This window comes from Streptacidiphilus albus JL83 (assembly GCF_000744705.1).
In the GTDB taxonomy this organism is placed as follows: Bacteria; Actinomycetota; Actinomycetes; order Streptomycetales; family Streptomycetaceae; genus Streptacidiphilus; species Streptacidiphilus albus.
On the sequence record NZ_JQML01000001.1, the window covers coordinates 9,597,874 to 9,710,768 of the forward strand.

A 112,895-nucleotide genomic window follows, 5' to 3' on the forward strand; every position below is an offset into this window, starting at 1 on the left:
CCCCGTCGGGCGCGGTGCCCTCCTGCTGCAGGTACCACATCTGGTTGTCCGCGCTGCTGTACGCGCACTGGAACTGTTCGAGCGGATCGTTGAGCGTGGGCGCGGCGAAGTTCGGAGGATCGACGCACTGGCTGGTCCAGTTGTTGAAGATCGCGAACCGGACGGGAGGGCCGGCGGTGGGGCCCGGCGCGGCAGCGGCCGTCGACGGCTGGGCTACCGCCTGGCTGCTCGCGGACGGCGTGGGGGAGGGGGCGGGCGAGCTCGATGCGGGAGGCGCCGAGGGCGCGGGGAGCGGAAGTGCGCTGGCCGCCGACTGGGTCTGCGCCTGGGCCAGGCTCACGACGTGGGGTTGGTAGCCGAACCAGAGCACGAGGAGGAGGACGGCCAGGGCGACCGCGAGGCTGAGCACACTGGCGAGCCAGCGCGGCAGCACGCCCTGCTGCACGTAGGTTCCCTCGACCCGGAGCGGTTCGCTGCCGGACCGCTGGACGGCCAGCCGGTACGGGCGGTTCTCCTTCCGTCCCAGCCAGGTGATCTGACGCGGCTTCAACGTCGCCTTGACGAAACGGGCCCGTCCCGGCTCGATCTGGACGTTGGCGGGGTGGATGTCGTAGCCGAGCTGGTCGCCGTTGTCGGCGCCGCTGATCGAGGCGGTGAGGCTGGTGTTGCCGAGGTTGTCGATGGCGAGCTTGGGACGCCCCCGGAAGCGCCCCTTGACGGTCGGCGGGACCAGCTCCGCCCGTAGTTCGACGAAGGGGGTGATGGTGACGTTGCCCTCGGGGACGGCGGTCGCCTCGGGGTGTTCCGTCGGGACGATCTGGACGGCGTACGGACTCGGCCCGGCGGCCGCGTCGGGAGTGCGCGGCGGCGCGAAGGTCAGCTCGACCGACCCGGTCGTGCCCGGGTACAACCGGAGCGTAGGCGGCTCGACGGTGGTGTAGGGGGCGATCTCGCCGACCGGTACGAAGCGGTACTCGTCGACGACGTCGCCGGTGTTGCGGACACGCAGCCGTACGGTGGTCGTGCCGCCGGGGTCCACGGTGGTGGACGCGGGTTCCAGGGAAGTCCAGATGCTCACCCGCCGATACTACGTTGACGGATGAACGCTCGTCAGACCCGGGAGCGTTGCCGCCGCGTCCGCCGCGCCCGCCGTGCCGGGCGCCGCGACCGCCTCGGCCAGGATGTCGAGGGCGTCCTCGTCGAAGGCGACCAAGCGGATCAACTCGACGCCCGTCGGCCAGGAGTGCAGCGTCCGCGACCCTGTTCGGCCGGGGCGAGGTCGGCCCGAACCAGGAGGCGGCGACGCAGCTGAAGACGGCGCGGCTGTCGCTGCAGCCGCTGGCCTCCTGCTCGCCCTGGAACCTGCCCACCGACACGTCGGCCCTCAAGCTCTGCGGCCGACCGGTGCCCGGCACTGCCAACAGCACCTGCCCGGGCGACTCCGGCGGCCCGCTGGTCGAGGACGGCTACCTGATCGGCATCGTCTCGGCTGGCAACAAGACCTGCGACGGTACGCAGCCCGACAGCGTCTTCACCAAGGCCGGCGCCATCGCCCCCGAGCTCGGGCTCAAGGGCTGGCCGGCAGGGCCAGTAGCTCCTGGCCGAGACTGCTGCCTGCCGGGCTATGGCCCCTCCGCAGGTTTCTGACGTACCGTCAGAACTCATTGATCCGCAGGGAGGCCATAGCCCATGCCGTCGCACCAGCGTCCCGTCCCGCTCGACGAGTACCCCGTGCACCAGGTGCCGCTGTCCATGCGCCATGTCGCCACCGGTGACCGCAACGCCTACGACCGCTGCATCTTCCACGTCTTCGACCACGAGGGCCGGGCGCTGCTGATCACCGGCCTCGGCGTCTACCCCAACACCGGCGTGATCGACGCCTACGCCACCCTGCGCACGGGGGACCGGCTGCACGCGGTGCGGGCCTCGGACGCGCTCGGCGACGACCGGATGCAGCTGCGGGTCGGGCCGATCCGGATCGAGGTGGTGCAGCCGCTGTCGACCTTCCGGCTGATCTGCGAGGCCGCCCCGGACGATCCCGACGGGCTCAGCTTCGACCTGACCTGGCAGGGCGAGTTCCCCGCCGTCTGGGAGCCGCACCACGTGGCCAGGACCGGGGACCGGCTCACGCTGGAGGGCCGCCGCTTCGTCCAGGCCGGAGGACCGAGCGGCGCCATTCGCGCCGCCGGGGTCGAGCACACGGTCACCCCGGAGGGCTGGACCGGCACCCGCGACCGCAGTTGGGGCGTCCGCCCGATCCCCGGCGAGCAGCCCGGCCGCGCCGCCGAGGAGGAGCGGCCCGAGGGGTTCCACTGGATCTGGTGCCCGATCCGCTTCCGGGACCGCTTCGTGATGGTGGTGGTCCAGGAGGACCCGGACGGCTTCCGCACCCTGGGTGAGGCCCTGCTGGTCCACCCGGACGGGGCAGGGGGCGCCGACGGACGCCCGGACGAGCAGTTGGGCTGGCCGTACGTGGACATCGGCTACGCCTCCGGAACCCGCGACCCGCGCTCGGCGGTGCTGCACCTCACCGACTCCGCCCGCAAGCCGGTGGAGATCCACGCCGAGATGCTGACCGGCAGTCCGCTCGCCGTCGGCGCCGGCTATCCGCCCGCGCAGGACTGGCAGCACGGCACCTGGCAGGGGCGCGGCTGGAGCGACCGCCGGACCTACGACCTGACCGACCCCGCCGACCTCGGCCTGGCCGGCTACGGCGTCATCGACCACGCCGCGCGCTTCGTCCTGGACGGCGAGGTCGGCCACGGCATCTTCGAGCACGGCAGCTTCGGCCGGCACGACCCCAGCGGCTTCACCGACTACGGCTCGGTCGCCCCCTGAGCCTCCGTCACGGAGCTGCGGCCTCCGTCACGGAGCCCGCCGACCGCGACCGAGGTCGCCGACCGGAACGGAGCCGCCGACCGTCACCGAATGGGTGGCTGTCACCGAGGAACCGCAGAGACACGAGGAGGACAGCAGCCATGTCCACGGCCCCCCGTCCGCGCACCACCACCCGTGACCCCGCCGAACTGGAGCGCCGGCTGGCGGCCTGGGTCGCGGGCTGGCTGCCCGGCGCAGAGGTGCGCGGGCTCAGCGTTCCGCCGTCCAACGGCATGTCCAGCGAGACGGTCCTCTTCGACCTGCACCGGCCGGACGGCACGGTGCAGGGCTGCGTCCTCCGGCTCGCCGCCGACCCGGACGCCTACGCCGTCTTCCCCCGCTACGACATGGAGCGGCAGTACCGGACGATCGCGCTGGTGGCCGAGCACACCGAGGTGCCGGTGCCGCAGTTGCTCCGGCTGGAGACCGATCCGCTGCCGCTGGGCGCGCCCGGCTTCGTCATGGCCCGCGTCGACGGCCGGGTCCCGCCCGACGTCATGCCCTACACCTACGGCGGCAACTGGCTGTTCACGGCCACGGAGGCGGAACGGGTCGGACTGGAGCAGGCCACGGTCGAGGTGCTGGCCGCGCTGCACGCGGTCCCGGCCGAGGAGGCCGGCTTCCTCGCCCCGGAGGCGGCGGGGAAGACCGCGCTGCGCCGCCACGTCAACGACCAGCGCGGCTACTACGAGTGGGTGGTGCGGGGCCGCCCCGGCTCCCCGCTGATCGAGCGCGCCTTCGCCCGGCTGGACGAGCTGTGGCCGGAGGACGAGGGCCCGACCGTGCTGAGCTGGGGCGACGCCCGCGTGGGCAACATCGTCTACCAGGGCTTCGCCCCGGCCGCCGTGCTGGACTGGGAGATGGCCTCGCTCGGCCCGCGCGAACTCGACCTGGCCTGGCTGATCTTCCTGCACCGCTTCTTCCAGGACCTCACCGAGGGCTCGGGCCTGCCCGGACTCCCCGGCTTCCTGGAACGCGACCGGGTGGCCGAGCACTACGCCGCGTTGACCGGGCACACCCCGCGCGACCTGGACTTCTACACCCTCTACGCGGCCCTGCGGCACGCCGTGGTGATGCTTCGCATCGCCTACCGGCAGGTGCACTTCGGCGAGGCGTCGCTGCCGGAGGGGGCGACCGGGGCGGACGTGGACCGACTGATCATGCACGGCCCGACCCTGGAGGCGATGCTGGAGGGCCGCTACTGGAACCATCCGCAGCGCTCCGGCCTTTGAACGATCGTTCGGATAGACCGTCGACCGTCGACTGTGGGCGGCGTCTCAACGACGTCCACATCGGCACCGCCCGAGTGGGTGTGACCGTCCCGCCACTCGGGCCCGACAGGGCCCGTGCGAGCGCCAAGTCCCTTGGGGCGCCGTTGCTTTCAAATGACCACCAGTGTCATGCTTGCGTCAGCTCGCCCCTCTGGCGAGCACCTGCGCCACCACAGCACGCCCGGCCTGCGTACGCTTCCATCCGATCGCCGACAAGGACGTCATCATGCGCAGCAGTATCCCCGGCCTCAAAGCCCTCGTGCTCCCGGCAGCCATGGCTGTCGGCCTGTGCGGCCTGGCCACCGCCGGTCCGGCACAGGCCGAGGCGACGCACCGGGCGACGCACCAGGCGGTGCCGCTCCGGTCCGACGCGAGTAGCCCGAACCTGCTGACCGCAGGATCCTTCGAGCAGAGCACCGCCGGCTGGCAGAAGCTGATCTCCACGGGCGGGATCGTCAACTGGGCCAACTACAACACGGCGGCCGGCGCCCCGGCGCCGGCCTACGACGGCACCGGATACCTGGCCTTCAACACCAACATCGGCGGCGGCTCCGTCTTCCAGGACGTGGCGGTTCCCGTCGGCACCGGCGGGACGTACGAGGCCTCGGTGTTCCTCTCCTCGCAGTCCGGCCCCGCGACCGGCACCTTCTGCCTCTGGAGCCTGGGCAGCAGCAACACCGACCTCTGCAGCGCCTACAGCGTCAACTCCGGGACCGGCTACCAGAACTACGTGCTGGTCTTCGGCGTGCCGCAGGCGACCAGCACGCTGCGGTTCCAGGTCTACCCGACGGCGAACGGCGGGACCACCGACATGGACACCGCGAGCCTGACCCGGATCGGCTGACCCGTCGAGCGGCCGTGGTGCACCGCGCCACGGCCGCTCCCGGTGCGACCGGCCGGATGACGGCACCGCGCCGGCGCTGATGGACTGGCCGCACCGGGGAGCGCGGTCTCCCCAGGGGCAAGGCGACCCGTACCGGACGGGTCACCAGCGCACTGCGGTGAAGTCGATCGGTCGGGGCAGGAGCTGTTCGGTGTGCTTGGCCAGGTCCTGCAGCCGGCGGGTGAACTCCTCGGGCGGCAACTGCCTGCGGTCGCCGTGGCCGGGCAGCAGCCAGGCGAAGCGCAGCTGCGCAGCCGTGCGGGCCAGCGATGCGGCCAGTTCGCTGATGGAGTACCAGGTGACCGACTCGGCGACGACGATGTCGTCGGCGTCCCGGGACCAGTAGAAGCTGTCGCCGCTGAAACAGTAGGTGTCGTCGGCGAGATAGAGCACGCTGCCCTCGGTGTGGCCGGGCAGCGGGTGCGCGGTCACACCGTCGGCGATCTCGGTCGGCCCGGTGCCCCGGAGAATGCGGTCGGCGTCCGGGGCGGCGGCCAGGTCGCCCTCGTGGATCCACAGCCGGGCGCCGAACCGGTCGGCGTAGGCGCGGCCGTGTGCCGCGTGGTCGCGATGGGTGAGCAGCACGTCGGTGACCGGGCCGAGGGCGGAGAACCGCTCGGCCAGGGCGGAGCTCCAGCGCGGTGTGTCGACCATCATCAGATTGCCGGTGGGTCGGCGCAGCAGGTAGGAGTTGGCGCCGGCGGTGTGCGGCGAGTTGTGCCCGCAGAGGAGGACGTGCTCGGTGAGGCGCAGCGGGAAGGGATCGCGCGTCGGCTCCGGCGCGTGCGTGCCGTGCCGGATCGACCGGGTGTGGCAGGCGAACGCGGCGGCCTCCAGCGCGACCTCCTCCGCCTCGGTGCGCGGCTGGCGTACGACCGAGGACCGGCCGTCGACCTCGGCGATCAGCCCCGGCGCGAGCTGCCGGGCGACGTCGCAGTTGGTGCAGCGCTGGTCGACGTGCCAACTCGCGTCGGCCGTGGGCTCGTTCATGGCGGATCCCTCCGTGCGGACTGGTGCCGATCGACGCCTTACTGACTATCACGCACCGCGCCGGGGGATCAATCGAGAAATGCTGTTGACTTTGCCGGAAACCGTTGCTCTCGAAGGTCTCCTTCGTGTGCGGCCGGGAAAGCCGGAAATGTTGGACGGAGTGGATTTCCGTGCAGGTGGGCGGGCCCGTGGGCGGGTGGTGGCGGAGGGCGTCCACGGCGCCGCTGCGCCCTCACCGCACCGTTCCTGCAACGGCCTTGTGATCGCTCGGTGGAGCGGCCGAGCAGCATGGGGAGGGGCGGCCGGCGGACGATTTCCTGACCGGGGTCGATATCCGGCCGTTGTTCCAGGAGCCGGGGTGATCGTATTCCCGGTAGAAATCGACGGGAGTCAATCCTCGGTCGTGCCGGGCGATTTCTGGGGAGGGAGTCGGCGGGTGTGGCGAGGAATCGGTCGGGGCGGGCCGAGGGCCGCTCCGGCTCCGGGCGGCCGAGTTGCCGTCGATCGCCTGCGGCCGGGCAGTGGCGGCCGGGAGGGCGTGGTCAGGAGGGTCGGCGGTGCACGTGTTCGGCGCCGGGATCGTGTCGGCGATGTTGCGGGAGGGTTGCCTCCCGTAAAAAGGCTCTATAGCAGATGTTCTGACGATTGCCCAGAGTGCCGACCGCCTCTGGTGAAAGAGTGTCATAGATCACATGATTATCGGCGGTACTGGCGGGATATTCATGATGGGGTGAGCATGTCACCCACTGGAGGGGTGGCAGCAATCCCTGGCCACACCGTCCCTGCCACCGGCATGCCCACCGACTCATGAGAGGCGTATCCCGCATGAGAATGACCCGCCATCTGGCCGTCACGTCACTAGCTCTGAGCCTGGCGGTGACCGTGGCGGCCTGTAGCGGAAGCAGCGGTGGAAGCAGCGGCGCCATAGGCAACGGCAACTCGGGCAGCTCGGCTCCCCAGGGCCAGAAGCAGTCGGGCGGGACGGTCACCATCGCCGAGGTCGCGGCCTCGCCCAACTTCATCTTCCCGTTCAACCCGGCGACCAACACCGACGGCTACAACGTCAACCTCACCCAGGGGATGTGGCCCTACCTGGTGTACTCCGGGGACGGCGCCCAGTCCGTGGTCAATCCGACGGAGAGCCTCACCAGTTCGATCGTCTACGGCGACAACGACCAGCAGGTCACCATCACCCTCAAGGACTGGAACTGGTCGGACGGGCAACCGATCACCAGCCGTGACTTCGCCTTCGTCTACAACCTGCTGAAGGCCAACGCCTCCAACTGGTCCAACTACATACCCGGGTTGTTCCCGGACGACGTCGCGAAGGTGACCACCCCCGACGCCCACACCGTCGTCCTGGACCTCACCAAGTCGTACAACCCGAACTTCTTCACCGACGACGTGCTCAGCGAGATCCCGCTGCTGCCGCAGCACGCCTGGGACAAGACCTCCGACAGCGGGGCGGTCGGAAACGCCGACGAGACCACGGCCGGGGCCAAGGCGGTCTACGCCTACCTGCAGAAGGAAGGCGGCGACATGACCACCTTCGCCACCAACCCGCTGTGGAAGGTGGTTGACGGACCCTGGTCGCTCTCCGCGTTCCGCACCGACGGCTACTACAGCTACGTGCCCAACAAGAACTACTCCGGCCCGGACAAGCCGACGGTCTCCGAGGTCGTCGAGCAGCCGTTCACCACCGACACCGCCGAGTTGAACGTGCTGCGCTCGGGCAGCACCCTGGACATGGGCGGCCTGCCGCTGAACGACGTCAAGCAGGCGTCGGCGCTGGAGGCGGAGGGCTACGCGGTCGCCAACGTCCAGGTGCCCGGCGTCGCCGGGATCGTCCCCAACCTCTACAACGCCAAGGTCGGACCGCTGCTCCAGCAGCTCTACGTCCGCCAGGCGCTGGAGTACCTGATCAACCGACCGCAGATCGTCTCCAAGGTCTTCGGCGGCTACGCCGACCCCGGCAACGGACCGGTCCCGCTGCAGGCGACCGGCCCCTGGGCCTCGCCGCTGGAGAAGTCCGGCGGACCCTACCCGTACGACCCCGCCAAGGCCACCGCGCTGCTGTCGGCGCACGGCTGGAAGGTGGTCCCCAACGGCGAGACCGTCTGCCAGTCCCCGGGATCCGGCGCCACCGAGTGCGGGGCCGGGATCACCGCCGGTGAGCCGCTGACCTTCCAACTCGCCTACTCCTCCGGCAACGCGGCCAGCGACGAGGAGCAGGCGGCCATCCAGTCCTCGGAGGCGCAGGCCGGGATCACCGTCAACCTCAAGTCCGAGCCCTTCAACACCCTGATCGGCACCATGGGCTCCTGCACGGCCGCCGCGCACCCGGCCGCCACCTGCGGCTGGCAGCTGGTGGACTACGGCTACGACCCCTACCCGCTGTACCCGGCCGGCGACGGCTTCTTCAATGCCAACGGCAACAACAACTCCGGCGGCTACGACAGCCCGGAGATGGACCAGCTGATCAACGAGACCGAGTACGGCTCGCAGACCTCGGCCTTCTTCGCCTACGAGGACTACACCGCCGAGCAGCTGCCCTGGCTGTGGCTGCCGAACCAGGACAGCATCCTGGTCTACCGGAAGAACCTCCAGGGCGTCACCCCGCTCAACCCCTTCTCCGGCGGCCTGAACCCCGAAACCTGGTACTTCACCAAGTGAGAAGCTACCTTCTGCGGCGATGCGGCCAGGCGGTCGCGGTCGTCATCGGCGTCATGGTCCTCACCTTCGTCCTGCTCCACCTGGAGCCCGGCAGCGCGGCCCGTGCCACCCTCGGGGTGCGGGCCACGCCCGGCCGGATCGCCATCTTCAACAGCGTCAACGGGCTCGACCAACCGCTCTACCGGCAGTTCGTCACCTATGTGAAGCAGGTCTGCGAGGGCAACCTGGGTACCTCGTACTCGCTGCAGCAGCCGGTGTCGACGCTGATCGCCCAACGGGTGCCGCGCGACCTGGTGCTGGTCGGGATCTCGACGGTGTTCGCGCTGCTGATCGCCCTGCCGCTGGGCATCGGCCAGGCGGTGCGGCGCGGCGGCATCGGCGACACCGTGCTCACGGCGGTGGCGTTCGTGCTGTACTCCGTCCCCGACTTCTTCTTCGCGCTGCTGCTGATCTCCGTCTTCTGCGTCCAACTGCACCTGCTGCCGCCGGAGGCGCCGCAGGCGGTGTCCGTCAGCGGGATCCTCGCCGACCCACGGGCGCTGGTGCTGCCACTGGCGACCATGACCCTCGGCAGCGTCTCCGGGTACAGCCGCTACATGCGGTCCTCGGCGATCGACGCCCTGGCCCAGGACTACATCAGGGTGGTCCGGGCCAAGGGCCTGCCCGAGCGGCTGGTCCTGCTGCGGCACGTGCTGCGCAACTCGATGCTGCCGATCATCACCCTGCTCGGACTGTCGGCGCCGGGGATCGTGGCCGGCGCGGTGATCGCCGAAGAGGTCTTCAACTACCCCGGCATGGGGCTGCTCTTCTTCCAGGCGGCCACCAGCCACGACTACCCGATCCTGCTCGGCTCCACGCTGATCGTCGGCGTGGCCACCGTCGTCGGGAACCTGGTCGCCGACGTCGCCTACAGCCTCCTCGACCCACGGATCCGCTATGTCATCAGCTGACGCGGGAGCGGGCACCGCCGCGCTTCCGGAACCGCCCGAACGCTCCGAGCCGCCGGATCGCCCCGAAGGTCCCGCCGGCACCGCCGAGGCGGGCGTGCTCGCGGCCCGCACCGGCTCCGGGCGGCTGATCAGGCGCGCGCTGCTCGGCAACCGGGCCGCCGTCCTCGGCGCCCTGACGGTCCTCGTGATCGCCCTGTTCTGCTTCCTGGGCCCGCTGTTCTACCGGACCAACCAGGTCACCGTCCGGCTGGACCTCGCCGAACTGCCGCCCAGCGGCGCCCATCCGCTGGGCACCGACGCCTCCGGCTACGACGTGCTGGGGCGGCTGATGGAGGGCGGGCGCTCCTCGCTGGAGCTCGGCTTCGCCGTCGCCGTCGCCACGACCGTGCTCGGCGCGCTCTACGGGGCGTTCGCCGGACTGGTCGGCGGCATCGTGGACTCGCTGATGATGCGGATCATCGACACCTTCCTCGCCGTCCCCGGCCTGGTGCTGCTGCTGATCCTGGTGAACCTGTTCACCCCGAACCTGTGGCTGATCATCATCCTGCTCTCGCTGCTCTCCTGGATCGGAGTGGCGCGACTGGTGCGCGGCGAGGTGCTCACCCTGCGCACCCGGGACTTCGTGCTGGCGTCGACCATGATGGGCGCCACCCGGTGGCGGGTGGTGGTCAGGCACCTGTTGCCGAACGCCTTCGGCGTGATCGTCGTCAGCGCCACCTTCACCATCGCCGACGCCATCCTCACCCTGTCGACACTGAGCTTCCTCGGACTCGGCCTGCCGCCGCCCCACGCCGACTGGGGCACCATGCTGTCGGACGGGCTCAACTACCTCTTCGACGGCTACTGGTGGCTGGTGTACCCGCCCGCGATCATCCTGATCGTGACGGTGGTGGCGTTCAACCTGATCGGCGACGCCGTCCACAATGCCCTGGACGTCCGCCTGAGCAACAACTGAGTGAGAACTGACGGGAACTGACGAGACGACATGGCACCCCTCCTTGAGGTCAACCACCTCAGCACCCACATCCGGACCGGCCGCCAGCGGGTGGTCCGGGCGGTCGACGACGTCTCCTTCCACCTGGAGGCCGGCGAGACCCTGGGCCTGGTCGGCGAGTCCGGCTGCGGAAAGTCCATGACCGGGCTCTCGCTGCTGGGCCTGCTGCCTCCCGGGGGGGAGCTGCTCGAAGGCTCGTCGGTGGTGCTCGCCGGGCGCGAGCTGGTCGGCCTGCCGCAGCGCGAGCTGCGGGCGGTGCGCGGCAACGAGATCGCGATGGTCTTCCAGGACCCGATGAGCTCACTCGACCCGACCAAGACCATCGGCCACCAGGTCGCCGAACCGGTGCTGCTGCACCGGGGTTGCAGTCGCAGCGAGGCCATGAACCGCGCGGCCGAGGTGCTCGGGCTGGTCGGCCTGCCTCGGCCGGCCGAGCGGCTGAAGGACTATCCGCACCAGCTCTCCGGCGGTCTGCGCCAGCGGGTGATGATCGCCATGGCGCTCGCCAACGAGCCCAAGGTGCTGATCGCGGACGAGCCGACCACGGCGCTGGACGTCACCATCCAGGCGCAGATCCTCACCCTGCTCGCCGACCTCAAGGACCGGCTCGGCATGGCGATGATCCTGATCACCCACGACATGGGCATCATGGCCGGCCACGCCGACCGGATCAACGTCATGTACGCCGGACGCATCGCCGAGAGCACCGGCACCGACGAGCTGTTCGGCGCGATGCGCCATCCCTACACCCAGGGCCTGCTGGCGGCCACGCCCACGCTCGCCTCGGACCGGACCCGGAGGCTCTACACCGTGCCCGGCCTGCCGCCGGACCTCGCCGCCCCGCCCCGGGGCTGCCGGTTCGCCGAGCGCTGCGCCTATGCCACGGACCGCTGCCGCCAGGAGGAGCCGCCACTGGCCGGGCCGGAGCAGCACTTGTTCGCCTGCTGGCATCCGACGGACGGCCCGCTGCCCCCGACCGGCGCGGAGCCGGTGCGGACGGAAGCGGTGCCGACGGAAGCGGTGCCGACGGGAGCGGTACCGACGGAGCCGGTGTCGGTGGAGCTGGTGAAGTCCACGGGTGTCGAGCGGCCGGCCGCGACCGAAGCGGCCCCTGTCGCCCGGCCGTTGTTGGAGGTCCGCGACCTGGTCAAGGAGTTCGTCGTCGGCCGGTCCGGGTTCCTGGGCCGCGATCGGCTCGCCGTCCAGGCCGTCTCGGGGGTGTCGCTGACCCTGGGCCAGGGCGAGACCTTCGGTCTGGTCGGCGAGTCGGGGTGCGGCAAGAGCACCCTCGGCCGCATGATCGTCGGCCTGGAGCGGCCCACCTCCGGCAAGGTCACCCTGGACGGCATCGACATCAGCGACCTGCGCGGCCGCGAACTCCGCCGACACCGCCAGGACCTGCAGATGATGTTCCAGGACCCGTTCGCCTCGCTCGACCCCAGGATGCGGGTCAGCAGCACCCTCCTCGAACCGCTGCAGATCCAGGGCATCGGCACCGCCAAGCAGCGGCTGAACCGGGCCGCCGAGCTGCTCGCCGAGGTCGGACTGCCGGAGAGCGCCCTGGACCGGTTCCCGCACGAGTTCTCCGGCGGCCAGCGGCAGCGCATCGGCCTCGCCCGCGCGCTCACGCTGACCCCGAAGGTGATCATCGCCGACGAGCCGGTCTCCGCGCTGGACGTGTCGATCCGTGCGCAAGTGCTCAATCTGATGAAGCGGCTGCAGGCGGCCCACGGGCTGTCGTACGTGGTCATCTCGCACGACCTGGCGGTGATCACCTACCTGGCCGACCGGATCGGCGTGATGTACCTGGGCCGACTGGTCGAGGTCGGCAGCGGCGAGGACATCCACCGGCGCACCGTGCACCCCTATACGGCGGGCCTGCTGGAGGCCGTCCCGGTGCCGGAGCCCGCGGTGGAACGCGCCAAGCGCGGCGGCGGACTCCGCGGCGAGCTGCCGAGCCCGATCGACCCGCCCTCGGGCTGCCGCTTCCGCACCCGCTGCCCACTGGCGCAGCTCCGCTGCGCGGAGGAGGAGCCGGTGCTGCGCGCCTTCGGCCCCGGCCATGTCGCCGCCTGCCACTTCCCGCTGCAGGAGCCGCTCCCCGAGGTCCCGGCTCCGGTCCCGGCTCCGGCATCGGCTGCGGTGCCCGGTCCGGCCTGACCTGGCTCGGTGTCCAGTACTCAGGAAATTCTTGCCGTATAGGCGACTTTTCCATTGCGGCAAAATGCGCTACGGTTGCTGGCATGACGCAGGAGGACGGCGCCCGGATCGGGCTGCGGGAGCGCAAGAAGCGGGAGACCCGCGTCTCGCTGAGCCAGGCCACGATTCGGCTGTGCGTCGAACGCGGCTGGGACAACGTGACGGTGGAGTCCATCGCCGAAGCCGCGGACGTGTCCGTGCGCACCTTCCGCAACTACTTCTCCAGCAAGGGCGAGGCGATCGCCGCCGGCCACCTGGAGCGGATGCTGCGGATCGCGGACACGCTGCGCGGCCGCCCGGCCGCCGAGCCGCTGTGGGACTCGGTCGTCCACGCGGTACTGGCCCAGTTCGCGCCGGGCGGCGAGTCGGCCGCGGGCCCCGCTCCCGACCAGCGCTGGCGGGACGGGCTCCGGCTGATGCTGGCCGAACCGGCGCTGCAGGGCGAGGTCGCCAGGGCGAACGCGGCCGCCCAAGAGGCGCTGGCCGAGGCGGTCGCCGCGCGCACCGGCGCCGACGCGGCCCACGACATCCACCCGAAGCTGGTCGCCGCGGTGATCGGCGCGGGCAGCGCGGTGGCCGTGGAGCACTGCATGGGTGGCGAGCCGCCCGCCCCGCTCGCCCCCGTGCTGCGCGAGGTCTTCGCCCGGCTCGCCGCCGGACTGCCCACGCCCTAGGAACCTCGCGTCATCCGACCCGGCCCGGCTGTCGCCGGGCCGGGTCCTCACTCGCCACGCAGTTCCTCGATGACCGGGGCGAACTCCTTCATGACGGGCTCCATCACGGTGAGGTAGCTGAATCCGTACCGCTCCCGCTGCGCCCGCAGTTGGTCGGCGATCTGCCGGACCGTTCCGATCAGGATGACCGGCAGCTCAAGGGACTCCTCCTCGGTCAGGTGCGGGACGTTGGCGAGGGACGGCTGCAGGGCGGCCCGGCGGTCGCCGGTGACGGCGACCATGCTGATCAGGAGGTTGAGCTCGGCCGGCTCGGCACGGTCGGCGGCGAAGCGCCGGTAGGCGGCGACGCGCTCCTCCAACTGGGCTGCCGTGATCACGCGCGGCATGCCGTTCGGGTCGTCAGGGTCCGAGCGCGCGCCGGTGAACGCGGCGATCTCGGCGTGCTGGGCGGCCAGCTTCAGCACGCGGTCGCCGTTGCCGCCGACCAGCAGCGGCGGCCGGGGGCGTTGCAGCGGCCGGGGCGCGAAGTCGTCCGAGCCGTAGCGGCGGTCCAACTCCTCGATCGTGTGCCGGAGATGGTCCACCCGCCGGCCGGGCGTGCCGAAGGGCAGGCCCGCCGCGTCGTGCTCCGCCTTCACATAGCCGGTGCCGAGCCCCAGTTCGAGGCGGCCGCCGGTGAGCTGGTCCGTGGTGGCGACCTCGCGGGCCAGCAGCGTCGGGTTCCAGAAGCCGGCGTTGAGCGTGATCGTGCCGAGCCGGGGGCGCTCGGTGGCCTCGGCTGCGGCGACCAGGGCGGGGAAGGGTGCGGGCATGCCCAGATGGTCGGCGACCGTGATCACGTCATAGCCCAGCGCCTCCGCCGTGCGGCACTTCTCGCGCCACTGGGCACCGGCCTCCGAGGTGATCAGATTGACGCCGAAACGGAACGGGCGGGCCATGAGCACTCCTTACGCGTAGCCGGCGTGGCGGCGACCCACCGTCGTCCCATTGGCGGGTGCCAAGCGTCAGTCCATCACCCAGGCACGTCACACGTCGAGAGCGCCTCGCCGTCGTCGCCTACAGCGCCGGGTTCGGGGTGGCCAGGGCCGGGAGCAGTACGGCCCCGGGGAGGGCGGCGAGGGCCCAGCCGGGCAGGACCAGTTTGCCCCGGCGCCGACCGCTGCCCACCAGCACGAACGGGACCTCCGGCACCGCCGCGTCGATCAGCAGCGGCCAGGCGGCGGGGAGGCCGACCGGGGTGATGCCGCCGTACTCCATCCCGGACTCCGCCACAGCGGTCTCCAACGGCGCGAAGGACGCCTTCCGGGCGTCCAACTGCTTGCGGACGGCGGTGTTGACGTCCACCCGGGTCCCCGCCAGGGCGAGGCAGGCGGCCAGGGTGGTGGTCCCGCCGCGCTTCGCCGCGACCACCACGCAGTTGGCGGAGACGTCGAGCGGGACGTCGTAGGCGGCGGAGAAGACAGCGGTGTCGGCCTTCTCCGGATCCGTGTCCACGTACAGCACCGACTCCGCCGCCCGCGCGTCCCAGTTCTTCAGCGCGTCGGCCACCGGACCGACCAGCTGCTCCGGGATCTCCACCGCCCGCCGCACGGTGGCGAAGTTCCCGAACGGTGCCTGCACGTGCTCGCCCATGCGGTGCACCCTACCGCCGGGGCCTCCCCGCCGACGGGGAGGCCCGCCCGCCGGAGCGGACCACCTCAGCCGGCGGCGCGGTCGGACACCGGACGCCGCCGCAGGGCGGAGTCGGACAGCGCCGGGGACTGCCAGGCGCTGTCCGGGTGGTAGACATCGGTGCCGGGCGGCACGATCTCGTCGATCCGGTCGAGGGTCGCGTCGTCGAGGGTGAGCGCGGCGCCCTTCAGCAGGGCCTCCAGCTGCTCCATCGTCCGGGGCCCGGTGATCACCGAGGTGACGGCGGGATGGGCCACGGTGAACGCCACGGCCAGTTCCGGCAGCGAGCAGCCGATGCTGTCCGCGAGCTCGGCCAACTGCTCGACGACCTCCAGCTTGGCGGCGTTCGCCGGGAGCGTGGGATCGAAGCGGGCCGGGGCGAGCGCGGCCCGTCCGACCGAGAGGTCCGTCGGCCGCCCCTTGCGGTAACGCCCGGTCAGGAAGCCGAAGGCGAGCGGGCTCCAGGTGAGCACTCCCATCCCGTAGCGCCGGCAGACCGGCAGCACCGAGGCCTCGATCCCGCGCGCGAGGATCGAGTACGGCGGCTGCTCGGTGCGGAAGCGCTGCAGTCCCCGGCGCTCGGACACGTGCTGCGCCTCGACGATCTCCTCGGCCGGAAAGGTCGAGCAGCCGAAGGCGCGGATCTTGCCCTGGCTCACCAGGTCGCTCAGGGCGGACAGGGTCTCCTCGATGTCCGTCGTGTGGTCCGGACGGTGGACCTGGTAGAGGTCGATCCAGTCGGTCCGCAGCCGCTTCAGGCTCTCCTCCACGGCCTTGACGATCCAGCGCCGCGAATTGCCGCCCCGGTTGCGGCCCTCGCCCATCGGGAAGTGGACCTTGGTGGCGAGCACGACGTCGTCGCGCCGGCCCTGGAGCGCCTCGCCGACGATGACCTCGGACTCGCCGCCGGAGTACATGTCCGCCGTGTCGACGAAGTTGACGCCCTGGTCGAGCGCCGCGTGGATGATCCGGACGCAGTCCTCGTGGTCCGGGTTGCCGACCGCGCCGAACATCATCGTCCCGAGGCAGTGCGTGCTCACCTCGATGCCGGTGCCGCCGAGAGTGCGATAGCGCATGGTCGAGCTCCTTTGCCTGGCGTGCGGAGGTCCGCTGACCTCGCTGCGCACTCTAGGAGTTGGAGTGGACTAGAGGTCAAGGGGCCTCGGCCGGGCGGAACGGGGCGGGAGGGGAAGCGGTCGCAGTTGCTCACCCGCCACCTGGCGAACCCGCGCTGCGGCTGCGGCTGCTGCGCAGCGTCAGCCGGCGCGGCTAGGGCTCGATCACGGCCCAGGCGTGGCACTCCTGCCGACTGCTGTCGGTGCCGACTGAGGCGACACGATAGGCGGCGACGGCCCGGAGCACCTCCCGGTCCGGTTCCAGGCCCGCGCCGTGACCGACTATCAGGACGACGACCTGTCGTCCCTTGTCGCCGAGGTGGACGCTGACCTTGCGGGCGCCGGCCGCGATGACGCCCTCGGTGAGCGTGCTGACGATCGCGTCGAGCTGGGCCCGGCGCTCGACGGTGAGCCGGTGCTCCCACTTGGCGAGGCGTCCGGCGATCTCACCGCAGACCTTCCGGACCGCCCACGGCCGGAGTTCGGCCAGGGTCCAGCTGCCGCAGCGCCGGCCGGCGAAGGTCAGCGGTACCGGAGCGCGGTCGGGGACCGGCGGGGACGCCGGGCGCTTGGGCGGGGGCGGGGTCTTCGGCGGGTAGTCAGGGAGCCGTCCTGCGGCCGGGATGAGCGTCGCCACGACTGCCTCCGGGGGTGCGGGTGCAACCACGGTAGCGATCCGCGCGGCTGCGGGGTAGGAAGTCACCCGAACGTGGGACGCGGTCGCGCTCCGCTCCACCGCCCGGATGCCGACCCCGAAGCCGTGGGCGGGAGGCCGGACGGGTGAAACACCGTCGGATCGGCTCGTGGCGGCCGAACCGGTGGGCAGCGGTCGGATGAACTGACCGATATGCGTATCCCCTTCAGGACCGGGCGTATCGTCTCGGTACTCGCCCTGCTATCGGGCTCACTCCTGGGCAGCGGCGTGCTGGCGCCACCGGCCCAGGCCGCCATCTCCTTCAGCAAGACCGTGGACAAGGCGATCGCGTCCCCGGGGGAGAACGTCACCTACACCCTTCGCTACACCTGCTCGGTCACCGAGTGCGCCGACGGGGAGATCACCGACGCCCTGCCGCCGAACATGGAGTTCGTCGGCTGGACGCCCGACCCCTCGTCCGTGGACCAGGACGCCTCCACCGTGCCCGCCGAGGGCACGATGGGCGGCGCCATGGACATCAAGCTCAAGACGCTGAGCCCGGGCACCACCGCCACCATCACCGTGGTGATGAAGTACCCGAACTTCACCACCCCCAACGGCGCGGACTCCACCAACTCCGCCACGATGACCGTCACCGGTGAGCCCCCGCAGACCGCGACCGCCGACACCAGGGCCACGGTGGAGCCGGAGTACACGGTCACCAAGGGCATCCAGGCCACCAGCAGCGACGGGCGCACCGTCACCTACCAGTTCAGCGCCTGCGCCACCGACAATGTGCCCAACGTCGACCTGGACACCAGTCGGCTGCTGGACACCCTGCCGGCGGGCGCCGTGGTGGACGCCGGCCGCTCGCCCGGATGGAGCCAGGTCGCGCCCGGTCCCAACACCTGGGGCTACGACATCGGCGAATTCCGCTCCGGCAACGGCCACGGCGGCTGCCGGATCCCGGGCGTGCTGGTGGTCCACTACCCGGAGGCCGCCTTCCCGAACGGGACGACCTCCGACAACTCCGTCGACCTGTACGGAGACCCGATCGGGCCGGACACCGAGCAGAAGCTGGGCACCGCCGGCACCACCACCGGCCAGTTCCAGCCGCCGGCCACCGGTGTGGCGGTGACGGCCAGCAAGGTGTGGCGCGACCGCGTCACCTCCGGCGACCTCAACAGCTTCAGCCTGTCCGCGACGAACACCGCAGGCCCGGCCACCAGCCTGACCATGACCGACCCGGGCGTGGGCACCACCGGCAGCCTCTACAACTGGCTCTTCCCGCAGTCCATCCAGCTGGAGCCGTGGAACCCGACCGGTATCGCGCTGACCCTGCGGTACCGCCTCAACGGCGACCCCACCTGGCACACCTTCACCCCGTCCAACGCCCTCGACGGCTCCTCCAACCGGCGGATCAGCTTCGCCCAGGGGGCGGGCAACCCGGCCGACGACGTCATCGGCATCCCGGCCGGACGATGGATCGACGGCTTCGAGTTCTCCTGGAACGGGCCCATCCCGACCGGCTGGAGCCCCGGCAACTCGGTGCAGCTGATCACCCAGGTGGTCACCCCCGGCCACGACGGTCGCACCGCCCCCGACCCGCTGACCAACTGCGTGGACACCACCGCCGGCGACGGCAGCACCCACGCCGCCGCCAACGCCTGCGCCAGCACCACGGTCACCGCCGCGACCAACCTCGGCGCGGTCAAGACCACCGTGGCCGGCCAGGTGACCACGCCCGGCGGCAAGGCGACCTTCCAGGTCATCCCGTACAACCGCAGCGGGCGCGACCTGAGCCGTCCGCTGGTGCTGTACGACGTGCTCCCGGCGGGCGTCCTCTACATCGAGGGCTCGGCCCGCCCCGACCCGAGCTACCCCGAGGCCAAGGCGCCCGCCTCGGTCACGGTCGCCCCCGGCCCCGACGGCCGTCAGATCGTCAGGATGGAGTGGCCCCCCGGCGCGCCCGACATGACGTACCTGCACGACCAGCTGGCCTACCGGATGCTCTTCGACGTCGAGGTCGCCAGCAGCCTGCACTCCGGTGAGCTGACCAACGACGTCTATGTCAGCGTCGACCGGCCGACCGCACCGGTCACCTGCATGTTCAACGGCTCCGACAGCGGCAGCGCCCCGGACGCGCTGGACCTCAACGGCGACGGCGACACCAGCGAGACCATGTGCCACGCCTCCTCCCATCTGCAGGTCAACGCACCGTCGGCGCTGCGCTCCTACAAGGAGGTCAAGGGCGACCTGGACGCCGACTACTCCAGCATGGGCACGGCCACCCCGGGCGGCAGCATCTCCTACCGGATGACGGTCCGCAACGACTCCCCGGAGCCGGTCACGGACTTCATCGCCTACGACAGGCTGCCGACCCCCGGCGACACCTACGTGCTCACCCAGGACGCGCCGCGCGGCAGCGCCTGGACCCCGTCCCTGAGCGAGCCGATCACCAGCAGCGACCCGAACGTGGTGATCGAGTACACCACCGTCCCCAACCCGTGCGTGAACACCGTCCTGGTCACGCGCAGGCGCTGCGACAGCAACGCCGGCTGGAGCACCACCTTCCCCAGTCCGGGCACGGCCACCTGGTTCCGGGTCCGCCGTCCGGGAACCCTGGCCCCCGGCGAGTCCTTCACCCTGACCTGGCCGATGGTCGCCTCCTTCGACGCGCCCGCTGACGAGTACGCCTGGAACAGCTTCGCCTTCACCGCCACCGACGCCGCCGGCCACCAGCTGCTGCCCGCTGAGCCCGCCAAGGTCGGGGTCGCGATCAAGCGCATCGCCCCGTCCGACAACGCGGTGGGCGACTTCGTCTGGCAGGACCGGGACGGCTCCGGCATCCAGCGGCCCGGTGACCCCGGCATCGCCGGCGTCACGGTGCAGCTGCTGGACGGCAACGGCCAGCCCGTTCGCGACAAGGACGGCAAGCCGGTCACCACGGTGACCGACCGCAACGGCCGCTACCTCTTCGAGAACCTGCCCGACGGCAGCTACGCGGTCCGGTTCGAGCTGTCCACCCTGCCCAAGGGAGCCACCGTCACCAAGCGCGGTGCGGGCACCGACCCGGCCAAGAACTCGGACGCCGACCCGGCCACCGGCATCACCCAGACCGTCCACCTCAGCGGCGGCCGGCGCTACCTCGACCTGGACATGGGCGTGATCCTGGAGGAGCCCACCCCGACGCCGACCCCCACGCCCACGCCCACGCCCACCGTGACCCCGACGCCGCACCCGACCGGCAGCCGGACCGGCGCGCCCTCGCCGAACGGCGGCGGCTCGCTGCCCGACACCGGCGGCGGCCTGCCCGGGCCGATGTTCGCGGCGCTCAGCGGGAGCACGGTCCTCCTCGGCCTGGCCATCTGCGCGGTGACCTACCGCCGGCGCCCGGGACGGCACAGCTGACGCATCGCTGACGCATCGCTGATCCGGGGCCGACCGGTGGCACCGCCCGAGAGCGGCGCCACCGGTCGCTGTCGTCACCGGGGGTCCGGCTCGGCGGGGCCATTCGCGGAGTGGTGGCAGTAATTTCAGCCTGGCTGTCTTTTCTGCCACTGCCGCCGGGCGCCCCGCCCTGAAAGGCTGGCGATCATCTGCACACCATCCCGAAAGCTGGGCCCCGATGACCGCACGCCACCCCGCCTCCGACACCACCGCACTGTCGTCACAGGCCGCCCAGGTCCTGCGGACACTGGCTCTGGACGAGGACCTGAAGGCGCGCATCCCGCAGGACCCGGCCGTCGGCCCGCTGGTCCGCAAGGTCGCCCGGCGTTACGTCGCCGGGGAGAGCCTGACCGAGGCGCTGGAACGGGCGAAGGGCATCCTCGCCACCGGCCACCGGGTGAACGTCGAGTACCTGGGTGAGAGCTGCCGCGACCCACAGCGCGCCACCGAGGAGACCGAGGTCTTCCTGGAGGCCGCCCGACTGCTGCCGCCCGACTGCTCGATCTCCCTCGACCTCTCCCACATCGGCCTCGCCGTCGACGAGGAACTCGCCCTGGCCAACGCCACCCGCCTCGCGCGGGCCACCGCGGGTGCCGGCCGAGAGATGATCATCTCCGCCGAGGGTTCCGACCGAACCGACGCCGTGCTGGCCGCGCACCGCGCCCTGTGCGAATCGTTCGACCACGTGGGCGTCACCGTCCAGGCCCGGTTGCACCGCACCGGCGAGGACCTGCGGCGACTCCTCGCGCTCCCCGGTCGCATCCGCCTGGTCAAGGGCGCCTTCCTCGAACCCGAGACCATCGCCTACCGGCGCGAGGACCCCGCCCTCGCCACCGCCTACCTCGACCACGCGGAGCGGCTGGCGGACTCCGGACATCTCTGTTCCTTCGCCACCCACGACTGGGATCTGATCCACCGCATCGACCGCCACCTGGGCGGGAAGTCGCCCGAGACCGTCCCCTGGGAGTTCGAGACCCTCCTCGGGCTGGGCCCCGACCGGCTGGACGCCATGGCCGAGCGGGGCCACCCCACCCGCGAGTACGTCGTATTTGGCACCGAATGGTGGCTCTACGTCTGCAACAGGATCGCCGAGGACCCCCAGCGGCTGCTCCAGGCCCTCGTCGACGCCGCTTCCTGACCACCCGCCAGGTCGGGACCGGCGGCGCCCGGCAGCTGTTCCATCAGCGCGGCGGCCACGGAGTTCGACGACCGGGGCGGTCCGGTGCGCGACGCTGGGGACCGATCCGGACCAGGTCGTCCACGAGCTGCTCGGCCAGGCGCTGGCGCTCAACCTGACCCTCCAGCTGCACCGCGACCGCGCCGCGCCGGCGCGCACCCGGCGCGCGACGGGCCGGCTGCTCGGCCACCCCGTCGCAGCGGCGGACGCCGAGCCAGCCGACGCCGTCGCGGGCTGAGCAGCCCGCCGCCGCTGGACCTCAGTGGACGCAGAGGCAGAACGGATGGCCGGCCGGGTCCGCGTAGACCCGCCAGTTGGCCTCCGGGCGGATCAGGTCCGTCCGTTCCAGCAGGGTCGCGCCGAGGGCGAGCGCCCGCTTCTCCTCCCCGTCGAGGTCGTCCACGTCGAAGTCCAGGTGGAACTGCTGCGGGTGCTGCTGGCCGGGCCACTGCGGCGGCCGGTAGCCGTCCACCCGCTGGCAGGCCAGCGGCGTGCCCTCGAACCCGTGCACCTCGATCCAGTCGGGGTCGTCCGGGTCCCGGACCACCCGGCCGCCCAGGAGACCGGCGTAGAACTCCGCGAGCTGGACCGGATCGGGGCAGTCCAGCGCGACCGCCTGCAGCTTTCGAATCACTTTCGACACCCTTCGTTCCTCCGCCGCCTCCGCGGCGCCTCCGTACGGGAGGGGCCGTACCCGCCGTCGCGGTGGGCATACCGGCTCAGGCCACGAGCAGCCGAAGGCCGAGATCCGCCGTGTCGAGCTCGGCGAGGTCGCGGTTGCGCTCGGCCCACCGGCCGGAGGCCAGGTCCTCGCCGAGGCTGCGCACCGCGCGCTGCTCGACCTCCGGCCCGACCCTGGTCCACACCGACATCGCCCGGCGCACGTGCTCCTGCAGATACGCGCCCGGTCGGCGCCAGTACGCCTCGAACAGGCCGTCGGTGCAGTCCCACGGAACGGGAACCGACTCCGCGCGGGCGCCGATCGCCCCGGCCATCCCGGCCAGCGAGGGAAAGTCCGCCAGGACGCCGGTGAACTCGGGAAGGTAGTCGCGGGTCAGCCAGAACCGGTCCGGCCAGCCGGGCTCGTCGGTGTCGAAGGTGAGCACCACCACACGCCGGGCCACCCGCCGCAGCTCGCGCAGCCCGGCGATCGGATCCTGCCAGTGGTGGACGGTGGAGACGGCCATCGCGGCGTCGAAGGAACCGTCCGCGAACGGCAGGCTCTCCGCGCCGGCGGCCAGGCACGGCGCCGCGCCGGCGGGTCGCTGCGCCCGCATGACCGCCGAGGGCTCGACCGCGGTCACCTCGCGGTCGAGGGGCTCGTAGGAGCCGGTGCCGGCGCCGACGTTCAGCACCGTCCGGGCGTCCCCGAGCGCGTCCCAGATCTGCGCGGCGATCCTCGGCTCGGTGCGCCGTGTCGCCGGGTAGGCGCCGCCGATCGCGTCGTAGAGTCGGGCGCCGAGCATCCCCAGCTGCTCCTCCGGTGTCACGGTCTCTCCCTTCGCTCGTGCGTCGAGTTCCCTGTCGATGGCGGAGATCATGGCGTCGGCGCGGTCGCGCCGTTCCAGCAGCAGGCCGCGCAGCCGGTGCAGGTGCGCGGCCGCGTCGGTGGAGCCCTCGCCGACCAGCTCCGCGACCTCCCGCAGCCCGAACCCCAGTCGGCGGTAGGCGAGTACCTCCCGCAGCCGCTCCACGTCGGCCGCCGAATAGGCCCGGTACCCGGCCGGGGTCCGCGCCGACGGCCGCACGAGCCCGATCTCGTCGTAGTGGTGCAGCGTGCGGACGCTCACTCCGCCCAGTTCGGCCACGCGTCCCACGGTCCAGTGCTCTTTCACGCGACCGACTATCCAACCTGACGCCACGTGAGGGTCAAGCGCCCCGCTCCCGGCGGCTTCGGTGGGGCGTGGCGAACTCCGTCTACGATCGGGGCGACCGGCAATCGGATCGTCACACGGGGGATGTCAACGCATGAGTACGTCGCCAATGCCACCTGGAGCGGAGGAGCGGGCCGAGGGATCGTCCGTCCGGATCGGCGCGCTGCTGCCGCTGAGCCGGCCCGGCTGGGTCGAGGCGGGCCGACACCTGCTCGCCGGGCTCGAACTGGCCGTTCGCGAGGTCAACGCCGCCGGCGGGATCGGCGGCGGAGCACTTGAGCTGGTGGTCCGGGACACCGCGGCCGATCCGCAGCGGGCCGGGGCGGCGGTGGAGGAACTGGCCCGCCTGGGCGTGGCCGCCCTGGCGGGGGAGTACCACAGCGTCGTCGCCCGCACCGCCGCCGCCCGGGCCGACGCCCTCGGCCTGCCGTTCCTCTGCTCGTCGGCGGTTCTCGACGCGCTCACCGAACAGCCGACGGACCGGGTCGCGCGGCTGGCCCCGGCGCAGTCCCACGGCTGGCAGGTCTACGCCGACTTCCTCCTCGGCGCGGGCCACCGTCGGATCGCCGTGGCAGCCGCGTCGAGTGTCTACTGGGCATCCGGGACCGGCATCCTGCGGGACCGCCTCGCCGGGCACGGCGGCGCCGTCGTGGAACTCGACGCGGACGCGCTCACCCCCGCGGCCCTGTGCGAGGCACTGGTCGACAGCCGCGCGACGGCGCTGCTGCTGCTGGTCGGCCACCCGGAGCCGGCGGTGTCGATCGTCACCGCCGTCCGCCGCGACCGGCGCCTGGCCGGGGTCATGCTCGGGGCTCCGGCCGGGCAGCCGGAGTTCGCCGAGTGGGCGGCGCTGCTGGGCGACGACGGCGCCGGGGTCCCGTTCCTGCGCTACCTGCCCGAGCGCCTCGGCCCGCTCGGCACCCGGGTCGAGGCGGCGCTCCGCGAGCGGCTGGGCGGAGCGCCCTCCTTCGTCGCCTTCGAGGGTTACGACACGGTGGCCGTCCTGGCCGCGATGCTGCGCTCCCAGGGCCCGGAGCTGGGACGGACGGCCGAGTCCTGGCCGCGCGTCGACGTCGAGGGCACCCGTGGGCGGATCCGCTTCTCCCGCACGCCGGGCATCAGCGTCTGGCAGTGGGCCTGGGCGCCGGTCCAGGTCGTCGACCGGGACCCGGCGGCACCCGACCGCTTCCGGGTGCTGCACGTCGGCTGAGCGGGCGCTGGGCGCCATCGACGACGGCTCCACGCACGGCGGGTAGGCGCCGCCGGCAGGGCGGGCCCGCCTAGCCGGGGCGCCGGGCTAGGAGCTGGAGGAGCCCGGTGACGGCGACTCCGGCGACGATGAGCCGACGGTCGATCAGGTCCTGGACGTCGGCCAGGGGCAGCCACTCGATGCGGTCCGCCTCGTGGGTGTCGGTCGGTTCGGCGACCTTGACCCCGTCGCGGGCGAGGAAGACATGGTGCTCGGCGTTGGACATGCCGCCCACGGGCTGGTTGTAGGCCAGCGGCTCCAGCCGGGCGGGGTCGATCCGGTAGCCGGTCTCCTCCAGGACCTCACGCGCTGCGGCCTCCGCGACCTCCTCGCCGGGCTCGACGATGCCGGCCGGGATCTCCCAGTTCCAGGTCCGGGTGGTGAACCGGTGCCGCCACATGAGCAGCACCTCGTCGCGGTCGTCGAGGAGCACGACGGAGGCCACCGGGGCCCACTTGACCAGGTGGTGTTCGTAGCGGGCGAGCCCGGGCGGCTCGACGTCCACGAGGTCGAGCTCGACCCACGGGCTGGTGTAGATGGTGCGGCTGCCGTGCACGGTCCACTCGCTCAACTGATTCCCCTGGAGTTCGCAATGGTCGCAAGGTGCCATCCTGCCACCGGCGGGACCAGGTCCCGCACGGCCGCCTCTGCCGGCGGCGCCCGGGATGCCGAGTCGGCGGCTCCGCCGGATCCTGATCCGTATGGAGATCGCAGACGTGCCCCTCTTCGTCGAGGTGAAGGCCGGCCCGGACAACCGGGTCTACGTACTCGTCCTGAACGCGTTTCAGGACCTGGTGCGGGAGCCGGTGCCGGTGGAGACGTCCGTGGACGTGGACGCCCTGGTGGCCGGGTTCGAGATCGACCGCGACCGGATGCGCTACACCCCCCGCGCGCGGGAGATCGTGATCAAGCACGACGGCCTGTAGCCGGGGCCCGCCCGGGGCTGCGGGCACCGCGCGGACCGGCGCCGGCGGCCCACACGGGCGGTATGGGAGAGCGGGGGAGGGTATGGGGCGGTAGCTGCGGACGGCAACCCGGCGGCTGCCGCCGGGAGGCAGTTGTGAGTGCTCTATAAAGATCACACAGGACCCCGCCAAGTAGCGCGGGGCCTGGTGACAGGAGCAATATGCGCATGCGTACAGCGGCGTCGGTGATAACCGGCGCCATGGCCCTCGGAGCGGTCGCGGTTCCGTCCACGGCCTTCGCCGCGACCGCGAAGCCGGTGATCGCCAAGGTGTCCTCCGTCTCCTCGGTCCTCGGCCTCAGGAGCGCCACCGCCACCTTCGGGGTGACGGTCACCGCCACGGACGCCTCCGGGATCAAGGCGATCTACGCCGTCCCCTACCCGGTGGCGCTCGCCGAGGAGGCCCACGCGGTCCCCACCGTCGCCGACATCAAGGCCGACGGCAGCGCCGACCTGCTCAGCGCGCGGTCCGGCTCCGCGACCTCGCAGACGGCAGGCCGGGTGCAGAGCATGAAGGTCCCCACCGCACAGCTGGGCAACAACCTGGCCGGGGCCTGGGCCTTCGCCGTGCTGGTGGTGGCCAAGGACGGCGCCACCACCTTCGACGCGGCGGCCGGCACCTTCTACTGGCAGCGTGCCGACGCACTCAGCGCCAAGGTCTCCGCGACCAAGGTGCGCAAGGGCGCCGAGCTGAACGTCACCGGTCGGCTCAGCCGGGTCAACTGGCCCGCCCAGTCCTACCAGGGCTACGGCCAGCAGTGGGTCCGGCTGGAGTTCCGCAGGAGCGGTAGCAGCACCTGGACCACGGCCGGCTGGGCCAAGTCCAGCAGCACCGGCGCGCTGAGCGCCAAGGTCAAGGACGGCGCGGCCGGCAGCTGGCGCTTCGCCTTCGGCGGCAACGCCGACAGCGGCGCCGTGAACTCCGCGCAGAGCTGGGTCGGTCTGGCGTAGTCCGCGCAGGTCCGCGCAGGCAGCGGAACGACGGCCGACCGCGGTGACAGCGCGGTCGGCCGTCGGCGGTTCCGAGCCGGGTCAGCGGCCCCAGCGGCGCTGTTCCGCCATCCGGTGGCGGATCACCAGCAGGTCCACCACGGCGACCACCGCGCACACCGCGCAGACGACGGCCACCCCGATGTTGACCGGTCGGTCCTGCTCCGGCCCCTTCGCCGCGAGCAGGCCGAAGGCGACCGCGCCGAGGATCATCAGCGGCGCGTAGACGCCCGCCAGCAGCCGTCGCGCCCGCAGGTCGCTGCGGGCCCAACGCGGCTCGGAGCCGTCGTGGCGCCAGCGACGGGCCGCGGCCCGGGTCCGCCGGTCCGCAGCGCGCACCTCCCACTGCTGGCGGACGTGGTGCCCATGGCTGTCCTGGTGCGACATGGCCCCGTCTCCCTTCCGGCTGGACGCGGCCCCTCAACCTCACCCTTACCCGGGCAGGCCCGGCCGACCCCTGGCATCCGCCGCTTCCCGGCCGTGACCGGGATGGCCGACGCCGACAAGATCGCGCGGGCCCTTCTGGCGGTGTCCACCACCGCCGCCGCCCGGGCCCGGGCCGATGATGGGAACGCGGTCCCAGCCCCGATCCACAGCCCTGAAAGGTCCCTCGATGAGCCTGCGACACCTGACGCCCGGCGGACGCGGCTTCCTCATGGTCAACGCGCATCCCGGCGGGGCTGCGGCGAGCGTCGACCGGATGTGGGAGCAGATCCACGACCGGACGGAGGACGGCAGGCGGCCGGTCGTGCTCGTCGTCGGCTCCAGCGCCGGATACGGGCTGGCCGCCACCCTCGCGGCGGCGCGGCTCGGCGCACGTGGAATCGGCGTGAGCTTCGAGGCCCCGGAGACGGAGCGGCGGACGGCATCGGCCGGCTGGTACCGCACCGCCCGGACGGCCGAGCTGGTCGACGACTGGGTGTTCCTGAACGCGGACGCCTTCGGCCCGGGGGCCAAGGCCGACGTGGTGAAGCTGCTCGCGGAGCGCTTCGGGCCGGTCGACTACCTCGTCTACAGCGTCGCCGCACCGCGCCGCACGGATCCGGCGACGGGCCTGCTGCACCGGTCGGTGATCAAGCCGCTGGGCGAGCCCTACACCGCGAAGACCCTGGTCTTCGAGGACGAGGTGCCGGTGGTCGGCTCGTCGACGCTCGATCCGGCGGACGAGGCCGAGCGGCACGCGACCGTCCAGGTGATGGGCGGTGCCGACTGGCGGCTGTGGGTCGACGCCCTCGACGGGGCCGGGCTGCTGGCGGACGGTTTCACCACCGCCGCGCTGACCTACGTGGGCTCGGAGCTGACGGCCCCGATCTACCGGGCCGGGACGATCGGCGCGGCGAAGCAGCACCTGGAGCGGACGGCACGGGTACTGGACGAGCATCTGGCGGGCCGGGGGCGGGCGTTCACGGTGGTGGCCGGCGCGGCGGTGACGCAGGCGTCGACGGCGATCCCCAGCATCGCCCTCTACACCAGCATCCTGCACCGGGTCGCGGGGGAGCAGTTCGAGTCGACGACGTTGCAGATGACCCGGATGTGGGAGCAACTGACCGGCGTGGCACTGCTGGAGCAGGACGCCGCCGGCCGGGTGCGGCTCGACGAATGGGAGCTGGAGCCCGACGTCCAGGCGCGCGTCCGCGAGGTGTGGGAGCGGGTCACGGCGGCGACGGTGGCGGAAGAGGCGGACACCGACTGGTTCCTGGCCCAGGTCGGCCAGATGTACGGATGGCGGGTGCCGGGAGTCGACTACGCGGCGGAGCAGGAGACGACGGTTGCCTGGCCGGCCGACTGACGGCCCGGCAGCCGACATCCGGCGCCCGCTCCGCCCGGGCGTGCGCCGGATCGGCTTGCGCAGCGCGTAGGGTGACGGCATGACAACCGTCGACAACGCCCCGGCCGACCTGGACTCCCTCGGGGCCGGCAAGTACCTGCTGGTCACGACCTTCCGCAAGGACGGCCGGACGGTTCCCACCCCGGTCTGGGTGGTCCGCGACGGCGACGCCCTCGGCGTCTGGACGGTGGCCGACTCGGGCAAGGTCAAGCGGATCCGCAACCGGGGCGACGTCCTGCTTGCCCCCTGCGACGTGCGCGGCAACCGCCGGGGCGAGGACGTCCCCGGCCTCGCGGTGGTGGTCGCGCCCGAGGAGGCCGAGCGCTACCGCGAACTCATCTGCCGCAAGTACGGGTTGATGGGCCGGTTCACCATCCTCGGCAGCCGGCTGCGCCGGGGCCGCGACGGGACGGTCGGGCTGCGGATCACGCTGGCGGAGCCGACGGCCCGAGCGTAGGCGGTCACCGGAGCGGGGGCGGTCAGGCGGTCGCGCCGGGCCCGGTCTCCCGCGCCTTCGCCCAGTCCGTCACCAGCAGGCCGTAGACCACCTCGTCGAGGAACGAGCCGCAGACCCAGGCGGCGCCGCGCAGCGTGCCCTCGTGGGTGAAGCCGGCGCTCGCGGCCGCCCCCCTCATCCCCTCGTTGTCGGACAGGGTCTCCAGCTGGAGCCGGTTCATCCCGCGCACGCTGAAGCCGTACTCGCACAGCACCCGCACCAGGTCGGCGCCCAGGCCCTTGCCACGGAAGGACGGCCGGAGGGCCATGCCGAGGTGGGCCGTGCGGTTGTGGTTGTCGATGCCCCAGAGCAGCGCCGAGCCGGCCAGTTCGCCGCTGTCCAGCATCACCACGGAGAAGGGGACGAACCGTTCGTCGGGCCCGGAGACGGTGAACGGCGAGTCCGGCGCGCCCGGGGCGACCGGGCGCCAGGGCCTGGAGTCCGTCCGCGATCTGGTCGGGATGTCGTTGTAGAGCTCCTCGTGCAGGACGGGGACGTCCTCCTCGAAACGCGCCCGCAGCCCGACCTTGGTCCCTCGCAACATCAACCGCTCCTCGTCCGTCCCGCGGTTCCATGATCGGGAAATCCGCGCAGGGCAACATCCTGCGGGTGCGGGCCCGCGTGCGCCACTGCTTTTCGGCGGGTCCGCCGACGCCGGGACGCCGGACAGGGCGACCTTCTGCAGAAGGTCAAGGAATGTTAAAATCAACTGCGCAGAGCGGCGACTTGGCGTCTGCACCGCCGTTTCCTCAGGGAGGTCCGTCCATGACCGAGCGCAAGCCGGCCGGTGTCAGCTTCGAGACCTGGGCCGACAAGCAGTTCCGCGATGCCGAGGCGCGCGGCGAGTTCGAGAGCCTGCCCGGCTTCGGAAAACCGCTCCCCGGCCTCGACGCCCCCTACGACGACCTGTGGTGGGTCAAGGAGAAGCTGCAGCGCGAGCAACTGTCCTACCTGCCGCCCACGCTGGCGCTGCGCAAGGAGGCCGAGGACACCCTCGCGGCGGTGGCGAAGGCCAGGTCGGAGCGGGAGGTCCGGCAGTTGCTGGAGGACCTCAACGAGAAGATCCGGGAGTGCCTGCGCCGTCCCGCCGAGGGCCCGCCGCTCCGGCTGGCGCCCTTCGACGTGGACCGGGCCGTCCGCGACTGGCGGGCGGGGCAGGACCGCTGAGCGCGGCCCGCCCCGCCCGCCGGACACGACCGGCAGTCGGCCGGGTCAGACCAGCTCGGCGTGGAGGGTGATGTTCTTGACCCCGGCCAGGGCCTGGCTCACCGGGCAGTTCTTCTTCGCGTCCAGGGCGGCCGCCTGGAAGTCCTCCTCGGAGAGGCCGGGCACCCGGGCCTTCACGGTGAGGACGATGCCGGTGATGCCCTCGCCGGGCTGGAAGGTGACGTCCGCCCGGGTGTCGAGGCTCTCGACGGTGTGGCCCTGGCCGGCCAGGCCGTGCGAGAAGGCCATCGAGTAGCAGGAGGAGTGGGCGGCGGCGATCAGCTCCTCGGGGCTGGTCCGGCCGTTCGGCTGCTCGGCGCGCGAGGGCCAGTTCACGTCGAAGGTGCCGACCTTGGAGGAGTCGAGGACGACGGAGCCCTTGCCCTCCAGCAGAGTGCCTTCCCAGTGCGTCGTGGCGGTGCGGGTGGTGGCCATGGCGGGCTGCTTCCTGTAGGGACGGATCGGAACAGGGACACGCGGAACGGCGGCCCTTGGGCGCAGGGCCGACTACGGTCCCTCAGCCTAGGAGGTCGCGCGGTCCGACGCGACGCCTCTCGGCACCCGTACGGCTGCGTGTCGTCCGGTGGACACCAGTTCGCCGTCCGGGGAACCGTCCACCGGCCACGGCCGTTCGCAGAGCATGGCCTTTGGAGCGTTCGAAGAACTCTTCGTACCCGGTGCCCGCCACCGGGACGAGGAGAGAAACCGGCTGGCGCTGACCCGCGAGCAGGACGGCGAGGGCGAACCCCACCGCGGCCCGATCGATCTGGAGCGCGGCGCGGTGGTGATACGCGTCCAGCCCCAGCCCCAGCCCCCGGCCGGCCCGGACGCGGACCCGGACGCCGCAGCCGCCGCCGCAGCCCCCGCAGGGGGCTGACCGGCTGGTTTCCCTCCCGTGTCCGGCAGTTCGCCGACGCCCTGGACGGCCGCGCTCCCTACAGTGGCGCCACCGCCCGCCGATGGAGATGAGGGAAGCCGGACATGTCGCACACGCTCTCGGACGATCTGAAGAAGCTGCTGGACGGGACCAGGGTCTTCGCGACCGTCGCCACCGTTCAGCCCGACGGCAGCCCGCAGCTGAGCGTGGTGTGGATCGGGCGCGACGGGGACGACCTGCTGATCTCCACCACCGTCGGCCGCCGCAAGGAGCAGAACCTGCGGCGCGACCCGCGGATCACCGTGATGGTCAATCCGGCGGACGCCCCCTACACCTACGCCGAGGTGCGCGGCACCGCCACCCTCAGCACCGAGGGCGGCCAGGAGCTGATCGACCAGCTGTCGCGGAAGTACACCGGCAAGCCCTACGGCGAGTTCAACCCCGCCGCCCGGGACGACGCGCCGCGCGTCGTGGTCCGGGTCACGCCGCGCAAGGTCGTCGGCCGGCTCTGACCCCGGCCACGGCTCCGGCCACAGTCCGACCGCAGTCCGACCACGGCTCCGGCCCCGGGGCGGTGCACCCCGGGGCCGGGCCTCCTGCTCGCGTTCCGGCTACTCGGCGGGCGTCCAGCTCAGGATCGAGGTGTACGGGCTCTGGACGCCGGCGGCGGCGACGATCGACGCCGGGATCTGGTCGGCCGCGGTGATGTTGGTGTTGTTCGCGATCAGCACCGAGTCCGCGTTGTAGGCGGCCGGACCGTTGGTCCAGTAGTTGTCCTCGATCTGCAGCGGATCGTCGGTGCCGTTGTTGAGCGTGTAGTTGGTGTGCTTGCTGCCCCACACGTCGGCGGCGATGTCGTACTCGGCGTTGCCGGTGATGGTGATGTAGCTCGACCCGTTGTCCGTGTAGATGCCGTGGCCGGTCGGGCTGATCTGGTCGTGGATCAGGTTGCCGGTGATGTGCTCGCCGTTGGCGAGGGTGGAGCCGGTGATCCCGTTGGTGTAGATCGCGCCGCCGTCGGCGAGCACCGACATGTGGTCGTAGATCAGGTTGTCGGTGAAGGCGTTGCCCTGCGAGGAGTTGGGCTCCGCCGGCAGCTTGACCTTGTCCGGCCAGCCGCCCCAGCCCACCGAGATCCCGGTGTAGGGGACGTTGTTGATCTGGTTGTTCAGGAAGGTCGAGTCCTGCACGTAGCCGACGTCGATGGCCACCCCGCCCTGGTACTCGACCGAGGTGTTGTAGAAGTGGCTGTCCTTGACCACGGTCCCGGTCGTCGCCTGCACCGTCGTGGGCTCGTTCAGGTCCACGCCGCCGACGTCCAGGCCGTTGCCGGAGATGTCGGTGAAGACGCAGGCGGTGACCGTGTCCCCCTGCGAGCCGTCGCCGAGGTCCAGCCCGGCCGCGCCCAGGTGGACGAAGTAGTCGTGGTCGAAGTGGATGTTGTGGTCGTAGGTCAGGTCGATGTTCCCCGGCATCTTGGTCCAGTTGCCGTAGGGGCAGGTCCCGCCGGAGACGAAGGTGCACAGCCCCTGGGTGGCGTAGCCGCCGGTTCCGCTGATCGTGTAGGTCGCCTGGATCTCGGAGAAGCCGGTCGTGGTGTCCGGGACGGTGTATCCGGCGTAGGAGAACTGGATCCCCTGGAAGATGATCCCGTGGACCTCCGCCGAGGGGTTGCCGTCCGAGGTCAGCAGTGTCTGCAGCACCGGCGCCTCGACGTCGGCGGTGGCCAGGTTCTGGCCGGACAGCGGGAGGTAGTAGACCGTGTGGGTGGCGGTGTTCAGATACCACTGGCCGGGCGTGGTCAGCAGCGGGTAGGCGTTCTCCACCGAGGTCGGGGCCTCGGTGATGGACTGCCGTCCCACCAGCTCGACGGTCCGGCCCGAGCCGTCGGTGCGCAGCACCCGCTCGGTCGAGTTGGCCCAGCAGGGCTGCGCCATGGTGATGGTCGTCGAGGTGATCGAGGCCACCGGGCAGCGCGGCTCGGTCCAGGCGCCGAGGCCGCCCTTGTAGACGAACTCGATGTGGCTCTGGTTCGGCCAGGAGGCCATCGGGTCCCCGGCGGCGGTGGTGTAGCCGGTCGCGGTCTGGGTCACCGTGATCGGCAGCGCCCCGGTCGCCCGCTGCGCCCGGACGCCGTTGACGTACAGCTGCCGGGTGTCGGTCAGCCCGGCCGGCGCGGGGGCCGACCAGATGCCGGAGGCGGCGTTCGCCAGGGTCCAACCGGTCACCTGGACGCCGCCGCTGACGACCGGCTGGGCGCCGGCCTCGGCCTTCCACCAGATGTCGCCGGCGGTGCCGGTCGAGGAGTCGGCGGCGGTGAGGGTGAGCGGTTGGCTCAGCCGGTAGTCGCCGCCGGCCAGGTTGACCGTGATCTCGCCGGAGGTGGCCTGGTCCACCGCGCGCACGGCGGTCTGCGCGCGCGCCAGCGTCTGGAACGGGGCGCTCGCACTGGTGCCGGCGTTGCTGTCGCTACCGGTGGGGGAGACGTAGAAGTTGACCGGCGCGGCGGCGGCGCGGGCGGCCGGGGCCGCGGCGACGGCCCAGCCGATCAGCGCCAGTGCCAGGCCGACGCAGGCCGGCAGCGAGCGCAGCAGACCTAAGCGGCGGCGGGAGCCGGGCGACCCCGGCCGGGTCGGGTGGAGCAGAGAGGTGCGCGGCACCTGGTCCTCCTGACGGTGGTTCGGCGCCCCGGTCGGCGCGCCGCATTTCGCGAAACATAGGACCCCTGTCCAGTGGTGTCAACGATTTGATCAGGAATCTCCGGTCAACTACTCGCGCTTAAAGGATGATTAGGGCAAAGCCTCTGCTTTGGCATTCACCTTTACGGTGATTCATCGGATCACTCATCGACCTTGTGCAACTTGTTGCACAAGCGGCCCCGGCGGCCCTACTGTTGAGTAACCACATCGCCCGAGGAGTGACCGCATGAGTGCCTACCCCCATCTGCTGCGCCCGCTGGACCTGGGCTTCACCACCCTGCCCAACCGGGTGCTGATGGGGTCGATGCACGTCGGTCTGGAGGAGGCCGAGCACGGCTTCGAGCGGATGGCGGCCTTCTACGCCGCCCGGGCCCGGGGCGGTGTCGGCCTCATCGTCACCGGCGGCATCGCGCCCAATGCCGAGGGACGGCCGGCCGAGGGCGGCGCCGCGCTCACCACCGAGGCCCAGGCCGCCGAGCACCGGATCGTCACCGACGCCGTCCACCGCGAGGGCGGCCGGATCGCCATGCAGATCCTGCACTTCGGCCGCTACGCCGGCCACCGCGACCTGGTCGCCCCCAGCGCCATCAAGGCCCCGATCAACCCGCTCACCCCGCGCGCCCTCACCGAGGACGAGGTCGAGCGGACCATCGAGGACTTCGTCCGCTGCGCGGCCCTCGCCCAGCAGGCCGGCTACGACGGCGTCGAGATCATGGGCTCCGAGGGCTACCTGATCAACGAGTTCATCGCCGCGCCGACCAACCGGCGCGAGGACCGCTGGGGCGGCAGCTACGAGAACCGGATGCGCTTCCCGGTCGAGATCGTCCGCCGGGTCCGCGAGCGGGTCGGCAGCGACTTCATCCTGATCTACCGGCTCTCCATGCTCGACCTGATCCCCGGCGGCTCGACGCTGGCGGAGGTGGTCGCCCTCGCCCGTGCGGTGGAGGCGGCCGGCGCGACCATCATCAACACCGGCATCGGCTGGCACGAGGCCCGGATCCCCACCATCGCCACCTGCGTCCCGCGCGGTGCCTACACCTGGGTCACCAGGAAGCTGATGGGCTCGGTCACGGTGCCGCTGGTGACCAGCAACCGGATCAACACCCCGGAACTGGCGGAGCAGCTGCTCGCCGACGGCTGCGCCGACCTGGTCTCGCTGGCCCGGCCGCTGCTGGCCGACCCGGAGTTCGTCGCCAAGGCCGAGCAGGAGCGGCCGCAGGCCATCAACACCTGCATCGGCTGCAACCAGGCCTGCCTGGACCACACCTTCAGCGGCCGGATCACCTCCTGCCTGGTCAATCCGCAGGCCTGCCACGAGACCGAGCTGGTGCTGGCGCCCACCCGGCTGCGCCGCCGGGTGGCCGTGGTCGGCGCCGGACCGGCCGGCCTGGCCTGCGCGCTGACCGCCGCCCGGCGCGGCCACGCGGTCACCCTCTACGACGCCGCCGAGGAGATCGGCGGGCAGCTCAACGTCGCCCGCCAGGTGCCCGGCAAGGAGGAGTTCGGCGAGACCCTGCGCTACTTCCGGCACGAGCTGGCCGCCGAGCAGGTCGACGTCCGGCTGTCGACCGCGGTCGACGCCGACCTGCTGGCCGGGGCCGGCTACGACGAGATCGTGATCGCGACCGGTGTCCGCCCGCGCACCCCGGAGATCCCCGGCACCGACCACCCGTCCGTGCTCGGCTACCTGGACGTGCTGCGCGGCAAGGCCGAGGTGGGCGAGCGGGTGGCGGTGGTCGGCGCCGGCGGGATCGGCTTCGACGTCGCCGAGTACCTGACCGACCCGGGCGAGGCCGCGAGCCTGGACCCGGCGGTCTTCCTGGCCCAGTGGGGCGTGGACGCCGAGCACACCACCCCCGGCGGCCTGACCAGCCCGGTCCGCAGCCCCTCGCCCCGGCAGGTGCACCTGCTCCAGCGCCGGACCAGCAAGGTCGGCGCCGGGCTCGGCCGCACCACCGGCTGGATCCACCGCACCGAGCTCAAGCACCGGGGCGTCGCCATGACCGCCGGCGCGAGCTACGAGCGGATCGACGACGAGGGCCTGCACGTCACCGTCGACGGCGAGCCGCAGCTGATCGCCGCCGACACGGTGGTGCTGTGCACCGGACAGGAGCCCGAGCGCGGCCTCTACGACGCCCTGCTGGCCAAGGGGCTGACGCCGCACCTGATCGGCGGCGCGGACGTCGCCGCCGAGCTCGACGCCAAGCGCGCCATCGACCAGGGCACCAGGCTCGCGGCGCAGCTGTGACCCGCCGGCCGGCGCCCGAGGGCCCGGGCGCCGGCCCGTCCTAGGATCACTCCATGTCGCTGCCGCACGCCATCCTCACCGCCCTGCTGGAGAAGCCCTCCTCCGGACTGGAGGTCACCCGCCGCTTCGACCGCGCGATCGGCTACTTCTGGTCGGCCTCGCACCAGCAGATCTACCGGGAGCTCGGCAAGCTGGAGCAGGACGGCCTGATCAGCGCGGTCCCGCAGCCGCCCTCGCGCGGGCAGCGCAAGGAGTACCAGGTGCTCCCGGCCGGCCGGGCCGAACTGGCCGAGTGGGTCGCCCGGGAGCAGGACCCCCGGCCGGTCCGGGACCCGCTGCTGCTGCGGCTGCGCGCGGCGGCGGCCCTGGGCCTGGACGGACTGGACCAGGAGTTGCGGCGTCACCTCGGGCTGCACCGGCAGCAGTTGGCCGAGTACCTGGAGATCGAGCAGCGGGACTTCCCGCCCGAGCGGGCGGCCGGGGAGAACCGTCTCCAGCACCTGGTGCTGCAGGGCGGCATCCGGATGGAGGAGTTCTGGATCGACTGGCTCACCGAGGCCCTCGGCACCGAGGGTGCGGCCGCTACGCCTGCCAGGCGGGGGAGCGGCCGAGCAGGCTGAGCACCCGGTCCAGCAGCCCTTCGCCGCCCCAGGGCAGCCCCGGGGCGAAGGAGGCTCCCGGCTGCAGCCGGTTCGCCGCGTCCGGCACGGCCTCGGCGATCGGCAGCACGGCGCGCAGCAGGTCGTCCGGGAACGGCGTGGCCACGCCCAGCGCCGCCGCGACGTCCCAGCCGTGGACGACGTAGTCGACGAAGTGGAAGCTGACGGCGATCCCGGCCGGGATCGGTTCCGGGCGCACCTCCGGCAGCCAGAACCCGCCGTCGAGCACGCCCTCGCGGGCGAAGGCCGTGGTGACCCGGTCGGCGGAGGCGCGGAAGACCCCGGCCGGATCGTCGCCGAACTCCCGGTCCGCCCAGACCGTCCGGTCCTCGCGCTCGCCGTCCGCGGCGGCGGCGAAGCCGTGGTTCTGGCCGATCATGTGGCTCAGCAGCTGCCGCAGCGTCCAGGCGGCGCAGGGGGTCGGCAGGTCGAGGTGCTTGGCCTCGACCTGGTCGACGATGCTCTTGGTGATGTCCAGGGTCCGGCGGTCCCAGGGGCGGTAGTCGGTCACGGCAGCCACCTAGCTCAGAGTCAAGTGCACGGACGTTCGTGCTTGATTGCTCAGCCTAGCTCCGGAGGTCCTGTCGCACCGTCAGTTCGCGCAAGTGCCTCCGGCGGTGCGGCGGCATGGCGGTGCCCCCCGTCGGGGATCCGACGGGGGGCACCGCGAGTCCTACGGCAGAGCGGGGTCAGCTCAGGCCGGCGGCGGGGCCGCAGACCGGCCAGGCGCCGGGGCCCTGCGCGGCCAGGACGGCCTCGGCCACGGTGATCTGCTGGGCCTGGGTGGCCTGGTAGGCGGCCGGGGCGTAGGCGGTGCCACCGAAGGCGGCCCAGGTGGACGGCGTGAACTGCAGGCCACCGGAGAAGCCGTTGCCCGAGTTGATCGCCCAGTTGCCGGTGCTCTCGCACTGCGCGACCTTGTCCCAGGTGGTGGGAGTGGCGGCCGACGCGGAAGAGGCGCCCAGCAGGCCGACCAGGGGGAGCGTGATGACCGCTCCGGCAGCGGCGGCGGTGCGCAGGCGGTTGGTGCGGGCAGCGGCGGTGATGCGGCGGAAAATCATAGAAACCCTTCGTCAAGTACCCGGGGCAGCAGGACGCAGGGCACGCCGAATGACGTGTCGTCCTGCTGTTCTGGCTTCCTGAGGGCGGACGGGGCACGCGGGGCGCGGCCGGCCGTTCCGTCCCGGTTCCCGTCGTGTCCGCCGGGCGGCGGTGGAGCGCGTTCTCCCGGAAGCGGGAGGAACGTGCGGGGCGGGTGAACCCGGGTTGTGCTCGTCGCACTTCCTCGAACCTAGGGCAGCCCCGGGCGGTCCCCCAAGCGCTCACAGAAGATCCCAGGTCAGCGTGGGGTTACCTCTGGTATTGATCGAGGAAATGGCCCGATTTCCGATGATTTATCGGATAAACCCGCCGAATCCGCCCTAATCAGTGACCTGGGTCACCATATGAGTCGGGTGAGCTGCCCCACACTGTCGACAGCCGGTGACCGCCGACCGACCTGCGGTCACAGTTGATCTCCCCGTCGAGCCCTCGATGGTGACCTGGACCACCCGCCCCGGAAACTCAGCCGCCCGCAACGAAGTGGGGCGGGGCCGGCTGCCGGAATCGTGGGTGCACCGGGCCGGAGCCGCGACTCAGCGGCTCGCCGCTGCGGCCCTGCCCGTGCGCGACGATCTCGGCGGCAATCGACAGGGCCGTCTCCTCCGGGGTCCTGGCGCCGAGGTCGAGCCCGATGGGCGAGTGCAGCCCGGCCAGCTCGGCCGGCGTGGCACCGGCCTCGCGCAGCAGCTCCAGCCGCTGGAGATGCGTCCGCCTGGATCCCATCGCACCCACGTAGGCGAGGGGCAGCCGCAGTGCGCGCAGCAGCAGGGGCACGTCGAACTTGGCGTCGTGGGTCAGCACGCAGACCTCCGCGCGGGCATCCAGCTGCTGGGACTCCAGATAGCGGTGCGGCCAGTCCACGACCACCTCGTCCGCGTCGGGGAAGCGGGCCCGGGTGCTGAACACCGGGCGGGCGTCGCAGACGGTGACGTGATAGCCGAGGAACCGGCCGATCGAGGCCAGGGCGGCAGCGAAGTCGACCGCACCGAACACCAGCAGCCGCGGCGGCGGCAGGCGGGACTCCACGAACACGGTCAGGCCCGGGTCGCAGGGGTCGACGCGGACGGTTCCGGTGTGCCCCGCCAGCCAGCGGTCGCGGACCGCGTCCCGGATCCGGTCGGCCAGTTCCGCCGGGAGGCCCGAGGCCGCGTCCGGTTCGCCGGCGACGAGGGTGCCGCCCACCAGCTCCTCGGCCCCGGCCACCACCCGGGCCAGCCCCGCGGCCGTGCCCCCGGGGACCGTGCCGACGGCCGGTCGCCCGGGTGCGCGGGCCGCCCCGGCCGGGAAGGGCTGGACGAAGACCTCGACGGTGCCGCCGCAGGAGAGCCCCTCCGCGTAGGCGTCCTCGTCCGAGAAGCCGAAGCGGCGCAGGGTGCACCGGCCGGTCGCCAGCGCCTCCCGGCAGAGCTCGTAGACGGCGGCTTCGACACAGCCCCCGGAGACGCTCCCGATCGCCTCTCCGCCGGCGTCGACGGCCATCGCCGCGCCCGGTTGCCGGGGGGCGCTGCCGCTCACCGCGACCACCGTCGCCACGGCGAAGTCCCGTCCCTGCTCGCGCCAGGCGACCAGGTGTTCCGCCAGCTCCAGCACGTCGTCTCGCTCTTCCCGGGTCGGCCGCTCAGAACTGGGTCTGCGCGGAGAGGATGGCCTCGCGGATGCGGTGGTAGGTGCCGCAGCGGCAGACGTTGCGGATCTGGTCGAAGTCCGCGTCGCCCAGCTGCTGTCCGGCGGCCCGTGCCTGCAGAACCTTGGCGACGGCGGCCATGATCTGGCCGGGCTGGCAGTAGCCGCACTGCGGGACGTCCATCTCCAGCCACGCCTCCTGCATCGGGTGCAGGTCCTTGCCGACGGTGGCGGGCAGGCCCTCGATGGTGGTGACCTGGTCGGTGGGCTGGAGATCGCCCACCGGGGTGCAGCACGGGTTGAACGCCTTGCCGTTGATGTGGCTGGTGCAGGCCTGGCAGACCCCGAGACCGCAGCCGTACTTGGGCCCGGTGACGCCGAGGATGTCGCGCAGGACCCAGAGCAGCCGGACGTCGTCCTCGACGTCCACGGTGACCGGCTGCCCGTTGAGGACGAAGGTTTGCTGAGGCAAGGAAGTCTGCTCCTGTTCGACTGGGTGCTCTGGGTCTGCGGGGTGCTCCGGGCCTGCGGGGTACGGAGTCAGTACGCGCGGCTGAGGCCGTCGGTGGGCGACTGCGGGATCGGCGGGACGGTCGGCAGCGGGGTGAAGGCGAGCGGCGCGCCGTGGTTGACCGGGAACGTGGTCGGCATGCTGCCGGTGGCCCGGCCGTAGGCGCAGGCCACCGCGGCCATGGCGCCGGCGACCGCCAGCTCCCCCGCCCCGCCCGGCGTTCCGGTGGTCGGGGGCATCACGATGATGTCCAGCTCGGGCGGGGTGTTCCACTGGCGGGTGTAGAAGTAGTCGTCCCAGCTGCCCTCCTGGAAGTACCCGCCCGCCAGGTGGAGGCTGGAGGTCAGGGCCAGGGCGATGCCGTCCATGATGCCGCCCATCATCTGCGCCTCCAGGCCCGTGGGGTTGACCGCCAGGCCGACGTCGACGGCGCAGACGACCTTGGTGACCCGGGGCCCGGTGACCGCGTCGGGGACGGACCGGTCCACCGTGGCCCGGGTGCAGTCGATCTCGGCGAGGACGGCGACGAAGCCGTGGTACTCGGGGTGGATCGCGATGCCCTGCGCGGTGCCGGGGGCCATCGTCCGCCCCCAGTCGCCCGCCTGGGCGACCGCGTCGAGGACGGCCACCGCCCGCGGGTCCTTCAGGAACCCCTGCCGGAACCGGTAGGGGTCCTGGCCCATCGCCGCGGCCAGCTGGTCCACGATCAGCTCCTGCGCGCAACGCACGTTGGGCGAGTAGATGCCGCGCATGCTGCCGGTGTGGAAGCCGTTGTCCACCTCGGTCAGCAGCTGGGTGGTGACGCCGAAGTTGTAGGGCGTCTGCTGGGTGAGGCTGAAGATGGTCTCGGAGAAGGCGAGCCCGCCGACCGGCAGCTTGGCCACCGAGGCGGTGATGATCTCGCCGAGGCCGTGCCCGAACTCGGTGGCCACCGAGGTGTGCCGCTGGTCCATGGTGAGCACCTGGCCGAGCGCGTAGGTGGCCCGCACCCGGGAGATGGACATCGGGTGCACCCGGCCCTGGCGGAAGTCGTCGGTGCGGTGCCACATCAGCCGCACCGGCTTCGCCATCGCCTGCGAGACCTCCGCCGCCTCCAGCGCGGCGTCGAAGAACAGCTTCCGGCCGAAGGAGCCGCCGCCCTCGGTGACGTGCACGGTCACCGCGTTCACCGGTAGGCCCAGCTGCACGGCGAGCTGCTCCTGCGCGTCGATCGGCGACTTGGCCGAGGTCCAGATCTCCGCGCTCCCCGAACGGACGTCGGCGACGGCGCAGTTGGTCTCCAGCGGGCTGTTGCTGGCGAAGTGGAAGGTGAAGCGGGCGTCGACGGCCTCGGTCAGCAGCGGCAGCGGCGGGGTGACCAGCGGGTTCTCCGCCGCGCGCAGCTCGGCCAGGACGCTGGCGTCGGTCGCCGAGTCCTCGCTGCCCGGTCCCCAGGTGACCTGCAGCGCCTGCACGGCGTCGATGCACTGACCGAAGGTGCGCCCGCGCACGGCGACCCCGGTGGAGACCACGGCGACATCGGTGATCCCCGGCATCGCCTGGACGGCGGCCTGGTTCTGCACCGACACCACGGTGCCGTTGATCGTCGGCGGCCGGCAGATCATCGCCGGCATCGCGTCCGGCACCTGGACGTCCATGGCGTACTGCTTGCGGCCGGTGACGGCGTCCAGGGCGTCGACGCGGTTCTGCGGCGTGCCGACGACCGTGAAGGCCGAGGCGGCCTTGAGCGTGACCGACACCTGGAGGTCGGTCAGGCTGCCGGCCGCCACCGCGAGTTCGGCATAGCTGAGGGAGCGGCCGTCCGGGGCCGTGATCACGCCCTGCAGGACGGAGAGCGCGGAGAGCGCCACACCCAGCTCCGTCGCCGCCGCCTCCAGCAGCCGCTGCCTGGCGGTCGCGGCGGCGACGCGGATCGGGACGTAGCTGGAGATGGTCGTGTTGGAGGCGCCGGTGAACTGGTTGAAGAGCAGCTCGGGACGGGCGTCGGCGAGGGTGACCTGCACCTTGTCCAGCGGCAGGTCCAGCTCCTCCGCGATCAGCATCGCGGTGGAGGTGGTCACCCCCTGGCCGACCTCGGCGCGGGGCAGGGCGAAGGACGCGGTCCCGTCCGGGTTCAGCGTGATCGTGATCAGGTTCGACGTCGGCAGCGCGGCATCGGTCAGCATGTCGTTGAGGTCGTAGAGGTCGGCCGGCTCCGGCACCCCGGGCACGGCGGCGTCGGCACGCGGCGCGGCCGCCCCCTCGCCCAGCTGCGCGGCCACCGTCAGCGTCGAGGCGGCCAGGACGTAGCCGAGAAACCGTCGTCGCCCGATCCCCGGCGACGCCTGCTGCGGCAGGACTCCTGACTGCTGCTGCAGGTTCTGGGTTTCCATCCACCGACCCCCGAGGGACTGATCGACATACTGACGAGTCAGTAAACTACTGCACCAGGGGCCTTGGGGCCGAACCCCGGCCTCGGAACACGGTTCCGGGGCACGGCCTCGGGACACGCGTCACGGGCCGATGTCGCCGCGCAGGCCGCGCCAGACCGGCTGGCGCAGCAGTCCCCGGTCGGTGAACTCGGCATAGCCGACCTCGGCCTGGAGGTCGGGGCGGACGAAGCGGACCGGTTCGCCCCGGTCCAGTCCGACCGGCGGACCGCTGAACGGTGACACGCCGCACTCAAGACCGCGCAGCAGCCCGGCCAGCGCCCGGCGCTCGGCCTCCGCGAAGCCGGTGCCCACCGCGCCGACGTAGCGCAGCCCGCTCGGGTCCACCACGCCCACCAGCAGGGACTTCACCGCCGTGCCGCGCGGGCCGCCGGGTACCCAGCCGCCGACGACGACGTCCAGCGCCCGGGCGTACTTGATCTTCACCCACTCCGGCGAGCGCACGCCGGGGCGGTAGCGCGACCCCAGCCGCTTGGCCACCAGCCCCTCCATGCCGCGCTCCCGGGTCCACCGCGCCGCCTCGGCCGCCATCGACCCGGGCCAGGCCGGCGGGACGTGGACATGGGCGCCGCCGAGGTCGAGCTCCTCCAGCAGCGCGCGCCGTTCGGCGTAGGGCAGGTCGACCAGGGACGCGCCGTCCAGCCACAGCAGGTCGAAGACCATCAGGCTGACCGGGACGGTGTAGGTCGCGCGCCGGATCGCCGGGGCCCCGCGCAGCGTCATCCGCTGCTGGAGCCGGCCGAAGGAGGGGCGGCCCTGGTCGTCCGGGGCGATGGCCTCGCCGTCGAGGATCAGGTCGCGGCCCGGCAGCAGCCGGGCCAGCTCGCCGAGCTCGGGGAAGCGCTCGGTCGCGCTGTTCCCGTTCCGGGACAGCAGCCGCAGGCCGCCGGCGCCGTCGTGGGAGGACAGCAGTCGCATCCCGTCCCACTTGACCTCGAACAGCCACTCGTCCGGGTCGCTCGGCATGGTCCCGGGCGAGGCCAGCATCGGTTCCAGCACCGGTAGTTCGACCGGGGTCGGCGCTGCGGAGCCGGGGCGCCCGGGCATCACGCGACCGCCTTCCGGCGGGGGTGGGCGACCCGGCCGAGGGCCTCGACCAGTTCCTCCCGGCTCATCCGGGAGCGGCCCGGCAGGTCCAGCTCGCTCGCCCGCGCGTACAGTTCGGCCTTGCTCAGCGCACTGAGGTCCGGCTGCGGGGCGCGCGCCGCCGCCGTCCGGTCCGCCTTCGCCGCCGTCCGCCGCCGTGGAGCCTCGGCGCCGTGCCCGCCGTGCCCGCCGTCCGCGCCGTCCGTCGCCGGAGCGGTGCCCGCGCGGTCCAGGCTCCGGCGCAGCGCCTCCATCAGGTCGATCACATTGGTCGCGTCCGGGGCCGAGGCGGCGGTGACGATCTGCTTGCCGGCCCGCTTGGAGTCGATCAGCTCCTCCACCCGGTCGCGGTAGGCGTCGTGGTAGGCCTCGGGGCGCCACTCGGTGGTCAGCGCGTCGATCAGCTGCCGGGCGGCCCTGAGCTGGCCGGGGTCGGACGCACTGCGCTCGGGCAGCGAGGGCAGGTCCTCGACCGGGTCGCGGATCTCGTCCGCGTAGTGGAGGGTGTGCAGCTCCAGCACCCGTCCGGCGGGCCGGACGGCGGTCAGGTACTGCTTGCCGCGCATCACGAAGGTCGCGATCGCCGCCCGTCCGCTGTCCTCCAGCGCCTCCAGCAGCAGCCCGTAGACGGGGGTGAACTCCTTGCCCCGGGGCGCCAGGTAGTAGCAGGACTGGAAGTAGATCGGGTCCACCTCGGCGAGGTCGACGAAGGCCGAGACCTCGATCACACGGGAGCGCCCGGGGGCGATCTCGTCCAGCTCGCCCGGCTCGATCACCACGTACTGGTCGTCGCCGAGGTCGTAGCCCTTGACGATGTCCTGGAAGTCCACCTCCTCGCCGGTCCGCTCATTGGTGCGCCGGTTCCGCACCCGGTCGGAGGTGCCGCGCTGGATCTGCCGGAAGTGCGCGGCATGGTCCTCGGTCGCCGAGTACAGACCGACGGGGACCGTGACCAGTCCGACGCTCAGCGCGCCGGTCCACATCGCTCGGGCCATCGTCCGTGCCTCCTCAGGTGTCGTTCGAACGGTCGTCGGATCCCGGATGGTCCAGGTGGTCCAGATGGGCCCGCGCGTCCCGGGCCCGGCCGTCGGCCTTCCGGGCCGCGCGGTCGGTGGCGCCGACCCGCTCGCGGGCCGTGCGCTCCTCGGCCACGGCCCGCCGCTCGTCGGCCCGGGCCCGCTCCAGCCGCTCGGTCGCCGACTCGACCCGGTCGCGGGCGCTCAGGCTCCGGGCGGCGACGCGGTCCAGCTCGCGGCGGGCCCGCTCGGCCGCGTCGGCCGCCGCCTCGGCCTCGCGTCCGGCCTCGGCCGCAGCCCGGCGCGCCCGCGCCAGCAGGTCGCGGCGCAGCCCGGCGTCGGCGTCGAGGTCGAGGTCGCTGCGGGCGGCGCCGGGGCCGGGGCCGGGGGAGCGGGCAGGCCCGGCCGGGGCCGGCGGTGAGCGCGGCGGTCAGCCGGCCGGAGGCGAAGGCGTCGGCGGCCTCCGGGTCCGCCAGCACCGTGTGCAGCGTCCGCTCCAGCTCCTCCAGCGGACCCGCGCCGACCCGCTGCCCGGCCCGCACCGCCTCCGCCCCCGCCTGGCGGACGAGGGCGGAGACCACCTCCTGCCGCCGGGCGCCGAGCTCGCGCAGCCGGTCCCCGGCCAGCCGGGACTGGGCGGCGCGCAGTCCGCTGCCGAGCTCCAGCAGCGCCCGGACCTCGTCCGGCTGCTCGCGGACCAGGAGATTGCCGAGCCAGGCCCCCGCCGTGGGCCGCCGCAGCCGGCGGAGCCGGTCGCCCAGTTCCGGGTCGCCGTCGGCGCGGGCACGGTCGGCCGCCTCGTTGCGGGCAGCGGTGAACCGTGGGGGAGGAAGCGCGTAGAGCCCGTCGGCGACCTGCTCGAAGTCCACGGGGCCGCCTCCCTTCGGGCTACTGGTTTGTCCATATTCGCGCCATTTGTTGGATATGGATATGCGAGCGCCGCCCCGGGGGATGGATGAGTCATGGAACCGACAGCGGCGCTGGAGCGGATCGCCTTCCTGCTGGAGCGCAGCGGGGCCTCGACCCACAGGGCGGCGGCCTTCCGCCGGGCCGCGTCCGTGGTGGCCGACCTCTCCCGGCTGGAACTGCTGCAGCGCGCCGTCTCCGGCCGGCTCACCGACCTGGACGGCATCGGGACCACCACCGCCCGCGTGATCGCCGAGGCCGCCGCCGACCGCACCCCCGACTACCTCGCCGATCTGGAGCAGCAGGCCCTGGCCCCGCTCGCCGAGGGCGGGCAGGGGCTCCACGCCGCCCTGCGCGGCGACTGCCACCTCCACTCCGACTGGTCCGACGGCAGCAGCCCGATCCGGACCATGGCCGAGGCGGCCCGCGCGCTCGGCCACAGCTGGGCGGTGCTCACCGACCACTCCCCGCGGCTCACCATCGCCCGGGGCCTCTCCGCCGAGCGGCTGCGCGAGCAGCTCGACGTCCTCGCCGAGCTCGCGGTCGCCGACCCGGGCGAGTTCCGGCTGCTCAGCGGCATCGAGTGCGACATCCTCGCCGAGGGCGCCCTCGACCAGGAGGGCGAGCTGCTGGACCGGGTCGACCTGGTCGTCGCCTCCGCCCACTCCGGCCTGCGGACCGAACCGGCGAAGATGACCCGGCGGCTGGTCCGCGCCGTCACCGACCCGAGGGTGAACATCCTCGGCCACTGCACCGGACGGCTGCTGGGCGGCCGCAGCCGTCCCGAGTCCACCTTCGACGCGGACGAGGTCTTCGCCGCCTGCGCCGCCTCGGGCACCGCCGTCGAGATCGACAGCCGACCGGACCGGCTCGACCCGCCGCGGCGGCTGCTGCGCCGGGCCGTCGAGGCCGGCGTGCTGTTCGCCGTCGACTCCGACGCCCACGCGCCGGGCGAGCTCGCCTGGCAGGAGTACGGCTGCGCCCGGGCCGAGGAGTGCGGCATCCCGCCGGAGCGGATCGTCACCACCTGGACCGCGGGGGAACTGCTGGACTGGACCCGGGCCGGCCTGATCCCCGCCCGCGCCCGCTGACCGCGTCCGCCGACCGCGGCGCCCGGCCCGCAGCTCGCGCGCGCCGACCGCGGCGGCCCGAGAATGGAGGGGACCGGACGGCTCCGGGAGGCCGCATGCCGCAGGACCGCACCGTCGTCGAGGTGGACGGGCACCGGCTCACGCTGTCCCACCTCGACCGGCTCCTCTACCCCGCGACCGGCACCTCCAAGGCCGCCGTGCTGCACTACTACGCCCGCGCCGCCGTCGCCATGCTGCCGCACCTGGCCGGACGGCCCGCCAGCTTCCTGCGCTGCCCCGAGGGCGTCACCGGCGAGCGGTTCTGGGCCAAGAACGTGCCGCCGGGCGCCCCGGACTGGGTCACCACGGCCGACGTCGCCCAGCACGCCAAGACCATGCGCCAGGTCGTGGTCGCCGACCTGGCCACCCTCACCTGGGCGGCCAACCTCGCCGCGCTGGAGATGCACGTACCGCAGTGGACCGCCGGCAAGGGGCCGGACGCCCACGACCGGCTGGTGGTCGACCTCGACCCGGGCGAGGGCTGCGACGTCACCCACTGCTGCGCCGTGGCGCTCCGGGTCCGCGAGCTGCTCGCCGCCGACGGCCTCCGGGCCTGGGCGAAGACCAGCGGCGGCAAGGGGCTGCACCTCTACGCGCCGGTCGTCGACGCCACCGCCGAGCAGGTCGGCGACTACGCCCGCCGACTGGCGCAGCGGCTGGAGCAGGACCACCCCGACACCGTGGTCTCCCGGATGGCGAAGGCGCTGCGGCCGGGAAAGGTCTTCATCGACCACAGCCAGAACGCCTCCAGCAAGACCACCGCCTGCGCCTACACCCTGCGCGCCACCACCCGGCCGGCGGTCTCGACCCCGGTCTCCTGGGAGGAGGTCGAGGACTGCGTCGCCGCCGAGCAGTTCGCCTTCACCCCCGAGCAGGTCGTCGAGCGGATCGACCGCTACGGCGACCTGCTCGCCGGGCTGCTCGACCCCGCCGCCGCCGGCCGACTGCCCTGAACACACCGGCGGCCCCCACCCCGGACGGGGTGGGGGCCGCGGAGGCGGAGCGGGCCGGCGGGCCGGTGGCACCCCTCCCGCAGGAAATCAGCCGAGGACGAGAACCTCGCCCGGGGTGATCAGGTTCGGGTTGGCGCCGATGGTGCCGCTGTTCACGGAGTAGAGGTGCTGCCAGGTGGTGCCGTTGGCAGCGGCGATGCCGCCCAGGGTGTCACCCGAGTGCACCGTGTAGCTGCCGGCGGTGGCGCTGCCGGAGGAGGCGGCCGGGGCGGCGGCCAGGTCGGCGCTGCCGCTGACGGCGCTGCTGTTGCCGCTGCCCGTGCTGTTGCCGTTGCCGGTGTAGCCGGAGCCGCTGGTGCTGTTGGTGCCGGAGCCGGCGTTGCTGCCGGTGGCGGCCGTGCCGGAGGCGGCGCTGGTGGCAGCGCTGCCGCTGGACGCGCTGCCGTTCGAGGCGGTGGAGACGTCGGCGGCGGGGCCGCCCGCGGCCAGTCCGGCCTGGGGGCCGCACACCGGCCAGGCGCCGGGGCCCTGGGAGGCCAGCACGGCCTCGGCCACGGAGATCTGCTGCGACTGGGTCGCCTGGTCGGCGCTCGCGGCGTACTGGGTGCCGCCGTACGCGGCCCAGGTGGACGGGGTGAACTGCAGGCCGCCGGAGAAACCGTTGCCGGTGTTGGCGGACCAGTTGCCGGTGCTCTCGCACTGGGCGACGGCGTCCCAGGTGGACGTGGTGGCCGCCGAGGCGGTGGTGGCGGTGAGCAGGCCGGCCAGGGGAACGGTGATGACGGCTCCGGCGACGACGGCCGCCCGCAGACGGGTGTTCTTGCGGGTGGCGTCGGACTCGCGGCGGAAGATCATGTGTACCTTTCGACAGGTCCCGGGGCAGCAGGACGCAGGGCGTGCCGGGGTCCGGCACGTCGTCCTGCTGTCTGGCTTCCTGAAAGACGGTCGGCGCCACGCCGTATGCGTGGCCGCACGCCGTCCCGGCTCCCGCCATGTCCGGCCGTCCCGTGGTGGGCGGCGGTCGCGTTCCCGTGAACAGGTGGGGAACGTGCTGGGCGGGTGAACCCGGGGTGTGCTCGTTGCACTTCACCGAAGTTAGGCCCGCTCGGGCCGGATCCCAAGCGGATTCCGGAAGTGCCAGCTCAACGGCCGGTTACCGCTGGTATTGATCTCCAAAACCCGGCCGAAGGCCCTGCTGTGCGGCCATTTTCGGTTTGCTGTGCGACTCCGATGTGTCCTGCGCCATACGGTGGCGGCCGTGAGCCGGGCCACATCGTCGACGGACGGTGAGCGGGGCGTGCCGCAGGGCCATGTTCGATCTTGGACGAGCGGCTCCGCTGGTGACGCGCGCCATACCGCCCGGCTCGGCGGGCCCGCGCCGCGCCGCGGGCGCCGGGCCGGCGTGGAGCCGCGCCGGCCGTGGCGGAGGTGCGCCGTCAGGGTCCGGGCGGCGGGCGTCCCGGCTGCCCGGCTCGATGCGGCGCTGCCCCGGATCGCGGTCGCCGCCCGGGTGTTGAGCCGGGTGGGCCCGGTCCGCCGGATCTCGGGGGCTGGTGACGGTTGGTGATGGCAAGGGATGCGGGCCGCCGAGGTCGACCATAGGCTCGACCCTGGGGAGGTCGCCGTTGGTCCCAGCGGCGAACCGTCTGTATGAGGAGGCATGATGCTTACTCAGGAACTGACCCGTCCGATCCGGAGCACGAGCACCCCGGCTGAGCTGTCCGCGCTGGCCACGCTGATGGTCGAGGAGGAGGCCACCGTCAGCGACGCCCCGCTGTACACGCCCGAGGACGCCGGCGTCGGCATCCTGGCGCTCGGACTGCTGCTGTCGCCGAAGCCGCCGAAGAACCGGTGAGCCAGTTCGCGGCGTACTCGCCGCTCCCGCGAGTCGGGAACTGATCCGCCCATGCCCATCTCCGACGCCACGCCCCAGGAGGAGTTCTCCCGGGCGGCCGAGAGGATGGCGGTCCGCGCCCTCGATGTGCTCAGTGCACTCGGGGGCGCGGACGCGACCTCGGCGACCGCACCGCACCGGTCGGACGGGCCGGCCGCAGCCCTCGGCGGCACGCGGGCCGAGCTGGGCGGCGCCCGCGTCCTCGGCGCGGACCTCTTCGCCCCCTACCTGCTGACCGGCACCCCGCTGCACCCCGGGCTGGACGAGGCGCGGGCGATGGTCCTCGCCTTCGAGCAGTACCCGCCCGCGCAGCCCGAAGCCCGGCAGCCGGCAGCCGCGCAGCCCGGAGCCCCGCAGCCCGCAGTCCCGCAGGCGGCGGACCGGGCCGCCTCGGCGGTCGTCTGGCGCGACTGGGCCGCCGCCGAAGTGCTCGGACGCTGCGGCCACCGCGTCCCGGTGCCGCCGCCGGACGGGCACGAGCCGCAGGACGGCGCCGCCGACCAGTGGCAGCAGTGGTCGGTGTGGATGGCGCAGCTCTCCCCGCTCGCCCTGCCCGGCCTGGACAGCCCGGTGCACGACAGCGCCCGGCGCAACCCGCGCGCGCTCGGCCGGGGAGCCGTCCGGGCGATGCTGCGGCGCGACTACCGCACCGCCGCGCGGATCGCCCGCTGGCTGTCCCTGGGCCAGGCCCAGGGCGTGGCCTCGCCGGTGCGGCTGGAACCGCTGCTGCACCACGTGCGGCTGTTCGGCGGCCCCAGCGCCCGGACCGCGCTGGACGTCCGGGTGGGGGAGCGACTGGCCGAGGCAGGACCGTGAAGACCGGCAGGACCGTGAGACCAGGGAGCACCGTGAACCAGGACGTCCTGCGCACCGCGCACCGGGTCGGCTCGCAGGCGCTGGCCTGGCTGGCGGCCTCCGCGCACCACGGCGCGATGCCGCCGGAGACCACCGTCGACTTCGCCGACCCGGACAACCCCTACAAGCCGCTCGGCGAGACCGCGCTGGCGGCCTCGCTGGTGCTGCGCGAGGGCGTCGGCGGACCGGCCGAGCTGGCCGCCGCCCGCGAGCTGCTCGACTTCACCTGGAGCCAGCTGCGCTCCGGCGCCTTCCTCTACGAGCGGGCGATGCGCCACCCCATGCTCAGCGACCCGCTGGAGACCTACGCCCACTTCGTCCGGGGCGGCTACCGGCTGTCGACGTTGGACGAGGTGGTCGGGCACCTCGGGCGGCTGGACTCGATCCGGGCGATCGAGATGATGCCCAACCGCCGGCTCGCGGTCGCCAACGCCAACCGGGTGATCGACGCCGACTACCGCTGCGACTGGGCCGCCCTGGCCGGGGACACCTGGATCGGCTCGGAGCCCGAGCCCTGGCTGATCGACTGGATGACCGGCTACAACATGACCCACACCGTCTTCCACCTCACCGACTGGGGGCGGCTGCCGGAGGGCCTGCCGGCCGGGATCGCCGACTACCTGGGCACCTGGCTGCCGGTCTGGGCCGACATCTGGCAGGAGGTCGCCCAGTGGGACCTGCTCGGCGAGCTGCTGATCGTCGACGCCTGCCTGCCCGAGCCGGTCTGCGACCCGCAGGCGTGGGAGAGCCTGGCCGCCGTCCAGCACCCGGACGGACTGCTGCCCAGGGACGGCGACCCGGTCGACGAGGACCCGCACACGGCCTTCAAGGAGAACGAGCACACCGCCGTGGTCGCGGTGGTGGCCGGCACGGTCACCCTCTCCCGTGCCCTCGGCGGCGCCTGGTCGGCGGCGTGACCACCGCCCTCGGCGCCGCCGAGCGGCGCACCGGACCCGCGCCCGAGTTGCTGCTGCCGCTGCTGGCGGCGGCGCCCGGCGCCACCGGGGTCGCGGTCGCGGCGGTCCGCGACGGCCGGACCGCGCTGCACGTCCGGGGCACGACCGACCGCAGCGGGGAACGCCCGGTGGACGGCCGGACCAGGTTCGAGGTCGGCTCGCTCACCAAGACCTTCACCGCCCTGCTGCTCGCCGACGCCGTCGCGCGCGGCGAGGTCGGGCTGGACGACCCGATCGCCCGCTACCTGCCCCCGAACGCGGTCCCGGTCCACCCCGGCGGCATGCCGATCACCCTGCTGCACCTGGCCACCCACACCTCGGGACTGCCCCGGCTGCCCGGGGACTTCCTGGCCACCGCCGTCCCGGCCTGGTTCAGCAACCCGTACGCGGCCTACCCGCCCGGGAGGCTGCTCGACTCGCTGGGCGCGACCCGGGTCCGCACCCGGCCCGGGAGCCGGGTGCACTACTCCAACCTCGGCGTCGGGCTGCTGGGACAGGTGCTGGCGGAGGCCGCCGGGACGCCCTACCCCACGCTGCTGACCCGCCGGGTACTGCGGCCGCTCGGGCTGGAGCGGAGCACCTGCGACCCCACCCGGGCCCAGGCCACCGGCTACTGGCACGGCCGCCCGCGCCCGCCCTGGGCGATCCCGGCCCTGCCCGGCGCGGGGGCGCTGCGCTGCGGCGCCGGCGACCTGCTGCGCTACCTGGAGGCGCTGCTCCGCCCGACGGGCGCCGGTCCGCTGGCGGCCGCGCTGGCCGACGTCCAGCGCCGACGGCTGGTGCTGCCGCGCAGCGGCGACGGGCTCTGCCTGGTGTGGAACGTGCGCCGGACCGACGGCCGCGACCTGTTCTTCCACTCCGGCGGGACCCGGGGCTTCAGCGCCTTCGCCGGGTTCTGCCCGGCCGACGGGACCGCGCTGGCCGCCGTGGCCAACACCACCCCGGCGGCGGACGGCGGCTTCATCCAGTCGGCGTACTCGGCGCTGCGCGCCCTCGGCGGGGGAGCCCGGCCGGACCAGGTCGGCATAGAAGTACGATAGACCGCATGAATATTCTGCGTGCCTCCTTCGGGCACCCCCATGCCGTCGCCCTCAACGACCGGGTGCAGGGCGAGTACGCCGAGCGCTACCAGAGCGAGGGCGACGCCACGCCGCTGGACCCGCACATGTTCGAGCCGCCGAACGGGCTCTACCTGATCGTCTACGACGAGCTGGGGGTCCCGGTCGCCACCGGCGGCTGGCGCGTCCAGGAGGAGAACGACGAGGGCTACTCCGACGGCGATGCCGAGATCAAGCGGATGTACGTGGTCCCGGAGGCGCGCGGGCGCGGGCTGTCCCGGCTGGTGCTGGCCGCGCTGGAGGACGACGCCCGCGCTGCCGGGCGCAGCCGGATGGTGCTGGAGACCGGCATCCGGCAGCCGGAGGCCATCGCGCTGTACACCTCCAGCGGCTACCGGCCCTGTGCCAAGTTCGGCCACTACCGCGACGACGAGCTCAGCCGCTGCTTCGCCAAGCCGCTGGCCCCGGCCGACGCCGCGGCCACCGTGCTGGAGGCGGAGGCCGCACGCTGAACCGGGCGCCGGGGCTGTCAGTGCGGTGCTGCCGCGTTGTGAGCGGCGGCTGACGAGGTGGGGCCGGCGTCGAGCCCGGCGCCGAGCGGCTCCCCGGCGCAGGCTCCGTCGGGCCTGGAGCCGCCCAGGTCCGGGCAGGCGATGCGGTCGTGGCCGCGCAGCGTGGCGGTGACCGGGTCGCTCGTCAGGAACTGCGGGAAGTCGTCGGCCAGTCCGACCGGCGCGCCCTCGGTGCAGCGGTGGCCGGGTACGGCGCACTTCTCGTCCGGGGCGGGCCCGCGCGGGCCCGCGGCGCGGCTCATCAGGCCGTAGCAGAGGCGTGCGAGCATGGCGGCGGCGAACAGGGTGCGGGCATGGGGAAGCAGGAGGACAGCGCGGTAGGAGGCGCTGCCCCGGTCGGGGCTTGGCATGGGGATCTCCGATGTGGGCGCACCAGGGGCGGTTCATCGCTCGACCTGGGCACGCGCGGGCATGACGGATCGGCGTGCCGCTCAACCAGCCAGTCCTCGTCACGAGGATGCGGGGTGGGAGCGGACGGACGACCTGTCAGTGCGGATCGGAGGGGTTCACAGGCGGCAGCATAGCGTCGTCCGCAGGCTCGGGCCAGGAATTTCGGCGGTGGTGACGTCGGGTCAGCCGAGCCGCCGTCAGGAGGCGGGCGTGCCGTCGAACGCGGCTGACACGAACCGGGGCGGAGCGCTATGCTCCCGCCGATGACTACTCATACCTTCATTCGATTGGGGGCCCCGTCCACGCGAAGTGAGTGCTGATGCTCACTGAGACCGTGTACGAGGATTCCCGACTGGCCTGCTGGCGACGCGTCCGCGAGTTCGCCGTGCCGCCCTCCATGATCGAGTCTGCGACCGCCCGCCGCTCAGTCGGTGACTGGGCCGGGGCGTGTGCCGCCGCAGGCTTCGACGTCGATTTCGATCTGCGCTCCTTCGCACGTGTCCGTGGCCGGGAGCTCGCTGCCCGGATCCGGGCCGATCTCCGGCAGCTCGCGCCGGATCTGCTGCGCTGGCACCTGCCGAGGATCGCTCCGGACGGACTGCTGCGTCCGGGGCTGACCGTCGCGCTGGCCCGGTACGACAGCCCGGGGCCCGAGGACGGAGCCCCGGTGCAGCTGGTCGCCCGTACGCCCCCGGCCTGGGCCGACGGCGGGCAGCGGATCAGCCTCGCGCTGTGGGAGGGATCCCGCTCCGCCTCCGGCCCCTGTCCGTACCCGCGTCCCCGGCCCAGCCGACGGTTCCGGCTCGACCTGCACCGCCACCTGTGGGACGCGCGCCGGACCGGGGAGTTGTGGACCAGGTCAGGGGCCGATCGGCGGCCGCCCGGCGACGGCGGCCCCGGACCGGACCCGACGCTCCCGGCCGTGCTTCCGCCGGGGCTGCCCTGGGCCGTCGACCGCTGGGCGGCCGAGGCGGAGATCCTGCTCCGCGCCGAGGGCCGGCCCGCCGGTCCCGTCGTGGTGCGCTTCGGGAACCGGCAGCGGATGCTGCTGGACCCGTCCGCAGCCGGCGGCCGTTCCATGGCCGACAGCGGTGCCGTCCCCGGCGGCGGCTCCGGGGACGGCTCCGCGCCGCCGGTCCTGCCCGACGCCGCGACCTGGACCCTGCCCGACCTGGAGCTGCTGCGCACCGGGTCGATCGAGCCTGAGCGGCTGCACCCGCTGGTCGCTTCGGCCCTGCTGCCGGGGCACCCGGTCCCTGCCGGGCCCGCCCGGGAAGACGGGGACGGCGCCGGCCGGCCGCGACCGGTGCAGTGCCGGGGGGCACTGCACCGGATCGGGCTGGTCGACGGGGTCCTGGTGGCGCTCGACCACGACCCGGACGAGCTCCGCCGCGAGGAGCTGCTGGTCGCCCTGACCGGCACCCCGCTGCCCTGCCTGCAGGCCATCGACGTGGCGCACCGGCGCCCGGAGTCCCTCGCGGACATCCGTGCCCGGCTGGACCACGGCGACACCGCCGGTGCGCTGGCCGCCGTCGAACAACTGCTGGGCCCCGACGCGCTGCTGCGCAGCGGCGCCCTGCGCGACGAACTGGAAGCCGCCGTCCAGCAGCGGATCACCTACGGGCTGTTCCGCGCCGGGCTGGCCGGACCGGCACCCCGCAGCGTCCCCTCGGGCCGGAGCCGATCCCACGACCACCGCTCGCGCACCCGCCGCGCCGCCGGGCGCTGACGCGAACCCGCGCAGCCGGCCCCGCGCTCCGGGGCCCTGGGGACCGCCGTCCCCTCCCTCCCTGTTCCTCGACCGCCAAAGGTGACCATCCATGTCCGTCCATGCCCCGTTCGTCGCACCCGGCCCGCTCCGCACCGACCCCGCCTCCCAACTCGACGTCGCCGGCGACCTGCTGGCCCTGCTGCGCGGGGCGACCACCGAGCCGCGCCCGGACGCCCAACTGGAGGCGCTGACCCTCGCCGTCGCCGCCGACCTGCCGGTCCTGTTGTGGGGCGAGCCGGGGATCGGCAAGACCGCCGCGCTGACCCGGCTCGCCGAGGCGCTGGACCTGCCGCTGACCACCGTGATCGCGAGCGTGCACGAGCCCTCCGACTTCTCCGGACTGCCGGTGGTCGGCGACGACCCCGCCGAGCAGGGCGTCCCGATGGCCCCGCCGGACTGGGCGGTGCGCCTGGTCCGGGCCGGCCGGGGGCTGCTCTTCCTGGACGAGCTGTCCACCGCACCGCCGGCCGTCCAGGCCGCGCTGCTCCGGCTGGTGCTCGAACGCCGCATCGGCGCCCTCCAACTGCCGCCCGGTGTACGGATCGTGGCCGCCGCCAACCCGCGCTCCTCGGCGGCCGACGGCTGGGAGCTGAGCCCGCCGCTGGCCAACCGCTTCGTCCACCTCCAGTGGGTCCACGACCACGAGGTCGTGGTGCGCGGCCTCGGCGGGACCTGGCCCCGGGCGACGCTGCCGACCCTCGACCCCGAGCGGCTGCCCGAGGCGGTCGCCTTCGCCCGCCGCGCCGTGTGCACGCTGCTGACCGCCCGCCCCGCGCTGGTGCACCGGCTGCCCAGCAGCGAGGCCCGCCGGGGCGGGCCCTGGCCCTCGCCCCGCAGCTGGGAGATGACGCTCTGTCTGATCGCCTTCGCCACCGCGGCCGGCTCCTCCCGGGAGGTGCTCTCGCTGCTGGTGCGCGGCACGGTCGGCGACGGACCGGGGCTGGAACTGCTGGCCGGCCTGGACCGGATGGACCTCCCTGACGCCGAGACGCTGCTCGCCGACCCGGCGGGCGCGGTCCTGCCCGAGCGGGGGGACCTGCGCCAGGCCGTGCTCGACGGTGTGGTCGACGCCGTCCGCCGGCGCCCGGAGAAGTCGCGCTGGGACGCGGCCTGGGCGTTGCTGGTCCGGGCGCTGGACACCGGCGCGCCGGACCTGGTGGTGGTCCCGGCGACCACCCTCGCCTCGCTGCGCCGCCAGGACTGGGACGTGCCGGCCGCGATCGAGCAGTTGGCCGGCACGGTGTCGCTGTCCCGCCGGGCGGACCGGGCGGCCGACCTGGCGGCGGCGCGGGTCGCGGCAGTCGCCAAGGCGGGTGCCCGCCGATGACGCCCAGCACACCCGGCTCGCCCAGCACACCCGGCACACCCGGCACACCCGGCTCGCCCGGTAAGCCGAGCACACCCGGCTCGCCGCCCGCAGCGCGGGTGCTGGACCTGGACAAGCTCTACGCCGCCCGGCTGCACGCCGCCCGGGCCCGCCCCTACCTGGCGACGGCACTGTTCGCCCTGCACGTCGTCGAGTCGGCGCGGGTGCCGACGATGGCCGTCGACCGGCACTGGCGCTGCTACGTCTCGGCGGCGTTCGTGGACCGCATCCCCGAGGAGGAACTGGCGGGGGTGTGGGTGCACGAGGTCTCGCACCTGCTGCGCGACCATCACGGGCGGGGCGACCGGTTCGCCCGGCAGCACGGGCTGGTCGGTCCGGGGGAGCGGCTGCGGATGAACATCGCCGCGGACTGCGAGATCAACGACGACGCCTTCGGCAAGGGCCTGGTCAGACCCGAGGGCGCGGTCCTGCCGCAGAACCTGGGGCTGCCCGTGGGCCAGCTGATGGAGGACTACCTCCGGCAGTTCCGGCTCGGGCCGCACACGGAGGGCCTGGCCTGGCTGGACTGCGGCAGCGGCGCCGACGGGCTGGAACGGGAGTGGGACCTCGGCCCGGACGGTGCGCACGGCCTCAGCGAGCAGGAGCGGGACGCGGTCCGGTTCCGGGTCGCGCAGGGCATCACCGGCCGCCCGGGCAGCGCCCCGAAGGGCTGGGAGCGCTGGGCCGAGGAGGCGTTCCACCCGCCGCAGGCCTGGCGGGAACTGCTGGGCGCGGCGGTCCGCTCGGCGGCCTCCGCCGCCGGGTCGGGCGACGACTACAGCTACGGCCGGCCGTCGCGCCGCTCGACCGCGGTGCCCGGCGCGGTGCTGCCGAGCCTGCGGCGCCGACCGCCGAAGGTCACGGTGGTGATCGACACCTCCGGGTCGGTCAGCGACGCCGAACTCGGCAGCGCGCTGCTGGAGGTCGCGGCGATCGCCCGGGCCGTGGGCGGCCGGCGCGACCTGGTCAGCGTGCTCTCCTGCGACGCGGCGGCCCGGACCGTGCAGCCGCTGTGCCGGGCCGAGGGGATCCAGCTGGTCGGCGGCGGGGGCACGGACCTGCGCAGCGGCTTCGCCCGCGCGCTGCGCTCCCGTCCCGGCCCGGACGTGATCGTGGTGCTGACGGACGGTCAGACCCCCTGGCCGTCCGTCCGGCCCCCGTGCCGGACGGTGGTGGGTCTCTTCCCCCGGCGGGGGTCCCGCTCCGGGTGGGACGAGAACGATCCCGACTACGTGCCGGACACGCCCCCGGCCTGGGCGCGCACGGTGGACATCGGCTCCTAGCAGTCGCGGCGGGGTGCGCGCCGGTCCGGGAATGGTCTAGACGTTATTGGTCTAGACCCCTTGACTGCGCCTCAGGGGGTCCGGTTCACTGAGCCGCATACCTGAGGGTGCACATGCCATGTCACCCGCCGGTTTCCCCCACACCTCGTCCAGAAGGAAGCACCACCATGCCTCCACTCCCCAGACGCGCACGGTTATGGCTGGCCGCGATGGCCACGGCCGCCGTCGCCGTCTGCACCTTGCTCCTCGGGTCGCCCGCCTCCGCCAGTGTCGGCGCCGTCCAGCGGGCCGACGCGGCGAGCTCGCTGCCCGCCTGCCCCTTCTGGGCCGCCGGGATCACCCCGCCGGCCCGCACCACCACCCCCTGGGTGCCGCCGCTGCAGACCTCTCCCGCCGTCAACTTCTCCACCCGGCCGGCCGCCCCCACGATCACCGGCGCGCTGGTGAACGGGCAGGTCACCGTCACCGTCAGCCCGGTGCCGAACGCCGTGGCCTACAAGGTGTGGCGGGACGGCGTGGACATCGGCTACATCAGCTACTGGGGCCAGACCGGCCCGCTGACCGTCACCGACACCGCGCCCTGCCAGGGCGCGTACTACGACGTCGTGGCGATGTACGACACCAGCAACTCGGACGCCTCGCTCGGCCAGCTCTCCGTGCCCTACTGGCTCGGCGCGAACGGGACGCTCGCCTCGGGCGCGGGCAGCCCGGCGGTCGGCACGCAGATCCCGATGATGCTCACCTCGTACGACAACACCGGCCAGACGGCCTCCGGCTACAACGCCCAACTGGGGGTCTGCGCCACCGATCCACGGGTGATTCCGTGGGGCACCTACTTCTCGGTTCCGGGTTACGGCATCTGCTACGCCGGCGACCTCGGCACCTGGATCCAGAACGACACCGTCGACCTCTGGCTGCCCGACGCCCAGGCCAACAACTGGGGCGTGCAGGACAAGACGATCACCATCATCGCCGATCCGTACACCAGCGGCAGCTCGCCGACCGCCTCGGCCAGCGCCTCGCCCACGGCCAGCGCCTCGGCATCGGCCTCCGCCAGCCCCAGCGCCTCCGCGAGCGCGAGCCCGACCGCGAGCGCGTCCGCCTCGCCCACGGCCAGCGCCTCCGCCTCGCCGACCAGCGGCGGGACCTGCGCGGCGGCATGGAACTCGTCGACCACGTACACCTCGGGTGCGGTGGTCTCCTACAACGGGGACAACTACACCGCGACCTACGTCTCGACCGGTGCCGTGCCGGGAGCCCCGACCTCCTGGGCCGTATGGAGTACCGACGGTCCCTGCGGCTGAGCACGTCGCCCTGACCGGCTGAGCAGCTGACGGATGCGTCCGTCCGCCCGCTGCTCAGTCGACGGCGGCCCGACCCGGTCCACGCGGGAACAGGTCCGGGAGGCACGGGGTTGATCAGGAGGTCGACGCAGGAACTGGACGAACTCAGGGAGCTGGGCATGGGTACGGACGCGCGGACCGGCGACGGGGCGGGCACCTTCTCGGTGTGGCGGCAGGCCGACGGCGTGACGCCGGAACTGGCCGTCGAGCTGGAACGGCTGGGATACGGGCGGATCTGGATCGGCGGATCGCCCGACGGCGACCTGTCCTTGGCCGAGCGGCTGCTCGACGCGACCTCGACGATCGGCGTGGCCACCGGGATCGTCAACATCTGGAAGGACGACGCCAGGACCGTCGCGGCCTCGTTCCGGCGGCTGGAGGAGCGCCACCCGGGGCGCTTCCTGCTCGGCATCGGTGCGGGCCACCGCGAGGCCACCGGCGACCGCTACGTCCGCCCCTACGAGGCGCTGGTGTCCTACCTGGACGTGCTGGACGCCGAGGGAGTCCCGCAGCGGCGGCGGGTGCTGGCCGCCCTCGGCCCCCGGGTGCTGCGGCTGGCCGCCGAACGCGCGGCCGGTGCCCACCCGTACCTGGTCCCCCCGGAGCACACCCGCGCCGCACGGGAGATCCTGGGCGAGGAGGCCCTGCTCGCGCCGGAGCAGAAGGTGGTACTGGAGCCGGATCCGGTCCGCGCCCGCGCCATCGGCCGCCCCCGGGTGGAGAAGCCCTACCTGAGCCTGTCCAACTACACGTCGAACCTGCGCCGGCTGGGGTGGTCCGAGGAGGACCTGAGCGACGGGGGCAGCGACCGGCTGATCGACGCGCTCGCCCCGCACGGCACTCCGGCGCAGGTGGGCGACGCCCTCCGGGCGCACCTGCGGGCCGGCGCGGACGAGGTCGTCATCCAGTTGCTGACCGCCGACGGCGAACTGCCGGACGCCGGCTACGAACTGCTGGCCAGGACCCTGCAGGGCTGAACCGGCGGAGCGGTCCGCCCGGGCGGACCAGGGCCGTTCCGTCCGCGCCGCCGGGGCCCGCCAGGGCGGACCCCGGCGGGCCCTAGACGCGGGGCGTCGTGGGCGTGCTGCCCAGCACCGTGAAGAACAGGTCGCGGACGGTGCCGCCGTCCGGCAGCACCCGGTCGGCGGTGATGTGCCCCAGGAGCTCGGCCTCCGCCTCCACGGACCCCGGGGCCCCGGCGGGCAGGACGCGGTTCAGCCGCACCGTCAACTCCCGGCCGCCGTCCAGGGTGTAGCCGATGTCGGTCCGGTCGGCGCGGTCCAGGACCGAGGCCACCGCCACCGGGCGGGCCGCCCCGGCCAGGGCGGCGGTGAGGGGCGCGGGCACCGAGCAGGCGACCGAGTCGTCCGGGGTGTCGCTCTCGCTCTGGGCCTGCGCCTTCGCCTCGCCGACGATCAGGGCGAACAACTGCTGCGCCAGCACCGGGTCGTGGGCCGCGTCGTAGACCCACCGGGTGCCCAGCAGCCCGTGCTCGGCGGTGCCCAGCAGTGCGTCCTCGGCCTCGGCCAGCGGTGCGCCCCGGTAGGTCATCGGCACCAGGTAGGTCACCGGCCGCGCGCCGGAGGTGTCCAGCACCGCCGCGATCTCGATCCCCACCTCGCCCTCCGGGTCGTCCAGCCGGAAGCCGCCCGCCCGCGCCAGCTGCGGCTCCGTCCGCTCCCCGCCCGAGGCGCCCAGGTACCAGGGCTGGTCGGGCAGCCACCCGGCGATCAGCTCCAGTTTGCTCGGGGCGAGCGTCGTCTGTTGGATGACTGACATGTCGGGACACCCTTCCGGTCTGCGTCCGTGCGGCGCGTTCTCCGAACATTCTCCCGGAGCGGGTCGCGCCGCGCTGCTTCCAACACATGGCTAATGCGGGTCGGTCCGGTGCGGCGGCGCGGCGACGGTGGCGCCGGGGACGAGCGTGGTCTCCAGGGTCAGCCGGACGTCGCCGGTCGAGGTTCCGGCCAGTCGGGCGGCCAGCAGGTCGACCGCGGCCCGGCCGGCCTCGGCCGAGCGCGCGGAGACCGTGGTCAGTGGCGGGTAGGCCTGCGCGGCCAGGACGTCGTCGCAGCCGACGACGCTGAAGTCGGCCGGGACGGAGAGCCCGCGCTCGCCCAGCCCGGCCAGGACGCCGTGGCCGACCAGGTCGTCGAAGGCGACCACCGCACGGGCGCCGCTGCCGAGCAGCTCCGGAACCGCCTGCCGCCCGGCCTCGAAGGTCGGGCGGCGGGCCGGCAGCGGCACCACGGCCACGTCGAACCGCGCCCCGGCCGCCCGTACGGCCTTGAGCCGCTGGGTGTTGGACCAGGAGCGCGCAGGTCCGTTGAGATAGGCGATCCGCCGGTGGCCGAGTTCGGCCAGGCGCTCCACCGCGCGGGCCACACCCCCGGCGGTGTCGATGAGCACCCGGGGGATGCCCGCGACATCCCGGTTGACCAGCACCAGCGGGCGGCGTTCGGCCTGCTCCCGGATCCGGGCGGCGCTCATCCGGCTGGAGGCCAGCACGAAGCCGTCCACCTGCCGGGCCAACCGGGTCAGCAGCACGTCCTCACGGTTCGGGTCCTCGTCCGCGTCGCCCAGGAAGACGGCGTAGCCGGCCCGCTCCGCCTGTCCCTGTACCGCCCGGATCATCGGCGGGAAGAAGGGGTTGGCGATGTCCGGCACCACCAGCGCCAGGTTGCCGGAGCGGCCGGTGGACAGTGCCTGCGCGACCGGGTTCGGGGTGTAGCCGAGCTCGCTGGCCACGGCCCGGACCCGTTCGACCGTCTCCGGGCGCAGCCGGTGGGGCTGGCCGAAGGCCCGGGAGACGGTGGCCCGGGAGACGCCTGCCGCCTGCGCCACGGTGCCGATGGTGGCCGGGCCGGCTGCCGGACCGGTGGCCGGGGCGGTCGGGTCCGGCTCGGGGGCGCTTCCAGGCGATGGCATGGGCGCAGCCTAACCGTTGTCCGGGCTGCGGCCTGTTTGACATGCAACCGGTTGCACAGAAGGATGGGCGCCGTCAGCGCCGGTCTGATCGGGGACCGGACGAGGACCGATCAAGGACGGTGGCCGTGCCGAACCCTCCCGACCCCGCCCGGGTCCGTGTGCTGGCCGACCGGGCCGCCCTGGGCCGGACCGCAGCCGCCGTGGTGGCCATGGCCCTGCGCACCCGGCTGGCCGAAAAGCCCCGGGTGCGGACGGTGTTCGCGGCCGCGCCGAGCCAGCTGGAGCTGCTCGACGCGCTGGTCCGCGAGCCCGGCATCGACTGGACCCGGGTCGACGCCTTCCACATGGACGAGTACCTCGACCTGCCGCCGCAGGCGCCGCAGCGCTTCGGCAACTGGCTGCGCGCCGCCTTCTTCGACCGGGTGCCGCTGGGCAGCGTCCACCTCATCCAGCCGGGGGCGGACGCCCAGCGCACCGTCGACGAGTACGCCGGGGCCCTGGCCGCCGCGCCGATCGACCTGGTCTGCCTCGGCATCGGCGTCAACGGCCATGTGGCGTTCAACGATCCGCCGGTGGCCGAGCTGCACGACCCGGCCGACGTCAAGGTGGTGGAGCTGGACGTGGTCTGCCGCCGCCAGCAGGTTGACGACGGCTGCTTCGACGCCCTGGAGCAGGTGCCGCGCCGGGCGATCACCCTGACCGTGCCCCGGTTGCTGGCCGCCGACGAGCTCTTCTGCGTGGTGCCGGGCTCGCACAAGAGCCGGGCGGTCCGCGAGGCGCTCACCGGTCCGCTCGGCATGCACTGCCCGGCGACGGCCCTGCGCACCCACCCGAACTGCACCTTCTTCCTGGACCGCGAGTCCGCCGCCGGGCTGCCGCCGGCGCTGCTCCCGGTCGGCTGAGCAGCAGGGGAGCGGCAGTCCATGGAGCAGCAGTCGAAGGAACGGACCGTCACCGGCCGCGACCCCGGCACCGGGCGGCCGATCGCGGTCACCCTGCGGCAGGGCCGGATCGCCGCGCTGGCCCCCGGCCCGGTCGGGGAGTCGCACTGGCTCGCGCCCGGCCTGGTCGACCTGCAGGTCAACGGGTTCCACGGGCACGACCTCAACGCCGAGGACGTCGGCCCGCACACCGTGGCCGAGCTCGCCCGCGCGCTGCGCGGCCACGGCGTGACCACCTTCGTGCCCACCCTGGTCACCGCCTCCCACGAGCGGACCGCGCACGCGCTGAGCGTGATCGCCGCCGCGCGCCGGGCCGATCCGCTGCTGCGCCACTCCATCCCCTACGCCCACCTGGAGGGTCCGCACATCTCGGCCGAGGAGGGACCGCGCGGGGCGCACGACGCCGCCCAGGTCCGGCCGCCCTCGCTGCGGGAGTTCGACGCCTGGCAGGCGGCCGGCGGCGGGCTGGTCGGCCTGGTCACCCTCTCGCCGCACTATCCGGAGGCCCCGGAGTACACCGCCGCGCTGGTGCGGCGCGGAGTGCGGGTGGCGGTCGGGCACACCCACGCCCGGCCGGAGCAGATCACCGCGGTGGTCGACGCCGGGGCCCGGCTCTGCACCCACCTGGGCAACGGCGCGCACGCGGTGCTGGCCCGGCACCCCAACTACCTGTGGACCCAGCTCGCCGACGACCGGCTGACCGCCGGGTTCATCGCCGACGGCCACCACCTCCCGGCCGACACGCTGACCGCGATGGTCCGGGCGAAGGGGCTGCACCGGTCGCTGCTGGTCTCCGACTCGGTGGCGCTGGCGGGCCTGCCGCCGGGGCGTTACCGGGCCCCGGTCGGCGGCGAGGTCGACCTCGGCGCGGACGGACGGCTGGTCCGCTCCGGCACCCCCTATCTGGCCGGGGCCGCACGCAGCCTGGCCGACGGGGTCGCACTGGCGGTGGACCTGGCCAGGATCGGGCTGGGGGACGCGGTCCGGCTGGCCACCGAGCAGCCGGGCGGGTTCGTCGGCGGCCGGGGCCGGATCGAGGTCGGCGCCCCGGCCGACCTGCTGCGCTTCGCCTGGGAGCCCGGTGCGTCGACGCTCGCGGTCGACCGCGTCCACCTGCTCGGCCAGGACGTCACCGCAGCGCCGTAGCCGCCCCGGCACCGCCTCCGGGTGCTGCCCGGCGGCCGAGGTGGGACGAGTACGGACCATTTCCGGCCATCTTCGCCCAACCGCGCCGTGCGTACTCCTGCTTTGCCTCGGGGCGGACTAGGTTGGCCCTGCGGATGGTTGCTTATGGCACATATCTCATGGTGCGGGCCAGGACTCGGCCCTCCCTCCCCGAAGGAGGTCAGCTCCGTGCAGGTGACTGTTGATCAGGACCGTTGTTGCAGCTCGGGGCAGTGCGTGCTGCTCGCCCCGGCGGTGTTCGACCAGAGCGAGGACGACGGAGTCGTCCAGCTGCTGCTGCCCCGGCCACCCGAGGAACTGCACGGCGCCGTCCGGGCGGCGGTCGGCATCTGCCCCGGGCGTGCCATCTCCGTGCAGGACGCGTAGCCCGGCCCCGGAGCGCCGCGCCGCTCCGCGTCGGAATCCGTACCGCCGAACCGTGAAGGAGATTCCCCGTGACCACGACGGAGCCCACCGACACCCTCACCTTCCCCGCGCCGCGCGGCGGCTGCCCCTTCGCTCCGCCGCCGGCCTACACGGAGGCCCTGGAACAGCGCCCGGTCAGCCGGATCACGCTCTGGGACGGGTCGCCGGCCTGGCTCGTCACCCGGCACGAGGACGTCCGCACCGTGATGGGCGACCGGCGGTTCAGCGCCGACGCCGCCAAGCCGGGCTTCCCCTTCTTCAGCGGCGGCCGCCGGGAGCTGGCCGTCCAGAACCCGACCTTCATCCGGATGGACGACCCCGAACACGCCCGGCTGCGCCGGATGCTGACGGGGGACTTCATCATCAAGCGGGTGGAGGCGATGCGCCCGGAGATCCAGGGCATCGTCGACGACTTCCTGGACACCATGACCGGGCACCACCCGCCCGCCGACCTGGTCGCCGAGTTCGCGCTGCCGGTGCCGTCGCTGGTGATCTGCCTGCTGCTCGGCGTCCCCTACGCCGACCACGCGTTCTTCCAGGAGCGCAGCGCCCTGCTGCTGGACAACCGGGTCCCGGCCGCCGAGGTCACCCGGGCCCGCGACGAACTCGCCTCCTATCTCGTGGAGTTGGCGGCGCGCAAGGCCAAGGAGCCGGACGACCGGATCATCAGCCGGCTCGTCGACCGGGGCGACCTCAACCGCGCCGAGATCGCCGGCATGAGCCTGTTGCTGCTGGTCGCCGGACACGAGACCACCGCCAACATGACCGCCCTGTCGACCCTGGCCCTGCTGCGCGACCCGGTCCAACTGGCCAGGCTCAGGGCCGAACCCGAGCTGGTCAAGGGCGCGGTGGAGGAGCTGCTGCGGTTCCTGAGCATCGTCCAGAGCGGCACCACCCGGGTCGCGACCGAGCCGGTGCAGCTCGGGGACCGGCTCGTCGGGGCCGGGGAGGGCGTGGTCTGCATGCTCGCGACGGCCAACCGGGACAGCTCGGTGTTCCCGGACCCGGACCGGCTCGACCTGGGCCGCGACGCCCGGCGGCAGGTCGCCTTCGGCTTCGGCGTGCACCAGTGCCTGGGCCAGCCGCTGGCCCGGGTGGAGCTGCAGATCGCCCTGGAGACCCTGTTCCGGCGGCTGCCGGAGCTGCGGCTCGCGGTCCCGGTCGAGGAGATCCGCTTCCGGAACGACAGCGTGGTCTACGGCGTGGAGTCGCTGCCGGTCTCCTGGTGAACCCACGCGCCGCGGCCACCGCCCCGTCCCCTCGGCGGGGCGGGGGTCGCGACGGTACCGCCCCGTGCTCAGTCCCGCTGCACGATCATCTTTCCGGTGTTCCCGCCGCGCAGCATCGACAGGAAGGCGTCCACGATCCGGTCGAAGCCGGTCACCAGCGTCTCGTCGAGCGGGAGTCGGCCGCTGAGCAGGTGCGGGACCACGAACTCGGTCAGCTCCTGCTGCAGATCGCGGTAGTCGCGGACCAGGAAGCCCTCCATTCGGAGGCTCTTCTCCACGATGTCGGCGTAGTTGAACCGCACCGGCGGAGCGTCCGGGGTGTTGTACTGGCCGACGGTGCCGATCCGCACCACCCGGCCGCGCTCGCGCAGCGCGCCGATCGCCGCCGCCAGCTGCTCGCCGCCGACACTGTCGACGAAGACGTCGATGCCGGTCGGCGCGGCCTTCGCCAGCAGCTCGGCGGCCGGGCCCGCGTGGTAGTCGAAGGCCGCGTCGTAGCCGACCCGCTCGGTGAGGTGGGCGGCCTTCGCCGGGGAGCCCGCGCTGCCGACCAGCCGTCCGGCACCCATCAGCCGGGCGAGCCGCCCGGTGGCGGTGCCGACGCCGCCCGCCGCCGCCGAGACGAAGAGGTCGTCCCCCTCGCGGAGCCGGGCGATCCGGCTGAGGCCGACATAGGCGGTGAGCCCGGTGCCGCCGAGGATGCCCAGGTACGCGGGGAGCGGCACGCCCGCGTCCTGCGGCAGGACCCTGGCCTCGTCCGGGCGGACCACCGAGTGGGTGCGCCAGCCGTGCCGGTGGAAGACCAGCTCGCCCTCGGCGAGCGCCGGATCGCGGGAGTCGGTCACCCGGCCGAGGGTGCGGCCCTCCAACGGCGAGTCGAGCGCGAAGTCGCCGTCCATCATCTCCCGGTGGTAGGGGTCGACCGACCAGTAGAGGTTCTCCACCAGAGCGGTGTCGGGTGCGGGTTCCGGGACCGGCGACTCGGCGAAGCGGAAGTGCTCGGGGGTGGGGAAGCCGGAGGGACGGGCGATCTGGTGGACGGTGAGCGCGGTGGCGCCGCTGCTGCTGCGGTTCATGGTCGGCTGCATGGGACCAGACCGTAGGCAGGAATGCGGCGTCCGGGCAGTGGGTTGGCCTCATGGAACCGCCGCATCCATGAGGCCCGCTCATACCTGCAGACAGGAGCACCCGTGACCACGACCGTGCCGGCGCCCGCGCCCTCCGGCGACCTCTCGCCGCAGGAGCTGCGGACCCTGGTCGCCGTCGCCGCCGAGGGCGGCTTCTCGGCCGCCGCCGCCGTCCTCGGCACGACCCAGTCCGCCGTCTCGCACGCGGTCCGCGGCATCGAACGCAAGGTGGGCGTCGTGCTCTTCGAGCGCGGCCGGTACGGAGCACGGCCGACGGCGGCCGGGACCAGGGCGGCGGCGCACGCCCGGCGGGTGCTGCGGATGCTGGACGCGCTCGCCGCCGAGGCCCGAGGCGCCGGCGTGGCCGCCGACGGCGGCGACACCGTCGCCGGGCCGCTGCGCATCGCCGCCTTCCGCAGCGCGGCGCTGCACCTGCTGCCGCTCGCACTGGAGCGGCTGGCCGCCCGGCACCCGGAAATCGAGGCGACGGTCAGGGTGGTCCGCGAGATCGGCCCCGGCACGGCGGGCGAGGTGGCCGAGGGACGCGCGGACATCGGGATCGCGACCATCGGCACCAGTTCGCCGGTGCCACCGGGGCTGGTCGGCGACCTGCTGCTGGAGGAGGACTACGCCCTGGTGCACCCGGTCGGCCACCCGGACCCGCGCTCGCTGCCGCTGGTCGACTGGACCGAGAACTGCTCCTCCTACACCCGGAGTTGGTGGGACCAGCAGGAGTGGATCCCGTGCGCCACGGTCCGGGCCGAGGACGACGGCGCCGTCCTGTCGATCGTGGCCGGCGGACGCGGCATGGCTATCATGCCCGCGCTGTCGCTGACCGGAGCGCCGACCACGGTGGCCACCACCGACCTCGGCCCCGAACGGCCCACCCGGGCCGTCGGCTACGTCACCACCCCCGAGCTGGCGACCACGGTCGCGGTCCGCGCGCTGATCCGCGAGCTGCGGGCGCTGCGCCCGGTGGCGCTCCGCGCCCGCTGAGCAGCGGCCGAGGGCCGGAAGGATGACCGGCACCCGGCCGGTGGAGACCGGCTGGGTGGTTCGGGCCGGCCCCGACGGCACGTCACCGGGCCCGCGCCTCCCGAGGCCGAATCGCTACTCGGCAGGCTCGGCGATCAGCGCGGTGGCGACATGCCGGAAACCGAGCCGGGCATAGATCCGGGCGACGTCATCGTCGTCTGCCGACAGGAAGACGGTCTCCACGCCTCGCGACCGGGCGTCGGCCACCAGCGCCGCGGTGACCGCGAGCCCAAGGCCACGACGGCGTGCGGCGGGCAGCGTCCCGACCCCGACGATCTCGCTGACCGCTCCGACCGGCTGGTGCCGACCCGCGCACAGCGCCGTCCCGGCGTCCACCGCTGCGGCAACCGCAGTCAGACCCGCCCCGATCCGCGCCACCACACGCTCCACCGACCCGTCGCCCGCTCGGGCACGCACAGCTTCAGCCAGTTCGGCGACGCCCGCCAGGCCGACGCCGGTTCCGGGCTCCGCGAAGGCAAGCCGCGGCACGGCCAGTGCGCTCGCCAGCGCCGGATCGTCCGGCCCGGTGATCCGCACCGACGCCCCGACGGACAACTCGTCCGCCGTGGGCACCGGCACGCCCGGGTCGAGCACCATCAAGGGGTGTTCGTGAACCACGAGCCCCGAGTCCTCGATCGCGGCCCGAAGCGTGGGCGCAGTCTCGGCGATCCACTCGAAACTCTCCGGGAGCCCGAGCTCACGCTGCCGGACGCGGACGCCGGCCACATCGGCGGCACTCACCGCACCGGACCATCCCCGAGCCGGACGTGCGTAGAACGGCCACCCCTGGCCTTCCCGCACGAACAGAGTCAACGGCCCGAAGTCCTCGGCCCGGGCACCCTGGCGCGGCACTGCGTCGTAGTACTGATCAAGTCGGTCCAGCAGTACCCGTTCGGGACGGTCATCAAGATCCACAGAAGTCACGCGGGGCATCCAAGCACCAGGACGCCGACCGGCGCCACCGCATTACGAGCAGCCCGCCCACCGCAGCGCCATCCCCCTGGAACCGGTCGCGGTCGCGATGGCCGTTCGCTGCCACGAGTCCACCGGATTCCCGGCGCACCAGCCTGCCGTCGTCCGGACGCCGGAGCGGACTGGTATATACCTGACTGAGGATCAGCTCACCCGAGGCTACGGAGGTCACGACATGGTGAAACGCCTCGGACTGGTCGTCCACGAGGGCCGCCCGGCGGCCCGCGCGGCCGCCGACGCGGTCCGCGCCTGGTGCGTCGCCCAGGGCGTGGCCTGCGCCGACATCGACGTCTGGCGCGAGGACCGGCCCCGGCGCAGCGGACAGGAGGAGGCCGCCGCGGCCGGCCACCCCGATCTGATCGTCACCCTGGGCGGCGACGGTACGTTCCTGCGCGGCGCGCGGATCGCGGCGAAGGACGGCGTGCAGGTCCTCGGAGTCGACCTCGGCAGGGTCGGGTTCCTCACCGAGGTCCCGGTCGACCAGGTCATCCAGGCGCTGGACGCGGTGCTGCTGGGGCAGGCCCGGATCGAGGAGCGGATGACGCTCACCCTGCGGACCTCCCGTCCGCTGGAGATCCCCGAGGGCATGGAGGCGCTGCTGCGCGCCGGGCGTGGGCCCACCCTGCCGCCGCCGGCGCCGGCCGAGGAGGAGCAGGGCGACGGCTGGGGCGTCGCGCTGGACGTCACCGCGCTGAACGACGTCGTCCTGGAGAAGCTGGCCCGGGACCGGCAGATCAGTCTGGCCGTCTACCTTTCCGGCCGCCACCTGGTCTCGTACTCCGCCGACGCGGTCATCGTGGCCACCCCGACCGGCTCCACCGCCTACAGCTTCGCGGCCGGCGGCCCGGTCCTCTCGCCCCGACTGAACGCCCTGGTCCTCACCCCGGTGGCACCGCACATGGCCTTCGACCGGACGGTCGTGGCCGCCGCCGACGAACCGGTCGCGGCCCGGATCCTGCCGCACTCCGGGCCGGTCGCGGTGAGCATCGACGGGGAGTTGCGCGGGGTGCTGCAGCCGGGGGACTGGGTCGGCGTCTACCAGGCACGGACCCGGCTGCGGATGGTCCGGCTCGGCCCCACCGACTTCTACCGCAGGGTGCGCGAGCGCTTCCGGCTCACCGACGCCCCCGCGACCGCCGTCGACGGCGAGGCGCCGCCGCTGTTCCCCCCGCCCACCTCCGACCTGCCCGAGGACATGGCCGGGCTGCAACTGCCGCCCTACCAGCCCTGAACCGCGACATCGGGACGGAGCAGCGCGCCGCCGGCGCCGCCGAGCAGCGCGCCGCCGCTCTCCGGGCCGGCTGGGCGCGGGAGGCCGGGACGGCTACCGGGCGGGCGCCGCCGCCGAGGCCCGCAGCCGCTCCGCCACCACGGCGGCCACCGTGGCGAGTTGCGGGACCAGGTAGAAGTGGTCGCCCGGCAGGACGTCGTGGCGGAAGGAGCCGGAGGCGGCCTCGGCCCAGTGGGCCGCCTCCGCCGGGTCGACCGCGCGGTCCTCCGCGCCGGTGAGGACGGTGAGGTCCACCCGCAGCGGCGGCGTGACCGGGGTCGGACGGTGGGTCTCGGACATCCGGTAGTCGCTGCGGATGATGGGGAGGAACAGCTCGCGCAGCTCCGGGTCGTCCAGCACCTGGCCGTTGACCCCGCCGTTGCTGCGCAGCACCTCGCAGAACTCCTCGTCCGGGAGCTGGTGCACCATCCGGCCGCGCGGCCGGTGCGGCGCCTGGCGGGCGGAGGCGAACAGGTGCACCGGGCGGATGCGCGGACGCACCGGTGCCTGCTCGGACTCCAGCACCCGGAGCATTTCGTAGCCGATGCCGGCGCCCATGCTGTGGCCGAACACGCCGGTCGGCCGGTCCAGCAGCGGTGCGGAGACGGTGGCCAACTCCCGGGCGAGCGCGCCCAGGTCGTCCGGCAGCGGTTCACCGGTCCGGCGCTCGCGGCCGGGGTACTGCACCGCCCAGGCCTCGATGTCCGGCGGCAGCGCGGCGGGCCAGTCGCGGAACAGCGACGAGGAACCGCCCGCGTGCGGCAGCAGGATCAGCCGCAGCGGGGCCGTTGGGCGGGGCTCCAGGCAGCGGAGCCAGGGGACCTGGGGGGACGGGATGGTGGTCATCCGGGCCCATGCTACAGAGCCGGGCGCCCCGGTCGGCGGGGGAGCGGCGCCCTCGCCGGGGCGGCCTCACCCCTGGACCGACGGCCTGACGGTCTGTCGGTCCAGCGGGACCGGGGCGGGGGCGTGTCCGAAGGTTGCCCCGGCGCCGTCGCCGTAGCTGAGCCACGCGCCCAGCGGCGGCTGCCGACCGATGCCCGGCAGGCGGAAGTCGCACACCCCGGAGGGGAAGACCGAACGCAGCTCGGCCCGCTGCCCGGCGGAGAACGTCACCCGGTAGCCGGAGAAGTCGACCGGGCGCAGCCGGCACTTCAGCGTGTCCGCCGCGAGCGGGCCGCCGGCGACCTGGCGGGGGGTGGCGCCGACCGGGTAGAGCGCTGCGCACGGGCCCGTCGCCGGGTCGGTGACGGGGGCGGCGACGCGGTGCGAGGCGTCCAGGTAGCAGCCGTCGGCCAGGCCGGACGGCCGGTCCGCAGTGACCTTCTGCGCCCGGGTGCGGTGGGAGCCGTCGGCCTCGACGGCCGCCAGCCACTGGTCCATGGCGTGCAGGGCGTACGCGCCGGCGGCGGCAGCCTGGTCGGGGACGGGCCGGTTCTCGATGACGACCTGGTCGGCGGAGCCGCCGTCGGCCTGTCGGAGGCGCGCCCGCATGGCGAAGGACCACTGGGTGGTGTGGATGTCGTTGAGGACCCCGGACCGGTCGAGGTCCTCGCGCTGGTCGATGACCGGGGTGTCGGCCAGGCCCAGGGAGCCGCTGGTGACCAGGTCGTCGCGGTAGGCGGCGTCGAGGGCCGCGGCGGAGGCGACGGAGCGCCGGGGCGTCGGCCGTCCCAGCGGGTCGAGGCCGCCGATGTCGTGGTTGAGGGCCAGGAACTGACGGACCGTGATCAGACCGCGGTTGAGCGCCTCCAGCCCGTACTGGACGCCGGTGTTGTCCAGCGGGCTGTTGGCGAAGCCGGTGGCCGGATCGGTGCCCAGCTGGTTCGCCAGCTGCTGGGTGAGGCTGCACTTGAGGCCGCCCGGGGCGGTGACGGCGTTCCACTGGGCCGAGGCCGGGATCGCGCTGTCCGGTGCGATCAGCTGCCGGTTGCAGCTGCCGGTCGGGGTGAGCCGGTCGGAGAAGAAGGCGTCCCAGGACCGGCAGCTGTCCTCGTCGGTGAAGCCGGACACCGCCCGGCGCTGGGCGGCGCCGAACGAGGAGCCTTCCCCCGCCCGCGCGTAGAAGGCATCGAGCAACCGGCAGTCGGCGACCGTCGTCGCCACGCTGAGCGGGTCGGTGAACGAGATGCTCGGAACGATGCCGTCCAGGATCCCCGGATAGGCGTCGGCGATGTCGTACTGCTGGATGGCGCCGCCGGAGCCGCCCCAGCCGATGGTGTGGCGCACCGGCCCGTAGACGTCGACGAAGTGCTCCTTGACCATCATCGCCGCCTCCGCCGACAACGGGATGTCGCAGTTCTGGTCGAGCACGTTGAGGGTGGAGGAGGCGACGGCGAAGCCCTGCGAGAGCAGTTGGTCGTCGAGCACCCCGCCGGTGGTGTCGCCCTGGTGGTAGCCGCCGTTGCAGCCGCCGCCGAAGGTGTAGACGAGCTTGCCGTTCCAGCCGGCGTCCCGGCGGAACGGGGACGGATCGCCGCCGCCGTAGAGGACCGCGGTCTGGTACACGGCCCGGTCGACGGTTCCGGTCTCCAGCCGGACGACGTACGGGACCGGCCTGCCGTCGACGGAGGCCTCGGCCAGATCCGCGGGCCGGCTGCGCGGGTCGGCGAGGACCTTGAAGGTTCCGGCGGCGGTCCGGTACCGGTAGCCGACGGTGGTCGGCGCCGAGCAGTCGGGCTGCGCGGAGGGCGCGAGCCCGAAGGCCGGGGTCTCGCAGAAGTAGGGGTGTTGTTGCGGGCCGGAGAAGACGGGACCGCTGATCGGGTGGTCGGTGATCCGCAGCAGCGCGGTGCGGCCTCCGGCCCAGGCAGCCAGGGTGTTGATCCCCGGCCGCAGCCCGGTCACCAGGCCCAGCCAGCCGCCGTCGGGGCCGGGCCGGAAGGCTCCGCTGACGGTACGTCCGTTCAGCGTGATCCGGGGCCGGTCGCCGCTGCCGGACGGCGCCTCCACCCTGACCAGGGTCCGGCTGCCGCTGATGAGTTGCGGGTGCGGGTTGGCCACGGTGCTGATGACCGGGAGGGTCGAGCTGTCCGGGCGCAGCAGGGGACCGGCGGGGCCCGGGAGGCCGGCGGTCACGGCGGCCACGGCCCCCACGACCGCGCCCAGGGCGGCGAACAGGTGCGGACGGCGCGGTCGTCCCAAGGCTGGATCCCTTCTGGCGGGCCGTTGAACCGGAGGGGATCGTTCCACCCGCTGCGACAGCGGAAACCTCGGCATCGACCTGCGGCCCAGCCGGACCCGCGGCCGTCCTGGCGCGGGGGCGACCGGTGCTCGGCGACCACGTCGTCGTCCGCCGCGCCGGCGAGGTGATCCCGCGGGTGGAGGGCGCGGTCACCACCCTCCGCACCGGCGCGGAGCAGCCCGTCGACCTCCCCGACGGTTGCCCGCGCTGCGGGTCCGACATCGACCGCAGCCAGGAGCGCCGGCGCTGCGCCGGCCGCCCCGGCGGCGTGGCAGAGCCACCGTCAGAACCGGCCCCGGACTGCGAGAGCGACATTTCGCCCATAGTCTGCACCCATGGTGTTCCTGGGGGACAGGTGGGCGCCGGGCGGCGCTCCGCCTCTGACCTGGAAGGCGGCGTGGTGACGTCAGGCTCGTTCACCGCCCTCGGCGACGGTACTCGGTCCCTGCTCGGACCGATGTCCGGTCGCCCGGTCGCCGAGGAGGGGTCGCCCCGTGGGTGACGCCGTCGGTCAGATGCTGGCCTCGGCGGTCGGCATCGCCATCAGCCCGATCCCGCTCATCGCGATCGTGCTGATGCTCGCCACCCCGCGCGGACGCTCCAACGGCACGGCCTTCGCCCTGGCCTGGCTGCTGACCCTGGGCGTGGTCAGCACGGTGGTGGTGCTGGCCGGCTCCGGCGGCGGCGCCCACGGCAGCGGCGGACCGGCGACCTGGACGTCCTGGGTCAAGCTCGGGCTCGGCGTGCTGTTCCTGCTGCTCGGAGTCAAGCAGTGGACGGGGCGTCCGAAAGAGGGTCAGGAGGCGGAGCTGCCGGGCTGGATGAAGACCATCGACGGCTTCACCCCGGCAAAATCGGCGGGCCTGGCCGCCGTCCTGGCAGGACTGAACCCGAAGAACCTGGTGCTGGCCGTCGGCGGCGCCCTGTCCATCGCCTCCAGCCCGGCCTCGGTCGGCGGCAAGACGGTGGCCACGGTGCTGTTCGTGCTGATCGGCTCGCTCTGCACGCTGCTGCCGCTGGGCGTCTACCTGCTCGGCGGCGACCGGGCGGCCGGCACCCTGCAGTCCTGGAAGGCCTGGATGGCCGCCCACAACGGAGCGATCATGACCGTGCTGCTGGTGGTCCTGGGCGCCAAGTACGTCGGCGACGCGCTCAGCACGCTGACGTCCTGAGCGTCGACGGGTGGGGTCGTTGCCGGGTGGCTCCACCACATGGGGGTGGCGCCGCCGAGCCAGTTCTCGTCCGTGCCGGTCCGGGCCCGGTGGCCGGTGACGCCCAGGAACCAGCCGCCCGGCCGCCGGCCGCGGCCAGGCGGCGATCCGGGGACCCCGGTGCCGCAGCCGACGTCGAGGACCGTGCTCGAACCAGGGATCCGGGCGAGCAGCTCCTCGATGTCCATGCCGGCGCACCGTAGTGGGCCCCGACGGTGCGACGCGACACCTTTTCGCGGGGGCGCGGGCCTGGGCGCGGGCCGAGGGAAACCCGGTTGCGACCGGTACCCGGGGGGATGCGAGGATCGGCAGATGGAGCACACCATCAGGGCTGTACAGCCGGAAGACTGGACCAGGGCCAAGGCACTGCGACTGGACGCGCTACGGGATCCGGTGGCGAGCATCGCCTTCGTCGACACCTACGAGCAGGCCGCGGGCCGACCCGACGAGTTCTGGCAGGGTCGTGCCGCCCAGTCCGGCGAGGGCACGACCTTCCGACAGTTCGCCGCGGAGGCCGCGGACGGGAGCTGGCTCGGCTCACTCTCCGTGCTCGTCGAACGGGCCGGTGTGGAGACCTTCTTCGCGGACGTCCCGGAGGTGGCGCAGACGCACATCGTCGGCGTCTTCCTCCGCCCCGAAGCGCGTGGCACCGGCCTCGCGGTGGAGCTCTTCCAGGCCGCCCTGGACTGGTCCTGGTCGCTGACCGAGCCGGTGGTCGAGCAGGTCAGGCTCTTCGTGCACGAGGACAACGCCCGCGCGGAGGCCATGTACCGCAAGGTCGGCTTCAAGCACACCGGCCACTCGGTCCCCGCCGTCGACCCCACGGCCAGCGACCACGAACTCGTGCTCCTCCGCAGTTGACGGCCGGACGGCGGCTCCGGGCGCTGCCGGGGGTCGTGGCATCCTGTGGCGGTGCTTCTACGTGATCATGTGAACAGTGTCGGCCTGCGCCCGTTGCGGTACCAGTTCGCCTCGCCCTGCCGGGACCCGTACGACGACAACTGGCTGATCATCGCCGGTGAGGTGGCGACCCCCGGGGGCAGCTGGTCCTTCGCCGAGCCGTGTCTGCTGACCGACGAGGCCCGGTCGATACCCGGCTGGCTGCGTGCGGTCGCGGCCGGGCGGGTGCAGGCCACCGACCCCGACCCCGAGGGCGGGTCGGCGCCGGCCCTGTCCTTCATGGAGCCGTGCCTGGCCTTCAGCCTGGCGGATCGGGACGACGACGGCGGCGCGGTGGTGCGGGTCCACCTCTCGCTGGAGGCGGCGCCGCCGTGGCAGCGGGACGAGGAGGGCGAGTACCTGTACGAGTTCACCGTCGACGTGCACCTCGACAGCGAGGCGCTGCTCGGGGCTGCGGACGGCTGGAGTGCGGAGCTGTCGCCCTTTCCGGTCCGCTGACCGACCGTCCGGGGCGGGCCCGACCGCCCGCGGGCACCTCTGGGCGTCCCCGGATCAGACCTGGCCGGATCAGTCCTGCTCCTGCTGGTGGGGGCCGGAGATGAGGTCGATGAGCCCGTGGGGCGAGTCGTCGCCGAGGCAGAGGTCCAGGGTCTGGTGCGCCTCCACGGCCACCGACCCGCTGCGCGGAAACATCGCCTCTTCGTAGGCGCGGAGCGCCGCTTCGATGTCGTCGCGGTGCGCGGCGATCGCCCTGCCGAGCTCGGCGCCGTCGAACATCGCCAGGTTCGCGCCGTCCCCGGACGGCGGCATCAGGTGCGCCGCGTCACCGAGGAGCGTCACTCCGGGCACGCGGTCCCACCGGTGTCCGTTCGGGAGTGTGTAGATCATGCGGGGGACCGGCGCGGTCTCGCCGTCGGTGATCAGCGCGGTGAGCTCCGGCGCCCAGCCGTCGAACTCGGCCGCGACCCGTGCGGTCGCGGTGGCGGCATCGGTGAAGTCGATCCCGGCCACCCACTCGGCGGGGCGGTTGAGCTGGACGTAGGTGTGCAGGACGTTCCCCGCCTCGCGGTGGGCGGTGATGCCCTTGCCCGGGGTGAGGGCGAACATCGCGCCGTCGCCGACCGCTGCGGCCGCCGCCGGGTGCCGTTGGTCGGCCTCGAACAGGTAGGTCTCGATGAATGTCGTGCCGACGTACTCGGGCTCGGCGTCGGAGAGCAGCGGCCTGATCCTCGACCAGGCGCCGTCGGCGCCGACCAGGAGGTCGGTGGTCACGGTCGACCCGTCCGCGAAGGCCAGCTCGTGCCGGCCGTCGCCGAGGGACCGGACCCCGGTGACCTTGCGCCCCCACTGGATCGTCCCGTCGGGCAGGGAGTCGAGCAGAATCCGGCGGAGGTCGCCGCGCAGCACCTCGGGGCGCCCGCCGGTGCCGTTGTCGGGCTCGTCCAGCAGCACCTTGCCCTGCGGGTCGAGCGCCCGGGCGGCCTCGCCGCCCTCGTGGATGATGGCGCGGAACCGGTCGGTCAGGCCGGCCGCTTCGAGCGCGATCTGGCCGTCGTGCTCGTGGATGTCGAGCTGGCCGCCCTGGGTGCGGGCGCCGGCGGAGGGCTCGCTCTCGTAGATGGTCGCGGTGATGCCGTGGACGTGGAGGACGCGGGCGAGGACGAGGCCGCCGAGGCCCGCACCGACGATCGTCACCTGAGTGGTCATGATGGCTCCTTGCCTGGTGGGTCGCGCCTGCCGGGCGGATCACCCGACGGGCCAGCTCTCTGGAATGTTGTTCCACCACCAGACTGGAACCTCGTTCCAGAGATGTCAAGCTGGAACGGGGTTCCAGGCGTGTGCCAGGATGGAGGCATGGCAACCAGGACCCGTCGCGCAGAGCGACGAGAGGAGCCGCTCTCCCGGGAGCGCATCGTCGAGACCGCGATCGGGCTCCTCGACTCGGCGGGCGAGGGCGGACTCACGTTCCGCGTGCTGGCCGAGCGCCTGGCCACCGGGCCCGGTGCGATCTACTGGCATGTCGCCGGCAAGGACGAACTGCTGAGCGCCGCGACCGACGCGGTCGTCGCCGACGCCATGACCGCCGACACCGCGGACTCGACGCCGCAGGACGCGATCCGTGCCGTCGCGCTCGGCGTGTTCGACGCGATCGACGCCCACCCGTGGATCGGCGCCCAGCTCGTCCGAGCGCCCGAGAAGACGCCGATGCTGCGGGCCTTCGAACACATCGGGCGCCAGGTCCAGGCGCTCGGGGTGCCCGGCGCCGCCCAGTTCACCGTCGCCTCCGCGCTCTGGAGCTACATCCTCGGGGTGGGCGGGCAGAACGCGGCCAATGCCCGCGCGGTCCGGCCGGACACGAACCGGGACGAGTTCCTCGGCTCCGTCGCGGCCGCCTGGGAGAACCTCGACCCCGAGGAGTACGCCTTCACCCGAAGCGTCGCCGGCCGGCTGCGCGACCACGACGACCGGGTGGAGTTCCTGGCCGGCATCGACCTGATCCTGGCCGGCATCGCGGCCCGTCCGTAGTCGTCGACCCGAGGGGCCGGCTTCGCGGCCTGCGGGCCGGGCCGTGCTGCGTCGCCGACGACGGCCGGTCGGAGGAGAGCTGTCCCAGCCGGTCGCGGCGGCGCGTCAGCTCGGCGGTCTCGGCGCGGGTCCGAGTGTGTCGAACCGGGGCGGACGTCCACCAGGCTGCCGGGCTCGGCCCTCCGCCTCCGGCCGACGCCCGGGGCGTGGAAAGCGTCCGCCATCTCGATGAAACTGTCGGGCAGGACGGCGCGTGGCTCTTGGCCGAGCGCTGTCCGGTGGTCGACTGGACCGGGACCCGGCCCAGCACGCCCTGATCGCGGCGGGTCCGCCGCAACGAGGCAGACGAGGCAGGAGCGTCAGCGGATGACGGACGAAGGCGCCCCGGCCGCAGCCGGCGAGGTGACGCTCCGGCAGCGGCTGCGGCGACAGCTGTGGCAGCCGCCGCGCGCCCACGGCGAGCAGCCGCGGGAGCGCGTGGTCGGGCCGCTGGAGCTCTTCTACGACCTGGTGGTGGTCGTCCTGGTCGCCCAGGCGGCCCACCACCTGGCGGGGAAGCTCACCTGGCGCGGCCTCGGCGAGTACGCCTCGGTCTTCGGACTGGTGTGGATCGCCTGGGTCAACGGGAGTCTCCACCACGAGCTGCACGGTCACGACGACGCCCGGGCCCGCAGCACCTTCCTGCTCCAGATCCTGATCCTGGTGCCCCTGGGAGCCTTCATCCCCGAGGCGGGCGGCGAGCGGGGAGCGGCCTTCGCCGTCTCCGCCGGGAGCCTGTTCGCGGTGCTGGCGCTGCTGTGGCTGCTGGCCTCGCGCGGCGACCGGCCCGAGTACCGACGCTCCAGCCGACTCTTCGTCGCCGGAACGGTCTTCTGCGCCGTCGTCCTGGGCGCCAGCGCGCTGCTGCCCGCCGTCTCCCGGGTCTGGACCTGGGGTCTGCTGGACGTGGCCTACCTGGTCGGCTTCGGCACCGTCGTCCTCGGAGCGACATCCGGGGCGGCCGCCACGTTCACCGTCACCGACGCCCTCATCGAGCGGTTCGGGCTGCTCATCATCATCGTGCTCGGCGAGACCGTGACCGGCGTGGTGAGCGGGCTCGCGGCCGAGCCGGTCAGCGTGCTGGAGGTCGCGGTCGCGCTGGTCTCGGTGGTGGTCGGCTTCGGCGCCTGGTGGACGTACTTCGACTTCGCCGGCCACCGCGAGCCGCGGCAGACCCCGACCGCCACCCTGCGGTGGATGCTCGCCCACCTGCCGCTCACCGCCGCGGTGGCCGCGATGGGCGCGGCGATGGTCAGCCTGGTCGAGCACGCCCATGCCGCACGCACTCCCGCAGCCACCGCCTGGGTGCTCTGCGCCGCCGCCGCGGTCGTCCTGCTCAGCACCATGCTCGTGGCCAGCGGCCTCGAAGCCTGGCGCAGCAGAAGCGGACTGTACCGGCCGCTCTCCCGCACCAGCGGGGCGGCGGCCGTCGCCTGCCTCGGGCTGGGCGCGGCCCGCCCGGCCCCGATCGTGCTCGGCCTCGTCCTGGTCGTGCTCTTCAGCATCCCGTGGGGACTCGCCGTCGGCTACCGGCTCCGCCGGCCGGACGACGCCGAGGAGTAGTCGCCGCTCAGCCGTTGAGCATGCCCATCATCTCGGGCGCGTAGCGGTCGCCGGTGACCACGCCGCGCGGGGCGACCGCCTCGATCGCGGCGATGTCCTCGGCGGTCAGGGTCAGCCGGGTCGCGGCGACGTTCTCCTCCAGGTAGCGGCGGCGCTTGGTCCCGGGGATGGCGACGGCGCCCTGGTGCCGGACCCACGCGAGCGCGAGCTGGGAGGGCGTGACCTCCTTGTCGTCGGTGGCGCCGTAGAAGGCGCTCATGCCCATGCAGCCGAGGCCTCCAACGCCACCAAGGCCCGGTTGCTCGACGCCGCCTTCGCTGAGTTCGCCACCTACGGCATCGCCGGTGCCCGGGTCGACCGGATCGCCGAGAGCGCGGGGGCCAACAAGCGGCTGATCTACGTCTACTTCGGCAACAAGGAGCAGCTGTTCGACGAGGTGCTGCAACGGGCGCTGACGGCGGGTGCGGAGTCCGTGCCGTTCGACGCCGGGGACCTGCCCGGCTATGCCGGCGCGATCTTCGACCATCTGGTCGCCCGGCCGGAGCTGATGCGCCTGCGGCTGTGGAAGCTGCTGGAGCGCCCCTCCGCCACCGGGATCGAGCCCGACGCCTTCCTGGGCAAGACCGTCGCGCTGGCCGACGCGCAGCAGCGTGGCGACGTCGCCCGGGAGATGGAGCCCGCCGATCTCCTGACCGTGGTTCTCGCCATGGCCCAGGCCTGGTTCTGGGCCGACGAAGGCGTCGAGGCGGGCGAGGACGGCCTCGGCCGGTCGCCGCAGCGGCTGGCGCTGCACCGCGCGGCAGTGGTCGAGGCCGTCCGTCGGATCAGCGAGCCGAAGTCCTGACGGGAGGCGTCAGCGCGGGGTGAGGAGGCAGAACTCGTTGCCCTCCGGGTCGGCCAGGACCGTCCACGGCACGTCGCCCTGGCCGACGTCGGCGGGCGTCGCGCCGAGCGCCCGCAACCGGGCTGCCTCGGCCGCCTGATCGTCGCCGGGGTACGGGCGGAGGTCGAGATGGATGCGGTTCTTCACGGTCTTCGCGTCGGCTGTGCGGAGGAACTCCAGATAGGGGCCGACGCCCTTGGCGGAGCGCAGCACCGCGAGCTCGTCGGTCACCTGGTGCAGGGTCCAGTCCATCGCCTCGCCCCAGAACCGGGCCATGGCCCGCGGATCCGCGCAGTCGACCACCACCGCGGCCATGGGACCGGTGTCCCGGTAGATCTCCCGGGGCTCCAGCACGCAGAACTCGTTGCCCTCCGGGTCGGCCAGGACCGTCCACGGCACGTCGCCCTGGCCGACGTCGGCGGGCGTCGCGCCGAGCCCCCGGAGCCGCGCCACCAGCTCTGCCTGATGGGCCGCAGAGGTGGTGGCAAGGTCGACGTGCACCCGGTTCTTCACCGTCTTGGGTTCCGGGACGCGAAGGACGTCGACGCAGACGGCGGCGGGGTCGGGGTAGGTCAGGCCCACGGGTTCGAGGTTGGTCACCCCGGGCTCCTCGCTGTCCACGCCCCAGCCGAGCGCCTCCGCCCAGAACCGGCCGAGTACGGAGTCGTCCTGAGCATTCATCGCAATTTGAACCAGCCGTGTCGCCATGCCGCAGAGCCTATGCACACCGCCGAACAGAGATCAACTCCCGCCGCCGACCGCAGTGCCCGACGGCGCGGCGTCACACCAGGTTCTTGCTCAGGAACACGCGGCTGGTGCCGGGCGGGTCGCAGGGGATTTCACCGAAGACCTCCCAGCCGTGGCGCCGGTAGAAGTCGGGCGCCTGGAAGCTGATGGTGTAGAGCACCGCCCGGCGGCAGCCGCGTCGACGGCCCTCGGCCTCCGCCTGTCGGAGGATCTCGCTGCCCAGCCCGGAACCGCGCAGCTCCGGCGGCAGGTGGAACAGGTCCACGAAGAGCAGGCCGAGTGACGTCCGGCCGGTCAGGCCGCCGAGGACGCGGTGGGTCTGCGGGTCCCGGAGCAGCACAGCCAGTGGCCGACGGTCGTCGACGCCTGCCGCCTGGACGTTGAACGCGTCGAGTGCGTCCGAGACCAGCGCGACCTCCTCGGCCGTGGGCGCGTCGGTCACGACGATCTCGGGCAGGGGAGCGGTGTCGAGGGCGAACGGCCGCTCCGCACCGTCGGAGGAGGGCCGGAGGGGGTTCGTCGTGGTCGGATCGTTCATGGCCCGACCGTAGCCGGTGGCACTGACATCGCAGCGCGGCGGGGATGATGGTCCGCGCGAGGCACGGCGCGGGCGAGTTCATCCGGGGGAGACGGCAGTGGTCGAGGTGGAGCGGGACGGGGCGTTCAGCGTCAACTGCGTCGGGTCGGCGCGGCTGCCGTTCCCGATGAGCTTCAGTGTCCGTGAGGTTGACGGTTCGTGGATGATCAGCGCGGCGGCGGCCCGGGCCGGAGAGCTGATCGACGTGCTCACCCGCACCGCGAACGACACGGTCGTGGTGGTGAACCTGGCGACCAACAGCTTCCTGGACGAGGACTACCGGCCATGGCGGCCGTCCCTGATCGCAGCCGAACAAGGCGTCGACTGCACCGTCCACCCGGTCGGGGCGTGGGCCTCCGACTCGATCGGGCTCGGCGAGGAGTTCCTGCTGCTGCACCGGAGCGGCCTGCCCCGATTCCTGGGCGGCGGCTGGTCGCCCTACGAGCTGTCGATGGTCGATCTGCCGGCGGGCGCGACCCCCGGGCAGCTCGATGAGCTCGCCCTGGTCATCGGCACGGCCGGCGCCGAGCCGGTGCTCCCTCGGCTGGAGGGCTCGCGCCTCCGGTTCTCGGGACACGACGACTGCTACCTGGCGGTGGAATCGACGGATCCGGCCATGCCCCCGTCGGTCCTGGGACGACTGCTGGCCCTGCTGGCCGGGTCCGCTCTGCTCGGCACCGGTGGCGCCCCGTCGGTGCGGGTCCCGGAACCGGACGCCGCGCTGCCGGAGCGGTTGATTGCCCGGAGCCCCCACTGGATCGGAGCCGTCGGGGACGCCACCGCCACCACGGTGACCGTCAAGTTGTCGGCCCTGTCGCAGCGGTGGCGCCTCGGCCGGCGGCCACCGGAGCGGGCCGACTGCACCGCGACACTCGACCTGGCCCACGGCGGGTGGCGGCTCGCCGCCGGTGACAGCAGCCGATGACGCGCGACCACGGCCGCAGCGCGGCGGAGCCGGTGGCTGCAGCCGGCCCGGCGTCGGAGGCGCCGCCGGGGCCCGGCGGCGCCTGTGCGGAGCGGGTCAGCCGATCAGCTTGCTGTACGCGGCGGCGTCGATGAGGTTGTCGGTCGAGGCGCCGTCCGTCAGCTTGATCTTGAACAGCCAGGCCCCGTACGGGTCCGCGTTCACCTCTTCGGGCTCGTCCACCAGCAGCGAGTTGATCTCGATGATCTCGCCGCTGGCCGGGGCGTAGATCTCGGAGACGGACTTGACCGACTCCACGGTGGCGACCGCGTCCCCCAGGGACACGTTCAGTCCCGCCTCGGGCAGTTCCACGAAGACGATGTCACCCAACTGGGACTGCGCGAAGTCGGTGAGACCGACCGTCAGCGTCCCGCCGGCCTCCCGTCGGACCCACTCGTGCTCATCGGTGTACTTGAGGTCAGCAGGGACATTCGACATGCCGTTCTCCCATTGAACATTGACGCACCGTGGATCACCCGTCACGGACGATCACCGGGTACAGCTTGCTGCACCACCGGCACCCTGGGGTCGCATTCGGGCGGCGCGACACGGCACGAACCGTCCGTGGGCCGATCCGCGGCCGGATCGACGCCGGCGCCTACAGCATCCTTCGGTCGTAAGCCATTTGGTGGGCCCGGATCTCGTCCTTGTTGGCGACCGTCCAGGCGTACAGCCGACTGAACGGCTCGCGCAGGGACTCGCCCAGGGGAGTGAGCGAGTACTCGACCCCGACCGGCGAGGTCGGCAGCACGCGGCGCTGGATCATGCCGTTGCGCTCCAGCCGGCGCAGGGTCTGGGTCAGGACCCGATGGGTCACGCCCTCGATACATCGCATGATCTCGTTGAACCGCCGGGGCTGGTCGAGGATGGCCATGACTATCATCGACCATTTGTCGGCGATCTGGTCGAGGATCGGGCGGCACGGGCCGTCCGGACGATAGGTGGTCCCGACGGCGGCAGCGGTCTCGGTAATGGTCATGCCGGTATCCTTTGCGGTCCTTGAAGTGGCGACACGGTGGTGTCCGCCGACCGCGAGGGGCAGAGGGCGGACGATGGGCCCAGGAGATCCTGGCGGCCCTTTCCGGTGCATGGCGCGGCGTATGCGCACCGGTTGCCTGCGCGGTATTCCACGCGCAATGTCGAAGCGGTGCTCTGCAGAGTTCATCGGCGCCTGGCTGCCAAGGGCGGCGGTTGCCCGGTGCGTGGCCGATTCGAATGGGAACTCGGTGCAGGATTGCCGAGGCCGGGCTGCGGTCGGACGGGTGCCGACTCAGCGCGCGGCAGGCCGCCGGACTGTCTCCGGGGGGACGTATGCCGAGTACAGCAGCGGACGCCTGATGGTCCGTCGGTCGACACAAGGGGGGTGTTCCGCGAACGGCAGCTTGACAGTCATAATCCCCCACCACTCATAGCGCAAAACAGGAACCTCGCAGGGGGTCTGTGCATCCCGTGCGAGAAGGGTGTGCTATATGTGTCTGATGTGTCCATGATGTACTTTGGTAATGGTGACTGTCAATCCCCCGAAGTGCGGGCCGTCCTAACTTGGTCCGGACCAACCGAATACGGTTGGCGCGGCCTTTGCGGATGCTCCATTCGGAACTCGGCGGGGAGCGGGTCCCCCGCCGCGGAGCCGCACGACCCCGCGAAGCCGCACAACCTCACCGAAGCCATGTCCGTACCATGCCCCGAGTCGGCGAAGATCGGAAGCCCTGGCGGCGCACTGATCGCTTTTGATGGTACAGCGCCAACTAGGCCGCAAGGTCCGGAACTTGGAACGCCCGTGCGGGGTCATCTCACCGCCGGGAACCGGTCGGGGAGCGCGAACAGCAGATCGTAGAGCGGCCGGCCGGTGCCGTGCCAGATCGACAGCGCGTACACGCTGATCGGGTAGTGGACCCAGCGCGGCGGCGCCCACACCGTGCCGTGCACGATGTCACCCTGGCCGCCGGCGTCGAGGCTCGACGGCACGTCGCCGGAGCTGACGAGCAGGTCCCAGCCCTGCCTCGGCACGGCGAACTCGGCCTCGACCAGCTTTCCGCGCATGCTCGCGCGCAGGATCGTCGACGCCGCGAGGTCGAGCGTCAGCGCGCTGTCGACCAGCATCCGGTCGACCTGGTGCCCGGAGGCGGCCAGCCAGCCGCAGAGGTGGTCGACCGCCGCGTCGAGCAGCTCCGCGGTGGCGTCCCGGGTGGTGATGGCGCGGCACAGCAGCGCCTGGAAGTGCACCTCCTCGGGCACGATCACCTGGTCGCCGATGACCGTCTTCAGCAGCGCCATGTCCAGGTCGGCCGGCTCCCGGTAGGCCACGGCGACATTGCGGGCGACGGCGCGGAGGAACGGGTCGGCACAGTCGTTCAGCAGGAACGACCAGAGCTGCTGGCACAGTTCGACCATGCGGACGCCGGTCGTCGAGTGGATGACCCGCAGCGCGCAGCGCAGCAGGATCTTCTGGAACAGCGTCATGGCCACCCGGAACTCCATGCCACGCACCCATTCCCCGGTGGTCATGGCCTCGTGCGCGACGACGACGTCCGCGATGAGCTCGGGATTGGTGATGTCGCCGGGCATCCAGCGGGTGGTCAGCGCGTGCTTGTCCCGGAAGGCCTCGCGCGAGTACTCGGTGTTGTTGAGCAGCAGCAACGGGTAGATCACCGGCGAGCCGCCGGCGGACAGGACCTCCTCGACACCGTTGAGGTAGGAGTCGAAGGTCTCGCCGGGCAGACCCCAGATCAGGTCGGTGTAGGTGGGCACGTCCAGTTCGCGGAACCGGGAGAGCAGCCGACGGTAGTGGTCGGTGCGGATGTTGGCGCGGTTGGCGATCTTCAGCACATCGGCGTCGAAGGACTGCGCGGACAGCGTGATCGCACCGGTCAGTTCGGCGGCGTGCAGCATGCTCGCGATCTGGACGATGCGCTCGTTGCCGTTCTTCGCCCAGTTCGTGCTGACGATCAGCCGCTTGTCGTAGCGCTTGCTGAGCTCGACGATGTGCTCCGCGATCTGCTGGTCGCGGCCGAGGATGCCGAAGTTCGCGTCCGCGATGAACAGGGTGGCGTCGGTGGGCATCAGCCGGATCAGCCGGTCGAGCTCGGCGAAGATGCGGTCGAGGTCGAACTGGCGCACCTTGGAGTTGGTCGCGCCGCCCCAGTAGCAGAACGCACACCCGTAGGGGCAGCCCCGGTTGGTCTCGTAGACGATCATGGACGAGCCGGTGATCTCCTCGTCGGAGTAGACCGGGGCGAGGATCGGCGAGACGATCTGTTCGAGGTCGGTGATGCGGTCCGCGTCCGGATTGGTGACCACGGCGCCGTCGGACCAGTAGCTGATGCCGGAGATCGAGGAGAGGTCCCCTCCCTCCAGGAAGCAGTGCAGCAGGTCGCGGAAGCGCAGCTCGCCCTCGCCGTGGACCAGCACGTCCAGCCAGGGCGCCTCGGCGAACAGCGGCTCCTGCTGGTAGCTGACGTCGTTGCCGCCGACGACCACCCGGCAGTTCGGCCAGCGCTGCTTCACCTGGCGGGCCAGCTCCAGGGACTGGGCGCGGTTCCAGAAGAACACGGTGAGCGCCACGACGAAGGGCTCGTCCCAGGAGTCGAGCAGTTCCTTGGTCGCCCGCTCCCCGCCGCTCTGCTCGCGCACGCTGATCCGGAAGTCGCAGGCCGCGTCGAGGGCGGGGTCGGCGAGCGAGGTCGCCTTGAGGTACCCGAGGGTGACGCTGTACCGGACGCCCTGCATCGCGGTGAACTCGACGAGCTGTACGGATCTCTTCCCGGCGGGGGCCGGCGTTGCCCGGCTGCCGGGGTCGGCGAAGTAGACCGTGTCCGTGGTGGAGGTCATAGCTACACATCCGTATATGGTCGGCGGAAATGACACTCCCGCGCACTCACTGAGACCGCGCTCAAAGTCTGTTGTGTGCGAGTCACGGTTGCAGTGCCGAGTTGCGGTGTCAATAACGCACTCTCCGCACCGTAGGTATCCCGGAGGATACCGGGCCGGTGCGAAATGATTACCGAGGCGGGATGCGGTGCGAGCGTATATTGACGGCCTCGATGGCCCGCTGTAGCGTCGACCGCGAAACACCCCGGTGGCGCCGGCAGGCCCCGGACCGTATGGGTGAATACCCCAGGCGTCGATCTGGTGGATATCCGGTTGGTAGGGAGTGGTATCGGTGCGCTTCGGGCTTTCCTTTCTTCCTGACTGCACGCCGGAGACGAAATCTCCGCAGACCTATTTCAGCGACGCGCTGGAGTTGTCGATCCAGGCTGAGATGGGCGGTCTGGATTCGGTCAAGATGACCGAGCACTACCTCCATCACTACGGCGGCTACTGCCCGAGCCCGCTGGGATTCCTGTCCGCCGTGGCTGCTCGGACGAGCACGGTCAGATTGATGACCGGATGCGTTCTGCCGGTGTTCCACCACCCGATCCAATTGGCCGCGGAAGCCGCGCAGGTGGATGCGATCAGCGGCGGCCGGCTCGATGTGGGGTTCGCCCGGGCGTATCTGCCCGACGAGTTCGACGCATTGGGCCTGGACATGGACGAGAGCGTCGACCGGTTCCGCGAGACCATTCGCGCGGTCCAGCGGATCTGGACCGAGGAGAAGGTCAGCGAGGAGACCCCGTTCTTCTCCTACCGCGATGTGACCGGACTGCCGCGGCCCACCCAGCTGCCGCACCCGCCGATGTGGGGCGCGGCGGTGCGCACGCCGGAGAGCTTCTCCTGGCTGGGCGCCGAGGGACTGGGGCTGCTGATCACCCCGTTGATCTCGCCGCACGAATTCCGCGACCACCTGACCCTCTACCGCGACGCCTTCCGGGCCGCGCACGGCGGTTCGGCGCTGCGCCCCCGGGTCGCGGCCAGCCTGCCGCTGGTGGTCGCGGACACCGACGAGCACGCGGAGGAGATCGCCGAGACCTATCTGCGCCGCTATCTGGACGTCTGGGCCGAGGCCGTGAGCCCCTGGGACAAGCGGGAATCCTCCGCCTACCGAGGCTATTCCGGGTTCGGCTGGATGCTGCGCGGCATGCAGACCACCAAGCTCTACACCGATGGTGGCGCGATCGTCGGATCACCGGCCACGGTCATCGACCGTATTCGCGCGTTCAACCACCACATCGGCGGCGTCGACCAGATCCTGTGGCAGATCGATTTCGGCGCGATGCCGCTCCCCGAAGCTCGGCAGACCTTGCAGCTCTTCTGTGACGAGGTTCTGCCCGAGGTGAAAACCCTGTGACCGGGGCCCCAGGCCCCGTCGCAGCCCACTGACCGAGACGACCGAGGGGAGGAGGTGAATGACATGGAGGGATTCGACGACCTGGTGCTGGACGACAGCTCTTTCGAGCTGGTGGACCTCGGCGCGGTTGTGCCCGAGTCGGTGACGGCTGGTTACGGCCTCACGGAGCTGTCCGCTTCCGGCGGCGCCAGCAGCTGTTGCTGCTGCTGCCCGTGCTGCTCCTGCACCTGATCGGTGCCGGTTCGGCCCACTGACCGAGACGACGGAGGGGAGGAGGTGAATGACATGGAGGGATTCGACGACCTGGTGCTGGACGACAGCTCTTTCGAGCTGGTGGACCTCGGCGCGGTTGTGCCCGAGTCGGTGACGGCTGGTTACGGCCTCACGGAGCTGTCCGCTTCCGGCGGCCAGAGCAGCTGCTGCTGCTGCTGCCCGTGCTGCTCCTGCACCTGATTCCGGTGCTGAATTCTCCGGCACATGTGCTCTAGCCGGTGCGTGCTCGTGTAAGGGGACCGGGTGGCTCTCGGTCCTCCTGCTGACCAGTCATCAATGCGCTCCTGAAGAAGCGGTGGTCATGGAAGTGAACGTCGATCGGGTACGGCCGAGGCTGCGTGGGGACGTCTACGTCATGCGCGTGCCGGAGGGTGCTTACATCCGCAGCAACCTGGGCGGGTCGATACTCAAGGGCGCGTCGACGTACGAGTGGATCCAGCGGATCGCGCCGATGCTGGACGGCAGCAGGACCCTCGGCGAGCTGTGCGCCGCCGTGCCGGAGCCCAGCCGCGCCTCGCTGGCCAAGCTGGTGCTGCTGCTGCAGGGCAAGGGGTACGTCAAGAACGTGCTGGACGACCGCCCGCACACGCTCTCCGCCGAGCTGGCCAAGGCCTACGCGGCCAACATCGCCTTCATCGAGTACTTCACCGACTCGCCGGAACTGCGCTTCGAGAGCTACCGCGACAGCCGCATCGTGCTGGCCGGCTCCGGCCCGCTGCTCCAGGCGCTGACCAACTCCCAGCTGCGGGCCGGCGTCCGCGCCGTGCCGCTGGCGGCGTTCGCCGAGTCGCGGTTCGACCGCGACCGCGTCGCCGAGCACCTGGCCGCGGCCCGTGAGTCGGACCCGGAGCAGCAGATCGACTACCTGGAGGCCGACGCCCGGCAGCTCGACCGGGTGGCCGTCGACGCCGCCATGGTGCTGCATGTGGCGGATCGTCCGATGATCGGGCGCGCCCGGCTGCTGCCCGGGGTCGCGCTCGGCGCGGGCGCCGCGTTCGCGCAGGCGGTCGTGGCCGGTGACGAGGCGTGGATCGGCCCGGTGATCGCCAGGGACGGCGACGCCACGACGTGGGAGTCGGCCTGGCGACGCCTGGGCGCCCTGGCACCGGACCTGGTCGGCGCGGATCTGCGCGACCATCCGGAGGCGGCGCCCAGCGAGTTCCTGCGCGGCCCCACCGTCTCGCTGGTCGCCAACCAGCTGTGCTTCGCGGCGTTCCGGCACCTCACCGGCATCGACGGGAGCGCGGGGACGGACCAACTGGTCCGGTTCGACCTGGAGACGCTGGAGACCGCCACCCACGCGTTCCGGCCGCACCCGCTGGCGCTTCCGGTCGTCCCCGACGACCCGGCACGACTGGCCGCGCTGGCGACCGCGATGCCGGTCGACGACGAGGAACTGGCCCGACGCGCGGTGGACTGCGTCGACCCGCGCACCGGTCTGTTCGCCGAGATCACCGAGCGCGACTACGAGCAGCTGCCGCTCTTCGTCAGCGAGGTCGTGGTCTCCGACCCGGTCGCGCTGGCCGGCGGTCCGTTCCCGGTCCACGGCTGGGGCGAGACCGTGGTCGAGTCGCGGCAGCGGGCGGTCCGGCACGCGCTGGAGCGCTACGCGGCGGTCATGGTCGACTCCCGCAAGGGCGACCGGCTGCACGGCCTGGACGTGCTGAGCGGTGAGCCGGTCGCGGTCGACGCCGCGGCGGTCTTCCCGGCGCGGACCGCGGGTTCCGGGAGCGACTGGACCGGGGCCGTGCGCGCCGCGGTGGTCGCGGCGGCCAACGACCACGTGGCCGCGGCAGTGTCCACCGCGACCGAGCCGTTCGGCCGACTGGACCTGGACCGGGTCGAGCTGACCGGGCGCGGTGCGCGCTACCTGAAGCTGCTGGAGATCGTTGACCAGTCCTTCGAGGTCCACGACCTGTCCGGGCTGCTCGGGCTGCCCACCTTCGCGTTCTCCACCCCGGAGGGCACCGTCGCCTACGCCAGCGACCTGGAGGTCGGCGCCGCGCTGGAGCAGGGGCTGGAGCGGACGTTGCTCGGCTACCAGTCCCGGGCCGCCGAGCAGCCCGGCTACGCCCTCGCGCCCGTGCCCGACCTGCCCGCGAACCTGCGCGGGGAGTCCGGGGCCCGGCCGGGTCCGGTGACCCTGGAAGAGGTCGTGGCCCGGCTGACGCGCGACGGCGGACGGGTGGTCGCGGTGCCGCTGGACCACGATCCCGCCCTCGCGCGGCTGTGTCCCTTCGTGGTGCGAGCCGTGGTCGTCCATGGCTGAACAGCCTTACGTGTCCTTCGAACCGCATCAGGTGGTCGTCGGGCCGTGGGCACCGGGCTGTCCGGAGTGCCTGCGGACGCGACGCGCGGCCTCGGCATCCGCAGAGCGCACCGCCGAGCTGGCCGCCGAGGCGCCGAACCGGGAGCTGCCGACCTTCCTGGCGGACACCGTCGCCGGGTTGGGCTCGGCCGGCCCCGAGGCGCAGCGGTTCTGGATCGTCGACACGGCCACGCTCGCGCTGTCCCGGCACGGCTTCCTCAACGATCCGCGATGTCCCAGGTGTTCGGCCCTGCCGGCCGACACCGAGCAGGGAGCGAAGGTCGTCCGCGAGGTACGGCCCAAGCTGTCGCCGGAGTCGAGCCGGGTGCGGCTGCTGGACGGGGGCGCGTTGGCGGAGACCTACGTCGACCGGCAGAGCGGCCTGATCCCTTCGGTCACCTCCTACGCGCACCACTCGTTTCCGTTCACCGAGGCCGTCATGGCCGTGCCCGGCGTCTCCATGGAGGCGGCCGGATACGGCCGGACCCGGGACTTCGCCTCCGCGTGGTCGATCTCGGTGGCGGAGTCGCTGGAGCGGCTCTCCGCGTACGCGCCGGGCAAGCGGACCGGCGTCAGGGCGAGCTACGCCGAGGTGGCGGGCGCCGCGATCGATCCCCGGTCGCTGGGCCTGTACCCCGGCGACCGGTTCCGGACCCCGGGTTTCCGGTACCGGGAGTTCACCGAGGACGCGGTGGCCAACTGGGTGTGGGGCTACTCCTTCGGCCGCGACCGGCCGGTGCTGGTCCCGGAGAGCTTCGCCTACTACCGGCTCCCCGGCGGTGAGCCCGGGTTCGCGTGCGAGATCTCCAGCGGCTGCGCGCTCGGGGGCTGCTACGAGGAGGCGGTGCTGCACGGCATCCTCGAAGTCGCCGAGCGCGACGCCTTCCTGATGGCCTGGTACGGGCGGACTCCGCTGCCCGAGCTCGACCTGGCCACCGTGCCCGACCGCCGGATCCCGCTGGTGGCCGAACGCATCGAGCGGCAGGGCTACCGGGTGCACGTGTTCGACACCACGCAGGAGCACGGGATTCCGTCGTTCTGGACGTTCGCCGAGGACGTCACCGGAACCGAACGGCCCAGGGCCGTCTCGACCGGCGGCAGCGGGCTGCGCCCGGCCGAGGCGGTACTGGCCGCTCTGCACGAACTGAGCCAGACCGTCGAGTACGTCACCATCCTCGCGCTCGATCCCAACTGGCTCGACCGCGCCCGGCACCTGGCCGACCATCCGGACGAGGTCGTCTCGATGGCCGACCACCTGCTCTGCGCGGCCAATCCGGCCACCTTCGACCGGTATTCCTTCTTGACCGACGACCCGGTGACGTCGACCTGGCAGCAGAGACTCGAACGCTGGCGCTGGCCGAGCAACGCCGAGATCGGCGCGGATCTCGACGAGTCCGTCCGGCGCTTCGCCGCGGCCGGCCTGGACGTCGTCGCCGTCGACACCACCTCCACGGAACAGACAGCGGGAGGCTTCAGATGCGTCAAGGTGATAGCACCGGGCTCGGTGCCGATGACCTTCGGACACGCGGCCCGGCGGGTGACCGGACTGCCCAGGCTGTCCGAGGTGCGCAATCCGCACCCGCATCCCTTCCCGTGACCGGGGGCGCCGTGACCGCGCGCGAGGACGGCGTCGGCCGGGAGTTCCTGCGGGTCAGCCTGGAGGACCTCGCCGAGGCGATGGAGACCCGGCAGTCGGAGTACGGCAACCCGGACGAACCGCTGAAGTTCAAGATCTACCGGGGCCTGCCCCGACGCCCGCTGACGGCCAGGGTGCCGAGGGAGCTGGGCGCCGTCGAGGCGTTCGACGGGACGGCGCTGTCGACGCTGCTCCGCTACGGCTACGGCATCTCCCGGCAGGAGTTCGACACCAACGGGACCTGGCCCTACCACCGGATGGTCGCGTCCGCGCGCTGCCTGTTCGGCGTCCAGCTGTACGTCTGCCTGCCCGAGGGCGTCCACCACTACGACGCCCCGCACCACGCGCTGGTGCTGCTGCGCGAAGGGGACCACCGGCGGCTGCTGACCAGGGCGACCGGAACCGCAGGCGCCCTGCCCGAGGCCGTGTTCGTGCTCTCCGGGCTGTTCTCCAAGACCGCCTACATCTACCGCGACTACGCCTACCGGCTGTGCACCCAGGAGGCCGGCCTGCTCACCGGGAACCTCGACCTGGTCGCCCGGGCCATGGGCCTGGAGGCGCAGGTGCACCACCAGTTCGTCGACGAGCCGGTCCACCGGCTGCTCGGACTCGACCGCGACGAGGAACCGGCCCTGGTGGTGCTGCCGCTCCACTTCGCCGATGCCGATGCCGATGCCGATGCCGACGCCGACGCCGGCCGGCGGCGGGACCCGGTCCCGCGGACGGCCGCGGCGCTGGCGGCGACCATCGACCCGATCGGTCCGACCGCGGTCCCCAGCGGACTGAAGGTCACCCAGGCCTGTCCGACACTGACCAAGGTCAACCGCGCCTCCTTCCGCACGGACACCTCGACCTTCGCGGCGGCCGCGCCGGTCGCGCCCGACCTGCCCGACACCGAACCGCTGCCCCTGCCCGGGGCCCGGGTCCCGCCGGTGAACCTGGCGGCGGTGCTGCGGGCGCGCGACTCCGGCCCGGGGATCTTCCGGCCGGTCGCCTCACGGGTCGACGGCATCGAACTGTGGACCCGGCTGGCCCGGATCCGCACCGGCGTCACCAGCGACGCCGTCCCGGCCGGGGTGCCGGTCCCGCTGGAGATCTACCTGACCGTCGGCGACCTCGACGGCATACCGGCGGGCTGCTACCGGCTCGACCAGGACACCGGCGCGCTGCGCCCGGTCGTCCGGGCCGGCGCCGACACCGGGATCGACGCCGGGATCGACGCCGTCACGGCGATCGAGCGGGTCACCATCCCCGGACCGGTGTTCCGGGACATGAACGCCATCGTCCATCTCGTCGGCGACCGTGACTGGGCGTTCGACACCTTCGGCGACCGGGGCTACCGCGTGCTCAACCAGGAGGCCGGTCTGCTCGCGCACCGGGTGTGCATCGCCGCCGCGGCACAGGGCATCTCCGGACGGGTCGTCAACGCCTACCACGCCGAGGGGGTGCGCGCGGCCCTCGGACTCACCGAGCAGCGCCACACCCCGGTCTTCCAGATCCTGCTGGCCAGAACCGGGCCCGGCGGACGGATGATCGTGCCGGTCGAGCCCGAGGCGGGGGAGTGATGGAGCGACTGCGGGAGACCCGCCCCGACTCGGTGCACCACGAGCTCGGCCCGGCCGTGGTGGTGCGCCTGGCCGGCAGCCCGGTCGCCGCACTCGAAGGGCTGCGGTGCGCGCAGAGCTGGCGCACCGCGGCGGACCTGGTGGCGCTGCGCACCGTGATCGCGGACGCGACCGGCGAACTGTCGGACCTGCTGCACGCGGCGATCGGCGCCGCCGGCGACGGCGAGCTCAAGGCCAGGCTGGTCGCGGTGCGCCGGGCGGTGCACCGCGGTCGCCGGGTCGACCCCGCGCGCCTGGTCGACGTGCCCGCCGACCTGGTCGCTCCGGTCCAGGAGTGGACGGCGCGGCTGGCCGAACGCGACCGGCTGCTGGCGGCACTGCCGGAGCAGCTCGACCAGGACTGGGCCGCGAGCTACGAGTCGCTGCGCACGGCGGCCCAACTGCCCGCCTTCCAACTGGGTCTGGTGCACGCCAACCCGGACCTGTTCCTGGCCCTGCGCAAGTGGTTCGGCACCGGACACGCGCCGCAGCGCCAGACCGTGCTGCGGCTGGCCCAGTACCTGGCCCGCTCCGCGGCGAAGACCAGCCCGTACTCCACCTTCACCAGCAGCGGTCTGGCCGCGTGGGGCGAGGCCGAGGACATCGTCGGGTGGTCCGGGCCGCAGGACCGGGGGCAGCCCGTCGCGGCGACCTCGACCGAGGTCAGCGTCGGGTCGCTGCACCAGATCGCGCGTGCCGTGTGCGAACGCCCGGAGTTCGTCGGGGGGTGCCGGATCCGGATCAACCCCAGCGCCACGGTCACCGATGACGTGCTGCTGTTCCTGGGCCGGCGTCCGATCGAACACGTGCACAGCCTCGCGCTCACCCCGACCCTGCGCCGGGTGATGGAGCTGACCACCCCGGGCAGCACCCTCAACGACCTGAGGGGCAGGCTCAAGGCCCTGGCCGGCGACGGCAGCCAGGCCGACGCGTTCCTGCGCCGACTGGTGGCGCTGGGCCTGCTGGAGCTGGTCCCGCCGCTCGCCGACCAGTCCCCGGACCCGGTCGCCGACCTGCGCGGCTGGCTGAACCAGCTGCGGCAGCCCGGTCTGGAACGGCTGGACCGGACCCTGCAGGGGCTGCACGAGGCGCTGGCGAGCTACCCCACGATCACCGCCCCCGGCGACCGGGTCGCCGTCCGCGACGCGGTGATCCGCAGTCTGGACACGGCGCTGCGGGAGGTGGGGGACCACGCCCACGCGAACAACCCGAAGCTGGCCAAGGAGTTCGCCCGGTACAGCTTCTACGAGAACGCGGTGCACCCGGGGACGACGGCGGTGCTGGACCGCAGGAGCTGGCAGCCGCTGCTGGCCGACCTCGACGCGGTGCGCACCCTGCTCGGCCTGATCGGGCCCGACCTGCCGTTCAAGCTCACCCTCAGCTCGATGTTCCGGAGCCGCTACCCGGTCGGTGCCCGGATCCCGCTGGTGGTGTTCTACCGGGACGTGCTGGCCGAGCAGTCCGCCGCGGTCGCCTCGGACCCGGCCGCGCGCGGGCTGCACCCGGTCCACAGCCGGTTCGCCGACGAGGACAGCCCGGTCGAGGCGGTGCGTGAGCTGTACCGGCTGCGCACCGCCAGCAAGCGGCTGCTGGGCGAGCGGACGCCGGACCGGGACGGAGTGGTCCGCATCGATCCCGAGGAGGTGCGCACCCTGGCCAAGGAATGGCCCGGCTGGGTCCGCACGCCGACGTCCGTCGCGGTCTACTGCCAGCTCGCCGCCGCCGCGCACGGTCCGGAACTGGTGGTCAACACCATCAGCTCCGGCTTCGGCCGCGGCCGCAACCGGGTGCGGCAGATCCTGGACGTGCTGGACCTGCGCGACGGACTGCCGGCCGAACCAGGGCCGGCCGCCGGCCGCGACGACGTCCTCTTCGCCGAGTTCGAGGCCGTGGCCCGGTCCGCGGTCAACGTCCGGAAGCCGGGTGTCCGGCTGGCCGTCGACTATCCCGGGGTGCGCAGCGTGCGCGAGGACGAGGAGCTGCTCCCGGTCAACGACCTGGATGTGCGGATCGGGGCGGACGGGCTGCTCGCGCTGGTGTCGCGGCGGCTGGACCGGCAGATCTGCCCGGTGCACCCGGGGCTGGCCGCCGACCGGCTGCTGCCGCCCACCGCCCGGTTCATGATCGAGGCGTTCGGCGAGTCCAACACCTGGTTCGGCGCGCACACCGAGCTGCGGATGACCTCGGACCCGCGCGCGGACAACGGCGTGCGCCATCTGCCCCGGCTGATGGTGGGCGACGTGGTGCTGCGCCGCGCCATGTGGATGACCCGCGCGGACCGGATGCCCCGGCGGGCCGACGGTATGACCGACGCGGCCTGGATGCTGCGGACGGCCGGCTGGCTGGCCGAACACGGCATCCCCGAGCGGTGCTTCGTCACCGTGCTCGACCCGGCCTCCCTGGGCCGGCCCCAGAACGGCCAGGGTCCGAGCAACGACACCAAACCGAACTACGTGGACTTCGCGAGCATGCTGCTGCTGCTCGGGTTGGAACGCCGGCTCGCCGAGCCTAACGCGATCGTGCAGATCAGCGAGATGGTGCCGGATCCCGGCCACCTCCGCGGTGAGCGCGTCGCGGAGTACATCGTGGAACTGAACGAGCCCGGAGTCACACATGTCTGAGCGCAGTTGGGTCAGTGCCCACCTCTTCTACCACGGCGACCAGGATGCCGTGGTCGTCGGTGTCATCAGGCCCGCGGTCGAGCGGCTACGCCGAGCCGGGACCGCCGACGGCTTCTTCTTCCTCCGCTACTGGGAGGGCGGACCGCACGTCCGGCTGCGGGTGCTCACCCGGCCCGAGCACGTCCGCTCGGTCCGTTCGGTGATCGAGGAGACGGCCGCGGAGTTCTACCGGACGTCGCCGTCGCGGTCGGCGATGACCGAACGGGACTACGCCGAGTCCGCCTCCGGCCTGGCCAAGCTGGAACGGATGGACGACTACGACACCGTGCTCCACCCGGACAACTCGGTGGCGTTCATCGACTACCTGCCGCAGACCGAGGTGTTCGGCACCGGCCGGGCGCTGGAGGCGGTCGAGCGGCAGCTGATGTCGGCCAGCGTGCTGGCGGTCGAGCTGATCGCCCGGGGCCGCACACCGGGTCAGCGCGCCATGGACGCCTTCGCCATGCTGGCCGCCAACCGCACCGTCTTCACCGGCATCCTGCCCGAACTCGCCTACCAGGCGCGGTTCATGGTCGAGAGCGGTGGCTCGGGGGCGAAGCTGATGCAGTCCTCGGAGTTCGAGCGGTACTTCGAGGCCAACAAGGCCCCGCTGCGGGCCGGCCTGGAGGCGGTGTGGGCGTCGACGCGGGGCGTGGCGCTGCCCGACGCGTCCGTGGCGAGCAGGTGGCTGACCACCGTGCGGGACGTCAACGACACCCTGGTCGAACTGGAGCTGCTGGGCGAGCTGGACGCCTACCCCGACTTCGAGGCCCCGGCCGACGTGCTGCAGCACATCAACCACCTGGTGCCGCAGCTGATCGTGGAGCGGTGCACGCACCTGATGTGCAACCGGCTCGGCATCAGCCTGGCCCAGGAGTCCCACCTGCGGCTGCTGCTGACCAGGACCGCCTTCGACCTGTGCGCGGTGTGAGCGGATGAGCAACGAGGCGACGCGCTACCAGGAGAACGTGCACACCCCCACCGAAGTGGTGAACAAGGAGGCGTACCCGCCCCGGCTGGTCAAGAGCTACCCGGGGGCGCCGCGGCACGCGCTGCCGTGGCCGCCGGAGAAGTCCGCGCACCGGCTCGGCCGGATGCTCGCCGACCTCGGCGGCATCACCCGGGCGCAGTGGCTGACCCCGCTGGACATGCTGCCCTTCACCGACAGCTTCGAGGCCATCCCGGACGCCGATCCGCTGCAGTGGCTGGTGACCCGGCGCCCGACCCCCTCGGGTGGCGCCCGGTACAGCTCGGAGTGGTACGTCATCGCCGGTCCCGACTCGGAGGTGCCCACCGGCGTCCACTACTACGACCCGGCCCGGCACGACCTGGTGCGGCTGCGCGCGGGCGACTACCGCCACTGGGTGGCGTCCCGGCCGGCCGCCACGGTGCTGGTGCAGACCAACGTGTTCTGGCGGCTGGCCGCCAAGTACGGCGAGATGTACTACCGGCTGGCCTGTCTGGAGGCCGGGATCCAGGTGGCGCAGGCGCTGGTGGTCGCGGGCGACCAGAACGCCACGGCCCGGCTCTGCTTCCCCGACGCCGACGTCACCGAACTGCTGGGGCTCGATCCGAGGGAGGAAGGGGTGCACGCGGTCGTCGAACTGGTCCCGCCGGTGCCCGCCGCGTTCGGCGGCCCTCGCTCGCCGCCTTCCCGCGCGCCTTCGGCGCACACGCGGCCGTGCTCGCCGAGAGCCGCCCCGGACCGGAACCGCTGCCGGCCGCACCCTCGGGCGACGGCGAGCGGATCAGCCTGCCGCTCGCGGCCGCGGATCTGCCGACCGGCACCCGGACCCGGCACGCGGCCATGCGCGGCTTCAACGGCGAGACCATGTCCATGGGCACGCTGGCCACGATCCTGGCCGGCTACGGTCAGCAGCCGCACTGGGACCTGCCGGCGAACCTGGTCGAGTTCTACTGCGTCGTCGCCGACGTCACCGGGGTCCCGTCCGGCGCGTACCGCTACCACCCCGGCGAGCACCAACTGGAGTTGGTGGGCGAGGGCGATCCCCGGCAGCGGCTGCGCGAGGCCGCGCTGGCCGCGCTGACCCAGCAGGGCGCCCGCACGGCGAACGTGTGGCTGCTGCCGGTGGGGGACGCCGAAACCGCCGAGGAGCGGTTCGGCAACCGCTGGTACCGCGTGCAGCAGGCGGCCGCCGGTGCCGCGCTGCACCGCGCCTGCCTCGCCGCGGCGGCCGTCGACGTGGCGAGCCGGATCCAGAACGACGTGCTCACGCACCTGCTGGACGACTGGTTCGGCCTGGAGGGCCGGAAGCGGAGCCTGCTGGTGGCGCAACTGGGCACGGAGCACCCCGCCGGGCTGCGCCCCGAGTTCCGGCTGACGTGGTGAGGGAGAACCGCTGGTGAGCGACACCGTGATCGGTGACGGCCTGCTGGCCGACGCCATCGCCCGGCGTCCGCCGTCGATGCTGGTGGTGGCGCGCGACGGCTGGGACACCGGCGACTGGGCCCCGGCCCACGACCGGGGCGAGCCCTGGCTGCCGGTGTGGACCGAGCTGGACCGGGTCGTGATCGGCCCGCTGGTCCGGCCCGGTGAGCGCGGCTGCGTCTGGTGCCTGCAGAAGTGGCGGTCCAGCGCGCCCCGGCGCGACCCCTGGACGACCGAGCTGCGGAAGGACGACCGGGTCGCGACCCGGCCGTCGACCTGGCTGTCCGGCTTCGCCGCCGACGCGGTGCGGGAGCTGGTCCACTCGGGCGTCGCCAGGGACTGCTGCCGGTACCTCGACCTGCGCGACCTGTCGCTGACCCGGCACACGTTCCTTCCGGACCCGCTGTGCCCGGTCTGCGGCGCGCTGCCCGACGACACCGCCGAGCGGGCCGTGATCGCGCCCCGCCCGCGCCCCAAGCCCCGGATCCGCGCCAGCAGGACCGGCGAGCTCTCCGAAGCCCGGCTGACCGAGCTCTACGTGGACGCCGAGACCGGGGTGGTCGCCCCGCCCAGCGGGCTGCGCGACTCGATGGTCCCGCTGGCCGAAGCGGTCCTGGCCGAGTACGGCTACCGCGGCGAGGCCGGCTTCGGGCGCACCCGCGACTTCGCCTCCTGCCGGGCCACCGCGGTCGCCGAGGCACTGGAACGGCTCGGCGGCCAGTGGCCCTGGGGCAAGCGGACCACCGTGCGCGGCAGCTACGCCGAACTCGCCGGGGACGCCCTCGATCCGCGCTCGTTCGGCCTGTTCCCGGCCGAGCGCTACCAGGAGCCGGACTGCGAGTACCAGCCCTTCACCGAGGACGCCGTGGTGTCCTGGGTGTGGGCGTACTCGTTCCGCCAGGGCCGACCGGTGCTCGTCCCGGAGACGCACGCGTACTACCGGACGCCCTGGCGACCGGGGGCCCGACCGGACAAGCCGTTCACCTTCGAGATCTCCAACGGCTGCGCGCTCGGCGGCAGCGTGGAGGAGGCGATCCTGCACGGGATCCTGGAGGTGGTCGAGCGCGACGCGTTCCTGATGACCTGGTACGCCCGGATGCCCGTGCCGGAGGTGGACCTCGCCCGGGCCCCCGACCCGCGGATCGGGCTGGTCGCCGAGCGGATCCGGCGCACCGGGTACCGGGTGCGGGCCTTCGACATGACCCTCGCCGAGGCGATCCCGGCGTTCTGGGTGCTGGCGCAGGACACCACCGGCGACGACACCCGGCCGAAGGTCGTCTGCACCAGCGGCTCGGCGCTGGACCCGGTCGCCGCGGTGCTCACCGCGCTCGGCGAGCTGGCGCCCATCGTCGAGCAGGAGCAGGCACGCTACCCGGCCGAGGCCGAGCGGGCCCGGCGGATGGCCGCCGATCCCGAGCTGGTGCGGATCATGACCGACCACTCGCTGTGCAGCGCCACGCCGGAGGCGTTCGACCGCTTCTCCTTCCTGCTCGGCGAGGACCGGGTGACCGGCTGGGAGCAGCTCCTCGGCCGCGCGCCCTGGCCGTTCCGGGCCGACCTGCGCGACGACCTGACCGAGGCCGTCGGCCGGATGCTGGCGGGCGGCATGGACGTGGTGGTCGTCGACCAGACCTCGCCGCTGCACCGGGCCGCCGGCCTGCACTGCGTGAAGGTGATCGCCCCCGGCGCCCTGTCCATGACCTTCGGCCACCGCAACCGGCGGATCACCGGACTGCCCCGGCTGCGGGAGGTGCCGCACCGGCTCGGCCACGCGCCGCGCCCGCTGACCGACGCCGACATCAACCCCCACCCCCACCCGTTCCCATGACCGACCACGCCACCACCTTCGGGGTACGGGTCGCGGGTCTGCCCGCGACCGTGCTCGACCAGCTCGTGGACCACCGGCTGCGGCAGGCGCTGCTCACCATGGCCGGAACGGCGGCCGAGCTGACGGCGGACGCCGCCGCCCTGTCCGACCGCTGCCACGGGGTGATCGGCGCCCTGACCGACGCCAGGGCGAAGCCGAAGCTGGTCGCACTGCGGCGGACCGTGCACCAGTGGCGCGATCCGGCACGGCTGCTCGCCGAGCCGCTGGCCGCCGAGGCGCTCGGCGCCGAACTGGCGGGCGACATCGCCGAGTTCGGCCGGGCGGTGGGCCGGTACCGCGCCGACCGCGCGCGGTTGCCGACCCTGCTGGCCGAAGCGGACCGGTCCGTCGAAGCCCGGCTGCGCGCGATCGGCGCCGACCCCCGGTTCGACCAGGGCCTGGCCTTCGCCAGCCCCACCCTGCACGAGGTGCTCCGGCGCAACCCCGGGCGGCAGGAGCTGATCCGGCTGGCCGTCTACGTCGCGCGGGCCGCGGCCAAGACCAGTCCGTTCAGCACGTTCACCGCCAGCGGCCTCGGCAGGTTCGTCCCGGACGGGCCGGCGCTGCGCTGGACCGCCACCGCGCAGCCGCGCTCGATCGTCGAACTCGACCTGTCGGCCCTCGGCCCGCCGGCCGCGAGGCTGGCCGGGGTGCGGGTCCGGGTCAATCCGAGTGCGCATCCGGTGGGCGACACCGTCCGGTTCCTCGGACCGGCGCCGGCCGAGGAACTGCTCACCCTGCCGCTGACCCCGCCGCTGCGGCACTGCCTGCGCGCCGCCGCCGGTCGGCCCACGCTGGCCGAGCTGACGGCCGGTTTCCCCGCGCCGCCGGAACGGGCGGCCGGATACCTGCGCTCGCTCGTGGCCGGCGGCCTGCTGCTGGTCCGGCCGGACTTCGACGAGCACGGCGTCGACCCGCTGGGGCAGTTGGCGGACCGGATACCCGAACTGGACCCGGTCCGGAAGGAACTGCGCCGGTACCGGAGCGCGGACGGGACCGACCGGGTCGCGCTCGGCCCGGCGCTGGGCGAGCAGCTGTCGGCCCTCGGCATCACCGGCAAGCTGCGCGACGTGGTGACCGAGCAGTCGGTCATCCCCGGGGTCGTGGTCGAAGCCGGCCGGCCGGCCTGGCGGGAGCTGCTGGAGGAGCTGGCGGTCGGCTGTCGGCTGCTCGCGGTCTTCGACAGCACGCTGCCGTTCAAACTGGCGATCGCCGCGTTCCTCCGGGAACGCTTCGGCACCGGGACACCGGTGCCGTTCGACCGGTTCTACACCGAGCTCCTGCGTGACGGCCACGAGGCGGTGCGACTGCATCCGGCCGCGGTCGCCTTCGACATGACCGGCCCCGGCGAGACCCTGGCGGCCAGCCCGGTCCCGGAAGTGCGCCGACTGGTGGGCCTGATCGCCGACGTCCGGCGGGCACTGCCCGACCGGCAGCGGATCGAGCAGGTGCTCGACGGCCTGCCGGCCTGGGTGCGACCGGTCGGTTCGGTCGCCGTGTACGCCCAGTACGACGGTGGCAATCTGATCGTCAACGCGGTGAACTCCGGATTCGGCCGGACCCGGTCCCAGGTGCGCCGGCTGCTGAGCCACCTCTCGGACGACCCGCTCCCGGTCGACGTGGTCCGCCCCGGCGCGCCGACGTACGCCGAGTTCACCCAGACCCTTGCCACCTCGCTCAACCAGCGCGAGCTCGCCCTGCCGGACCGGCTCGACTACCCGCCGGCGGCCCGACTGACGGTCGGCCTGGGCGACGACGGGCTACCGGTCCTCCTCGACGGCGGATCGGTGGTCCGTCCGGTCCACGGGGGACTCTCCTACGAGCGGCAGTTCCCGCCGGTGATGGCGCTGTTGATCGAGGCCTTCGGCGACAATCCCATCCTGTTGCGGCCCGACCAGCCGCTGCAGCACGACCCGGGCGCCGGCCGGGGGGAGGGCCGGGTGCTGCACGCGCCGCGGCTGAGCATCGGGCACGTGGCGCTGCGGCGGGCCACCTGGGTGGCCCAGCCGGGGACGCTGCCGCGCCGTGCAGCGGGTCAGTCCGACGCGGACTTCCTGCTCACCGTGACCATCTGGCTGGCCGAGCACGGCATCCCGCCCCGGTTCTTCGTGTCCGTGCTGCGGATGCGCGCCATCTCGGTGGGTTCGGCCGCGGGCGACCGCACCCGGAAGCCGATGTACGTCGACATCGGATCACCGCCACTGGTCCTCGCCTTCGAGCGGCTGGCCAGGGACCCGGACAGCGCGGCGGTGATCTACGAGGTCGCGCCGGAACCGGAGGCCGCGATCGTCGACCACCGGGGCGCGCCCAGAGTGACCGAGTACGTCATCGAACTCAACTGCCGAGGAGGCGAGGAGAAGTGACCGAACACCTGTGGCGCAGCGTGAACGTCCACCACCACGACAGCGACCGGACCGACCTGCTGCTGGACGCGGTGCGCCCGTTCATCACGGCAGTGGCCCCTGCGGTGTCCAGGGTGTACTTCCAGCCGCACTGGCGGCGCGGGCCGCACGTCCGGATCCCGATCCAGGCGAGTGCCGAGACCTTCGACACCGTCGTCGCACCGGCCGTCGCCGAGGTGCTGGAGGGGTACCTGCGGGCGCACCCGTCCAGCGTGGTCCTGGACGAGCAGGCAGCGCTCGCCCAGCACGTCCGGCTCGCCGAGCAGGAGCGCGAGCGCGGGCCGCTGACGCCCTGGGCGGCCAACAACACCGTCGGGACCGAGCCCTACGACCGGCGCCAGGACGTCCTCGGCGGGCCGGCCGCGGCCGACCTGCTCGCCGACTACTACGTCGACACCAACGACACGGTGTTCGACATCCTCGACTGGGTCCGGGGCGGCGGTTCGAAGATGGCGCTCGCCGTCGACATGTTCATCGGGGTGGCGAACCGGTTCCTCCCACCGGTGACCTACGGCTACCTGTCCTACCGCGGACACGCCGACTCCTTCCTGGCGAAGATGCCCGACGGCCTGCGCGAGCGCTTCGACCGGGTCTACGAGGCCAGTGCGGAGCGCTTCCGGCAGCGGGTCGTCGAGATCACCGGGGCGGCCGACTACCACGACGTCCTGCTGTTCAGCGCCCTGCCCGACATCCTGCTCCGCTACCGCAACCAGGCCAACGAGCTGATCGTGACCGGTGAGCTGGCGCTCGACGCCGACGCCAACGGCGACCCGGAGGAGTGGGGCTCGACCTGGAGCGCCTGGTCGGAGCGCAGCCCGTTCCACCGGGCACTGGGGGGCCACCGGGGAGCGGCCGACCAGCTCGGCGGCTGGAACACCTTCCAGCAGTACCGGGTGGTACTGAACTGGCTCTACCTCAACATGTACCGGCTGGGCATCGGCGAGCTGGAGCGCAACCTGATCTGCCACGTGGTCTCCCGGGCCGTCGAGGACGTCCACGGGGTGACCGCGATGGAGCGGATCCAGGACCTGATCGGATTCGTCGACAGCGGCGGTCGCCTGTAACCGGCTCAACGGAGGAAGGAACAACGCATGAGTCACGCCGTCACCGTCAGCGGACTTGTCAAGCGCTACCACCCGCACGCCCCGGCAGCCGTGGACGACCTGAGCTTCACCGTCGACCGGGGCGAGGTCTTCGGCCTGCTCGGCCCGAACGGGGCGGGGAAGTCCACCACGGTCGGCGTGCTGACCACCCGGATCCTGCCGACCTCGGGCCGGTGCCTGGTCCTCGGCACCGACGTGGTGGCCCAACCGGCCAGGGCCAAAAGGCTGCTGGCGGTCGTGCCGCAGCGGCAGAACCTGGACCGCTCCCTCGACGTGCGGCAGAACCTGCTCTTCCACGCGCGCTACCACGGCATCGGCCGGGAGGAGCGACTCGGCCGCGCCGACGAGCTGCTCGGCCTGATGGGGCTCAGCGACCAGGCCGGCCAGCGCGTCGAGCGGCTCTCCGGCGGCCAGGCGCAGCGGGTCGTCATCGCCCGGGCGCTGATGCACGCACCCGAGGTGCTGTTCCTGGACGAGCCCTCGACCGGTCTGGACCCCCAGTCGCGGCTGTTCCTGCACGAGCGGATCCGCGAACTGCGCGACCGCGGCGTCACCGTCGTGCTCACCACCCACGACATGGACGAGGCCGAGAGCCTGTCCGACCGCATCGGCATCGTCGACCACGGCAGGCTCCTGGCGCTGGACACACCGGCCGCGCTGACCGGGGCACTCCCCGGAGGCACCGTCATCACCGCACGGGTGAGCGGTGAGCAGGTGCCGGCCGACACGATCGTCGCCGCGCTGACCGAGCTGCCCGGAGCGGGCGCCGCCGAGCACGAGGCCTCGCCGCGCGAAGCCGGGACCGGCTTCGGCCACTGCTTCCGGGTGCGCACCGAGAAGGATCCGTCGGTGCTGCTGCCGGAGGTGCTGCGGATCATCGTGGACCAGGGGGCCGAGCTGGTCGACCTGTCGATCGCCCGGCCCAGTCTCCAGGACGTGTTCATCAGCCTGACCGGAAGGGAACTGCGGTGACCACCCTGACCGAATCGGCCGGCCCGGCTTCGAGCCCCGACACCGGCACCGCCGACCCGACGGCGCAGCACCACGTCGGTCCGGTGGCGCGGACCTTCCTGGCGGTGCTGTGGCGCGACGTGTACACCACCACCCGGCGGCCGACCGCGTTCCTGGTGCAGGTGATCGTCCAACCGCTGCTGCTGTTCTTCGTCTTCGGCAAGGTGCTCGGCACGGCCGGCTACACCAGGAGCGACTTCGGCGCGACGCTGCTGCCGGGCGTGATGGCGCTGAACGCGCTGCTGGTCTCGCTGCAGAACACCGCGATGCCGCTGATCATGGACTTCTCCTGGTCCGGCGAGATCGAGGACAGGCTGCTCGCACCGCTGCCCGGGTCCCTGGTCGCGGTGGCCAAGATGGTGTTCGGCACCCTGTGCGGCCTGTTCGCCGGGCTGGTCATGGCACCGATCGGGTTCCTGGTGCTCGGCACCTCCGGCTGGCCGCTGTCGGCCTGGCCGGGCGCGGTGCTGATCCTGCTGCTCGGCTCGGCGACCGGCGCCGGTATCGGCCTGATGCTGGGCACGGTCGTGTCCCCGGAGCGCATCGGCGTCACCTTCTCGCTGGTCCTCGCCCCGTTGACGTTCACCGGATCCGTCCAGTACCCGTGGTCGTCCCTCAGCCACTTCAGATGGTTCCAGGCGGTCTCCGCGATCAACCCGCTGACCTATGTCAGCGAGGGGCTGCGGGCGGTGGCCCTGCCCGGGCTCGCGTCGTCGATCCCGCTGTGGACGGACACGCTGGTGCTGCTGTTCGCCATGACCGTCACCGGCGCGATCGGCATCAGGGGGTTCATGTCGCGCGCGCTCGGTTGAGCGGCTCTTGAAGCATCGTCAGCAGATGATTGGGTAACCGTGGGTGAGGAAAGCTTGCTGGATGTGCGGAGAGGCACCTCGCCAGAAGTGAACCGGCGCTCCCGCAGGGCGCGCCGCACCACCTGTCGGCTCGTGCGAACGGGCCTCGACACAATCGGGGACAACGGATGAACAGGAACCTCAGGACCGCCGCGCCGATGGTCTTCGCGGCACTCGTCGTCGGCGGCTTCATGATCAGCTCTTCGATCGGCGTCGGCGTCTGCGTGGTGGGCGGCATCCTGCTCGGAGCGCTGTACGCGACCACCAACGGCGGCGGCAGGGACCGGGACCGGGACCGGTGACCGGCCGACCGCGATGACCGGCCCCGCCCGGTAGCGGACCACCCGGCGCCGGGCCCGGGGAGTCCGGCGACCCCCTACAGCCAGCCGCGGGCCTCCGCGGTCCTGGCCGCCTCGACCCGGTTCCGGGCCCCCAGCTTGGCCATGGCGCTGGACAGGTAGTTGCGCACGGTGCCCTCGGCCAGGAAGAGCCGCACCGCGATCTCGGCATTGGTCGCCCCGTCCGCGACCGCGCGCAGCAGTTCGCGCTCCCGGTCGGTCAGCGGATCGGCCGCGTCCCACGCGGCCACCGCCAGCTCCGGCGCGACCACCCGCTCGCCCGCGTGCACCCGGCGCAGGGCGGCCGCCAGCTCGCCGATCGGCGAGTCCTTCAGCACGTAGCCGGCCACCCCGGCGTCGACCGCGCGCCGCAGGTAGCCGCTGCGCGCGAACGTGGTCACGATCAGCACCCGGGTGGGGTCGCCCGCCCGGTGCAGCTCCGCGGCCAGGTCGAGTCCGGTGCGGCCCGGCATCTCGATGTCGGTCACCAGCACGTCCGGCCGGTGCTCCAGCACCGCGGCCAGGGCCTTGTCGCCATTGGTCGCGGTCGCCACCACCGTGATGTCCGGCTGCAGGTCCAGCAGGGAGGCGAACGCGCCCAGCACCATGCCCTGGTCCTCGGCCAGCACCACCCGGATCACCCGGCCACCTCGACCGGCACCGTGATGGTCAGCGTCGTGCCGGGCGAGCCGGTGCGCTGCACCGCGCCGCCGAGCCCGGTGATCCGCTCCCGGAGCCCGGTCAGCCCGGTGCCCTCCGGGGCGCTGCCGCCGATCCCGTCGTCCGCGATCACCAGCCGCACCCGCCCCTCGTCCGCGTCCAGTCCGATGTGACAGGTGGAGGCGTTCGCGTGCCGGGCCACATTGGTGACCGCCTCGCGCAACGCCAGCCCCAACTCGTGCTCGGTCGCCGCGAGCAGGATCAGCCCGCCGTCGTAGTCCACCCGCAACGCTACCCCGGTCCCGGCCAGCGCACGCCGCGCCGCCTCCAGCTCCGCGCGGATATTGGTCTGCCGCCAGCCGGTGACCGTGCTGCGCACCGCGCTCAGCGCCTCCCGCGCGTTCCGCTCGATCTCCTCGGCCTCGGCGCAGGCCCGCTGCGGGTCGGCCAGCACCAGCTCCCTGGTCAGCTGGGCGCGCATCACCACCGCCGTCAGCGAATGCCCGAGCAGGTCGTGCAGGTCGCGCGCGATCCGCTCGCGTTCCGCGATGGTCGCCATCAGCCCGACCTGCGAGCTGCGCAGCCGCTGGTTCTCCAGCTCCCGCCGCCGGTCGTGCTGCCTGATTTCGAGCAGACCGACCACCCAGATCAGCACCAGCGCCGACCCGAAGCCCAGCAGCCGGTAGGGGATCGGCACCCGCGACACCAGCGCCGTGGCGAGGTCCAGCACGGTCAGGCCGGCGAACCACCGCCGTGCGACGTGCCACGGCAGGGCCTTGCCGGCCGCGGCCGCCGCGTAGACGAACAGCACGCTTGCGTCGGCGTTGAACGGCGTGGCGAGCGCGCCGATCACGACCATCGGCACGATCGAGGACCACACCAGCCGCGCGGAACGGCCCCGCAGCAGCGCCACGGCGTAGAGCACGACCGTGGACGCGCAGACCACGGTCGCCAGCGGCCACTCCCACCATGCGGGATCCGGGGAGAAGTACGGCTGCGCCAGGACGAACAGCAGGTAGCCGAGGTAGAGCCAGTCCCAGGTCCGCAGCCGCTCGGCCACGGACCCGGAACCAGCGGCGTCGACGGTGCTCATATCCGGGCGTGACGGTAGGACAGGGCGGCCACAGCGCCGGCCACGGCCGTGGTGACCACCAGGGCCAGGACGTGGATCATGGCGCTGCCGTCACCCAGTTGAGCGAGCCCCAGCTGCGCCAGGTGGTAGGTGGGGAGGAACTTCGCGATCTCCCGCACGACCGAGGGCAGGAACCGGATCGGGATCCACAGCCCGGACATCACGGCCAGCGGAAACAGCACCGCGTTGAGCAGCGCGATCGCCGCACCCGTGCGGAACTGGAAGCCGACCGCCACGCTCAGCAGCGTGAACGGGATGCTGCCCAGCAGCAGCACCACCGCCAACCGGAGCAGCGCCCAGGGGGAGGCGTGGAGCGTGCCGAAGGCCTCGGCCCCGATCCCCATCAGCACCAGTACGCCCACCCCGTAGAGGAGCGCGGCCGTGGCCTTGGCGGCGAGGCTGATCCCGATCGGCACCGCGGACACCCGCTTCATCCGCAGCCAGCCCAGGTCCCGGTCCTGCGCGACCCCGATCCCCGGCTGCAACGAGGCCACCGTGATCACCCCGTAGGTGCCGAACGTGGCCACCATCGCCGTGCCGGCCGAGAGGCCCTGCGTGGCGTCGTGCCCGTACAGCAGGTTGAACAGCACGAAGAACCCGACCGGCATGAGGACGCCGAAGAACAGCGAGGTCGGCTCCCGCACGATCGCCCGCAGTTCGTCCCGCAGCTCGACCCCGAAGACCCGTCCCATCATCGTGTTCATGCCGCCGCCTCCGCACCGTTGGTCAGCGAAACCACGGCCTCCTCCAAGCCCGCGTCCTGCACCCGCAACTCCGAGAGATCCGGATCCCGGTCGAGCAGCACCCGCAGCAGGTCCTCCGGGGAGCGCGTCTGGATCTTCACCAGGTCGTGCTCCCGCCCGACCGACAACACACCCGGCATCCGCCCCAGTTCCTCCAGGTCAAGGCTGCTCCTGACGGTCACCGTGCGGTTCGGCACTCGGGACACTAGCTCCTCCGGCGTCGCGTCCGCCAGTATCCGGCCGTGGTCGAGCACCACCACGCGGTCCGCGACCGCGGCCGACTCCTCGATCAGGTGGGTGGTCATCAGCACCGCGGCTCCCTGGGCCCGGCGCCGCGCCAGGATCTGCCAGAAGTGCCGCCGGGCCGAGGTGTCCAGTCCGACCGTCGGCTCGTCCAGCACCAGCAGCATCGGCTCGGTGACCAGCGCCATCGCCAGCTGGACCCGCTGCCGCTGGCCGCCGGAGAGCTTCGACACCCGCCTGCGCGCCAGATCGGTCAGCCCGAGCTCCGCCAGCACCGGACCGGCCGCGGGCGCCCGCAGCCCGCCGCGGACGGCCGCACCGGTCACCAGCTCGTTCACGGTCAGGGTGTTCGGAAAGCCGAGCGTCTGCTGCGCCACGCCCAACCGCCGACGGGTCGCCGCGCGGCGCGGATCACCGCCCAGGATCCGTACCGTCCCGTGCTGCGGCGCCAGCAGCCCGACCGCGAGCATCACCAGCGTCGACTTCCCGGCCCCGTTGGGCCCGAGCAGGGCGACGCACTCTCCCGGGTCGACCCGCAGGTCCACGCCGTCCAGCGCGAGCGTCTCGCCGTACCGGTACCGCAGCCCCTCGGCTGCGAGCACTGCCTGATCCGTTTCCATGGTCGCCAAGCTCCCATCCGCCGGCCACGGTCGGTAGTGATGCCCAGTCAGCGGCGGTCGGTGACAAATGTCAATCCCGAACCGACCGGTCGGCCGATCGGTCGGCGCCGTGGAAGACGCAGCCGACCATGGCGCCGCTGCCCATGCTGACCACCCCCACGGCCGGATCGGCACTGGCCCGCACGAACCCGCCTGCGTACCCGTCGTCGTCGGCACCGCGCGCACCCAGGTAGAGGCCCCAGTTGAGGAAGAGGTCCTGCAGGCCGCCGGCACCGTCGGGAAACGGCTCGGCGGCGGGACGCACCCGGTGCTGGAGCACGAACGGACCGTTCATGGCGGAGGTGACCCTGCTCCGCCACTCCGCCGCGCCCGCCCGCCAGCCGGCGGTGATTCCATTGCCGCCGTGCAGCAGCGTCGGCTTGAGGATCAGCTCGTGCTGGTGGGCCAGGGCATGGGCGAGCAGGTCGACCCGGGCGCCGCCGGGGTCCGTGGCGTACGGGCGTACGTACCGGGTCCAGGGCAGGAGCCGGTCGACGCAGGCCAGCTCGGCGGCGTCGAACAGGTCGCGGTGCTGCTCGTCGGAGAGCATCGCCAGGGCGCCCTTGTTGCCGTACAGCTCGGCGTCCAGCCGGCTGAACAGGCCCACCCGGCCCTGCTCGACCGCGAGCAGCAGCGGCTCCAACTGGGCCGCCGCGGTGGGGTCGGTGAGGTCCTCGGGCAGGAAGTACCGGTAGACCACGTCGACGGCCCGGCCCGAGGCCGTCGGACGGCCGTTCGGGTAGGTGAGCTCGCCGAGGTCGCAGGCGATCCCCTCGGCCCCGTAGCCGGCCAGCTGCTCGGCGAAGATCCGCAGCCGGGGCCCCACGACGGTGAAGTTGTCCACCGTGTCCACCACGGCGACGAGGGGCGCCCGGTCGGCGGGTATGTTCGCGGCGCACTCGGCGTACATGGTCCGCACCATCCGGCCCAGGGTGTCCAGGTAGCGGAGCCCGTGCCGCCGGACGAACTCGTCGAGCGGCGGGTACGCCAGCATCGCCCGGTTGAGGTCGGCGTTCTCGAAGCCGCCGAGCGCGCTGGTGAGATTGAACTCCAGGAGTTTGAACCCCGCACCGTCGTGGTAGAGATCGGCCCGCCCCAGCGGGTGGAGCGCCCCGGTCCGGGCGCTCCGGGTGATCAGCGCCGACTGCCTGGCATCCATGCCGACCGCCGCCGCCAGCGCGGTGATGCTGCCGCCGAACAGGCGCTCCGGCAGCGAGCGCAGCAACTCGTAGACCGTGTGCAGGTCTTGGACGACGGTGCGGCGCTCGTCCTCGCCGAGGAAGGCCGGGCCGTCCAGGAAGCGCTCCCGGTACGCCAGGGTGAGGGTGGCCGACTCCCTGGCGGCGGCCGTGGGGTGCCGGCCGCCCGTCGACGCCTGCTGCGCGAGCTGCTCCCCGTACGCGTGGCCCAGCCGCGATCTGAGTGGTCCGGGCAGCCTGGTGATGGTCATGGGAAGTCCTGATTCGCTAGTGGGTGGTTTCCGGGCCGATCGCGGTCCCGGCCGTCCGCCCGCACCCGGCCGGGGCCGCCGGGGCCGGCCCGTAGCCCGTGCCCCGGGCAGGATGCGCCTCCACCATTGCCCGCAGACCGGGCAACCCGTCGACGAACTGTCGGCTCAGTCGGCATCCGTCGGCGACGGGGGCTGCTCGGCGCTCCGCCCGAGGCGGGTGGTCCACCGGCGGCGGGAGCCCGCCAGGAGCGTCACCGCGACCACCGGCCGGGAGGAGTCACGGTCAGGGCGCAGCCGTTGCGAGTCGGCCAGTTCCGCCGTCGACGGGCTCATGACGCCGCGTGGCAGTGCAGCCGGCAGTCCATTCGTTTCCTTCTTCGAGATGCCGCCCCGTCATTGACGCACCATCAGCCCCTCGTGCCCATCGGGACCCGTGCGCTCAGGTTCACGACAATAGTCGGCGTCAGCGGCGGCGTCGAGAGGAAGATCGGGTCCGTCGGCCGGACAGGTCGGACGCCTCCGGAGAAGATCGAATTCCATCCGGCCGGAGGGGCCCGTGCGCTGCGGTCTTCTGATATGTTCGCCGCCGCTGGGCGCTGAATCGGCGGCCGGCACGGTGCATGGACGGGAGGGCAGCCCGGCAACCTGGCATTCACACATACCGCGTCAAGACTTCCGGTTCGCGTTGGCGCCCGTTCGATTCGGCGCGGCGGCCGGCGGCCTATCGGTCTTGATTTCTTCGTCCTTTCCCACGCTTCGCCCAGCGGCGGCCCGCCGGCCGTGACGGCTGTCGGCTGCACCAGCGGCGGCGTGACCGAACCGCTCGACGCACGGTCCGGAACGGGGACATCCCGATGAGTCACCTGAGAGTCTGCTGTCAGGGCTGCCATGGAGCAGCCGCGCACACCGAAGGATGAGGACAACGTTCATGGGAACCTGCGAACCGGATGCGGCGAGGCAAACCAACAGTACTCGCCGTTGCCTCTCACGCCGTCCGCGGACCTGCCACCTCGGGTCCCACGGAGGCATACGTTGAGTCCCACGGCGGGTCTGCGGAGCGCCCGTCCCGAGGTCGCCGAACCGGTGACGGTCGCCGTCATCGGAACCGGGGCGATCGGCCGGGACCTGGTGAGCAAGATCGACCGGTCGCCGGCGCTGGAGTGCCGGCTGGTGGCCGGACGCAATCCGGAGTCGGCGGGCCTGCGGTACGCCGAGAGCCTCGGCTATCCCACCACCGCCGGCGGCATCGAGGCCGTGCTGGCGGCCCCGCGCCCGTTCGACGTCGTCTTCGACGCCACCAGCGCCGCGTCCCACCGGGTCCACTGGCCGCTGCTCGAACCGCTCGGGACGCTGGTGATCGACCTGACGCCCAGCAAGGTCGGGCAGATGGTGGCGCCCACCGTGACCGGGGTGTCGCCGGCCACCGGACGGAACGTCAATCTGATCAGCTGCGGCGGTCAGGCGGCGGTCCCGGTGGTGCACGCGCTGGCCGCCCGCTTCCCGGTGAGCTACTTCGAGGTCGTCTCGACCGTGGCCAGTACCGTCGCGGGCCGTGCGACCAGGATGAACCTGGACGAGTACGTGGCGACCACCGGCCACGCCGTGACGACGTTCTCCGGCGTGACCGCCGTCAAGGCGATCCTCAACATCAGTCCGGCGGTGCCGCCGGCGACCTTCCGGACGGCCGTCCGTGCCCGGACGGTCGGCGCCGACCCGGTGGTGGTGCGCGCGGTGGTCGACCAAGTGGCCGAGCAGGTGCGGT

104 protein-coding genes and 2 pseudogenes (2 of these 106 only partly in view) are annotated in these 112,895 nt (G+C 72.9%); 63 read left to right on the top strand and 43 right to left on the bottom strand.

Going from position 1 to position 112,895, the window contains the following annotated elements; all coding sequences use genetic code 11:
• Together BS75_RS41620 and BS75_RS51770 are read right to left on the bottom strand one after the other, a co-directional pair.
• On the bottom strand, positions 1-1,078 hold the 5' portion of the coding sequence (locus BS75_RS41620) for an RICIN domain-containing protein (RefSeq protein ID WP_063771488.1). The gene continues 398 nt to the left of window position 1, outside the view; only the first 1,078 of its 1,476 coding nucleotides appear in the window; the start codon lies at positions 1,076-1,078; its stop codon lies off the left edge, out of view.
• Positions 1,079-1,087: 9 nt separating this feature from the next.
• The gene (locus BS75_RS51770; RefSeq protein ID WP_269330742.1) at positions 1,088-1,222 is read right to left on the bottom strand and encodes a hypothetical protein; all 135 of its coding nucleotides are present in this window, start codon (positions 1,220-1,222) and stop codon (positions 1,088-1,090) included.
• A gap of 32 nt (positions 1,223-1,254) precedes the next feature.
• Between BS75_RS51770 and BS75_RS51775 the strand changes: the two are divergent.
• From BS75_RS51775 to BS75_RS41640, 4 genes and pseudogenes are all read left to right on the top strand, one after another.
• A pseudogene (locus tag BS75_RS51775) lies at positions 1,255-1,647 on the top strand (trypsin-like serine protease); the annotation flags it as partial.
• A gap of 42 nt (positions 1,648-1,689) precedes the next feature.
• Complete coding sequence (locus tag BS75_RS41630; protein WP_034091917.1) at positions 1,690-2,838, top strand: hypothetical protein; 1,149 nt, start codon at positions 1,690-1,692, stop codon at positions 2,836-2,838.
• A 140-nt stretch (positions 2,839-2,978) separates the two neighbouring features.
• The gene (locus tag BS75_RS41635) at positions 2,979-4,109 is read left to right on the top strand and encodes a phosphotransferase family protein (protein ID WP_034091918.1); all 1,131 of its coding nucleotides are present in this window, start codon (positions 2,979-2,981) and stop codon (positions 4,107-4,109) included.
• Positions 4,110-4,374: 265 nt separating this feature from the next.
• Positions 4,375-4,992, top strand: a complete 618-nt coding sequence (locus BS75_RS41640; protein ID WP_042437912.1) for a hypothetical protein — start codon at positions 4,375-4,377, stop codon at positions 4,990-4,992.
• Positions 4,993-5,133: 141 nt separating this feature from the next.
• Here BS75_RS41640 and BS75_RS41645 read toward each other — a convergent pair whose 3' ends face one another.
• Positions 5,134-6,021, bottom strand: a complete 888-nt coding sequence (locus BS75_RS41645; RefSeq protein WP_034091920.1) for an MBL fold metallo-hydrolase — start codon at positions 6,019-6,021, stop codon at positions 5,134-5,136.
• Between the two features lie 825 nt (positions 6,022-6,846).
• Here BS75_RS41645 and BS75_RS41650 point away from each other — a divergent pair.
• The 5 genes from BS75_RS41650 (at position 6,847) to BS75_RS41670 (ending at position 13,511) form a co-directional block, all read left to right on the top strand.
• Complete coding sequence (locus BS75_RS41650) at positions 6,847-8,694, top strand: peptide ABC transporter substrate-binding protein (RefSeq protein WP_160312257.1); 1,848 nt, start codon at positions 6,847-6,849, stop codon at positions 8,692-8,694.
• Positions 8,691-9,644, top strand: coding sequence for an ABC transporter permease (locus BS75_RS41655; RefSeq protein WP_034091922.1), 954 nt, complete (start codon positions 8,691-8,693; stop codon positions 9,642-9,644). The genes BS75_RS41650 and BS75_RS41655 overlap by 4 nt, the downstream gene beginning before the upstream one ends.
• Entirely contained in the window at positions 9,631-10,599 is a 969-nt protein-coding gene (locus tag BS75_RS41660; protein ID WP_081983127.1) for an ABC transporter permease, read from the top strand. Before BS75_RS41655 ends, BS75_RS41660 begins: the two co-directional genes overlap by 14 nt.
• Positions 10,600-10,629: 30 nt before the next feature.
• Entirely contained in the window at positions 10,630-12,798 is a 2,169-nt protein-coding gene (locus BS75_RS51780; protein ID WP_042437910.1) for a dipeptide ABC transporter ATP-binding protein, read from the top strand.
• A gap of 83 nt (positions 12,799-12,881) precedes the next feature.
• Positions 12,882-13,511 (top strand): acyl-CoA-like ligand-binding transcription factor, encoded by a 630-nt coding sequence (locus BS75_RS41670; RefSeq protein WP_034091923.1) that lies wholly within the window; start codon positions 12,882-12,884, stop codon positions 13,509-13,511.
• Positions 13,512-13,558: 47 nt separating this feature from the next.
• Here BS75_RS41670 and BS75_RS41675 read toward each other — a convergent pair whose 3' ends face one another.
• From BS75_RS41675 to BS75_RS41690, 4 genes are all read right to left on the bottom strand, one after another.
• Positions 13,559-14,449, bottom strand: coding sequence for an LLM class F420-dependent oxidoreductase (locus tag BS75_RS41675; protein ID WP_034091924.1), 891 nt, complete (start codon positions 14,447-14,449; stop codon positions 13,559-13,561).
• Between the two features lie 118 nt (positions 14,450-14,567).
• The gene (locus BS75_RS41680; RefSeq protein WP_034091925.1) at positions 14,568-15,143 is read right to left on the bottom strand and encodes a YbaK/EbsC family protein; all 576 of its coding nucleotides are present in this window, start codon (positions 15,141-15,143) and stop codon (positions 14,568-14,570) included.
• A 65-nt stretch (positions 15,144-15,208) separates the two neighbouring features.
• On the bottom strand, positions 15,209-16,258 hold the full coding sequence (locus BS75_RS41685; RefSeq protein WP_034091926.1) for an aldo/keto reductase: 1,050 nt from the start codon (positions 16,256-16,258) through the stop codon (positions 15,209-15,211).
• A 193-nt stretch (positions 16,259-16,451) separates the two neighbouring features.
• Entirely contained in the window at positions 16,452-16,934 is a 483-nt protein-coding gene (locus BS75_RS41690) for a hypothetical protein (RefSeq protein WP_052070438.1), read from the bottom strand.
• A gap of 210 nt (positions 16,935-17,144) precedes the next feature.
• Between BS75_RS41690 and BS75_RS41695 the strand changes: the two genes are divergently transcribed.
• Positions 17,145-20,342 (top strand): SdrD B-like domain-containing protein, encoded by a 3,198-nt coding sequence (locus BS75_RS41695; RefSeq protein ID WP_034091927.1) that lies wholly within the window; start codon positions 17,145-17,147, stop codon positions 20,340-20,342.
• Positions 20,343-20,559: 217 nt separating this feature from the next.
• Complete coding sequence (locus tag BS75_RS41700; protein ID WP_034091928.1) at positions 20,560-21,519, top strand: proline dehydrogenase family protein; 960 nt, start codon at positions 20,560-20,562, stop codon at positions 21,517-21,519.
• Positions 21,520-21,817: 298 nt separating this feature from the next.
• On the opposite strand, the gene BS75_RS41705 is transcribed toward BS75_RS41700, so the two are convergent.
• Together BS75_RS41705 and BS75_RS41710 are read right to left on the bottom strand one after the other, a co-directional pair.
• Positions 21,818-22,192, bottom strand: coding sequence for a VOC family protein (locus tag BS75_RS41705; RefSeq protein ID WP_034091929.1), 375 nt, complete (start codon positions 22,190-22,192; stop codon positions 21,818-21,820).
• A gap of 85 nt (positions 22,193-22,277) precedes the next feature.
• Complete coding sequence (locus tag BS75_RS41710; RefSeq protein ID WP_034091930.1) at positions 22,278-23,375, bottom strand: MerR family transcriptional regulator; 1,098 nt, start codon at positions 23,373-23,375, stop codon at positions 22,278-22,280.
• 151 nt (positions 23,376-23,526) lie between these two features.
• Here BS75_RS41710 and BS75_RS41715 point away from each other — a divergent pair, with 151 nt between their 5' ends.
• A complete protein-coding gene (locus BS75_RS41715; RefSeq protein WP_034091931.1) occupies positions 23,527-24,642 on the top strand; it encodes an ABC transporter substrate-binding protein in 1,116 nt (371 codons plus the stop codon).
• A 70-nt stretch (positions 24,643-24,712) separates the two neighbouring features.
• Here the strand turns inward: BS75_RS41715 and BS75_RS41720 are convergent, their stop codons facing one another.
• Positions 24,713-25,252 (bottom strand): NUDIX hydrolase, encoded by a 540-nt coding sequence (locus tag BS75_RS41720; RefSeq protein ID WP_034091932.1) that lies wholly within the window; start codon positions 25,250-25,252, stop codon positions 24,713-24,715.
• Between the two features lie 130 nt (positions 25,253-25,382).
• Here BS75_RS41720 and BS75_RS41725 point away from each other — a divergent pair, with 130 nt between their 5' ends.
• Both BS75_RS41725 and BS75_RS41730 read left to right on the top strand, forming a co-directional pair.
• Entirely contained in the window at positions 25,383-25,607 is a 225-nt protein-coding gene (locus tag BS75_RS41725) for a hypothetical protein (RefSeq protein ID WP_034091933.1), read from the top strand.
• Between the two features lie 206 nt (positions 25,608-25,813).
• Entirely contained in the window at positions 25,814-26,596 is a 783-nt protein-coding gene (locus tag BS75_RS41730; protein WP_152645836.1) for a hypothetical protein, read from the top strand.
• Between the two features lie 81 nt (positions 26,597-26,677).
• Here BS75_RS41730 and BS75_RS41735 read toward each other — a convergent pair whose 3' ends face one another.
• Positions 26,678-27,022 carry a DUF6343 family protein gene (locus BS75_RS41735; protein WP_152645835.1) on the bottom strand — a complete coding sequence of 115 codons (345 nt, stop codon included), beginning with the start codon at positions 27,020-27,022 and terminating at the stop codon, positions 26,678-26,680.
• A gap of 226 nt (positions 27,023-27,248) precedes the next feature.
• Here BS75_RS41735 and BS75_RS41740 point away from each other — a divergent pair, with 226 nt between their 5' ends.
• Together BS75_RS41740 and BS75_RS41745 are read left to right on the top strand one after the other, a co-directional pair.
• On the top strand, positions 27,249-28,424 hold the full coding sequence (locus tag BS75_RS41740) for a hypothetical protein (RefSeq protein WP_034091935.1): 1,176 nt from the start codon (positions 27,249-27,251) through the stop codon (positions 28,422-28,424).
• Between the two features lie 79 nt (positions 28,425-28,503).
• Positions 28,504-28,920 carry a PPOX class F420-dependent oxidoreductase gene (locus BS75_RS41745; protein ID WP_034091936.1) on the top strand — a complete coding sequence of 139 codons (417 nt, stop codon included), beginning with the start codon at positions 28,504-28,506 and terminating at the stop codon, positions 28,918-28,920.
• Positions 28,921-28,942: 22 nt separating this feature from the next.
• Here the strand turns inward: BS75_RS41745 and BS75_RS41750 are convergent, their stop codons facing one another.
• Complete coding sequence (locus tag BS75_RS41750; RefSeq protein ID WP_034091937.1) at positions 28,943-29,503, bottom strand: GNAT family N-acetyltransferase; 561 nt, start codon at positions 29,501-29,503, stop codon at positions 28,943-28,945.
• A gap of 221 nt (positions 29,504-29,724) precedes the next feature.
• On the opposite strand from BS75_RS41750, the gene BS75_RS41755 reads away from it, so the two are divergent.
• Complete coding sequence (locus tag BS75_RS41755; RefSeq protein WP_034091938.1) at positions 29,725-30,126, top strand: DnaJ family domain-containing protein; 402 nt, start codon at positions 29,725-29,727, stop codon at positions 30,124-30,126.
• A 45-nt stretch (positions 30,127-30,171) separates the two neighbouring features.
• On the opposite strand, the gene BS75_RS41760 is transcribed toward BS75_RS41755, so the two are convergent.
• On the bottom strand, positions 30,172-30,600 hold the full coding sequence (locus tag BS75_RS41760) for an OsmC family protein (RefSeq protein WP_034091939.1): 429 nt from the start codon (positions 30,598-30,600) through the stop codon (positions 30,172-30,174).
• 148 nt (positions 30,601-30,748) lie between these two features.
• Here BS75_RS41760 and BS75_RS41765 point away from each other — a divergent pair, with 148 nt between their 5' ends.
• Together BS75_RS41765 and BS75_RS41770 are read left to right on the top strand one after the other, a co-directional pair.
• Complete coding sequence (locus BS75_RS41765) at positions 30,749-31,042, top strand: DUF6191 domain-containing protein (protein ID WP_231608063.1); 294 nt, start codon at positions 30,749-30,751, stop codon at positions 31,040-31,042.
• A gap of 104 nt (positions 31,043-31,146) precedes the next feature.
• Complete coding sequence (locus BS75_RS41770) at positions 31,147-31,554, top strand: PPOX class F420-dependent oxidoreductase (protein WP_034091941.1); 408 nt, start codon at positions 31,147-31,149, stop codon at positions 31,552-31,554.
• A 99-nt stretch (positions 31,555-31,653) separates the two neighbouring features.
• On the opposite strand, the gene BS75_RS41775 is transcribed toward BS75_RS41770, so the two are convergent.
• Positions 31,654-33,702 carry a right-handed parallel beta-helix repeat-containing protein gene (locus BS75_RS41775; RefSeq protein ID WP_052070440.1) on the bottom strand — a complete coding sequence of 683 codons (2,049 nt, stop codon included), beginning with the start codon at positions 33,700-33,702 and terminating at the stop codon, positions 31,654-31,656.
• A 265-nt stretch (positions 33,703-33,967) separates the two neighbouring features.
• Between BS75_RS41775 and BS75_RS41780 the strand changes: the two genes are divergently transcribed.
• Together BS75_RS41780 and BS75_RS41785 are read left to right on the top strand one after the other, a co-directional pair.
• A complete protein-coding gene (locus BS75_RS41780) occupies positions 33,968-35,989 on the top strand; it encodes an NADPH-dependent 2,4-dienoyl-CoA reductase (RefSeq protein WP_034091942.1) in 2,022 nt (673 codons plus the stop codon).
• 53 nt (positions 35,990-36,042) lie between these two features.
• Positions 36,043-36,609: a PadR family transcriptional regulator gene (locus BS75_RS41785; protein WP_042437903.1), complete on the top strand. Its 567-nt coding sequence runs from the start codon at positions 36,043-36,045 to the stop codon at positions 36,607-36,609.
• Here BS75_RS41785 and BS75_RS41790 read toward each other — a convergent pair.
• From BS75_RS41790 to ku, 7 genes and pseudogenes are all read right to left on the bottom strand, one after another.
• The gene (locus tag BS75_RS41790) at positions 36,572-37,159 is read right to left on the bottom strand and encodes a TIGR03086 family metal-binding protein (protein WP_034091943.1); all 588 of its coding nucleotides are present in this window, start codon (positions 37,157-37,159) and stop codon (positions 36,572-36,574) included. The genes BS75_RS41785 and BS75_RS41790 overlap by 38 nt on opposite strands.
• A gap of 178 nt (positions 37,160-37,337) precedes the next feature.
• Positions 37,338-37,709 carry a transglycosylase family protein gene (locus BS75_RS41795; RefSeq protein WP_081983128.1) on the bottom strand — a complete coding sequence of 124 codons (372 nt, stop codon included), beginning with the start codon at positions 37,707-37,709 and terminating at the stop codon, positions 37,338-37,340.
• A 528-nt stretch (positions 37,710-38,237) separates the two neighbouring features.
• Positions 38,238-39,339: pseudogene (locus BS75_RS43750) on the bottom strand (XdhC family protein); the annotation flags it as partial.
• Positions 39,340-39,367: 28 nt separating this feature from the next.
• The gene (locus BS75_RS41805; protein ID WP_034091944.1) at positions 39,368-39,844 is read right to left on the bottom strand and encodes a (2Fe-2S)-binding protein; all 477 of its coding nucleotides are present in this window, start codon (positions 39,842-39,844) and stop codon (positions 39,368-39,370) included.
• A 68-nt stretch (positions 39,845-39,912) separates the two neighbouring features.
• Entirely contained in the window at positions 39,913-42,255 is a 2,343-nt protein-coding gene (locus tag BS75_RS41810; protein ID WP_042437898.1) for a molybdopterin cofactor-binding domain-containing protein, read from the bottom strand.
• Between the two features lie 120 nt (positions 42,256-42,375).
• The gene (gene ligD, locus BS75_RS41815) at positions 42,376-43,359 is read right to left on the bottom strand and encodes a non-homologous end-joining DNA ligase (RefSeq protein WP_034091945.1); all 984 of its coding nucleotides are present in this window, start codon (positions 43,357-43,359) and stop codon (positions 42,376-42,378) included.
• Entirely contained in the window at positions 43,359-44,393 is a 1,035-nt protein-coding gene (gene ku, locus BS75_RS41820; protein ID WP_034091946.1) for a non-homologous end joining protein Ku, read from the bottom strand. The genes ligD (BS75_RS41815) and ku overlap by 1 nt, the downstream gene beginning before the upstream one ends.
• A 46-nt stretch (positions 44,394-44,439) precedes the next feature.
• Between ku and BS75_RS41825 the strand changes: the two genes are divergently transcribed.
• The 3 genes from BS75_RS41825 (at position 44,440) to ligD (BS75_RS41840) (ending at position 47,403) form a co-directional block, all read left to right on the top strand.
• On the top strand, positions 44,440-44,835 hold the full coding sequence (locus tag BS75_RS41825; RefSeq protein WP_034091947.1) for a hypothetical protein: 396 nt from the start codon (positions 44,440-44,442) through the stop codon (positions 44,833-44,835).
• A 541-nt stretch (positions 44,836-45,376) separates the two neighbouring features.
• Positions 45,377-46,411 (top strand): PHP domain-containing protein, encoded by a 1,035-nt coding sequence (locus BS75_RS41835; RefSeq protein ID WP_034091949.1) that lies wholly within the window; start codon positions 45,377-45,379, stop codon positions 46,409-46,411.
• Positions 46,412-46,506: 95 nt separating this feature from the next.
• Positions 46,507-47,403 (top strand): non-homologous end-joining DNA ligase, encoded by an 897-nt coding sequence (gene ligD, locus BS75_RS41840; protein WP_034091950.1) that lies wholly within the window; start codon positions 46,507-46,509, stop codon positions 47,401-47,403.
• Positions 47,404-47,490: 87 nt separating this feature from the next.
• On the opposite strand, the gene BS75_RS41845 is transcribed toward ligD (BS75_RS41840), so the two are convergent.
• Entirely contained in the window at positions 47,491-48,258 is a 768-nt protein-coding gene (locus BS75_RS41845) for a LysM peptidoglycan-binding domain-containing protein (RefSeq protein WP_034091951.1), read from the bottom strand.
• Positions 48,259-49,063: 805 nt separating this feature from the next.
• Between BS75_RS41845 and BS75_RS41850 the strand changes: the two genes are divergently transcribed.
• From BS75_RS41850 to BS75_RS41870, 5 genes are read left to right on the top strand one after another with little or no spacing between them, the layout of a single operon-like run.
• Complete coding sequence (locus BS75_RS41850; RefSeq protein WP_231608064.1) at positions 49,064-49,258, top strand: hypothetical protein; 195 nt, start codon at positions 49,064-49,066, stop codon at positions 49,256-49,258.
• 51 nt (positions 49,259-49,309) lie between these two features.
• Positions 49,310-50,113: a hypothetical protein gene (locus tag BS75_RS41855; RefSeq protein ID WP_034091952.1), complete on the top strand. Its 804-nt coding sequence runs from the start codon at positions 49,310-49,312 to the stop codon at positions 50,111-50,113.
• 32 nt (positions 50,114-50,145) lie between these two features.
• Complete coding sequence (locus BS75_RS41860) at positions 50,146-51,069, top strand: DUF6895 family protein (protein WP_034091953.1); 924 nt, start codon at positions 50,146-50,148, stop codon at positions 51,067-51,069.
• Positions 51,066-52,148, top strand: coding sequence for a serine hydrolase domain-containing protein (locus tag BS75_RS41865; RefSeq protein ID WP_231608065.1), 1,083 nt, complete (start codon positions 51,066-51,068; stop codon positions 52,146-52,148). The genes BS75_RS41860 and BS75_RS41865 overlap by 4 nt, the downstream gene beginning before the upstream one ends.
• Positions 52,149-52,153: 5 nt before the next feature.
• On the top strand, positions 52,154-52,678 hold the full coding sequence (locus tag BS75_RS41870; RefSeq protein ID WP_034091954.1) for a GNAT family N-acetyltransferase: 525 nt from the start codon (positions 52,154-52,156) through the stop codon (positions 52,676-52,678).
• 17 nt (positions 52,679-52,695) lie between these two features.
• Here the strand turns inward: BS75_RS41870 and BS75_RS41875 are convergent, their stop codons facing one another.
• The gene (locus tag BS75_RS41875) at positions 52,696-53,088 is read right to left on the bottom strand and encodes a hypothetical protein (protein WP_034091955.1); all 393 of its coding nucleotides are present in this window, start codon (positions 53,086-53,088) and stop codon (positions 52,696-52,698) included.
• Between the two features lie 359 nt (positions 53,089-53,447).
• Between BS75_RS41875 and BS75_RS41880 the strand changes: the two genes are divergently transcribed.
• The 5 genes from BS75_RS41880 to BS75_RS41900 all read left to right on the top strand — a co-directional run bounded on the left by BS75_RS41880 (position 53,448) and on the right by BS75_RS41900 (position 59,868).
• Entirely contained in the window at positions 53,448-54,857 is a 1,410-nt protein-coding gene (locus tag BS75_RS41880; RefSeq protein WP_034091956.1) for a hypothetical protein, read from the top strand.
• A 91-nt stretch (positions 54,858-54,948) separates the two neighbouring features.
• Positions 54,949-56,226, top strand: a complete 1,278-nt coding sequence (locus BS75_RS41885; RefSeq protein WP_034091957.1) for an AAA family ATPase — start codon at positions 54,949-54,951, stop codon at positions 56,224-56,226.
• Positions 56,223-57,548 carry a vWA domain-containing protein gene (locus tag BS75_RS41890; protein WP_081983129.1) on the top strand — a complete coding sequence of 442 codons (1,326 nt, stop codon included), beginning with the start codon at positions 56,223-56,225 and terminating at the stop codon, positions 57,546-57,548. The genes BS75_RS41885 and BS75_RS41890 overlap by 4 nt, the downstream gene beginning before the upstream one ends.
• A gap of 167 nt (positions 57,549-57,715) precedes the next feature.
• Positions 57,716-58,852, top strand: a complete 1,137-nt coding sequence (locus BS75_RS51785) for a 3D domain-containing protein (protein ID WP_156164344.1) — start codon at positions 57,716-57,718, stop codon at positions 58,850-58,852.
• A gap of 158 nt (positions 58,853-59,010) precedes the next feature.
• The gene (locus BS75_RS41900; RefSeq protein WP_034091959.1) at positions 59,011-59,868 is read left to right on the top strand and encodes an LLM class F420-dependent oxidoreductase; all 858 of its coding nucleotides are present in this window, start codon (positions 59,011-59,013) and stop codon (positions 59,866-59,868) included.
• 82 nt (positions 59,869-59,950) lie between these two features.
• Here the strand turns inward: BS75_RS41900 and BS75_RS41905 are convergent, their stop codons facing one another.
• Complete coding sequence (locus tag BS75_RS41905; RefSeq protein ID WP_034091960.1) at positions 59,951-60,670, bottom strand: maltokinase N-terminal cap-like domain-containing protein; 720 nt, start codon at positions 60,668-60,670, stop codon at positions 59,951-59,953.
• A gap of 90 nt (positions 60,671-60,760) precedes the next feature.
• Positions 60,761-61,819, bottom strand: a complete 1,059-nt coding sequence (locus BS75_RS41910) for a LacI family DNA-binding transcriptional regulator (protein WP_081983131.1) — start codon at positions 61,817-61,819, stop codon at positions 60,761-60,763.
• A 125-nt stretch (positions 61,820-61,944) separates the two neighbouring features.
• Here BS75_RS41910 and BS75_RS41915 point away from each other — a divergent pair, with 125 nt between their 5' ends.
• From BS75_RS41915 to BS75_RS41930, 4 genes are all read left to right on the top strand, one after another.
• Positions 61,945-62,721 carry a glucosamine-6-phosphate deaminase gene (locus BS75_RS41915; protein WP_197092016.1) on the top strand — a complete coding sequence of 259 codons (777 nt, stop codon included), beginning with the start codon at positions 61,945-61,947 and terminating at the stop codon, positions 62,719-62,721.
• 21 nt (positions 62,722-62,742) lie between these two features.
• Positions 62,743-63,906, top strand: a complete 1,164-nt coding sequence (locus BS75_RS41920; protein WP_034091961.1) for an N-acetylglucosamine-6-phosphate deacetylase — start codon at positions 62,743-62,745, stop codon at positions 63,904-63,906.
• Positions 63,907-64,113: 207 nt separating this feature from the next.
• Positions 64,114-64,311: a ferredoxin gene (locus tag BS75_RS41925; RefSeq protein WP_034091962.1), complete on the top strand. Its 198-nt coding sequence runs from the start codon at positions 64,114-64,116 to the stop codon at positions 64,309-64,311.
• Between the two features lie 68 nt (positions 64,312-64,379).
• Positions 64,380-65,579 carry a cytochrome P450 gene (locus BS75_RS41930; RefSeq protein ID WP_034091963.1) on the top strand — a complete coding sequence of 400 codons (1,200 nt, stop codon included), beginning with the start codon at positions 64,380-64,382 and terminating at the stop codon, positions 65,577-65,579.
• Between the two features lie 68 nt (positions 65,580-65,647).
• Here BS75_RS41930 and BS75_RS41935 read toward each other — a convergent pair whose 3' ends face one another.
• Complete coding sequence (locus BS75_RS41935; RefSeq protein ID WP_231608066.1) at positions 65,648-66,667, bottom strand: NADP-dependent oxidoreductase; 1,020 nt, start codon at positions 66,665-66,667, stop codon at positions 65,648-65,650.
• Between the two features lie 102 nt (positions 66,668-66,769).
• Here BS75_RS41935 and BS75_RS41940 point away from each other — a divergent pair, with 102 nt between their 5' ends.
• A complete protein-coding gene (locus tag BS75_RS41940) occupies positions 66,770-67,702 on the top strand; it encodes a LysR family transcriptional regulator (RefSeq protein ID WP_042438748.1) in 933 nt (310 codons plus the stop codon).
• A gap of 114 nt (positions 67,703-67,816) precedes the next feature.
• On the opposite strand, the gene BS75_RS41945 is transcribed toward BS75_RS41940, so the two are convergent.
• Positions 67,817-68,656 (bottom strand): GNAT family N-acetyltransferase, encoded by an 840-nt coding sequence (locus BS75_RS41945; protein WP_231608067.1) that lies wholly within the window; start codon positions 68,654-68,656, stop codon positions 67,817-67,819.
• Positions 68,657-68,888: 232 nt separating this feature from the next.
• Here BS75_RS41945 and BS75_RS41950 point away from each other — a divergent pair, with 232 nt between their 5' ends.
• Positions 68,889-69,944, top strand: a complete 1,056-nt coding sequence (locus tag BS75_RS41950; protein ID WP_034091964.1) for an NAD(+)/NADH kinase — start codon at positions 68,889-68,891, stop codon at positions 69,942-69,944.
• A 93-nt stretch (positions 69,945-70,037) separates the two neighbouring features.
• Here BS75_RS41950 and BS75_RS41955 read toward each other — a convergent pair whose 3' ends face one another.
• Positions 70,038-70,829: a thioesterase II family protein gene (locus BS75_RS41955; RefSeq protein ID WP_034091965.1), complete on the bottom strand. Its 792-nt coding sequence runs from the start codon at positions 70,827-70,829 to the stop codon at positions 70,038-70,040.
• Positions 70,830-70,895: 66 nt separating this feature from the next.
• Positions 70,896-73,127 carry a DUF6351 family protein gene (locus tag BS75_RS41960; protein WP_052070444.1) on the bottom strand — a complete coding sequence of 744 codons (2,232 nt, stop codon included), beginning with the start codon at positions 73,125-73,127 and terminating at the stop codon, positions 70,896-70,898.
• Positions 73,128-73,661: 534 nt separating this feature from the next.
• Between BS75_RS41960 and BS75_RS41970 the strand changes: the two genes are divergently transcribed.
• The 3 genes from BS75_RS41970 (at position 73,662) to BS75_RS41980 (ending at position 75,776) form a co-directional block, all read left to right on the top strand.
• Positions 73,662-74,339: a GAP family protein gene (locus BS75_RS41970; protein ID WP_034091967.1), complete on the top strand. Its 678-nt coding sequence runs from the start codon at positions 73,662-73,664 to the stop codon at positions 74,337-74,339.
• Positions 74,340-74,690: 351 nt separating this feature from the next.
• Complete coding sequence (locus BS75_RS41975) at positions 74,691-75,239, top strand: GNAT family N-acetyltransferase (RefSeq protein ID WP_034091968.1); 549 nt, start codon at positions 74,691-74,693, stop codon at positions 75,237-75,239.
• Between the two features lie 51 nt (positions 75,240-75,290).
• Positions 75,291-75,776 carry a WapI family immunity protein gene (locus tag BS75_RS41980; protein WP_034094884.1) on the top strand — a complete coding sequence of 162 codons (486 nt, stop codon included), beginning with the start codon at positions 75,291-75,293 and terminating at the stop codon, positions 75,774-75,776.
• Positions 75,777-75,845: 69 nt separating this feature from the next.
• On the opposite strand, the gene BS75_RS41985 is transcribed toward BS75_RS41980, so the two are convergent.
• A complete protein-coding gene (locus BS75_RS41985; protein ID WP_034091969.1) occupies positions 75,846-76,985 on the bottom strand; it encodes an FAD-dependent oxidoreductase in 1,140 nt (379 codons plus the stop codon).
• Positions 76,986-77,132: 147 nt separating this feature from the next.
• Between BS75_RS41985 and BS75_RS41990 the strand changes: the two genes are divergently transcribed.
• Together BS75_RS41990 and BS75_RS41995 are read left to right on the top strand one after the other, a co-directional pair.
• The gene (locus BS75_RS41990; protein ID WP_034091970.1) at positions 77,133-77,804 is read left to right on the top strand and encodes a TetR/AcrR family transcriptional regulator; all 672 of its coding nucleotides are present in this window, start codon (positions 77,133-77,135) and stop codon (positions 77,802-77,804) included.
• A gap of 366 nt (positions 77,805-78,170) precedes the next feature.
• On the top strand, positions 78,171-79,406 hold the full coding sequence (locus BS75_RS41995) for a low temperature requirement protein A (RefSeq protein ID WP_042438745.1): 1,236 nt from the start codon (positions 78,171-78,173) through the stop codon (positions 79,404-79,406).
• 7 nt (positions 79,407-79,413) lie between these two features.
• On the opposite strand, the gene BS75_RS42000 is transcribed toward BS75_RS41995, so the two are convergent.
• Positions 79,414-79,665 carry an aldo/keto reductase gene (locus tag BS75_RS42000; protein WP_331281466.1) on the bottom strand — a complete coding sequence of 84 codons (252 nt, stop codon included), beginning with the start codon at positions 79,663-79,665 and terminating at the stop codon, positions 79,414-79,416.
• A 39-nt stretch (positions 79,666-79,704) separates the two neighbouring features.
• On the opposite strand from BS75_RS42000, the gene BS75_RS42005 reads away from it, so the two are divergent.
• On the top strand, positions 79,705-80,250 hold the full coding sequence (locus BS75_RS42005) for a TetR family transcriptional regulator (protein ID WP_034091972.1): 546 nt from the start codon (positions 79,705-79,707) through the stop codon (positions 80,248-80,250).
• A gap of 9 nt (positions 80,251-80,259) precedes the next feature.
• Here BS75_RS42005 and BS75_RS42010 read toward each other — a convergent pair whose 3' ends face one another.
• On the bottom strand, positions 80,260-80,997 hold the full coding sequence (locus BS75_RS42010) for a VOC family protein (RefSeq protein ID WP_034091973.1): 738 nt from the start codon (positions 80,995-80,997) through the stop codon (positions 80,260-80,262).
• Positions 80,998-81,070: 73 nt separating this feature from the next.
• Entirely contained in the window at positions 81,071-81,574 is a 504-nt protein-coding gene (locus BS75_RS42015) for a GNAT family N-acetyltransferase (protein ID WP_081983134.1), read from the bottom strand.
• Positions 81,575-81,671: 97 nt separating this feature from the next.
• On the opposite strand from BS75_RS42015, the gene BS75_RS42020 reads away from it, so the two are divergent.
• The gene (locus tag BS75_RS42020; protein WP_052070447.1) at positions 81,672-82,538 is read left to right on the top strand and encodes a hypothetical protein; all 867 of its coding nucleotides are present in this window, start codon (positions 81,672-81,674) and stop codon (positions 82,536-82,538) included.
• Positions 82,539-82,634: 96 nt separating this feature from the next.
• Here BS75_RS42020 and gcvH read toward each other — a convergent pair whose 3' ends face one another.
• The 3 genes from gcvH to BS75_RS42035 form a co-directional block, all read right to left on the bottom strand.
• Positions 82,635-83,015, bottom strand: coding sequence for a glycine cleavage system protein GcvH (gcvH, locus tag BS75_RS42025; protein WP_034091974.1), 381 nt, complete (start codon positions 83,013-83,015; stop codon positions 82,635-82,637).
• 160 nt (positions 83,016-83,175) lie between these two features.
• A complete protein-coding gene (locus BS75_RS42030) occupies positions 83,176-83,556 on the bottom strand; it encodes a winged helix-turn-helix transcriptional regulator (protein ID WP_034091975.1) in 381 nt (126 codons plus the stop codon).
• An 809-nt stretch (positions 83,557-84,365) separates the two neighbouring features.
• Entirely contained in the window at positions 84,366-86,408 is a 2,043-nt protein-coding gene (locus tag BS75_RS42035) for a radical SAM protein (protein WP_034091976.1), read from the bottom strand.
• A gap of 331 nt (positions 86,409-86,739) precedes the next feature.
• Here BS75_RS42035 and BS75_RS42040 point away from each other — a divergent pair, with 331 nt between their 5' ends.
• From BS75_RS42040 to BS75_RS42065, 8 genes are all read left to right on the top strand, one after another.
• On the top strand, positions 86,740-87,804 hold the full coding sequence (locus BS75_RS42040; RefSeq protein WP_034091977.1) for an LLM class flavin-dependent oxidoreductase: 1,065 nt from the start codon (positions 86,740-86,742) through the stop codon (positions 87,802-87,804).
• A gap of 63 nt (positions 87,805-87,867) precedes the next feature.
• On the top strand, positions 87,868-88,035 hold the full coding sequence (locus BS75_RS48935) for a thiomuracin/GE37468 family thiazolyl RiPP peptide (RefSeq protein ID WP_152645976.1): 168 nt from the start codon (positions 87,868-87,870) through the stop codon (positions 88,033-88,035).
• A gap of 54 nt (positions 88,036-88,089) precedes the next feature.
• A complete protein-coding gene (locus BS75_RS48940) occupies positions 88,090-88,257 on the top strand; it encodes a thiomuracin/GE37468 family thiazolyl RiPP peptide (RefSeq protein ID WP_156164345.1) in 168 nt (55 codons plus the stop codon).
• 121 nt (positions 88,258-88,378) lie between these two features.
• On the top strand, positions 88,379-90,346 hold the full coding sequence (locus BS75_RS42045) for a hypothetical protein (protein WP_152645975.1): 1,968 nt from the start codon (positions 88,379-88,381) through the stop codon (positions 90,344-90,346).
• Positions 90,339-91,982 carry a TOMM precursor leader peptide-binding protein gene (locus tag BS75_RS42050; RefSeq protein WP_081983135.1) on the top strand — a complete coding sequence of 548 codons (1,644 nt, stop codon included), beginning with the start codon at positions 90,339-90,341 and terminating at the stop codon, positions 91,980-91,982. Before BS75_RS42045 ends, BS75_RS42050 begins: the two co-directional genes overlap by 8 nt.
• On the top strand, positions 91,979-93,586 hold the full coding sequence (locus BS75_RS42055; protein WP_034091979.1) for a SagB family peptide dehydrogenase: 1,608 nt from the start codon (positions 91,979-91,981) through the stop codon (positions 93,584-93,586). Before BS75_RS42050 ends, BS75_RS42055 begins: the two co-directional genes overlap by 4 nt.
• On the top strand, positions 93,586-96,246 hold the full coding sequence (locus tag BS75_RS42060; RefSeq protein WP_034091980.1) for a lantibiotic dehydratase: 2,661 nt from the start codon (positions 93,586-93,588) through the stop codon (positions 96,244-96,246). The genes BS75_RS42055 and BS75_RS42060 overlap by 1 nt, the downstream gene beginning before the upstream one ends.
• Positions 96,239-97,216: a lantibiotic dehydratase C-terminal domain-containing protein gene (locus BS75_RS42065; RefSeq protein ID WP_034091981.1), complete on the top strand. Its 978-nt coding sequence runs from the start codon at positions 96,239-96,241 to the stop codon at positions 97,214-97,216. The genes BS75_RS42060 and BS75_RS42065 overlap by 8 nt, the downstream gene beginning before the upstream one ends.
• 96 nt (positions 97,217-97,312) lie before the next feature.
• Here BS75_RS42065 and BS75_RS48945 read toward each other — a convergent pair whose 3' ends face one another.
• Positions 97,313-97,552 carry a hypothetical protein gene (locus tag BS75_RS48945; protein WP_156164346.1) on the bottom strand — a complete coding sequence of 80 codons (240 nt, stop codon included), beginning with the start codon at positions 97,550-97,552 and terminating at the stop codon, positions 97,313-97,315.
• Positions 97,553-97,966: 414 nt separating this feature from the next.
• Between BS75_RS48945 and BS75_RS48950 the strand changes: the two genes are divergently transcribed.
• The 7 genes from BS75_RS48950 to BS75_RS48955 all read left to right on the top strand — a co-directional run bounded on the left by BS75_RS48950 (position 97,967) and on the right by BS75_RS48955 (position 106,210).
• Positions 97,967-98,635, top strand: a complete 669-nt coding sequence (locus tag BS75_RS48950) for a nitroreductase family protein (protein ID WP_052070456.1) — start codon at positions 97,967-97,969, stop codon at positions 98,633-98,635.
• A 13-nt stretch (positions 98,636-98,648) separates the two neighbouring features.
• Positions 98,649-100,502 (top strand): TOMM precursor leader peptide-binding protein, encoded by a 1,854-nt coding sequence (locus BS75_RS42080; protein ID WP_052070458.1) that lies wholly within the window; start codon positions 98,649-98,651, stop codon positions 100,500-100,502.
• Positions 100,499-102,904, top strand: a complete 2,406-nt coding sequence (locus BS75_RS42085; RefSeq protein ID WP_034091985.1) for a lantibiotic dehydratase — start codon at positions 100,499-100,501, stop codon at positions 102,902-102,904. Before BS75_RS42080 ends, BS75_RS42085 begins: the two co-directional genes overlap by 4 nt.
• Positions 102,901-104,007, top strand: coding sequence for a thiopeptide maturation pyridine synthase (locus BS75_RS47495; RefSeq protein WP_034091986.1), 1,107 nt, complete (start codon positions 102,901-102,903; stop codon positions 104,005-104,007). Before BS75_RS42085 ends, BS75_RS47495 begins: the two co-directional genes overlap by 4 nt.
• 27 nt (positions 104,008-104,034) lie before the next feature.
• Positions 104,035-105,018 carry an ABC transporter ATP-binding protein gene (locus tag BS75_RS42095; protein WP_034091987.1) on the top strand — a complete coding sequence of 328 codons (984 nt, stop codon included), beginning with the start codon at positions 104,035-104,037 and terminating at the stop codon, positions 105,016-105,018.
• On the top strand, positions 105,015-105,869 hold the full coding sequence (locus BS75_RS42100; protein WP_231608068.1) for an ABC transporter permease: 855 nt from the start codon (positions 105,015-105,017) through the stop codon (positions 105,867-105,869). Before BS75_RS42095 ends, BS75_RS42100 begins: the two co-directional genes overlap by 4 nt.
• A gap of 167 nt (positions 105,870-106,036) precedes the next feature.
• The gene (locus BS75_RS48955; protein WP_156164347.1) at positions 106,037-106,210 is read left to right on the top strand and encodes a hypothetical protein; all 174 of its coding nucleotides are present in this window, start codon (positions 106,037-106,039) and stop codon (positions 106,208-106,210) included.
• Positions 106,211-106,284: 74 nt separating this feature from the next.
• On the opposite strand, the gene BS75_RS42105 is transcribed toward BS75_RS48955, so the two are convergent.
• The 6 genes from BS75_RS42105 to BS75_RS48960 all read right to left on the bottom strand — a co-directional run bounded on the left by BS75_RS42105 (position 106,285) and on the right by BS75_RS48960 (position 111,466).
• Entirely contained in the window at positions 106,285-106,884 is a 600-nt protein-coding gene (locus tag BS75_RS42105; RefSeq protein WP_269330740.1) for a response regulator transcription factor, read from the bottom strand.
• Positions 106,884-107,999, bottom strand: a complete 1,116-nt coding sequence (locus BS75_RS42110; protein ID WP_034091989.1) for a sensor histidine kinase — start codon at positions 107,997-107,999, stop codon at positions 106,884-106,886. The genes BS75_RS42105 and BS75_RS42110 overlap by 1 nt, the downstream gene beginning before the upstream one ends.
• Entirely contained in the window at positions 107,996-108,742 is a 747-nt protein-coding gene (locus BS75_RS42115; protein WP_197092017.1) for an ABC transporter permease, read from the bottom strand. The genes BS75_RS42110 and BS75_RS42115 overlap by 4 nt, the downstream gene beginning before the upstream one ends.
• Positions 108,739-109,644, bottom strand: a complete 906-nt coding sequence (locus BS75_RS42120; RefSeq protein ID WP_034091990.1) for an ABC transporter ATP-binding protein — start codon at positions 109,642-109,644, stop codon at positions 108,739-108,741. Before BS75_RS42120 ends, BS75_RS42115 begins: the two co-directional genes overlap by 4 nt.
• Positions 109,645-109,714: 70 nt before the next feature.
• Positions 109,715-111,133, bottom strand: a complete 1,419-nt coding sequence (locus tag BS75_RS42125; RefSeq protein ID WP_034091991.1) for a hypothetical protein — start codon at positions 111,131-111,133, stop codon at positions 109,715-109,717.
• Between the two features lie 165 nt (positions 111,134-111,298).
• Positions 111,299-111,466, bottom strand: a complete 168-nt coding sequence (locus tag BS75_RS48960) for a hypothetical protein (RefSeq protein ID WP_156164348.1) — start codon at positions 111,464-111,466, stop codon at positions 111,299-111,301.
• 699 nt (positions 111,467-112,165) lie between these two features.
• Between BS75_RS48960 and BS75_RS42130 the strand changes: the two genes are divergently transcribed.
• Positions 112,166-112,895, top strand: the 5' portion of a protein-coding gene (locus BS75_RS42130; RefSeq protein WP_034091992.1) for an acetaldehyde dehydrogenase (acetylating). Its footprint extends 200 nt past the window's final position; 730 of the gene's 930 nt are visible here — the first part of the coding sequence; it begins with the start codon at positions 112,166-112,168; the stop codon falls past the right edge of the window.

Bases quoted from the DNA above. Each gene is read 5' to 3' on its own strand.
- BS75_RS41630 (WP_034091917.1), top strand. From the start codon at position 1,690: ATGCCGTCGCACCAGCGTCCCGTCCCGCTCGACGAGTACCCCGTGCAC.
- BS75_RS41635 (WP_034091918.1), top strand. From the start codon at position 2,979: ATGTCCACGGCCCCCCGTCCGCGCACCACCACCCGTGACCCCGCCGAA.
- BS75_RS41640 (WP_042437912.1), top strand. From the start codon at position 4,375: ATGCGCAGCAGTATCCCCGGCCTCAAAGCCCTCGTGCTCCCGGCAGCC.
- BS75_RS41645 (WP_034091920.1), bottom strand. From the start codon at position 6,021: ATGAACGAGCCCACGGCCGACGCGAGTTGGCACGTCGACCAGCGCTGC.
- BS75_RS41650 (WP_160312257.1), top strand. From the start codon at position 6,847: ATGAGAATGACCCGCCATCTGGCCGTCACGTCACTAGCTCTGAGCCTG.
- BS75_RS41660 (WP_081983127.1), top strand. From the start codon at position 9,631: ATGTCATCAGCTGACGCGGGAGCGGGCACCGCCGCGCTTCCGGAACCG.
- BS75_RS51780 (WP_042437910.1), top strand. From the start codon at position 10,630: ATGGCACCCCTCCTTGAGGTCAACCACCTCAGCACCCACATCCGGACC.
- BS75_RS41670 (WP_034091923.1), top strand. From the start codon at position 12,882: ATGACGCAGGAGGACGGCGCCCGGATCGGGCTGCGGGAGCGCAAGAAG.
- BS75_RS41675 (WP_034091924.1), bottom strand. From the start codon at position 14,449: ATGGCCCGCCCGTTCCGTTTCGGCGTCAATCTGATCACCTCGGAGGCC.
- BS75_RS41680 (WP_034091925.1), bottom strand. From the start codon at position 15,143: ATGGGCGAGCACGTGCAGGCACCGTTCGGGAACTTCGCCACCGTGCGG.
- BS75_RS41685 (WP_034091926.1), bottom strand. From the start codon at position 16,258: ATGCGCTATCGCACTCTCGGCGGCACCGGCATCGAGGTGAGCACGCAC.
- BS75_RS41695 (WP_034091927.1), top strand. From the start codon at position 17,145: ATGCGTATCCCCTTCAGGACCGGGCGTATCGTCTCGGTACTCGCCCTG.
- BS75_RS41700 (WP_034091928.1), top strand. From the start codon at position 20,560: ATGACCGCACGCCACCCCGCCTCCGACACCACCGCACTGTCGTCACAG.
- BS75_RS41715 (WP_034091931.1), top strand. From the start codon at position 23,527: ATGAGTACGTCGCCAATGCCACCTGGAGCGGAGGAGCGGGCCGAGGGA.
- BS75_RS41725 (WP_034091933.1), top strand. From the start codon at position 25,383: ATGGAGATCGCAGACGTGCCCCTCTTCGTCGAGGTGAAGGCCGGCCCG.
- BS75_RS41730 (WP_152645836.1), top strand. From the start codon at position 25,814: ATGCGTACAGCGGCGTCGGTGATAACCGGCGCCATGGCCCTCGGAGCG.
- BS75_RS41735 (WP_152645835.1), bottom strand. From the start codon at position 27,022: ATGTCGCACCAGGACAGCCATGGGCACCACGTCCGCCAGCAGTGGGAG.
- BS75_RS41740 (WP_034091935.1), top strand. From the start codon at position 27,249: ATGAGCCTGCGACACCTGACGCCCGGCGGACGCGGCTTCCTCATGGTC.
- BS75_RS41745 (WP_034091936.1), top strand. From the start codon at position 28,504: ATGACAACCGTCGACAACGCCCCGGCCGACCTGGACTCCCTCGGGGCC.
- BS75_RS41750 (WP_034091937.1), bottom strand. From the start codon at position 29,503: ATGTTGCGAGGGACCAAGGTCGGGCTGCGGGCGCGTTTCGAGGAGGAC.
- BS75_RS41755 (WP_034091938.1), top strand. From the start codon at position 29,725: ATGACCGAGCGCAAGCCGGCCGGTGTCAGCTTCGAGACCTGGGCCGAC.
- BS75_RS41760 (WP_034091939.1), bottom strand. From the start codon at position 30,600: ATGGCCACCACCCGCACCGCCACGACGCACTGGGAAGGCACTCTGCTG.
- BS75_RS41770 (WP_034091941.1), top strand. From the start codon at position 31,147: ATGTCGCACACGCTCTCGGACGATCTGAAGAAGCTGCTGGACGGGACC.
- BS75_RS41780 (WP_034091942.1), top strand. From the start codon at position 33,968: ATGAGTGCCTACCCCCATCTGCTGCGCCCGCTGGACCTGGGCTTCACC.
- BS75_RS41785 (WP_042437903.1), top strand. From the start codon at position 36,043: ATGTCGCTGCCGCACGCCATCCTCACCGCCCTGCTGGAGAAGCCCTCC.
- BS75_RS41795 (WP_081983128.1), bottom strand. From the start codon at position 37,709: ATGATTTTCCGCCGCATCACCGCCGCTGCCCGCACCAACCGCCTGCGC.
- BS75_RS41810 (WP_042437898.1), bottom strand. From the start codon at position 42,255: ATGGAAACCCAGAACCTGCAGCAGCAGTCAGGAGTCCTGCCGCAGCAG.
- ligD (WP_034091945.1), bottom strand. From the start codon at position 43,359: ATGCCCGGGCGCCCCGGCTCCGCAGCGCCGACCCCGGTCGAACTACCG.
- ku (WP_034091946.1), bottom strand. From the start codon at position 44,393: ATGGCCCGAGCGATGTGGACCGGCGCGCTGAGCGTCGGACTGGTCACG.
- BS75_RS41825 (WP_034091947.1), top strand. From the start codon at position 44,440: ATGGTCCAGGTGGTCCAGATGGGCCCGCGCGTCCCGGGCCCGGCCGTC.
- BS75_RS41835 (WP_034091949.1), top strand. From the start codon at position 45,377: ATGGAACCGACAGCGGCGCTGGAGCGGATCGCCTTCCTGCTGGAGCGC.
- ligD (WP_034091950.1), top strand. From the start codon at position 46,507: ATGCCGCAGGACCGCACCGTCGTCGAGGTGGACGGGCACCGGCTCACG.
- BS75_RS41845 (WP_034091951.1), bottom strand. From the start codon at position 48,258: ATGATCTTCCGCCGCGAGTCCGACGCCACCCGCAAGAACACCCGTCTG.
- BS75_RS41850 (WP_231608064.1), top strand. From the start codon at position 49,064: ATGATGCTTACTCAGGAACTGACCCGTCCGATCCGGAGCACGAGCACC.
- BS75_RS41855 (WP_034091952.1), top strand. From the start codon at position 49,310: ATGCCCATCTCCGACGCCACGCCCCAGGAGGAGTTCTCCCGGGCGGCC.
- BS75_RS41870 (WP_034091954.1), top strand. From the start codon at position 52,154: ATGAATATTCTGCGTGCCTCCTTCGGGCACCCCCATGCCGTCGCCCTC.
- BS75_RS41875 (WP_034091955.1), bottom strand. From the start codon at position 53,088: ATGCCAAGCCCCGACCGGGGCAGCGCCTCCTACCGCGCTGTCCTCCTG.
- BS75_RS41880 (WP_034091956.1), top strand. From the start codon at position 53,448: ATGCTCACTGAGACCGTGTACGAGGATTCCCGACTGGCCTGCTGGCGA.
- BS75_RS41885 (WP_034091957.1), top strand. From the start codon at position 54,949: ATGTCCGTCCATGCCCCGTTCGTCGCACCCGGCCCGCTCCGCACCGAC.
- BS75_RS41890 (WP_081983129.1), top strand. From the start codon at position 56,223: ATGACGCCCAGCACACCCGGCTCGCCCAGCACACCCGGCACACCCGGC.
- BS75_RS51785 (WP_156164344.1), top strand. From the start codon at position 57,716: ATGCCTCCACTCCCCAGACGCGCACGGTTATGGCTGGCCGCGATGGCC.
- BS75_RS41900 (WP_034091959.1), top strand. From the start codon at position 59,011: ATGGGTACGGACGCGCGGACCGGCGACGGGGCGGGCACCTTCTCGGTG.
- BS75_RS41905 (WP_034091960.1), bottom strand. From the start codon at position 60,670: ATGTCAGTCATCCAACAGACGACGCTCGCCCCGAGCAAACTGGAGCTG.
- BS75_RS41910 (WP_081983131.1), bottom strand. From the start codon at position 61,819: ATGCCATCGCCTGGAAGCGCCCCCGAGCCGGACCCGACCGCCCCGGCC.
- BS75_RS41920 (WP_034091961.1), top strand. From the start codon at position 62,743: ATGGAGCAGCAGTCGAAGGAACGGACCGTCACCGGCCGCGACCCCGGC.
- BS75_RS41935 (WP_231608066.1), bottom strand. From the start codon at position 66,667: ATGCAGCCGACCATGAACCGCAGCAGCAGCGGCGCCACCGCGCTCACC.
- BS75_RS41950 (WP_034091964.1), top strand. From the start codon at position 68,889: ATGGTGAAACGCCTCGGACTGGTCGTCCACGAGGGCCGCCCGGCGGCC.
- BS75_RS41955 (WP_034091965.1), bottom strand. From the start codon at position 70,829: ATGACCACCATCCCGTCCCCCCAGGTCCCCTGGCTCCGCTGCCTGGAG.
- BS75_RS41975 (WP_034091968.1), top strand. From the start codon at position 74,691: ATGGAGCACACCATCAGGGCTGTACAGCCGGAAGACTGGACCAGGGCC.
- BS75_RS41985 (WP_034091969.1), bottom strand. From the start codon at position 76,985: ATGACCACTCAGGTGACGATCGTCGGTGCGGGCCTCGGCGGCCTCGTC.
- BS75_RS41990 (WP_034091970.1), top strand. From the start codon at position 77,133: ATGGCAACCAGGACCCGTCGCGCAGAGCGACGAGAGGAGCCGCTCTCC.
- BS75_RS41995 (WP_042438745.1), top strand. From the start codon at position 78,171: ATGACGGACGAAGGCGCCCCGGCCGCAGCCGGCGAGGTGACGCTCCGG.
- BS75_RS42000 (WP_331281466.1), bottom strand. From the start codon at position 79,665: ATGAGCGCCTTCTACGGCGCCACCGACGACAAGGAGGTCACGCCCTCC.
- BS75_RS42010 (WP_034091973.1), bottom strand. From the start codon at position 80,997: ATGGCGACACGGCTGGTTCAAATTGCGATGAATGCTCAGGACGACTCC.
- BS75_RS42015 (WP_081983134.1), bottom strand. From the start codon at position 81,574: ATGAACGATCCGACCACGACGAACCCCCTCCGGCCCTCCTCCGACGGT.
- gcvH (WP_034091974.1), bottom strand. From the start codon at position 83,015: ATGTCGAATGTCCCTGCTGACCTCAAGTACACCGATGAGCACGAGTGG.
- BS75_RS42030 (WP_034091975.1), bottom strand. From the start codon at position 83,556: ATGACCATTACCGAGACCGCTGCCGCCGTCGGGACCACCTATCGTCCG.
- BS75_RS42035 (WP_034091976.1), bottom strand. From the start codon at position 86,408: ATGACCTCCACCACGGACACGGTCTACTTCGCCGACCCCGGCAGCCGG.
- BS75_RS48935 (WP_152645976.1), top strand. From the start codon at position 87,868: ATGGAGGGATTCGACGACCTGGTGCTGGACGACAGCTCTTTCGAGCTG.
- BS75_RS48940 (WP_156164345.1), top strand. From the start codon at position 88,090: ATGGAGGGATTCGACGACCTGGTGCTGGACGACAGCTCTTTCGAGCTG.
- BS75_RS42045 (WP_152645975.1), top strand. From the start codon at position 88,379: ATGGAAGTGAACGTCGATCGGGTACGGCCGAGGCTGCGTGGGGACGTC.
- BS75_RS42050 (WP_081983135.1), top strand. From the start codon at position 90,339: ATGGCTGAACAGCCTTACGTGTCCTTCGAACCGCATCAGGTGGTCGTC.
- BS75_RS42060 (WP_034091980.1), top strand. From the start codon at position 93,586: ATGGAGCGACTGCGGGAGACCCGCCCCGACTCGGTGCACCACGAGCTC.
- BS75_RS42065 (WP_034091981.1), top strand. From the start codon at position 96,239: ATGTCTGAGCGCAGTTGGGTCAGTGCCCACCTCTTCTACCACGGCGAC.
- BS75_RS48945 (WP_156164346.1), bottom strand. From the start codon at position 97,552: ATGACGTACCACTCCGAGCTGTACCGGGCGCCACCCGAGGGGGTCGGG.
- BS75_RS42085 (WP_034091985.1), top strand. From the start codon at position 100,499: ATGACCGACCACGCCACCACCTTCGGGGTACGGGTCGCGGGTCTGCCC.
- BS75_RS42095 (WP_034091987.1), top strand. From the start codon at position 104,035: ATGAGTCACGCCGTCACCGTCAGCGGACTTGTCAAGCGCTACCACCCG.
- BS75_RS48955 (WP_156164347.1), top strand. From the start codon at position 106,037: ATGAACAGGAACCTCAGGACCGCCGCGCCGATGGTCTTCGCGGCACTC.
- BS75_RS42110 (WP_034091989.1), bottom strand. From the start codon at position 107,999: ATGAGCACCGTCGACGCCGCTGGTTCCGGGTCCGTGGCCGAGCGGCTG.
- BS75_RS42115 (WP_197092017.1), bottom strand. From the start codon at position 108,742: ATGAACACGATGATGGGACGGGTCTTCGGGGTCGAGCTGCGGGACGAA.
- BS75_RS42120 (WP_034091990.1), bottom strand. From the start codon at position 109,644: ATGGAAACGGATCAGGCAGTGCTCGCAGCCGAGGGGCTGCGGTACCGG.
- BS75_RS42125 (WP_034091991.1), bottom strand. From the start codon at position 111,133: ATGACCATCACCAGGCTGCCCGGACCACTCAGATCGCGGCTGGGCCAC.
- BS75_RS48960 (WP_156164348.1), bottom strand. From the start codon at position 111,466: ATGAGCCCGTCGACGGCGGAACTGGCCGACTCGCAACGGCTGCGCCCT.